The organism is Alteromonas sp. (genome assembly GCF_984505615.1).
The window spans coordinates 6574-99062 of the sequence record NZ_CFHOXV010000008.1 but is presented as its reverse complement, the minus strand read 5'-3'; the positions used below and the strand labels follow the sequence as shown (position 1 = coordinate 99062).

Genomic DNA, 92489 nt, shown 5'->3' with positions numbered 1-92489 from the left:
TTATCGATACCATAGAGCAATGTGCGGAAAAACATAAGCATGTCTCCCTGATGCTTATCGATGTGGTACGTTTTTCCGACGTGACTACCAGTCTTGGTATCAATGTCGCAGACCAGTTTTTGCTGGAAATCGCGAACCGGATCATTCTGCTCTTTGATGAACCCCTGCGTTTCGGCCGCATCAGCGGTGATGTTTTCGGTATTATTTTTCCTGACAAAATCAAACAGAAAGAACTCCGTGCTACGTTTGAGCATATCGTCGAACACTTCAAAACCCCTATGCATCACGGCAATCATGCTTTTATTGCTGATTTTAATGTCGGGGCGGTCAGTGGTAAGCAGGATAAGTTCGATATTACTGCGTTTGTTTCCCGTGCAGAGGCTGCCCTCAAGCAGGCGAAAGAAAATAAGTATGAAAACTTCCATGTTATGTCCATGGATGAAAAAGCGGAGACAGGACGGAGCCTTGCACTGAAAGCCGATCTCAAGCGGGCACTGCAACAAAATGAGCTGGAACTGTATTTCCAGCCTCAGGTTGATCTGAATACGCTGCAAATTACCGGTGCAGAATGTTTATTACGCTGGAATCATCCGCTGGACGGTGTGTTGTTTCCGGGTCCGCTGATTGAAGCCGCAGAATCCTACAACATGATGAATGAACTGGCTTACTGGACCTTCGAACAGGCATTTCAGAACATGGTGAAACTGGATGCGCAGGGCCTGAACGTTTCATTGTCAGTGAACATTTCGCCGACACAGCTGTACGACAGTAAACTCATTCCCGCGCTGGTCCGTCTCAGAGATAAATACACACTGGATCTCAGCCGTTTTGAACTGGAATTGACAGAAGACGTCGCCCTTTCGAACTCATTGATGGTGAAAAAGCAACTGCATGAGCTGGGTGCTCTGGGTATCGGCATTGCGGTGGATGATTTCGGAAAAGGCTACTCCAACCTGGCGTTTATCCGGGAACTTAATATTGATGCTCTCAAGATTGATAAGTCATTTGTGATGGAACTGGGGGACAACCCGGTGAACCGTGCCATTATTGAAGCGGCTAAAATTATCGGCAAAGCAAAAAATTGCCAGGTGATTGCAGAAGGGGTGGAAACAACAGAACAGCTGCATACCTTAAGAGAAATAGGCATTCTGACAGGCCAGGGGTATCTGTTTTCCCGCGCTGTACCACTTAATGAATTTATCAGTCTTGCCCACCAGGATATTATGATTGGCGACTCTCCTTTACGCAGGATGCTGGTGTAAACCGGTCAGGTTTGGCTTTTTAGCTGCACAATAGATAGAATCCTGCGGTATTAATTGCATAAACGACAGGATATCCATGCGTACCCGCTTGCTCGCCCACGGCGATTTTCTCAATCTCTCCCGTTTTTCTTCTGATATTGTTGAACCTCAGACTTTGCAACTTGAAAACGGTGTGCGTGTTCACATCATTGCGCCAGGCATTGTCGCTTTTTACCCTCAAACGCTTAATGCTGACAGTAAATACATTGTGCTCTCCTCCGGCGTTCACGGCAATGAAACCGCCCCCGTTGAAATCTGTGATGACATGGTAAAACGCCTGTTTACCGGTTCTCTTGTACCAGCGCATGCGGTGCTGTTTCAATTCGGGAACCTGGATGCCATGGCCATTGCGAAACGCTTCACCGAAGAAAATATGAACCGGCTGTTTTGTGGCGCGCATTCAGCCGGAGAAGGGCTTGTGAATGATGAGCGTATCAGAGCGAAGCAACTTGAAGATACCATGGCGGCATTCTTCGCTGATGCCGGAGATAACGCTGAGATACTGCACTATGATTTGCACACCGCTATCCGTGAATCTAAAAACGAAAAATTCGCAGTGTATCCGTTCCTCCATGGCAAACCCTATAGCCGTGAGCAACTGTCGTTTATGAAGGCCTGTGGTGTAAAAACGATTTTACTTTCAGAGTCTCCGACCACCACCTACAGCTATCACTCGTCACTGAATCACGGCGCCCATTCGTTTACCGTTGAGCTTGGAAAAGTGCAGCCCTTTGGTCAGAACGACATGGCGCGGTTTGAAGAGGCGAGAAATGCGCTTATCTCGCTGGTGTGTGAGCAGCAAATATCATTGAATGACGATTTATCTGATATGGTGATTTACCGGGTTAATCAGGTGATCAATAAGCAGGCTGACGATTTTGTACTGCATTTTGCAGACGATACACCCAATTTCATGGATTTTGCAGAAGGCGATAAGCTGGCATCTGAAACCGGCGCAGAATATTTTGCTGAACAGGACGGCGAAGCAGTGGTGTTTCCCAACGCCAATGTGGCTATCGGGCAGCGTGCTATTCTCACGGTCGTTCCGGCTTCACTGGAGTACATTAATGTTTAAACTCGATGAGCGCTTACAAAACGATACGGTGCTGGTAACCGATTTACCACTATGCCGCGTGCTGCTGATGAACGACAGTCAGTTTCCCTGGCTTATCCTCGTTCCCCGTATCGAAGGTCTGGCAGAGTTGCACGAGCTTGATGACCGGCAAATGCAGCAGTATGTGCAGGAGTCCCGCTTATGTTGTAAGGTATTATCCTCATTGTATGCGCCTTATAAACTGAACATTGCTGCACTGGGTAATGTGGTCAGGCAACTGCATATTCATCACCTTTGCCGTTATGAAGAGGATATCGCCTGGCCTGCGCCTGTGTGGGGAAGGCAGCCAGCTATACCTTATGGTGACAGTGAACTGGCAGCACGCATTGAGGCATTGAAAAACGCTTTTTCAACGGAGGAAAAAAGATGATTTTAACAACAACACCCGGTATTGAAGGTAAAACCATTTCGCAATATCACGGTATCGTCATCGGCGAGGCGGTCATGGGCGCGAACATTTTTAAAGATTTGTTTGCTTCAATCCGCGATATCGTAGGCGGGCGGTCAGGTTCCTATGAAGATGAGCTGACCAAAGCACGTAAAATGGCTTTCGCAGAGCTGGAACAGGAAGCCCGTGCCATGGGCGCAAATGCGGTTGTGGGTATTGATATCGACTATGAAGTTATCGGTGAAAAAGGCAGTATGCTGATGGTCAGTATCAGTGGCACTGCGATACGGATTAACGGGTAATAATGAGAAGAAGACGATTATTTGTCTTCTTCGTCATCCCATTTTCGCGGCGTGAAGTCTTTCGGAACTCTGAACTTTGACGACGACTTAAGCAGTAAAATGTTGCCGATGATAAAGCCGGCGGCCAGTAAAATGATGAGAATCAACCATCCGGTACTCATCTTATCCCCTTATTCAGTACATAACGCTCAAACAGTGAATCAATGCGTTTGAGCACTGCTTCTTTGCCTTCCATGTCTGCCTGTTTCAGGGCGTCTGCCAGCGCATCTGCGCGGCGTTGTTGTTCAAATGTGCTGGCTGTTGACGTGTGAGTCAGATGCCATAATTCCACAGCCACGCCGCCTCTGTCTTCCAGAAACGGCCGTGAAAAACCGAAGCGGTGCAGATTTTCATCCATCCAGCAGGCCAGTCCGAAGCAGGGACCGGATTCCCGGTATTCACTGTCTACCAGTTCGAAGGACTGTCCCCATTCATTCACTGCCTGTTTATCAAATACGTCAATATCTGATCCCCAGTGATGACGGCTGCCGCCGGGCAATGCTGACCAGGTCAGGATGGCATCAATTTTTTCATCATCTGACAGGGCGCTGTGATTGAGGGCCTTTCCCTGCGCGTCATACAAGGTGGCTTCACCACGCCATTTTTTGTTCCAGATAGCCAGCTGACGGGTAAAGTCACGGTGACTGCTGACCAGCTGACAATCGAGCCCTTCCTCCTGTGCGGCCCGCTGCAAAGCAAGCCATGGTTCTTTTACCTCACGGTGTATGGAGAACTTATCATCAAGAGGAACCAGAAACGGATTATCAATACCCAGCCATGCCGTCATACTCATGCCAGCAACCTGACCATGATGTCGTAATAAATATCAGTCAGCGTTTCCAGATCGGCCATCGATACGCATTCGTCGATTTTATGGATAGTGGCATTCACCGGACCCAGTTCAACGACCTGTGCGCCGGTAGGCGCTATAAAGCGGCCGTCAGAGGTGCCGCCGGCAGTGGATAATTCTGTTTCTCTGCCGGTCACGTGACTGATCGCTGCCTGTGTCGCCTCAACCAGATCCCCGGAGTCTGTCAGGAACGGCTGACCGTTAAAGGTCCAGTCGATATGGTAATCCAGTTCGTGGCCATCCAGAATGGTGGTGACCCGCTCAATTAATTCCCGGTCGGTGACTTCTGTTGAAAAGCGGAAGTTAAAACACACTTCACAGGTGCCCGGAATGACATTGCCTGCACCTGTTCCTGCATGAATATTGGAGATTTGAAAACTGGTGGGCGGGAAGAATTCGTTGCCGTTGTCCCAGTGTGCCTGACTCAGGCTGGCCAGCGCAGGAGCGGCATCGTGCACCGGGTTTTTAGCCAGATGAGGATACGCCACGTGACCCTGGATACCTTTTACTGTCATATCACCGGTAAGAGAACCACGGCGGCCGTTTTTCACCACATCTCCCACCTGTGAAGTGGAGGAGGGTTCGCCCACGATGCACCAGGTAATTTTCTCGTTCCGGGCTTCCAGCGTGTCGATAACGCGGGTGGTGCCGTTAATAAAAGGTCCTTCTTCATCACTGGTGATGAGGTAGGCGATGCTGCCTTTGTGATTTGGATAGTCAGCAACGAATCTGCGGGTAGCGACCATCATCGCTGCCAGACTGCCTTTCATATCTGCTGCACCGCGGCCATGCAGATAGCCGTCTTTTTCAGTGGCGATAAACGGCGGTGTTTGCCAGGCTGATTCCGGCCCGCTTGGCACAACGTCGGTATGACCGGCAAAGCACAAAAGGGGAGCTTCAGTGCCCCGTCGGGACCATAAATTCGTGGTATCGTCGAATACCATGGTTTCATGGTTGAAACCTGACTCGTCCAGCCAGGCTGTCATGTATTCCTGACAACCGGCATCTTCAGGTGTGACTGAGCGGCGGTTGATCAGGTTTTTGGCAACATCGATAACAGTACTCATCAGGCAAAAACCTCCTCATATTGAGCAGGTTTAAAAGCAAGATGGTAGCTGTTGTTGTGAATAAGCACCGGGCGTTTGATCATCGACGGATTTGCCAGTAACAGGCTCAGAGCCTTATCACGGGTTAAATCTGTTTTGTCTTCTTCCGGCAACTGACGAAAAGTAGTGCCCCGTTTATTCAGCAGGTTTTCCCAGCCCAGATGACTTTCTGTTTCTTTAAGCCAGGCTTCGTCCAGACCGTCTTTACGGTAATCGTGAAAAGTAAAAGGGATATTTTGCTGTTCAAGCCACTTTCTGGCTTTTTTGATGGTATCGCAGTTACTGATACCGTAAAGAGTAGTGCTCATAGTGTTCATCGTGATAATCCGTTGCCGGTCAGTCTAATTAACTGTGCTGGCCGGCGCAACCGGTGCAGGGGCAAACGGTCATGACAAAGCGTATATTTGCCTCATTTTTGCCAGCTCGTCGTTGCGTTTTGCAAAGGTTTCTGGCAATTTCCCATGCTCTTTTTTTGCGGACATTATTTTATGAACACCGGCTTATTGTCTGTTTTTATTCCCACCTTTTTCTTTGTCTCTGTGACGCCGGGTATGTGCATGACGCTGGCGATGACACTGGGCATGAGTATCGGCGTTAAGCGGGCACTGTGGATGATGCTGGGAGAACTGGCCGGCGTCGGTCTGGTGGCAACACTTTCTGCCGCCGGTGTGGCAGCACTGTTATTAAATTATCCGGATGTGTTCACCGTACTTAAATATGCCGGCGGGGTTTATCTGGCCTATACCGGCATACAAATGTGGATGTCACGGGGCAAAATGGCCATCAGCACTGACAGTGCGGCACAGGCCACGGAAAAAGCGTTAATTATGCAGGGTTTTATCACTGCCATTGCTAATCCTAAAGGGTGGGCATTTTTTGTTGCGCTGTTGCCACCGTTTCTTGATACCGGCTCACCGCTGGCAGCTCAGCTGGTCAGCCTGATTGCGATTATTCTCCTGCTCGAATTCACCTGCCTGCTGATTTATGCATCCGGTGGCCGCTCGTTGAGGTCGCTGTTGATGAAAAGCGGTAACGTCAGGTTGATGAACAGGATTGCCGGCACGCTGATGATCGGTGTCGGGATTTGGCTGGCAGCCGGCTAAATCGTCCATTCTTCAATACCTGCGGGGCAGCATTCAAGCACCGGATGACCGGTGCTACAGCAGACGCCGGGCATTGGACTTCACTTTTTTGTGAAAAGGCTGAACCAGCTTCTCTGTCATTTTCGTACCCGCTGCAGGTCCGTAGCGAAGCATCGCCTGTGCTGTGGTTTGCGGAATGAGTGCAGGGGTCATGGCATTACTGACAACTGCGGAAAAAATCTTTGTCTGAAAACGCAGGGATTCTGCCGTTACAGCCTGACAGGCACTGACCACGGCCTGTACCTTTTCTGTCCACATCTCATTCATTTCACGCACTTCGGATTTTTTTGCCGGGTACGACGTGGTGGTCATTTGCATTAACCGGGTGGCGATAACCTGAGGTGCCAGTGTCCACAGCTCAAATAATTGCATAGGTAAAGGTTGTTTCACGGTATTCTCCTGAGTGCTGCTTCTGATACGGCACAATTGAAGGTTGGTTCAAACTGAAAAGGGTTTAATATAGCCGGTGTAATCCACCATACTGAATTAACAGTACTAAGATGCAGAAAACTATGAACTTAACCGGGGGAGCAGGTATGCGGGTGATAGTCAGTATTATAGCCGTTTTATTATTAAGTGGCTGTGACAGAAATGAAGTTGGCGATGTATCGCTGGGTGTTTTCACCACCAAAGATATTAAGCTGGACGCCTTTACCGATCCTGTGGTCACCGGTGTGACTTGCCATGTCTCCAGTATTGAAGCCAATCTGGATTTCTCCGACCCGTCAGACAGTTCCATTGCCTGCCGTCAGACCGGCCCGATTACCCGTGAGATGATAGATAAAATCGACAAGGGAAAAGACGGCGATGTGCTGTTTACCAAGTCTAAAAGCATACTGTTTAAGTCAATGAAAATCCGGCGCATTCTCGACGCGGAAAACCAGACATTGATGTATCTGGCATATTCTACGAAAGAGACTTCCGGCAGTTTCAAACATAGTTTATCCACTGTGCCGCTGTGGGGTACGCAGGCTCATGTAGCTGCAGCAAACAGCAATGAAGGCGAGCGCTGATTTTCCGGTGCTTCACCTTTCCGGACATCTTTACAGATGCAGGGTTAGTAAAGAGTCATGTTGAAAATTCGCCACCTTAGCAAGCAATTCGGCGACGGCAATAAGCCTGTTATTGACGATCTCAATCTATCTCTCGACACCGGGCAGTCTGTCAGTATCCGCGGCGCGTCCGGTTCCGGCAAGTCTACATTACTCTCGTTGATTGCCGGTTTTGATGAACCGGACAGCGGCTCCATTACTGTTCACAACGTTATTCTGCCTTTTAAGGGCGAGAAGCAGGCTGACCGGTTTCGCAGAGAACACCTGGGAGTGGTTTTTCAAAGTTTCAATCTGCTGAGTTGTTTATCTGTTGAAGATAACATTGCCTTTACCGCCAGGTTAAAAGGCAATGTGGATCGTGATTATCAGCAGCACATTATGCAACGGCTTGGGATCAGCGCGCTGGCCGGTCAGTCTGCCGCCTTACTTTCAGGCGGTGAACAGCAACGGGTTGCCATTGCCCGTGCTCTCGTTCATAAACCTTCCCTCATTCTGGCAGATGAACCTACCGGCAATCTGGATGAAGACAACAGTGAGAAAGTATCTTCTGCTTTATACGCATTGTGCCGTGAGCTGAATACTACGCTGGTTGTGGTAACACACAGTAATGAAGTAGCCGCTCTCGCGCAGCGGCAATGCTGGTTACGTCACGGAAAGCTGGAAGACTGAGGCATGCACGGTTTGTTTCCGGTGCTGCACGTTTTTCTGAGAATGGCACTGACCCGGCCATGGCAGCCGTTGCTTATTCTCATGGCATTACTTGTCGCCACCGGCGGGCTCTCTGCCGTCTGGTTAATTAATGAAGGCGCAAGGCAGGGGGAGCTGGCTTCCGGTAGTCGCGGTTTTTTTGCTGCCGGTACGGTGTCGCCGCGCTCTGACGTTGAGCCGTTAACCAAACAAGACTATATCCGGTTAAGAAAGCAGGGGTTTACCGGACTGATTGGTATCAGTCAGCGGGATATTACACTTTCCTGCGGTGATAACGGGAACGACAGAAAGCAAAGTAAAAACGCAAAAACTGTCACCCTGACCGGTATTGATGAAACGGCCCTAATGTCGCTACCTGACAAGACTGTTCAGTCCCGCACATTCAACAGTGCTTCCGGTGGTTCTGCATTATTTGACTCCGGCAACCGGGGAAATTCATCAGGCATTGTCAGCTATGCTGCACCGGGGTTTATTACAGGCTTTACCTGTGACAATCAGGAACTGTACGGCGATGGGACGCCTGTCCGTCAGCCTGTCTCTGTGCAGGGGCTGCCGGAGGATATACTGGTAACTGGTCTGCAAAACTTTTACCGGAAAGAGATTACGCCTGACAACACTCCTCTGTCTGCGCTGATTGTTGCAGGCGACCCGGATGATCAACAAATCGCACAGCTAAAGTCTGCACTACCTGCTCATCTTACTTTTATACCGCCGCCGGTTCAGGCAGAAACCGGTACGTTGTCAGCCAGCTTCAGATTAAATTTGCAGGCCATGGGTATGCTCATGGCGGTAGTGGCTTTGTTCATCATTTTAAATGCACTCATGCTGATGTACCGCGCCAGGCTGGCAACGATTATACGGCTGAGGCAACTGGGTACAGCAAAGCAGACTTTACTCACGGCACTGTTTGCAGAACTTATTCTGTATTGTTTTATCGCCGCGCCGGCGGGCGTGTTTTGCGGGCTCGGGCTTACCAGAGGTTTGACTCCGGTGTTGCAGTCTGTGTTTGCCGGCCTGTTCGACGGGGTATTTATTTCACCTTCACCTTTTATTGTGCAGTTGGTGCTGCTGGCCTGGCTCATCAGCGTGATTGCGCTGGCGATCTTTTTTGCTATTCCGGTCAAACAGCTATCCGGTGCACTGTCTCTGCGCCGTTTCAGTGAGGGTCAGACAACACTGTCTGTTGCCGGACGCCTGTTTACTACAGTAATTGTCACTGGCATTGCGGCAGGTTTTGACTTTAGTGCCGGCAGTACGCTGACCGCGCTGGTGAGCACCGGCGCAGTGTTATTAAGTGGCTGTGTGCTGGTTATCCTGTGGTTGCCGGCGCTCACAGCAATGGTTTGTAAGCTGGTGCCGTCTTCAATGCCGGTATTGTCTTATGTGGCAGCGGGCACGCACCGACTTTCTGCAAAGAGTAAACTGGCAGTTTGTGCATTTTTTATCGCTCTCACCGCGAATACCGGCATGAATGTGATGACAGACAGTTTCAGGCAGGCCACTGAAGACTGGCTGATGCAGCGTTTGTCCGCACCGGCATACTTTTATTCAGACGCTCCGTCACCTCCGGAATTGATTGACGATGAGGTTCAAACCCGTTCAGTCTATGAAGGGCGGGGCATTATTCGTCTTAATGTACCTTCAACTGAAAGACGCCTGGCGGTTTCAGTGAAGAGTTTTCCGGTTGACGACATTGCCCGTAAAAGCCTTGCATTATATTCATCCGCTGAGCAGGCGTGGTCACAGTTTGTATCCAGGGAAGGGATTTTTGTTAATCAGCAACTGGCATTCCGGCTCAATATCAGGCCCGGCGACAGTGTGGTATTAAGCGACATTCAAACTGATGATGGCACCCTGGTCAGCCTCTCTGGCAAAACATCCGGTGACGCCTTTTTGATTGCCGGAATTTATCCGGACTATGGTAATCCTGAAGCGCAGCTTTTATTGCCCCTTCCGGCATTTTCACCGCCATCTGGGTATGCCGGACTTTCGGCGATTTATTACGATAATCAAGCACTCTCCGGGCATAAACCGGATTTGAGCAAACTGGCCAGTGCCGGAACACTGTATTTTACCGGTGAACTGATCACCCGTTCTATGGCCACCTTCGACCGTACTTTTGTCGTTACCGATGCGCTGAACGTGGCAACCCTGCTGGTGGCGGGTCTCGCTTTTGCCATTTCTGTCAGTGTGCTTACTCTTGATCTCCGGCCTGAACTGAATGTGCTGAGGGCCATGGGAGTTGGCCAGTGGCGGTTACGACTGGTACTGATATTCCAATATATGTTGCTGTGCTTGCTGGCTGGGTTAATGGCATTGCCGGCTGGTATTGTGCTGGCTCATGTATTTATCTTTCAGGTAAACCGGTACGCGTTCTACTGGGTTTATCCGCTGAATGTGTCGGTGGACGTTTTGCTGTCCGGTCTTATGCTTAGCATGGCTGTGGTGTTTATTATTCTGTTATTGCCTCTGGGCAAAATGAACGCAAAAGTGGATCTCAGGCAGGAGGAAGGACTGTGAGAAAGCGGGCTGCACTTGTGCTGATAATCAGTTTTGCGTTGTTTCTGGTCACCCTGCCGGCGTTTCAGCTGATAATCCGTTCCGGTGATTCAGGTGCTGAGGAGGACGGTGACACAGCGAAAGCCGGTGGCATTTTCAGTGGTCTGAATATGCCTGAAAGCCGGAAACTTCCTCAAAGTGCAACAGTCAGCGCTGACAGGCCTGTCGTTCTGCCTGATGATCATGGCAGTCACCCGGCATTTCGCCTCGAATGGTGGTATCTCACGTTTGTACTGGAAGACACACAACCTGAAGCCAGCTCCGGACCGGACGAATACGGGCTGCAATTCACACTCTTCAGATTCATTAATGACGGATATGATCCAAATAACTGGGCGGATAACCAATGGTGGATGGGGCATGCGTCTTTGCACAGTGCTGTCAGTCATGAGTTTGAAGAACGATTCGCTGCCGGTGGCACCGGTATGGCCGGTGTTACAACAGCACCGTTCAGTGCCTTTATTGACAACTGGCGTTGGCAGGCACAAGGGAATGCACTTACCCCGTCTGAGCTCAAATTCACCATAAACCGGCATACGGATATTACCCTCAGTCTGACCGCAAATGGTCCGTCCGTGCTTCACGGACAGCAGGGCTACAGCACCAAATCAGCCAGTGAGCAATACCGGTCTTATTACTACAGTCAGCCATTTATTCAGGCAAACGGGGTGATAAACAGTCACGGTGAAAAGACGGAAGTGACAGGGTCTGGCTGGTTCGATCATGAATGGAGCAGCCAGCTGGCCAGTGACGATGCCTTAGGCTGGGACTGGTTTTCACTGCATCTGGACAATGGTGATAAAGTGATGGCGTTCAGAATGCACGTTAACAATCTGGCCCCATATGTTACCGGCACCTATATTTTTTCTGACGGACGCTCTGAAACCTTGTCGCAGCATGATCTATCCCTGGTTCCGGACGGAGCCGAAACCTTCCATGGCCTTACAGCTCAGGTTCGCTGGAATATGAAGATCCCGTCAAAAAATCTTGATCTGATTATCAGTCCCTTTAAAACCGGACAGTGGAACGAAGGACGCTTTTCCTACTATGAAGGCAGGGTGAATGTAGAAGGTACACATTCAGGGCAGGGATTTATGGAATTAACGGGGCAAAACCCGTAAATTAGATTATTCGTTAATCATAACTGAAATACGATGTCTGTAAAACGAACTGAGTCTCAAGGTGTCCTGCGTAAACTCTACTGGCACATTTTCAACTACATCGCCGCCGTCAGGCTGAAAAAAAACGACCTCGATCCCAGAGTTATCCACGCGCATCTTATTACCGTGTTGTGCACCGGTGTTCTTATGTGGGCTTATGTCGCAGTGTCGTTCATTTTTATGAGCAGCACTACCCCCAAGGTTATCAGCCTCGTTGCATCCATCGTGCACCTGATCAGTCCGTTATTTTACCGGTTCTCTAACCGCGTCTTTTTAATTTCTAACATCATGTTGCTGGCAGGTATGAGCCACCAACTGGTTTCAGCGTTTTATTCTGGGGGATTCAACAGCTATATTTTGATCTGGTTCGGGATTTTGCCAAGCCTGGCGGGGATCATCTCCGGTATGCGTGGGTTGGTGCTTTGGGCAACACTTACCACCAGCGTATGCCTGGTGCTGCTTCTCATGGACATTAATGGCTTTAATTTCCCGGGCAGTGGTGACGGTATCATGTCGCCGGTTTTCCAGTCGCTGATGGTGTTCGGCTGGATATTTATCAACACCACCATGATGTATGCTCATCTGATCATGCAGCAACGATACGAACGGAAACTGTCTGCCCAGAACGCTAACATCAGTATGTTACTGAAGGTACTGACTCACGACATGAGCACGCCGGTAGCCAGTATCAATGCAGCCAGCTGGGCGCTGAAAACCCGGCAGGGGGCTCCGGAACATTATATTGATAATATTGATGTTGCCTGCCAGTCACTGACCGATATGACAAAGCGTGTTCAGCAAATGTATTTGCTGGCCAATGAATCCCTTGAAATCAAAAAGCAACCCTGTAGCCTGGTTGATTGTGTCGGCCTGTTATCATCGTTGTTTGAGATGAAACTGCAGCATAAATCCCTCACGTTTACCTATGACGAAGAGAAGTTATCGAAAATCCGGATTAACGTGGATCCCGGTTTGTTTACCCATCAGGTCATGGCTAATTTGCTGTCCAACGCAGTGAAGTTTTCCTATCACAACGGCACCATCAGACTGGATGCAGAAGAGAAGGGCGATACCGTTGCTATTACTCTGGAAGACGAAGGAACCGGCATTGAGGGAGAAAAACTTGCCCGCTTGTTCACCGTGGAAAAGAACGTGTCTTCTATGGGAACAGAGTCTGAGTTGGGCATTGGCTACGGACTGAATATTGTGAAAACCTTTGTCACCAGTTTCGGTGGAAAGATCACCGCCGAATCGCCGCCATCGGGACGGACAGTACAAACACCTTTTAAAGGCACCCGCTTCACAATAACTCTGCCGGCGGGCTGAAAAGACCACACCGGCAGTGTTTGCTTAAGGTTTGTTACCACGCCAGCGCGGTTGCTTCACGTTTTATTCCTGTCGCGTAAAAGTTACACAATTTCCACTATTCATCATTAATGCAGTCGTCATCTCATTACCGGATTCTTTTCTTCAATGTTTTTTAACTCATTGTAAGTATTAGCTTTAATGACTTGCCCAGATAGGGCTGTCCGCTATTTCCCCATTTGGCATTTACCGTGCATCTGTTAAATATGCACTGCGTAAGCAGCGTACTTTATGTTCAGTCAGCGGAGGTCACTATGACGATCAATCAGTTACCAGCTACAGCACTCGAAGAGCTTGAGGCCAGAAGACGGGCTGAAGAGCGGGGCGTGAGTGAGCCGTCGTCAGTTGTCTCTCCTGCTGAGCGGGCTGAAGAGGTCCGGAACAGCGAGCGCGAGGCGGATGAACGTCAGCAGGAAATACGCCGCGAAGAGCGACTGGAACAGGAGTATCGTCAGGAAGCGCTGCAGGAAGAGCGTCAGCGTGAAGCATACAGGCGCGAGGAGCGCACAGCAGTGATTGAAGAACGCCAGCTCCGGCGGGAAGAGGACAGGGAAGCGTTGTTGCGTGAAATAGAAGCACGTCGTGAAGAAAGAAGGCAGGAAGCGTTGCTTCAGGAAGAGCGCCTGGCCTCGTTGCAGGAAGAACAGGTTCAACTCAGAGAGCAACGTTTACAGCTGCAGCAACAGTCGCAGACCCGGCAACAGGAAGCGTCAGAGCAAGCTGATATTGAGAGTTCGCAGGCGGATGAGCCGGCATCACAGGAAGAAATTAACGAAACGATTCAGTTACTCCGGGCTGAGGTGGCCGTGCTGCGTCAGTTGCAGAACATCCGCGACAATGAGCAGGTTTCGCAAGATTTACAGGAAGCTTCACAGGCCCTTGAACAGCAAACCGGCAGAGCAGCCAACCAGCTTCAGACCGGTGCCAACCGGCTGGGCAATTTCATTGATTCGGTGAGCTGATGAATTCGAGCGGGCATCAGGGAAACCGCAGAAAGTGAAGACATTCTGCGGTTTTCAAACCGTCAGTCCCGGCAATTCAATTAAGACTTACGCATCCGCTTGCTTTGTGCAGCGCGTTTTTCGTTACGCTTTTCTTTTCTGTCGTGTTTGTCAGGGGTGGCTGAGCCATCTTTAAAGCGTTGTTTCCGGGCGGCTTTCTTCGCCGCTTTTTTCGCCTCGGCTTCTGCGATTTCTATCTTCTCTTTTTCCAGCATAGCGGGCGTTTCGAGTGTGATCCGGCCCAGTTTTCCGGCTTGTAATTCGGTGAGGAGTATTTCGCAGATCTTATGCAGGTTCACACGGCCACCTGTCATGATTGCACCACGCTTGCGGGCGGCATCTTCGAGAAATTCAATCTCTGTCTCTGCTATTTCATCCAGCTTAAAGCGGTCTTTCAGTACGTCCGGATACGCTTTGATCAGATAGTCGGCGGCGTAAAAGCCCACGTCATCAAACTCCATTGCGGTATTCTTAACCGCGCCGGATGCAGCCAGCCGGTAAATGGAATTCGGGTTTTCCTGCTTTGGCCACAGTACCCCCGGGGTATCGAACAGAATAATGCCGCTGCCCAGATTGATCCTTTGCTGGGTTTTAGTCACCGCCGGTTCATTACCGGTTTTAGCAATCACTCTGTCAGCCAGAATGTTAATCAGCGTGGATTTACCCACATTAGGGATACCGGTGATCATGGCGTGAATGGCTTTACCAGGGCCGGCTTTCTGAGGAAACATGTCTTTCAGCATACTCAAAATGTGCTTAGTGTTTCCCGGCTCTCCCGTATTGGTGGTGATGGTGCGCACGCCCCGTTCACTTTCAAGGTAAGCCTGCCATTCCGCGGTCAGTTCAGGATCGGCCAGATCGAACTTATTGAGGATTTTCAGGCAGGGCTTATCCCCACGAATTTTAGCGATTTCGGGATTTTCGCTGGAGTAGGGGATGCGGGCATCCAGTACTTCAATGAGCACATCAACCTGAGATAAGGTTTCTTTTATTTCTTTCAGGGCCTTGTGCATGTGCCCCGGGAACCAGTGTAACGCCACGATATTCTTTCATTCAGCCGGATTTGGCCGTAGTTTACTTCATTTCTGTACAAAATGCGGTGTTATTCAACGGGTCATCAGAAGGGGCGGGACGGGAAAAGCCCGTGAATGGTCAGATAAATGAATGTTCGCGGTAAGTCCCTGTGGTCTTTACCGCGAACAGTGAGTGCACAAAGCGGCGCGGATCAGAAATACGCTTTCTTTACCGAGTCATGAATGACAATAAGTGCCGCCTGTATATCGTCTATCAGTTGATGCAGCGCATCCTGTTTCAGATCTCTGGTTTCAAGCTCCATGAGCATGGCAGATATTTCTTTGACCTTGCTGGTGATGTCCTGCGGTTCAGGTAGTTCCGACAGACATTTTTCCACCTGGCCCAGAGAATGGTTAATGCTACGGGGAAAGGACTTCCGCTTTAACAGAAATTCCAGTATGTCAGCCCGCTGAACCCGTAAGCGCATTTCCTGCCGGTATACCTGATAGGCCGATAAAGACTTCAGTACACCCATCCACTGAATGTTTTCAAACGCAGAGTGTTCTTCTGACACATCAGGGAGCAATGACGCAGACCGTACATCGATGATTCGGGTGGTCATATCACAACGCTCAAGATGCCTGCCAAGTCGCAGGAAGGCATAAGCCTGATCGCGGTTCATGGTGCCGCCGACAAGACCGGTGATTGTCTGGTTACCTTTTATTATTTTGTTTAAACAGGTGAAACGGTGACGACGGGTCAGCACGCTCTGGCTGTCAGCCTTCGCCTGCAAATGGACGTTATTGATTTCCTCCCAGGCTTCAGACGGAATGATTTCCCGCACAATGCGCGCATTTTCCCGTGCTGATGCCAGCGAGTTTATGATAGAACCGGGATTACTGGTGTCGGTTACCATAAAACGGATAACACTTTTTTCATCAGCCGTTTCATAGTTTGCATAGAAACTCTCGCGAATGGAAAGCATATCCACAATCGGTTCCCAGCCCAACGTAACACTTCTGGGTAAATCCAGTAACAGGTGAGTATTTACCTGAATCAGGCGCGCAGTATTCTCAGCCCGTTCAAGATAACGGGCCATCCAGTAAAGATGATTGGCAACACGTGACAGCATCTTATTCGTCCTCCATGTCAACAATCCAGGTATCTTTACTTCCTCCGCCCTGGGAGGAATTCACAACAGTAGACCCTTTTCGCATTGCCACCCGGGTCAAACCGCCTGTGGTAACAGAAATATCACTGCCGGATAAAATAAACGGACGCAAATCAAGGTGCCTTGCTTCGGCTTTATTATCGATTAATGTGGGCGCTGTAGACAGCAACAGCATAGGTTGTGCAACATAATTGCGGGGGTCGCGGCGAATGAGCCTGACAAACTTTTCCCGTTCTGCTTTGGTTGCATGAGGCCCGATTAACATGCCGTAACCGCCGGACTCGTTGGCGGGCTTAACCACCATCTCATCAATGTGTTCGATGACGTAGTCACGCTCATCTTTGTTAATGCATTTGTAAGTAGGCACGTTTGGCAGCAGGGGTTCTTCATCCAGATAAAAGCGGATGATGTCAGGCACAAAGGCGTAAACCACTTTGTCGTCTGCCACACCGGCGCCGGGCGCATTCGCTAGTCCCACATTACCTGCCTTCCAGGCGCGCATCAGCCCGGGCACACCAAGCATGGAGTCTTCACGGAACACTTCAGGGTCGAGAAACGCATCGTCGATACGGCGGTAAATGACATCTACCCTGGCCAGCCCTTCCACTGTGCGCATATAAACAATATCGTCGTCGCCCACTACAAGATCGCTGCCTACCACCAGTTCTGCACCCATTTGCTGGGCCAGATAGGCGTGCTCAAAATACGCTGAATTATAGATACCCGGGGTGAGTACAACGATTTCTGGTTGCTTCGTTTTGCGGGGAGAAAGCTGACACAGCATGTCGTAAAGTTCTGACGGATAATCATCTACCGGCAGGATGTTGTACTTTTCAAACATGTCAGGAAAAACCCGTTTCATAACATGACGGTTTTCCAGCATATAAGAGACGCCGGAAGGCACCCGCAGGTTATCTTCCAGCACATAAACGGTACCGTGCTGATCACGGACTAAATCTGAGCCGCAAATATGTGCCCACACACCGTGTTTCGGTTTCACGCCAAGGCATTCCGGAAGGAAGTTCTTTGACTGAGTAAGAATGTCTTCGGGAACGATACCGGCATCAAGAATTTTCTGCTCGTTATACAAATCGTCGATAAACATATTCAGCGCTTTTACCCGCTGCTTCAGGCCAAGCTCAATTTGTGACCATTCTTTTTTATCGATGATGCGGGGAATAATATCGAATGGCCAGGCCCGGTCGATGGAGCCTTCCTCCTCGGTATAAACGGTAAAGGTGATCCCCATCACGTGGATTGCCGTGCTGGCGGCCACCTTATATTCCTCGATATCTTTGTCGGATAAGTCTCTTAAATAAGAGCACAATGATTTTGCTGCCTCTCTTGGCTTATTACGGCCTTGAATCAGCTCGTCATAAAACGGGCCGGTAGCATAATTTCCCCATCTGATTGCCATGGCCTGATCCTTCATTTTTTGGTGTTTTATTTATACTCATATAATCGTGTTTCTGACCAAAAATCAATCGCTAATATGTCAATTTAGTGACAAGATTTTGATTGCGTATCTTGCGCCGGGCATGCATGCTTAGCCCCATGCTATATTGTGTTTTATCACTTTTGAGAAAGGTGAATTGTGACTTATTGTCTTGCTATAAAAGTAAACAAGGGACTGGTGTTTGCTTCTGATTCCCGTACCAATGCGGGTGTGGACTACATTGCGACGTACAGCAAAATGTGGCGTTTTTGCTGGCCCGGCGAACGTTCTATTGTGTTACTGACGTCCGGAAGTCTGGCAACGTCTCAGGCGGTGGTGAATGCCATCAAGCGTGATCTGGAAAATCCGGAAGCCAAATTTAATTTGCGCGCAGGAAAACATCTTCATGAACTGGCAGAATACGTTGGTAAGCTGAGTCAGGCAGAGCAGAAGCAACATGCCGAAGCCATGGAAAGATCAGGCAGCAGTAATGAGTCTAATTTTATCATTGGCGGTCAAATCGCTGGTCAGCCTCACGAAATTTTTCTGATTTATCCGCAGGGCAATTACATTTCTGCGTCAGACGATACGCCGTATCTGCAAATTGGTGAGAACAAGTATGGCAAGCCTATTCTGGACAGAATTTTATCCGGTGCCACGTCGCTGGAAGATGCTGCCCGCTGTGCCATCGTATCGCTGGATTCCACCATCCGCAGTAATATTTCGGTGGGGCCGCCGGTGGAGCTGGCTATGCTGACAGCAAATCAGGTGGAAGCGCCGTATCATCAAACGTTTACCCTGAACAGCCCCATGTATAAATCCATGCAAAAGCAATGGACTCAGGGGCTGAAGCGCACGTTCAACCGCTTACCCCGTTTTGAATGGGAAAAGAAAGCGGAAACAGGGTCTGCACAAAAATAATCTTAAAGCCGCTGATGCAATAAGTCGTGTATGAACGATAATTTTTCAAGCGCGGGGTAGGATATGACAAACGGATACGCGTCATCCTGCCCCATGCTGCGGTTCAGGGCATTTAACACTGTGGTCAGCCTGCACCAGTCTTCAAATATTCGCTGGAAATCCGTTTCACTCGCACGCCGGTAGGTTTCTGCCAGCGGGTTACCCAGGCGGTTCTGCAAAATATTGATGCTGTATTCGGTAGCAGTTTCCAGCGTGTCCACAATGTGCAGATAGTGCGCCCAGCTCTCAGCCCAGTCTTCCCAGGGATGCATGCTGGCATAGGCGCTTATCCATGACGACTGCCAGCCCTGAACCGGCCCGTTGGCGTAATAGATCTGCATTGATTTGGTGTAATCCTGTCGTTCATCGCCGAACAGGCTTCTGAATTTTTCCAGATGAGGGGAGTTCTGGATCAGCGTATCCCAGTAATAATGCCCGGACTCATGGCGGAAATGACCGATAAGTGTCCGGTAGCGCTCATTCATCTGTTCACGCATTTTAAGACGTGAAGCGTCTTCTGCCTCTTTGAGGTTTAAGGTGATAACGCCGTTACAATGCCCGGTGATGACCGTTGATTTTACAGTGAGCTCTTCGCCATATTCGTCTTCCTCCGTTTCATCCTCAAGAAAGCGGAAGCGAAGTTCGTTTGCGTTTTCAACACCGTGTTTCCACACGTCCAGTCCCAGTTTACTTAAGGTATAAATTAACTGGCGCTTGGCCTGCTCCATACGGAACCACAATGACAGGTTGTCCGGTTTGGAGAGATCCGGAATGGTTTCCGTTAACTGACAGGACTCGCACAGCGAATGGTCCTGTTCTGCAGGAATCAGCCAGTTACATACCTGATACTCACTGTAGTTGGTACAGGGGCGGTACGCTTTACCGTTCAGACAACTTATCCAGTAACCGTTGTCATCAATTTCACAGGCAGATAATGTCATTTCCTGACTGATGAAGCCCACCGGCCGCTGGCAGGACAAACAAGTTGAGTTGGCGAAATACAGAGTGTTGCCACATTCGCACTGGTAGTTCTTCACGGTTAAACCTGACTAAACGAGCTGTATAAAATGTATAGCATGTTTACGCGAATAAAGATTGCACGGCTATGAAATAATTCCTGTTTGAGACAGATTAAATGTAAACGTAGATCAACGGATCTTCGGGGGCCATGAACTGACGGTTATGACTATGTACCACGGCTTTACATTTTTCGCCGTTCATCACACAGCACACACCGTTCAGTGGCAGGCCCTGTTGTTTAAGCCATTGCGGTTGAAAAGACATCAGCGGTTGTCCGGCTTTAATTTTCTTACCGGCTTTTACAAGACGCATGCAACGCTCGCCCATTAGTGTGTGGCCTGCCGGCAGCAGGTTAATGTGCAGTCTGAGACCGTGACGGGTTTTAATGGTGACCGCATAGCCGGTTTCGGGAATACTTTCTATCAGGCAGTCTGCCGGTGCGTACAAAGTATGTCCGGCGTAGGTAAATGCCAGTGCCGGGCCCCACATACCGGCGGCATAAAGCGGTGCATCAATCGACGCCAACTCCGTACGGGTGCCGTTAAGCGGCGCACGCAGAATAATTTCGCGGTTGAACGAGGCCGGTTTTTCAGAAGTAAAATTCATGCAGGGATGCCGCTATTGTCCGACGATGGTGTAGCCATCCTCCTGCAGTGCAGTAACGGCGTCATGCAGTTTGTCCGCTTTGACCAGGAAAAAATCCGTGTCGAATGTAGAGACAATAAACATACTGACTTTGGCTTTTGCCAGCACTGTGCCCAGGTTCGCCATGATCCCTACCATGGACAATTCGAGGGGACCTAATAATTCAAGCGCCCGCCAGCCTTTATCAGATTCCAGTGACACAAGATTAACAGAGGAGGGCACGACAACTGACAAGGTATCTTCCGTCTTGCCAATGAAAAATAAATCACTGTTCAATACCGGAGCCGGGATGGCGGAATTAGGGTCGAAGGCATGGATAGTAAATTCACCGTCAATGACGGCTAACGTCTGCTTTTTCATTATCTGATGTCGTCCGGAACATGTCATATTATTAAATCATCATACTTGAATAACTTCTACGTGTTATCCACTTTATCTGTGGATAAGTTTGTTGAGTAGTATGTGTGTGAATTGTAACTACATGATATTGCTTGATAAAAAATACTGGTTAAACAATGGTCAGTGGATAACTATTGCCATAGTTCAAGCATTTTCCACAAGCTGTGTCTACCTTTGTGTGAAAAAAATATTGGAAAAAACAGGGTTTTCTTTAAGCTGTGTGTATTGACACTTCATATTTAGTCTGGAGCAAATCATGAGCGACTCAGCAGGTGACTGGCGGGATTTAACAGTAGCAGATGCAGTGGAAACCAGCATCTTTTATGAAAAGGTACTGGGATGGCAAAAAGAGCCGCTGGACATGGGCGGCTACAATGACTTTGTTATGAAAGATGCAGACGGACAGGTAAAAGGTGGTATTTGTCACCGGAAAGGCCCGAATCAGGATGTGCCCGCAGGTTGGATCCCGTACTTTACCACCGGTGAGTTTGATGAAGCTTTATCGCAGGTTACGGCATGTGGCGGGGAGCAACTCACTGCCGTAAGAACACACGGTACGGCAAGGTTTGTGTATATTAAAGATCCCTCCGGCGCTTGTTTCGCACTTTACAGCGATGTCAGCGGGTCATAATTCAGCAAAGGATTTTGCAGTCATGACATGACCGCCATCAACTGCTAAAGTACTCACAAATAAAAAGAAGTGAAGGGATAACACGTTGACTGCGCCACTGAATATTTACGCTGGCCCGGGCGCACTGGCCACATTAAAAGAGCACGGTTTCTATCCGCTGCTGTTCAATTACTTCCTCGGCGCGTCCGGCGGGCCTAAATGGTTCGTACTGGCGGGCCTGGATCGGGTGCTGTTCCCGGAATGGTTCGATGAACGGGGAGGGCAGGTGCAGGTGATTGGCTCATCTGCCGGGGCATTCAGAGCTGCATGTGCTGTCCAGAGAGATCCACTGGCGGCCATCAACCGGCTGGCACACCATTATTCACACACTGTGTATTCTGCCAAACCGTCGGCAAATGAAATTACCGTTAAAGCCCGTGAACTCATCAGCCATGTGCTGGGTGAAGAGGGTATTGACGATATTCTGCTGAACCATCGTTTTAAGGCGCATATTTTCGCTGTACGCTGCCACCGTGCTATGGCATCTCGGGGGCGCATTACTCAGTTCCATGGCCTCGCCATGAGTGCTGCTGCCAACGCCGTTTCAAGACGTGGTCTTAACCGCTTTTATACCCGCCATATTTTTTCCGCACCGGACAGCGATTTTACTATTCACGATCCGTACAACCTGAACACTGAACGGACAGAACTGAGTATTGTGAATACCCGGGATGCGTTACTGGCATCCGGCTCTATTCCTCTGGTGCTGGAAGGGGTAGAGAAAATCGTTGATGCACCTGAAGGGGTGTACAGGGACGGCGGTATCACCGACTATCATTTTGACTTGTCTTTCGGTCCCCGGGAAGGGCTGGTGCTTTATCCGCATTTTTATGACAAGCCGGTACCGGGCTGGTTTGATAAAGGCCTGAAAAGACGGGTACCACACCGCAGCAGTTACGATAATGTGGTGATGCTCGTACCGTCGGCAGAATTTGTTTCATCTTTACCTTACGGCAAAATCCCTGACAGAAAAGATTTCGATGCCCTTGACCCGCAAACCCGCATCAAATACTGGCAAACCGTGCTTAGCGAGACCGACAGGCTGGGCGAGTATTTTATGGATATTACTGCCAAGGGGAAAATCATGGATGAAATCAAGCCACTGCCTTTTCCAATGCTGAACGGATAAATAATTAAAACCGATTGACGGTCGGTTTTGTCTGTGGCAATTTATAGAAGATTATCTCTATTCAGGATTGAACGTGCAAATTGGTGAATTAGAAAAACGTGTTTTACAGTATTTGTGGTCTCATAAAGAAGCCGATGCCAAACAAGTTCATGCGGTACTTTCCAGAGAGCGTGAGGGCAGTTTGAATACGGTGCAAAGCACGTTGGATCGCCTCTACAAAAAAGGGTTACTGTCCCGGGACAAGCGTGGACATGCTTTTACGTATTTCCCGAAGGTCGCCAGAGAAGATTTAATAGCACAACTTATTTCCGATGTTACCGGCGATTTTGTCAGAGAGGGTGAAAGCAGCCTGATAGCGGCCTTTACATCTGCCTCAGATGAACTCGAAGATGCGCAACTTGAAGAACTTGAACGTTTGATCGTTCAGGCACGCGCCAAACGCCAGCAGACAAAAAATTAATTTAACTTTCAGAAGGTAGAGAAATGCGAGTTTTCTCACGTTTGGGATTACATAAAAAACCGATTGTAAGTCGGTTTTTGTTGTCCGGCTTATTGTTACTGAGTCAAAGCGTTTCCGCTCAGACTCATGAAAATGTCACTCCGGTCAATTTGCAGGATGCAATTAGAAAAGCGGTATCACATCATCCGGAACTTAAAAAATACACTGCACAGGCAGTTTTCAGGGAGGGTCAGATTCTGCAGGCAGAGACCGGAGAATTACCGCAGGTTGGTTTGATGATCGAGGACGGGTTCGGCTACGGTGAACACCGGCTTTTAAATAGTGCTCAGACGACGTTGTCAATTTCCTGGGTCATGCAGCAGCATCTGATAAATGCAAAAGTAAACAACCTCTCCGTTCAGGCAAAGCAGGATGCCATTGATGAGCAGATAGCTCTCCTTGATTTGTCTGCTGCAACTGCCCGGAGGTTTATTGAACTGCTTGTCGGAAATGAACGGCTTAAACTGAACAAGATGGCATTGCAACAGGCCAGTGACACTAAAGCCGAAATAGACAAACGTGTTGCTGCAGGAAGCAGTTCTGTCATTGAACAACAATTAGCTATTGCAGAGGTGATGCAGAAATCACTGGCCCTGGAGGACTCTGAGCATCAACTTAAAACCGCTTCTTATGCATTGAGTAATCTGTGGGGGCAACCTTCAACTTATGTTGCTGCTGATGGTGACCTTTCTGAGTTACCGGCAGTGACATCTGTTTCAAATCAAATGGACGCAGTTAAGAATAACCCCGCTCTGGTGGCGATCCTTCAAGCTCAGCGCGTAGCTGTGTCCCAAATTGAATTAGCTCAGGCGGAGCAAAAAAATCAGTGGCAGTTTAATGCGGGTGTCAGGCGCTATGAAACCACGGATGATTTTGGCTTTGTCGCCGGCGTATCTGTGCCTTTTGGCGCTGCATCTAAAAATGCGGGATTAATCAAATCTTTAAAAGCTCAGCAGGATGTACTGGAGTATGACAAGGCAGCGTTGCTAAAAGAGCTTGATACAACATTGTTCGATTTGCTTCAGGAATTGAAGCATGGCCGTCATGTGATTCAGTCAATAGGTCAGGACATCATTCCCGCGCTGGAACTTGCCTCAGAGAATGCCACTACAGCATTCGAAAAAGGGCAGCTTTCCTACCTCCAATGGAATGAAGTACGTCAGTCCTTACTTGATGCACAATTTCAACTTCTGGATGAATATCAGAACGTTCAGCTACTTCATGTAGAGTTTCAACGACTAACAGGTGCAGCAATTTCACAATGAAAACATTAAACCGTATCCGTATTTTTTTAAAAAATTCTGTATTCGTTGCTGCGATAAGCTTCGCCACGTTTCAGATCCCTGCCGTATTTGCTATGGCTGAAGAGGCGCAGGCTGCCGCCGAACCGGAAAAGGGTCCTCACCGGGGCAGAATGTTGCGCGAGGGCGACCTGGCGCTTGAACTGTCAATCTTTGAAACGGGAGTGCCACCTGAGTTTCGTGTCTGGTTTACTGATGACGGAAAGCCAGTTTCACCGGCCGATGTTAAGGTGAACGTTAAACTCACCCGGCTCGGTGATGTGGTAGATAACATTAACTTTTACCGTGAAGGCGATTTCCTCCGTGGTGATATGACAATTTATGAACCTCACTCTTTCTTCGTGGCTGTGGAGGCTGTCTATCAGGGCAAAACGTTACGCTGGGCTTACGAAAATTATGAAGGCCGCACTACCATTGAAGCCAAAGTGGCTGAAGCAATGGGCATTGAAACTGAAATCGCCGGGGCACAAACCATTCACCAGTCAATTCCTGTCTATGGCGAACTCGCGGTTCCTGATGAAGGACGGTATAACATTTCTGCACGGTTTGAAGGGCAGATCAGTAAAGTGCTTGTTGCCCGCGGGGAGCGGGTGAAAAAAGGACAGGCGCTGATGACTATCGAAAGTAACGAAAGTCTTAAACCTTATACCGTTTATTCACCCGCTAATGGTGTCGTCACAAAACGAACAGTGAATCCGGGAGAACAAACAGCGAACAGAACGCTGCTGGAGATTACAGATACCTCCACAATGATTGCCAGAATAGCTGTATATCCTGAAGATTACCGCAAAGTGAAGAAAGGCAGCGCTGTAAGCCTGACTGTTGTAGGGAGTGATTCAGAAATAAACGGGCAGTTACTTTGGGCTGAACATTCGGTCAGTCAGGAACAGGCACAAATATGGTGGGTGCGTGTGCCCAATAACGACGAAAATTTCAAAGCGGGTAGTTTCGTTCACGGCCGCATTGAAGTGGCAACCTTCGACGTGCCTCTTGCTGTTAAACGAAGCGGTTTACAGGCATTCAGAGACTTTACCGTGGTCTATGCGAAAGTAGGGCAGCAATATGAAGTACGTATGCTCGAACTTGGCAGACAGGGAGAAGAGTGGATTGAGGTGCTGGGCGGCTTAGAACCCGGCACCGTATATGTAACTGAAAACAGTTATGTACTTAAAGCTGATATTGAGAAGTCAGGCGCTTCTCACGACCACTAGGAGTACAGCTGATGTTAGATTACATATTGAAGTTTTCACTCAGAAGGAATCTGCTCGTACTTGCCCTGGTGCTTGCTGCTGCAGCTCTGGGAGTGTGGAATTACACAAAGTTACCAATTGATGCAGTACCTGATATTACCAATGTACAGGTTATGATCAATACGGAAGCCGGGGGCTATACGCCTCTGGAGGTTGAACAACGCATTACATTTCCGCTTGAAACGGCGTTGTCAGGATTACCGGGGCTGACATATACCCGTTCGGTATCCCGTTACGGGCTTTCGCAGGTTATTGCTGTATTCAGCGACGAAACAGATGTTTATTTTGCCAGACAACTTGTCTCTGAACGGTTAAGTTCAGCGGCGGGTGACTTACCTGCAGATTTGAAACCTGAGTTAGGTCCCATTGCCACCGGACTGGGTGAAATATTTATGTTTACCGTGGATGCAGAACCGGGAGCACTTAATGCCGACGGCTCACCTGTCACACCTGTTGATCTCAGAACCATTCATGACTGGACAATCCGGCCGCAATTAATGCGTGTTCCCGGTGTGGTTGAAGTGAATCCGATTGGTGGTTTTGAAAAAGAAATTACCGTAGCGATGAAACCGGAAAATATGCTGGCTTTTGGTATATCACAGCAACAACTTATCGATGGTATCGCCGGCAATAATCAGAATCAGGGTGCCGGTTTTATCGAGCGTAATGGTGCCCAGCTTTTGCTCAGGGTACCCGGGCAGGCAATGACGGTTGAAGACATTGGTATGCTTCCGGTTGCAATGCACAATGGCCGTTCAGTACTGGTAAAAGATGTGGCGACAGTGTCAGAGGGTCATGCACTCAGAAACGGTGCAGCAACGCAAAACGGCCGCGAAGTTGTGATGAGTACGGTGTTTATGCTTATCGGTGAAAACAGCCGGAAAGTAGCCGGTGCCGTGGGTGAAAAGCTGAAAGAAATTAATAAGAATTTGCCGGAAGGGATTGAGGCAACAGCTGTTTATGACAGAACGAAGCTGGTGGACAACACGCTGACCACCGTACAGACGAACCTGATAGAAGGGGCTTTGTTTGTTATCGTCATTTTATTTGTACTGTTAGGTAACTTCAGAGCAGCGTTTCTCACAGCACTGGTTATTCCTTTTGCCATGCTGATGACGATAACCGGTATGGTGGAGGCCGGTGTCAGTGCTAACCTGATGAGCCTGGGGGCGCTGGACTTCGGGTTACTGGTTGATGGGGCAATCATCATCGTTGAAAATTGCCTGCGAAGACTGAGTACTGAGCAAGCAGGAACCAGTTCACTTAAAACACGGTTAGACATAGTATTTTCTGCTACTTCGGAGGTGATTAAGCCGGCCCTTTTCGGTGTGTTTATCATCACTGCCGTGTATCTGCCTATTTTTGCACTTGAGGGTGTAGAAGGTAAGATGTTTCATCCCATGGCGCTTACCGTTGTGATTGCGCTGATCAGTGCCATGATTTTATCTGTTACCTTTGTGCCCGCCATGGTTGCTTTGTTGTTCAGAGGCAAAATAAAAGAACGGCACAGCCCGGTTATAAAAATAGCTGAAGCGGCATACAAACCGCTGCTTAGCGGAGTATTAAAAGGTCGCTGGTTCATTGTTGGTGGCGCGGTATTACTGGTCGCGTTTTCAGTCCGGCAGGCAACACAAATGGGCAGCGAATTTGCACCGGATCTCGATGAAGGCGATATTGCTATGCATGCCCTCCGGATACCGGGTACGTCACTGTCTCAGGCTATTGCCCTGCAGGAAGCACTGGAAGAACGCATCAGGGAGTTGCCTGAAGTGGAGAGGGTGTTTGCTAAAATTGGTACTGCTGATGTGGCAACGGATGCTGTGCCGCCCAGTGTTGCAGATAACTTTATTATTCTGAAACCACGAAGTGAATGGCCGGACCCAGCCAGAACGAAAGAGGATGTAGTCAATCAACTTGCAGAATTAGTCAGTGATATTCCCGGCAACCGTTATGAATTTCTTCAGCCTATTCAAATGCGCTTCAACGAACTTCTTGCAGGTGTCAGAGCTGAACTGGCAATTAAAGTGTTCGGCGATGATTTTGAAACGCTGACTGCGTTGGCTGCCAGTATTGAATCTTCTGTGTCAGGGGTGGAAGGCATTGCCGATATTCAGGTAGAGCAGACCACAGGTTTACCGGTTCTGAGTATTGTGCCGGACAGACTGGCACTACAGAAATATGGGATGAGCATCGCAGATTTGCAACGTCAGTTTGCGACAGCAACAGGGGGATATCAGGCCGGCATTTTCTATGAAGGTGATGTGCGTTCAAATATTACTGTCCGTCTGAATGAAAACGCGCGAACAAATATTGATGATCTGGCCTGGCTGCCGGTACGGTTGCCCGGTGGACAAAGCGTTCCGTTGCAGGAACTGGCATCCGTCGAAATGTCTGTCGGCGCAAACCAGATAAACAGAGAGAACGGCAAACGTCGGGTAGTGGTAACAGCCAACGTTCGCGGGCGTGATCTGGGATCCTTTGTTGCAGATGTTCAGCGGGCTGTCTCAGACAATGCAGAGCTTCCGGAGGGGTACTGGGTTGAGTATGGTGGCACATTCGAAAAATTGCAGTCTGCTTCTGACAGATTAACGATTGTGGTGCCGGTGACTCTGCTGTTGATCATCGGATTACTCATTCTGGCCCTTAACTCTGTCAAAGACGCGTTGATCATCTTTACCGGTGTGCCGCTGGCGCTGACGGGAGGAATTGCAGCATTGTTGATACGTGATATTCCCTTTTCCATTTCCGCAGCAGTCGGTTTTATCGCGTTGTCCGGTATCGCCATACTGAATGGTCTGGTCATGGTGTCTTTCATCAGAGAGCTGCTCACCAGAGGGAAGAACCTTACCGGTGCGATTACTGAAGGGGCGTTAACACGGCTCAGACCCGTGCTGACCACGGCGCTCGTGGCTTCTTTGGGTTTTATTCCGATGGCGTTGAACTCCGGCATTGGGTCTGAAGTACAGCGACCGCTGGCCACTGTTGTGATAGGTGGAGTAATCTCATCTACAATACTCACACTTTTTGTTCTGCCTGCGCTTTATCGCATATTGCACAGGGATAAATAGTTATTCGCAAAGCGGTACGACGAAGCCGGCGTATCGCTTTTGTTTTATTAAGCAGAAATGTTTATTCGCACATTAAAACGCAGCATAGAATGCTTTTATCCAAAAAATAATCAAAAAAACCTATAGGTCATCGGTTTTATATGGCAATCTGATGACAGCTTAAAAAGAGGTGTACTAAAGTACCCGTTAAGCCATTGCCTTCACCTGTTAGAATAATATCTGTTTATGTAATCAACCTTGCATGACAGTTTAATAATGAAAGTCAGAGGGAAGTAAAGCATGCAAATCAGTCACATTTTTCTAAACATTGCCAGCATGGCGACAGTGTGCTTTGCGATGACCTGGTTTGTACAATGCCTGGTCTTTCCACTGGTTTCTTCATTTGTTTTTACTCTGGCGCATCAGCAACGACGTTTCTTACTGTGGAGCTGGGTGTTACTTCCATGGTGTATAGCTGCGCTTTGCAGCGGCATTTTTGCTTACAATACGTTTGGTGAAGGTTCTGCGGATTTTCTGCCTGTAATGGCTCACTGGCACCATCTGTTTGAATTTGAATGGATGACCTGGCACGGCACGCTCCTGGCGTTCTTTTTAATTTTTACCTGTATTGCCATTTACCGTTCTGTGCACAGCGCAATCTCCCATATTACTTCTTTGCACGGGTTATTCCTGCTTTCAAAAAGTCGTGAATCGGGGGGATCGGCTTCTTTCAATGAGTTCACTTACAACGAAATTCAAAGTGAACGCCCGATGGCCTTTACAGCAGGCATTTTTAAACCTGAATGTTATGTTTCAAGTGCATTGGTTGACAGATCAGTTCCTGCTGAATTGGCGATAATTTTAGATCATGAATTTGCCCATAAGCGCAATTATGATCCGTTGAAAAAGTGGTTGTTTCATTTTTTAAGTGGTTACTTTATCCGTAAGCACAGCAAACAGTTGATGTCACACTACGCGTTGGCGGTGGAATTACGGGCTGACCAGGAGGCTGCACTAAGGAGCGACAATCTGGATGTTGCTGCCACCCTGGTTGCTGTATCCAAAAGACTCCGTCAGAACACGTCTGAAAGTAAGCTTTGTACTGGCTTTGGTAATGATTTTATCTCTCAGCGGGTAAGGTATCTGACGTCACCCGGCGAAGTGTCTTTCAAAGCACCGGTGTTTGGTCTGACAGCGATGGTCCTGCTCTTTGCTGTCAACGTCTTGTCATTAGATAACCTGCATCACTATATTGAATCTTTATTAAACTTCTGACCTGAGATTACTTTTCAGGTTTAGCTAACAGCAAAAAACCGATTGTCGATAGGTTTTTATTACAGGAAAACGAAATGAAAAAATCATTAGCAACACTTCTCATCTCTTGTTTGTTCGCAGGCACACTCACCGTTTCTGAAGCGATGGCTCATGGCAATACAGAGCCTCAGTTTGGCGGGGTTGTAAAAATAGTCGGGGAGTATTCATTCGAACTTAAGCAAATGAGTGACAACGTCAGTGTGTGGGTTTTCTACGATGGTGAACCGCTGAACGCCTCTGATCTGGCACTCACGTTAAAAGTTAAAGGTGAGGGGAAAAAAGACAGTCTTGCGCTTACCGCAGCAGATGGCAATGAGTTTACCGGTAAGGTGAAAATTGACTCAGGAGATACCGCACTGGCGCTGCTGACGCTGGAAGATGGTTATTCCAAGATTGTTGCAAAATATAAGTTCTGACAGGTCAGCAGATGAAAAATATGACGTTTTATGCACGCTTGCTGATCTGCTTTTCCGTAGTGTTTGCTGGTTCTGCATTTGCTCACGGTGTGGCCGACGGAGACAGGGCATTCCTGGAAGCGAGTTCGGGATTGCAGGTCATTCCCTATATTTATCTTGGTGCCAAACACATGGTGACGGGTTATGACCATCTGTTGTTTCTGTTTGGTGTTATTTTTTTCCTGTACCGCCTTAAAGATGTCGGGATTTACGTCACTCTTTTCGCCTTAGGCCACAGTATCACGCTGCTTTTTGGTGTGTTATCAGGCATCCACATTAATGCGTACATCATTGACGCAATTATCGGATTATCTGTGGCTTATAAGGCACTTGATAATGTCGATTTTTTCCAGCGTTTCTTTGGCATAACGATAAACAACAAAGCAGCCGTGCTGGTATTCGGGTTGTTTCACGGCTTTGGCCTTGCCACAAAACTGCAGGATTTTTCACTGTCTGAAGACGGTCTGGTTGGCAATATCATCGCGTTTAACGTGGGTGTTGAAATGGGGCAGATGATAGCGCTCTATCTGATGTTAATGCTGGTGTTGTTACTGCGCAAGTTACCTGATTTTCAGCGATATGCCTTCTTATCTAACATGGTGCTGGTCACAGCCGGTGTCACTTTAACAATTTATCAGCTATCCGGACTCGTGTGGGGTGAAGTATGAACGGCGAAATGAATATGGTCTCAAATCAACAAGTGATTAAAGGACTGATAGGAGCCACTGTTGCGGGCATCGTACTGGCTGTAACAGTGGTTTTACCTGCTGAATATAACAAAGACATTACCGGCATAGGTAAAGCACTGGGATTGACCACGCTAAACGCAGCGGTGCCCGATGAAGATGGTGAAGTGACAGGAGGCGGAAACGGTGACTTTATTTTTGCCCAAAGCACGGGGGAATTTAAAAGCGACACAGTAACGTTCACGTTACCTGAATATGAAGGCGTAGAGGTAAAAGCGCTGCTAAAAGCCGGTAACGGAATGAGCTACGAGTGGTCGGCCAATGGCGGTGAACTTTATATGGATATGCACGGAGAAAAGCTGGGTGCCGGTGATGAGTTTGAGAGCTATAAAAAAGCCAAGGCAATATCTGCTGACAGCGGCATCTTTAAAGCGCCTTTCGAGGGAACGCACGGATGGTACTGGCAAAATATGAGCGACGAGCCTGTGGAAATTACAGTCAAAGTCGCCGGATTCTATAGCAGTGTTAAAACAATAAACTAACGTTGAAGAGGAACTTATGTACAAAAAATTACTGACATTTTGCGCCACAGCACTACTGGCGTCACAGGTAAATGCACACGGAATCTATTTTGCCGAGCGCGCAACGCAACTGGCGATGATTTACGGTGTCGGGGCAGACGATTTAGATACGGTTAAGCGACTACCCAAAGTAGAAGCGATCCACGGTTTCGATGAGGACTGGGATACAGTAGACGCTGAATTAACTCCTGCCGGACCGTTACTTCTGGTAACCAGTGATGATTATCCGGTTGCTGTGTCTGCTGTACTGAATAACGGTATCTGGAGTAACACCGGAGAAGGTCACTGGATTGGTGCCGGACGTGATGAAGTTCCGGATGCTATTTTAAGTGAAAAAACCTACAAATACGCGGTTCACCTGCGTGGACCTCTACGCAAAGTACCAGCTCTGGAAGATCAAGTTCTGCAAATTGTACCAGTAGGAGATAATTTTCCGCTTCTGCTAGGTGAAGACATGACCTATCAGGTGCTGTATAAAGGCAAGCCGGTGGCCGGAGCCAATGTGAAAGCTGATTTTGTCAACGACCCGGACGCAACGCCTGTCGTAACCGGAAAAGACGGTAAGGTGACCATGCCTGTCAGGAATCAGGGGTTAAACGTAGTTGTGGCTACCTTTGACGGTCCGGCAGATGATCCCAAAATCGTCGATAAAATCGAACATCTTGCTACATTTTCTTACGTATTACCGCACGCGCCGGAATAAGTCTGTTTAATATCTTCTGTAAGGGTTGGTATTCTCCAACCCTGAGCTATCAGGAAAAATAATAATGAGTGAAAACACCACCCAGGCAGCAAGTGCAATAAGTAAACGTATTGCTTCTATCGATATTCTCCGTGGACTGGTCATGCTTTTTATGCTGGTTGACCACGTCAGGGAAAGATATTTCTATCATCAAAATGTATCAGATCCCATGGACATTGATGTAACCAGTCCTCAGTTATTTTTTACCCGCATCAGCGCGCATTTTTGTGCACCGGTATTTGTATTCCTGACCGGTTTGTCTGCGTGGTTGTATTCCCACCCTGCGAACAAGCCTGTACGCTCTGCAACACCGTTCTTATTTAAACGGGGTCTGTTCATTATTTTTATTGAGATTGCAGTGATCAACTGGCTGTGGATGGGCACCTACGACACATTGTGGTTGCAGGTAATGTGGGCAATTGGTGTGAGTATGGTTGTACTTTCTGTGCTTTGTCATTTACCGGCAAAACTGATTCTGGCACTGGGGCTTCTGATTGTATGTGGTCATAACCTGTTATCACCAATCAGCTTTGCGCCGGGGGAAACCGGCTACACCCTGTGGGCTATTTTGCATGACCGCGGTTTTATATTTACTTCTGAAGCCTTCCGTATTAAAGCGTCTTATCCCGTGCTTCCGTGGATAGGTGTGATCCTGCTGGGTTACAGCATGGGGCCGGTATTTTCCCGCAATGTTGCCTCGCCGCAGCGTAAAAAAGTATTGCTGGGTCTGGCTTTATCCATGTGGGGAGTACTGCTGGTCCTGAGGGGCTTCAATATCTATGGAGAAGTCATGCCATGGGAAACACAAGCCACAGCTATTCAGACCGCGATGGATTTCATTAACTTTACCAAATATCCGCCGTCACTGGATTTCGTGTTACTCACCCTGGGCGGGGCATTTTTAGTGCTGTTTGCTTTAGATACAGTGAACAATAAATTCACACAGGTCATTGAGTCATTCGGTTCAGCACCCATGTTTTTCTACATCGTGCATCTGTTCGTGCTGCTGGTCAGTTATCGTATTGTGCTCAATCTTGCCGGACCGAACTACGGTGACTTGTTTGCCTTCGATTATGTCTGGCAGGTATGGCTGGTAGCTGCGCTTCTGGCTGTTGTGTTGTATTTCCCCACAAAAGCATTTTCACGCTTTAAACACAACAGTACCAACCCGCTGGTTAAATATTTCTGATGTAACCCGTGTTTTCCCCTGCGTTTTTGCGCAGGGGAATTACAGAAAACCAATGTTCTCTTTCCTGCCTTAAAAGCTGAAACAGTATTCATCTGAGTGAAAAATCAGTTGTCAGCGCCGGTCCTTCCGTTAGTATAAATTTAATGCTGAATTAAGCTGCAAGATGCCACAAAGCAAAGTATCAGATAGCTGAAATTGCTTATGGTCAGCTACAACCGGCACTCCCACACCTATAAAGATAAGGAACAGATCATGACGTTGAAAACGGTTGCAGGTATTGCCTGCTTTGTCGGGCTGTCATTCACTACTGCCGCATCTGCTGCGAGTTTCACAATAACCAGCGAAGACATGGCAGCAGGGGAACCCATGTCCAAAGAGCAGGAATTCAAAGGTTTCGGGTGTGACGGAGATAATTTGTCTCCACAGCTTTCATGGCATGATGCACCGGCAGGAACAAATTTCTACGCACTCTTCGTATACGATCCGGATGCACCTACCGGAAGCGGCTGGTGGCACTGGCAGGTAGTCAATATTCCGGCCAGTACCACTGAATTACCCACCGGCGCGGGCAGTGCAGGGAGTATGGTATTACCGGAAGGCAGTATGCAGATAGTGAATGATTTCGGTTATGCCGGCTTTGGCGGAGCGTGTCCACCTGAAGGTCATAAAGCGCACCGCTATCAGTTCACGGTATTCGCATTACCGGAAAAATTGTCACTGCCGGACAATCCGTCAGGCGCACTGACAGGGTACATGGTGAACATGAACGCATTAGGAAAAGCCACTCTGGAAGCGACTTATCAGCGCTGAGTGACGTAATTATCAGCGCCGGAATGACCAGGAAGAGAAAAGCGGGTGTTAAAACCCGCCTTCACAGAAGTAAGCAATATACAAGAAGTCATCCAGGCCGTAGTGAGAGCCTTCACGGCCATATCCAGATGCTTTGATACCGCCGAAAGGTGCCTGTTCGCTGGCAACCGCACCTTCGTTGACGCCAATCACACCCGCCTGCAGAGCATCTTTCAACCGGTGAATCCGGTAATGGTCGCGGGTGTAGAAGTATGCCGCCAGACCATATTCTGTGTTGTTAGCTTCTTCAATGGCTTCGCTTTCTGACTGAAAACGGAACAGAGGAAGCACCGGGCCGAACGTTTCTTCAGTGAACAGGCGCATGGCATTGTTTGCATCGGCAATGACGGTGGGCTCGACGAACAGGGTGTCGTCAGGCGCTTTATTCCCGCACAGTACAACGCCGCCTTGTTCCACTGCATCGCTAATATGGGCGTTAATTTTATCCACGGCCTTTTGATTAATCATCGGGCCGATGCGGGTATCTTCGTCCAGAGGGGAGCCCACTTTTAACGCTGCCACTTTGTCCGTCAGCCGGCTGGCAAATTCATCATAAATACTGTCTTCTACATAAATGCGGTTAGGACATACACAGGTTTGCCCGCCATTTCTGAGTTTGGCAGCCATTAAGCCTTCAACCGCCGCGTCTAAATCTGCATCAGCGAACACGATAAAGGGCGCATTGCCGCCTAATTCTAAAGACAGCTTTTTCAGCGTACTGGCACAGCGCTCTGCCAGATAGCGGCCTACCTGCGTTGAACCTGTAAAGCTGAGTTTTTTCACTAACGGATCTTTAAGCCAGGCATCAACGGCAATGGCCGTTTGTTCACGACTGGCTGTGACCACATTCACCACACCCGGCGGGAAGCCTGCAATATCGATAAGTTTTGCCATCATCAGTGCCGTCAGCGGGGTATCTTCCGCCGGCTTAACCACTACCGTGCAACCGGCCGCCAATGCTGGCGCAATTTTCCGGGCCAGCATAGCAAACGGGAAATTCCATGGTGTGATAACCGCAACAACGCCCACCGGCCGCTTTTCTACGGTTTGCACTTTACCGCTGCCAGCTTCAGGTAAAATATCGCCCCGAAGCTGCATGATTTGCTGAGAAAACCATTTTACGTAGGAAGCGCCATAGGCCACTTCGCCTTTTGCTTCTGCCAGCGGCTTACCCTGTTCTGTGGTCATGGTAAGTGCAAGATCATCAATATTTTCGTTGATGACTGCGTACCATTTCTCAAGCAGTGTGGCCCGTTCACGGTGACTGGTTTTACCCCAGCTCTGAAATGCTTTTTGTGCAGAGCGGGCAGCATGGGCGGCATCAATGGCGTCACTGTCGGGCGCACTGGCAATCCGTTCACCTGTGGCCGGATTGATAACCGGATACGTCATGCCGGAAATCGCATTCTGCCACTTTCCGTTAATGTAGTTTTGCGTGCTGAGTAGTGTCTTATCTTTCAGCGTCATTCCTGTTTCTGTCGTCACGTTGCTGTTAAACCCTTAAAGGTGAGAAAGAATGGCGTCACCCATGGACTGTGTGCTGGCATTGCCGCCCAGATCCGGAGTGGTAATGTCGCCTTTTAAAGCGGTTTCTATGGCTTTGATGATAGCATCGTGGGCCTCTGCACCGGAGCCTGAATCTTCAGTGAGGAACTTCAGCATCAAAGCACCGGACCAGATCATACCAATGGGGTTGGCGATGTTCTTACCGTAAATATCCGGCGCCGAACCGTGTACCGGCTCGAACAGGGATGGAAATTTTCTTTCAGGGTTTAAATTAGCAGAGGGTGCAAGACCAATGGTGCCGGTACAGGCCGGCCCCAGGTCAGACAAAATATCACCAAACAGGTTGGAGGCTACCACCACATCAAACCGCTCCGGATTCATGACAAAACGGGCTGAAAGAATATCGATGTGTTGTTTGTCCCACTGAATATCGCTGTAGTCTTTACTGATGGCTTCGGCACGGGAATCCCACCAGGGCATACTGATGGCCATACCGTTACTTTTTGTTGCCACTGTCAGTTTCTTCGCATCACGCTGACGCGCGGTTTCAAAAGCATATTTTAAAACGCGGTCGGTACCGTGACGGCTGAATACCGATTGCTGTAATACCACTTCACGCTCAGTGCCTTCATACATAATACCGCCAATGGATGAGTACTCGCCTTCAGTATTCTCCCGTACAACCACAAAGTCGATTTCATCAGCACGGGGCGTCGACAGGGCACATTTTACCCCTTCGAAAGTACGCACCGGACGCATGTTGATGTACTGATCGAATTCACGGCGGAAAGTAAGAATAGAGCCCCACAGTGAAATATGATCAGGCACTGACGCTGGCCAGCCAACGGCACCAAAATAAATGGCATCCATGTCTGACACTAACTCTTTCCAGTTTTCCGGCATCATACGACCATATTCGGCGTAGTAGTCGCAATCACCCCACTTGAATTCCTGGAAGTTAAGGGGGATGCCGAATTTCTTTGCAGCCGCTTTTACAATTTTCAGCCCTTCAGGCATGACTTCTTTTCCGATGCCATCACCGGCAATTACTGCAATATTAAACGGTTTCATTAGCGGGCTATTTCCTTCTTAACCATATCTAAAGACAACACTTCATCGAGGGTTTTCTGTAACAGGTAAAAGAGTTCATCAAAATCTTCTTTGCTGTAACAGAGCGCCGGGGCAAAGCCGAGAATATTGTCGCCAAATGCACGGAAAATCAGTTTATTCTTCCAGGCAATATCAGCAATGACCTCATGCAAGCCCAGTTCTGCCGGAAATTGACGTTTCGTAGATTTATCTGCCACCAGTTCTACAGCAGCCAGCAGGCCCTGATTTCGTACATCGCCCACAAGAGGATGGCTGAGTACCGATTGTAATTTGTCTTCGAAATACGGCGTCATGGCCTGCGCATGCTCCAGCAGGCCTTCTTCGTAAATACTGATCACTTCCAGCGCAACAGCGGCACTGACCGGATGGGCTGAATACGTCTGGCCGTGGCCGACTACCGCAGAACGGTGTGGACCGTCGGCGATACCTTTGAATATTTCATCTGACATCATCACAGCACCCATCGGCACGTAGCCGGATGTTAAACCCTTTGCCATTGTCATCATGTCGGGTTGAATATTTTCGTGTTCACAGGCAAACATTTTTCCCGTGCGGCCAAAGCCGGTAATGACTTCATCGACCACAAATAAAATACCCAGTGATTTACACGCTTTGGCAATGGCGGTTAACCAGCCTTTCGGGGGCACGATTACGCCACCGGAACCCACAACCGGTTCACAGAAAAACGCAGCCACATTGTCTGCGCCCAATGCTGAAACTTTATCTTTCAGTTCCTGTACAGACGCGTCGATGAGGGCCTGTTCGGTGTCAAAGTCGCTACGGTAAAAATACGGACAGGCTATATGATGATGTGTCGGCAGCGGCACATCGAAATTAGCATGAAAAGCTGGTAGGCCGGTTACCCCTGCGCCCACCGACGAAGAACCGTGGTAGCCCCGTTTCAGCGCAATAATGTGTTTTTTCTGAGGTTTGCCAATAGCATTGTAGTAATAGGTAATATAACGCAGCGCGGCATCCACAGCGTCAGAACCACCCAGAGAGAAATACACATGCTGTAATGAGTCTGGTGTAATGGATACCAGTTTCTCAGCCAGTTTGATTGCCGGTTCGCTGCCGAATCCGAAATAGCCTGTGGCATAAGGAAGTACCGACATTTGTTTGCTGGCCACATCGACAATGCGTTGTTCCCCGAAACCTACATTCACACACCATAAGCCTGCAAATGCATCCAGATAGGTTTCTCCCTCGCTGTCGGTCACCCGGGGGCCTTTGCCGGATTGTAAAATTTTGACACCTTTTTGCTGGTGACCACGGAAATCAGATACCGGATGGATCAGGTACTGGCTGTCCAGTTCTTTCAGGGCAGAGGTTTGCATGATGACATTCCATATTTGTATTTATTAAGCGAAGTGTGCGCGCCGCTCAATGTTTATGATTTTTTAAGACATCTGCGTGATTTATCCGGCGAGAAAAAAGACGGAGGTAAAGAAACGCAGAGCAAATTCAGCTTGATAATAGTAGCGCTGCGCCAGTTCGTTTATCTTTCGAACGATTTGAGATAAAGGTGTGGAAATATTGTTTTTGTCAGCTTCTCAGCAAAATATGCTGCGATTAATGCGGCATGATGATTAAGCAGGAGTGATGCGACAGCAGCATTGTTTTAAACCGTGGCACTGTACAAGCGATGTCACGGGAAACGGGCCATTTTCAGGCGTTCTGGCCGGTTGAAAAGCAAATGAAACGATGCGGCATACTCTGCTGATTGTACAAATAAAACAGACGCATCATCCCGTGGTAACATTTCATTTTGGTATTTTTATACCGTTACCGCGTGGTGTAATAGATTCGACATAAAAATTACATAGCTGGAACCAACAATGAGTGCATTTAAACCTAAATATATTTCTTTCGACTGCTACGGCACCCTGATTTACTTTGAAATGGCGCCCATTGCGCAGCGACTGTTTGCAGACCGGATCACACCGGAGCAAATGCCTCAGTTCGTAAAAGATTTTTCAGCCTACCGTTTAGATGAAGTACTTGGCGCGTGGAAGCCTTACTCTGAAGTGGTCCGCAATGCCGTTACCCGTTTATGTAAGAAATGGGGCATTGAGTATCGCGACGAAGACAGCGTAACAATTTACAAGGCTGTACCTACGTGGGGACCGCACCCTGATGTGGTTGAACCGTTAAAGAAAGTGGCTGCTGAGATCCCGCTGGTCATTTTATCCAATGCGGCAAACGAGCAAATCAATTCGAATGTGGCCAATCTTGAAGCGCCTTTCCACGCTGTGTATACCGCAGAACAGGCGCAGGCTTATAAGCCCCGCCTGCAAGCCTTTGAATATATGATTGATAACCTGGGCTGTAATCCTGAAGACATTCTTCATGTTTCATCCAGCTTCCGTTATGACCTGATGTCAGCGCATGATATCGGCATAAAAAATAAAGTATGGGTAAACCGTGGCCATGAGCCGGCTAACCCGTTCTATGGCTACACCGAAATTAAAGACATCAGCGGATTACCGGGCGTAGTCGGACTGTAAAACATGAAAAATACGTCGTACTGGTTAGATACAGCCCCCACGCTTTCACTACCGGAAAGTCCGGCCAATGCCACAGTTGATACCGTGGTGATAGGCGGCGGCTTTACCGGCTTGTCCACTGCGCTGGCCTTAGCAAAACGGGGCGCAACAGTGGCGCTGGTTGAAGCCGGCACTATCGGTTCGGAAGCGTCCGGCCGTAATGGCGGGCAGTGTAATAACGGTACGGCGCAGGATTATGCCGGGCTTGTCGCAACATATGGCGAAGAAAAAGCCCGCGCGTTCTATACGTTTTATAATGATGCTGTTGGATCTGTTACCCGCATTGTGCAGGAACATCAGATTGCCTGTGATTTCAGAGTGGCCGGAAAAATTAAACTGGCTGCTAAACCTGAACACATGGAAAAGCTGGAAAAAACACATGCTGCGCTGATCCAGTCAGTCGATCCTGATGCAAAATTACTGGATAAATCCGCGCTGGAAAAAGAAATCGGTTCCGGTTCGTTTTACGGCGGGTTGCTTACACCCAACGGTGTGCAACTGCATGTGGGTAAACTGGTCACGGGCCTTGCACAGGCTTGTGTGCAGGCAGGCGCCATGCTGTTTCAGCATCAACCAGTCACGCAGGTCCGTAAGCTGAATAATCAGTCATGGCAGGTGACTACGCCGGTGCAAACACTACAGGCAAAGCAGGTTGTGGTTGCCACCGGCGGCAGTGGCCCCGGCCCGTTTAGCTGGTTTCGCCGCCGCATTGTGCCGGTGGGCAGCTTTGCTGTTGCCACCGCGCCGTTGTCAGATGAACTGGTAGCTGAATTGTTCCCCGGCAACCGTTCCTACGTGACCAGCAAAAATATCGGTAATTATTTCCGTTTAACGCCGGATCAGCGTTTGCTGTTCGGTGGCCGCGCCAGATTTGCCGTATCTAACCCGAAATCAGATGCCAAAAGCGGCGTGATATTGCGTCAGTCTCTGGATGACATGTTCCCGCAGCTTGCCAGCACAAAAATTGATTATTGCTGGGGCGGAACGGTGGACATGAGCGCAGACCGCTTACCGAAAGTCGGACAGCACGATGGCCTTTTTTATGCCATGGGTTACAGCGGTCATGGTGTTCAGATGGCTGTGCACATGGGGGAAACCATGGCGGATTTAGTAGAGGGCAAACCCTCGCACTGTCCCTGGATTTCCAACGACTGGCCAGCGGTGCCACTGCACTTTGGAAAGCCCTGGTTTTTGCCTTTTGTCGGCTTGTATTACCAGCTCCAGGATAAACTTCATTAAGCGTAGAACGTTACGTGTCATGACGGAAGGTGTTACAACATGAAAGAACGACGTTCTCTGCATTCTGTGTCGCAACACGACAGAAGAAAATTATTAAAAGGGCTGGGCGCTGCGGGTGTTGCTGCGGCCAGCGGACTATGGTTGCCAGCCCATGTGCTGGCTGAAACCACTCTGCCACAAGTTAGTGATAAGCCCGTTTATGGTGGCCGTATCCGTGTCGCCAGTACCTCGGTGTCGACCAAAGATACCCTCGATCCCGCCAAAGCTTCACTGGGTACTGATTACACCAGAATCTATACGCTCTACAGCGGTTTAACGCAGTTCAACCGTGAAATGGGAGCCGACCTGGCACTGGCTGAATCCATGGAGAGTCAGGATCAGAAAAGTTGGCAAATTACCTTAAGAAAAGGGGTGACATTTCACAGCGGAAAGTCGCTGACATCTGCCGATGTGGTGTATTCACTGTTACGCCATAAAGATCCTTCGGTGACTTCACGTGTTGCACCCATTGCTGCTCAATTCGAAAGTGTGAAGGCTACCGGGTCGCACTCTCTGGTCATTGAGCTGACCTCTGCCAATGCTGACTTACCCGTCATCCTGGCATCTTCAAATTTTTGCATTGTTGCCGACGGCACCACAAATTTCCGTGACAGCGCAGATGGCACCGGACCTTACAAACTGAAATCATTTTCTCCGGGCGTACGCACGGTATTTGAGAAAAACCGGAATTTCTGGAAACCCGGTAAGCCTTATCTGGATGAAATAGAGCTGGTGGGTATTGCTGATGAATCTTCACGGGTGAATGCATTGCTGGCCGGCGACATTCACATGATGGTTGCAGTAAACCCCCGTTCCACAAAGCGGATAAGAAATTCAGAACGCTGCGATGTGATGCAAACCGAGTCTGGCTTATATACCAATTTAATTATGCGTCAGGATGTGTACCCGACGAATAATCCGGATTTTGTCACCGCAATTAAATACATGTTCGACCGTCCCCTTGTTAAGCGGGCATTGTTCCGCGGCTACGCCACGATTGCTAACGATCACCCTGTGCCGCCTTCGCATAAATATTCTAATGCTGATTTGCCCCAGCGCCCCTACGATCTCGATAAAGCCCGCTATCACCTGAAAAAAGCAGGTATGCAGGGAGCCCGTTTGCCGGTATTTGCTACTCCAGCGGCAGAAGGTTCTGTTGATATGGCCGCGTTGCTGCAGTTATCCGGTATTGAGGTGGATTTGAAACTCGGTATTAACCGCGTACCTGCCGACGGCTACTGGTCGAATCACTGGATGAAGCATCCTATGGGTTTCGGCAACATTAATCCCAGAGCTAGTCTGGATGAACTGTTCACCCTGTTCTACAAGTCTGATGCGCCGTGGAATGAGTCCGGCTGGCAAAATAAGCAGTTCGACCAGCTACTTCTGGCAGCCAGAGGGGAAGGGGACGAAAGTAAACGCAAGCAGATGTATCAGAATATGCAAACCCTTATCAGTCAGGGAAGCGGAGTCAGTATTCCCGTGTTTATGAACCTCATTGACGGTTTCGATAAACGCATAAAAGGTTTCTATCCCATTCCGACAGGTGGCCTGATGGGATACACATTTGCTGAACATGTCTGGCTGGATGCATAGGAGTTTGTGGCAATGAAAATTATTTTGCAGTTGTTGCTCAAACGATTGTCATCGGCGTTAGTGACATTACTGATTGTGTCTGCAGTGGTGTTTACCATCGCTAACTTGTTGCCCGGCGACGCCGCGCAGGAAATGTTGGGCCAGAGCGCGACACCTGAAGCTGTTGCAGAGCTGCGGGAAGCCTACGGACTGAATGATCCTCCGTTAACCCGGTATGCCAAATGGTTAACCGGCCTGATACAGGGAGATGCAGGTCAGTCACTGGCAAATGCGCGGCCGGTAAGTGCCCTGATTGGTGAGCGCATCAGTAAATCACTCACGCTGGCAGCGTTCACCACGTTAATTGCGGTGCCGTTCGCTCTCACGCTTGGCATTGTTGCGGCTATGTACAGCGGTTCCCGCATTGATAAAACCATCAACCTGTTTACGTTATCGATGGTGGCGGTGCCGGAGTTTTTGCTGGCAACGATTTTTGTGCTGATTTTCGCCGTAGAGCTGAACTGGTTGCCGTCATTATCTTATATTGCACCGGATGCCTCTTTAAGTGATTACCTTCGCGCTTTTGCGATGCCGGTGCTGACACTTTGTATGGTGTTGTCGGCGCAGATGGCCAGGCTGACCCGCGCTGCGGTACTTGAACAGCTTTCCCAGCCTTATGTTGAGATGGCATTGCTGAAAGGGTCAACATTGTCCCGTGCAGTGGTGCGCCACGCACTGCCAAACGCTATTGGTCCCATCGTCAACGCGGTTGCCCTCAGTTTGTCTTACTTATTGGGCGGGGTGGTCATTGTAGAAGTGATTTTTAATTACCCTGGTCTGGCGAGCCTGATGGTAGATGCCGTGACAAACCGCGATATGCCGTTGCTTCAGGCTTGTGCCATGCTGTTTTGTACCGGCTATCTGATCCTCGTTCTGATCGCTGATGTTGCCGCCATTGTGGCTAATCCCAAACTGCGGCATGGAGGTTGATCATGCGTATTAATCTGAGTCAGTTGCCGGTTTCCGGAAAAATTGGTTTAACCGTTATTGTTTTCTGGTTGTTTATTGCCGTATTGGGTCCGTTTATGGCGCCTCACAGCGGAAACGCCATTGTTGCATGGGAAGTGTTTGAGCCGGTGAACAGTGAATTCTGGCTGGGTACAGACTATCTGGGTCGTGATGTACTGAGCCGTATGCTGGACGGTGCCCGCTATACGATTTTTATTCCCCTTGTTGCTGCCGGTCTCGCCTGCGCCAGCGGTACGTTAATCGCCCTGTTTTCATCTGTCAGTTCACGACGCACCGATGAAATCATCAGCCGTCTTATGGATGCATTGATATCCATTCCCAGCAAAATTTTTGCTCTGGTGATGATTGCTGCATTCGGCTCTTCCGTTACTATTTTACTGGCTATCACAGCCTTCAGTTACATGCCCGGTTCGTTCAGGATCGCCAGAGCACTGGCTGTGAATGTTGCCAGTATGGACTTTGTTACCGTGGCCCGTACCCGTGGCGAAGGCAGCTTCTATTTAGCTACCAGGGAAATCCTGCCTAATATTGTGCACCCCATGCTGGCTGATTTTGGTCTGCGCTTTGTGTTCGTTGTGCTGTTGCTGAGTAGCCTGAGTTTTCTGGGACTGGGCGTGCAACCGCCCGAGGCAGATTTGGGTTCGCTGGTCAGAGAAAACATTTCCGGACTGGCAGAAGGCGCGCCGGCAGTCATCGTCCCTGCGCTAGCCATCGCGACCATTACCATTGCAGTGAATCTGTTTATCGACAGTTTCCGTGGCAGCGCCACCTATTCCGCAGGAGATAAATAATATGTCATCTCATGTTTCGGTTAATAAACTCGAAGTCTCCGCGGGGAAGGGCGACAGCAAAAAAGTAATCGTAAAAGATGTCAGCTTTACCCTAGAGCGCGGAGAAGTGCTGGCCCTTATCGGTGAATCCGGCTCGGGTAAAACAACCATCGCCATGTCGTTACTGGGCTATGCCCGGCCGGGTTGTTATATCACCGGTGGTGAAGTCGCGGTGGGCGGGCAGAGTATGCTCGGGTTGAGCGATACTATACTGGCGTCATTGCGGGGCCGGAAAGTGGCATACGTTGCACAAAGTGCGGCTGCGGCGTTTAATCCCTCCCGGAAAATCATGGAGCAGGTGATAGAAGGTGCATTAATTCACGGCGCCATGAGCCGGGCTGACGCACAGAAAAAAGCCACGGAGCTGTTCAGGCAGTTGTCGTTGCCTCATTACGATACCATCGGGAACCGTTATCCCCACGAGGTATCCGGTGGTCAGTTGCAACGGTTGATGGCAGCGATGGCCCTTCTCTGTGACCCTGAACTGGTTATTTTTGATGAGCCGACTACTGCACTGGATGTCACCACTCAGGTGGATGTGCTCAAAGCGTTTAAAGCGGCGGTGAAAGCCAGGAATACCACGGCTGTGTATGTATCCCATGATTTGGCTGTGGTTGCCCAGATGGCCGATCAGATCCTTGTTCTGCAACATGGCAAAATGGTCGAGCACAACACCACCACTGAAATCTTAAATCACGCAGCTGAGCCCTATACCCGTCAGTTGCTGGCCGCGGTGTCTCACGGTGCGTCCGGATTAAACCGGCCAACGGCAAAAACAGTCCTGGAGGTCAGTAATATTGTTGCTGGCTACGGTAAAATTACCGCAGAAGGTTTACCGCAAATTCCTGTTTTGCATGACGTGTCTATTAAAGTTGAAAAGGGCAAAACCGTCGGCATTATCGGTGAGTCCGGTTCCGGAAAATCGACATTTGCACGTGTTATCGCAGGTTTAATTCCCGCAGCGAAAGGGTATATGTTGCTGGACGGAAAGGAGCTGCCGGCATCCATTTCGTCTCGCAGTAAAAGTGAATGTCAGCGTGTGCAGATGGTGTTCCAGAATGCGGATACTGCGCTGAATCCGGCGCAGAAAGTGGGGGATATTATTGGCAGGCCCTTAACTTTCTTCCATGGCATGAAAGGGGAACAACAGCGTGCACGTGTGGCAGAGTTGTTAGCGCTGGTGCAATTACCCGCTGAACTGGCTGATCGTAAATGCGGCGCGCTGTCCGGCGGGCAAAAGCAACGTATCAATCTGGCCCGCGCGCTGGCTGCGGAACCGTCGGTTATTTTATGTGACGAGGTGACATCAGCGCTGGATACTGTTGTTGCCGCAGCCATTTTAGAGCTGCTGAAAGATCTGCAGACGAAGTTGAATATAGCCATTGTTTTTATCAGCCACGATATACCTACTGTGCGTACTTTATGTGACGATGTGCTGGTTCTCTATAAAGGTAATGCGGTGGAATACGCGAGCGGTGAAGCGGTAAGTACTGCGCCTTCCCACGATTACACGAAGAAGCTGGTGGCCAGTGTTCCCACGTTAGACCCGGGCTGGCTGGACTCAAGACCGCCTGCTGCGTAATGCGCTGGAAAAGGCCAGCTGTGCCCACAGAGCGGCATCGTCGGGATCATCATAAATACAATCAGGTGCACTGTAGTATTGCAGTGCGACCTGTTTGCCTTGCCTGCTGTAAGTAAACGGCTCACAGCCTTCATGAATAAATTGCTGGCTGGTCTCCTTATCCGCTTTCAGATACAGCAAATCATCAATGACGATGGCGAACATGAGGCCACTGTGGAACAGACCTGTTCCGCCAAACATCCGCCGTGTTGTTACCGGTTGCAACGTTGAAAATACATCATGCAGGCTATCAATAAATTCTGAGGTCATAACGTTCTGTATTTATTTTCCGGCTTGTGGCTCAGCTTGACGCTCAGCATACAGCAAACCAAAGCGGTGATTGCCCTTAACTGCACGGTGATACAAAATACCTGCGGTAAGCATCAGCCCGAGAAATTCAGCTGCAGGGCCCGCATACCAGATTCCCCATTCTCCCCACATAAGCGGCAACACAAAGATTAACGGCAGGGCAAACAGGTACGTTTTGGCAATCGTTAATATTCCCGCCCGTCTCGCATCACCAATACTTTGAAAGTAGAAGCTAATCAGCATTAAAGGACCAATCAGAAATAAGGCGAGACTGACGACAGGCAGCAACCTGGCAATCTCATCCGTAACGGCGGGATCGTCCACAAACAAGTGACCAACGTCAGCCCGCAGCCACCATAATAACCCTTCGGTGACCACGCCATAAAACAGCGCAACGCCGACAGCGATGCACAAGCTGCGGTTAGATCGCTGATATTGCTGCGCGCCCACGTTATTGCCCACAATGCTCTGCATCGCGAGGCCAAGCCCCAGCAGTGGTAAGTACACGAAGGTCAGAACCCGTGTGATCACACCATAAGCACTTACGGTTACTTCGTAGTTGTCCGGTAGCCATTGTTGCAGGCTAAACAAAATAGCCCCGGAAGTCAGTGCTACACCCACGTAGGTGAGGCTGGATGGTGCGCCCAGAGACAAAAACTCACGCCATCTGTTACGTGCACCCGTGATGGCGAACAACGGCAGACCGGTGCGGTTTTTATGGCTGCGGCGAAAAGCCCAGACAGCACATAATGCAATAATTTGTGAGGCTACCGTGCCGTATGAAGACCCGGCCACGCCCATTTCCAACAGCACAATAAAGACATAATTCATCACGCCGTTACCCACTGTTGTTATCAGAGAGACCAGTGCAATAAAGCCGATGTGACCTTCACTGCGCAAGCTGTCCGAAGCGATGGCCAGCCAGAAAAATAACGGAGCACCATACATAATGATGCTCATATAGGTAAAGCTGGTAGCTGCCTGCGCAGGATTATCGTTGTTACTGGCCAGTGCCAGTGACTGGCCTGACAGGGTGAATACGAGCATCAGAAGAACGCTTATCATCAGCGCCAGTGTGAGTGCTTGTGCATAGGCGTTACGGGCTTCGTCATACCGGTTTGCTCCCAGCAAGCGGGCCATTACACTGGCGAATCCACTGGCAATCCAGGTGGACAGGGCTATCAGAACCATAAATAACGGAAACATCGCTGTGACCGCTGCCAGCGCATCCGCCCCCACAAATACACCAATAAAGTACGCGTCTACCAGGTTCAGTGAGCCGCTTACGACCATCATCAGAATGATGGGCAGTGCAGTTTTTAAAAATACCCGCGTAAGGGGCGGGGTGACATACGGGTTTTGATTAGTTTGTTCCGTCATTTGTGTCTTTTCCTGTAGAGGTCAAGCTTATGAACTTGTCCCTGTATATTGCCTGCAGCGCCTGAGGCCAGTTTGCTATTGCCTGCGTGAAAGCTGTTTCATCCAGCCGGTACAGTGCTCTTGAAGCTGCTTCAAAACCAGCCTCATCTTCAAATACCCGCATCATATTGTAGAGCTGATCCTGCTTAATGCGACGTGCCTGCTCAGGTGTCATCTGAGCCATGGCTGCGTCGATAAGCTTGCGTAACGTCGTCGATGCGCCGCCACGCTGTAACGACAGCCATTCCCAGTGTTCAGGTAACAGCGTCACTTCTTTTGATTTCACGCCAAGCTTAGGACGCCCCCGCTTTTTAACCTGCGGCATTAATGAAACAGGCAAACGGCTGATTACGTCTTCAGCATCGCCGCGCCAGTCGATATCAGTGCGTTTACCGTCATCTAACTTAAATAAGTAAGGCTCAGCGTCAGGAAACTGTTTCACTGTTTCACGAATAACCGCCGGCAATTCACCCTGCGCGATGAGAGTTTTGTTATGGATTGCGATGTAGATGTCACCCACAGATTTGTACCCTTTATTTTTGCCTGGGTAAAAATAGCAGGTGTTTGGAATTTAATCAATATTATCGGGGTAAAAATGGGGTATGTAGTCATAAACAACAAACCCCTCCGCGACAGAGGGGTTTGTGAACTATATGTGCCGCTTCGCATCAGCGGCTCTGATGTTTAATGTAGCCTATTCTACGCCAACCACAGCTTCGGATGTAGATGAGTTGTAGAGTGATGCTGCATTGTCGGTATCTAACGACTCACCTTCAAGATATGACTCGAAATCATCCTTAAAGATTTGCGCAGAGCCCGCTGTATCTGAGTAGATCGTGAAGTTATCCACGGATACCACCCCGGTGTCGGGTCTTGTACCGCTGTTATCTCCGAAGCGTACTGCGATGTGTGTAACGCCACCAACAGAGTTGTTATCTGGTGTAAATCCGTCAGTAGTCATTCTTACACCATCAACTTCAACGGTTACCAGAGGGGTCACTTCCAGATTACCTTCAGGGTATTCCCAGGTCACAACCACGTTCATAAACTGGTCGGGTACAACTGTAGCGGCAGATGTGTCAACATCACCCGGGCTGCGCACGCCAAAGCCATCGTCTTTGATACGCAGATCTAAAATGGCGCCGTCGTTGTTTGTTGCTGAGTTAAACAGGGTGATAAATGCATCACCGTCACCCAAATCATCGTCAAGACGTTTGATATCCACTTCAAACCGACCCTGGGCCAGCGGGCCATCATCACCCAATGCATATCTCAGTTCACCTGTGTCAGAGGCATCTGTGTCCCGGATTTCTGCGAACTTGTTGCCGTCTGTACCCAACCCACCGTCATTTCCAATGGTTTCTACTGTTGCTTCTGAAGTGCTTGAGTTATAGAGAGAAGCCGGGTTGTCAGTATCCAGTGAATCGCCATCTGCAAAAGATTCAAAATCATCTGAAAAGACTTCAGTAGTGCCATCGGTGTCTGAGTAAATAACGAGGTCATCAATGGTAAACGTGCCAGTGTCTGCTCTTACACCGCTGTTGTCGCCAAATCTGAATGCTACGTGGGTCACACCACCCGTGGAACTGTTATCCGGTGTCAAGCCTTCAGCAGCAAAACTGACACCATCAATTTCAACGGTCACCAGAGGATTTACGTCAAGGTTACCTTGCGGGTATTCCCACGTAATAACAACATCCATGAACTCATCAAGTCTCACTGTTGCAGATGAGGTATCGACGTCGCCGGGACTCCGGAGACTAAAACCATCGTCTTTGATACGAAGATCTACAATCGCGCCATCGTTGTTAGTTGCTGAGTTGAATAAAGTGATAAATGCATCGCCATCACCGAAATCGTCATCCTTACGCATAACAGAAGCCGTCACTCTGCCCGCAGCAAGCGGTCCATTATCCCCAAGGGCATATCGCAATTCACCAGTGTCACTGTCGCTCGTATCTCTGATTACGGCAACCTGATTGGCGCCACCAGTTTCACCGCCGACTCCTGATATGGTAATTGACACTTCTGCAGTAGTCCCGTCTACAGAGGATATAGTAATGGTATCCGAGACCCGCTCACCACTCACCAGTGCTGCGATGGTGGGATTGGCAGTGTCAAGGGTATAGGTCCAGGAACCGTCTTCCATGATGGTGAACATACCGTAAGTACTTACGGTGGATGCGGGAGCAACAAATGCTTCGCCATCATCCGGATCAAGCACACTGACCATGCCCGTTGCCGGTTCAATGGCATCACTTGTTATGGCGCCGTTCAAATTAAAGAACACTGCCGGGGTTGGTTCAGCTTCACCATCACCCACATCAAATACCACGACTTCAGAATATATTGCCAGGCTATATAAGCTGGAATCGCCGTCCAGGGTTTCGCCTGTTGCGTAACTTTCGAAGTTATCTTCAAATACAGCTGTAGTGCCGGCTTCATCTGAATATACGGTAATGTTGTCTACATAAAATGAGCCAAATGGAATCGTTCTGTCGTTGTCACCAAATCTGAATTGTACGGTTTGTACGCCGTCGGCAAACCACTGATCCAAGTCTGTAAAGTCAGAATCAACTACAGCAGCTGTTGAAAACGAACCGCCACCGATGACTTCTCCGTTGATGCTCACGGTCAACTGTTCGTTACTGTCCATGTTCCAGGTGATTTCTACATCATAAAACTGCTCTTCAACAAATGGCGCGGTGACGACTGAACCCGGGTAAGCATCGCTGTCGGTATTACGAACAAGGAAGCGGGGCTCAATGGGGAGGCCGTCACTATCAGTTTGATTGCCCTGAACACGTAAGTCGATAAGCGACTCACTTGAACTGCCTGAGCTGCCGTAAAGAGTGATATAGGCATCTTTGATGTTGCCATCGCTACCGAGGGCCTCTTCTTTCGAGAAAGATGCCTTTAGCTTGCCCTGACGGAGGTTATCAACGCTGAATCTGATTTCACCAGTATCACCACCTGTATCTGAGATTTTTACAACTTGCGTCAATGCAGCAACGCGAATTGCAATTTCGGCAGTGGTGCCATCAACCGATTCGATATTGACGTAATCACGCACTGAATTGCCCACTTCCAGATTCGCCACGGTTTCATTCTCAAGGTCAACGGTATAAGACCATGCACCATTTTCAGTGATGCTGAATGAACCATAATCAAGCGCTACATCAGTTTGAGGTATTATGGCATCTTCTAAGAAGTTAGGATCGTCTACAGTAACAAAGCCAGTGAGGGGATCTGATGCCGTATTTTCCACAGTCCCCGACAAAGTTCCACCAATGATGGCTGTAACCGGCGTATTGTTGTAGCCAATAGCTGCGCCTACGATGTTTAGCATTGATTCATCCACATCCCCGGCAACTGCAGATGATGTTTGTAAGCTAACTTGTGCCGATTCGAGAGCATCCAGGTTGTCCTGAGTGAATGCCCCGTCGGCCAAATCGGAAGCGAGTTCAGCCAGCAGCGCTGCCATATCATTACCGGCATCATTGGCATCAAGAGAAGATAAGAGCGCCAGTACGGACCCATATCTGTCGGCATTTTCAGCACCGTCTGCTCCTAACGGTGTTACACCTACAGCAGTTGGCGACACCTCGGTTGCGTCAAAACGAATACCAAAACGCAGGTGATAGGCTGCAGCGACATCCGCGTAGGTATTTAAGTTTGAAGCTGCGCCTTGCACTGCTATTTCAGTTAACGGGGACACCACGTAGGTGGGAGCAGGAGTGTCTTCATTGCCTTCAACAACATTGATTACTGAACGCATTGCTGGTGCGTCCAGCGTATTGCCAGTAGCTTCGTCAAGGTAGTTTCCGCCAGTACAGGATACCAGACCGTTGCCTTCAAAATGCACGTCGGTAAAAGTCACGTTTCCGGTTTCACCGGAAGTTGCAGACGCCTGCGCGGGTGTTATTGCAGCGCCATTGTCGTCGATGGCAAAAATTTCACAACTTGCGCCACTCACAGGGCCTTTGACAATGTTTGCGGTAACTTCAAGTGTGGGAAGTATAACCGGAGTTGATGCTCCGACGCCTTCAGTAAAACCTGCTTCATCGGTGTAATTGGCAGATACAGTAATTACCGAACCCTCATCTGCTTCCGTGATAGTGTAGGTCGTACCTGTTGCGCCGGTAGACCATGCGTATTTTAGGGTATCCGCGATAATGCCATCAGGATCATTTGCGGTAGCAGTGAGTGTTACGCCTGCAATAAACTCATCGCCTGATAGTGTAATACTACCACGATTATTCTTGTCCAACTCCGCCTCATCATCGCCTCCACATCCTGCTAACGCTGTAGCAGCCATGACCGGAATAAGTAACTTTTTAACCATGCTTTCTACTCCTGAAAGTGCCAGTTCCCAAGTGTTGTGTTTCGTTTCAGATACGGTGGTACCCACGCAAAACAGGCACACTTGAGAGGTCATGCCAAAACAAGCCGTTGTGATTTTGACATGACTGTATGATTTAAATTTTTTGTTTTGTTTTTCCGGATTGCACACATTCGCAATCACAAATTCCTAGTATTTGTAGCTGATACCGGCAAATATGCGCGGACCGTAATCACTTACCTGGCCGGTGTTGCCAATGACATAGAAATCATCTGAACGAGGCTCACTAAACAAGTTAATGGCTTCGACTTTTACACGAACGTGTTTGTTGATCTTGTATGAAGCGCGGGCTTCCCAGACACCCACATCATCGACAAAGCGGAGCCTTGTGCCATCACTTGTGTAAGGTTGGAAATATTCACTACGGTATTTGTAGATAAGTGCAGTATCGAAGTCACCAATCTGGTAATAGACCTGACCGCTAAACACGTGTTCAGAGAATCCGGGAACAGAGCCCGGAGGTACAATGCCTTCTGTCAACTGTGTAGTGACGCCGTCTAAATCAGTCTCGAAGGTAGTACCGTAATTGCTGTCTTCAAACTCAAAATCAGTGTCAGCGTAGTTGTAACCAAATTTGACGCCAACACCAGTGTCCCAGCGGTATGCAACAGAAACTTCGATACCTGTAAGGCTGCTGGACTCTTCAGTTGTGACTGAATTTGTAATCGGTAGTGCGACTTCTTCACCATTTACAGTAAAGTTTTCCAGTTGCGTTTGTTGCTGAAAACCACCATTGAACTGTTTGTGGTATAAACCGAATGCGAAGATAGAGTCTTCATTTGGATACCACTCAATGGCCAGATCATAGTTCCAGGACATTAGCGGCTGCAGATTTGGGTTTCCTGACCCGTTAACACCTACCAGAAGGTCACTGATAGTCGTCGGATCCGCCCCGGGATCTTCGATAAAGTCGCGGCTGTAAGCCATGTCAGAAGGGTTTGCTCGGGACATTCCACGATAAATTCCGGCTCTTAACAAAATGTCGTCGGTGTAATCTACTACCAGGTTAAAACTTGGTAAGACTTCCGTGTAATCGCCACCACCTACAACACGTTCGATGTTATCCGGGCTTCTGAACAGCTGGAGTATGCCGTTTTCATCAGCAATAATATCAATGGCTTGCCTGAAGCCAATGGAGGTTACTTCTGTATCTACTACGCGAACACCGAAATTACCACGAATGAATTTACTAAACATTTCAGTGTCATAACTTGCCATCAGGTACGCTGCAGTTGTTTTTTCTGTGACATCTATCGTGCCTGAATTCTCATATATCACTTCCGGGTAAGCGAACTCACCGCCTTCTGATATTGCTACTGCTTCAGAGAAGCAAACATTGTCGTAGGTTGCCCATGAAGACCCTGTGCCACTGGCAACCACATTTCCTGAACTGTCCACATGAGTAATAAGATCGCTATCCGAGACGTTTGATAGAAAGTCAGTTTCCGGGAAACTTATTTGACATCCCTCAAGTACATCAAGGGCAGACGTAACACTTTCATCCAAATTATATTCAACCCGGGAACCATTGCCGTTACTTCCGCCGAACTGGACGAATGTAAGTTCTGACATTCTGATGCCACCCTGAACACTGCTAAATATGTCTCCGGCTAAAAAGTACTCAAAATCGACTCTTGCACCCATTATTTCGTTTTCCCGCACATTTTCGCGGTCTAACCGGGTACGCAAACTATCTGTGAAATTCGAAATGTCCGTTACATCAAGATCAGTCACGGTCAGATTGGGGATATATTCCCCCATATCCCAGGAGAAAAAAGGACGACCACTGGTGCGGCCACGGTTGGATATTTGAAGTTCTTCCCTCTTGGTTTGTGAGTAGCTGAAGTCCGCGCTTATTAACAGTTCGTCGGTGGGGGAGTGTTCTATGTTGAGGCCGTAGCCACGATAATTCTCTTCACGGGAGAATTGCTCGCCTGCTGATTCGAAACGCTCTTCGCCTTCCCAATGCAGAATACCGCCCACTGAATTTGTAATTAAGTTTTCACCCGTTACACCCGGGGTCACGCGCTTCTGTAAGAAAAGTAAGTCATGACGTGCCTCAGATTGAACACGATCTGAAATTTGGACATCAATGTTGATGTCCCAGTCATCTGCGGGTCTGAATTGCAACCCGAGGAAAATCGCGTCCCGCTCGTCCGATGTTTCATTCTGACGGAAGCTTCGGCTGGAACCCGTCCATGCATAGGGAGTACCGGCGTCCTGAGCTTTTCCGGTTTCGGGGTCTATGGCAGTTTGATAACCCTGGTTACTGCTGCCGGCTACTTGATCTTCGCAATCTCCGGCCGAGCCGCGAAAGAAACCTTCATTGTTATTAGTCGGATCATTCAAACAGGCCCACAGGGAAGCGCCGGTCGGACTCGAGCTCCGGTATTCTGCTTCTGGTTGACTAATATCCTGACGCTGAATACCAATTGATAATCCAAGTTCCTGACCACTATCGAACTTAAATTGATCAACATAACTTACGGTACCCCGATAACCTAAATTACTATGCATTGAGTTATCGACATTAAATTCATCCGGATTAGCGTTCAGCTTAAATTCGGTTTGAAAACGTTGCTTACCAAACTCTAACGGCTTTAACGTTATCTAATGTGATAACTCCTGCCACGCCACCCTCTATCATTGATGCATCCTGGGTTTTATAGATGCCTACTTTTTTCATTAACTCGGAGGGAAACTGAGAGAAATTAACTGAACGGTCACCACTTCCGTTTGTTGCCTCGCGCCCGTTGATATGCGTTGCACTAAGAAACGGGCCCAATCCACGTATAGTGATTTCAGTCGCACCACCATTTTCACGGTGCGAGGAAGCGCCGGTAATAGATTCCAGTGCTTCGCCAATTGACAGGGCTGGCAGGTCGCCGATGTCTTCAGCCGACAGGCCATCCAGCACTGTAGTAGATTCACGCTTGATGGCAATCTGATCCTGAATTGTTCTTCGTGTACCGACAACGTCAATGACTTCTACATTTTCATCTGCACTTGTGTCTGTTTCTCCTTCTTGTGCGGATGCAGTAAATGCAATTGAACTGGCTACCGAGGCGATGGCAGCTGCTTTTACCAATTTTGCAACGGGCGAAAGCCTGAAAGGTTTTATTTGGTAGTTATAATCCCTGTGTTTCCCTGATATCACCGACATGTTGAGTTCTCCGATGTTACATAGTGCGAGTAAATAAGACACTGATGTTATTTAGTTGTTATTTTGTTGTTGTATTCAATATAAATAAGTAAAACCAAATTGGCAACCAATTGTTGGCATTAAATTTACCAGTTGTTGTTACCAATGTTTTTTTTGGGTGGTGGTGAGCGGAGGGTGCAGTGGAGACAGTAATGAACACAAGTTTCTGTAGTATTCTGTTTATGGATCTACTAAAAGGAATGGGTCGTTGGTGCGGTCTGGTATTTTATCATTCACAATTTTTAACCATGACTCAATGTGTTATTGCTTTTAACTGTCAGGATTAGGGCTGTCTGGAAATAACAATATGAAACTGGATTGAAGTGGGTTGTTTGTAAATGGGTTGTTGATCCAATCTTTATTATAGGTTAAAACATTTTGATAATTTAGTTTACCAAATTGGATGACCAATGAAGGCGATACCTTACGCAATTCGTTTTGTTCTTATAGCGACAATTTTATACGCGCTCAATAGTAAAGGAGGGGAGCAGACTCTCTCCGGCCCAGTATCGTCTCAACAGGGCCTGGCCGACGGGGTACTGTTGGGTAACTTTGGGTCTTTAAGTCCTGATAAAGCACCCGGTGAGAACTTTGATTTATTGGGATGGAGTCTGACGTTGCCTACAGACGTAAACAAAGATGGAAAAGCAGACCTGATCTATGAGCAGTCGTTGAGTGATCAGTTTGAAGTGAACCCTTTATTTTACACTTCCAGTGATGGCGGTATGGTTTTCGCCTGTCCCAATGTGGGTGCGAAAACATCTAAGAACACTAAATATGCCAGAACAGAGCTAAGACAAATGCTCAGACGGGGAAATACCAGAATCAAAACTCAGGGCGTGACAGAAAACAACTGGGTTTTCAGTGGTGCACACAGTTCATTACGACGTGAAGCGGGCGCTGTAGAAGGCAGTTTAGAAGCCACGTTGGCAGTAAACAGGGTATCTGTGACCGGCGATGAAAAGAAAATAGGGCGGGTCATTATAGGGCAAATTCATGCCACGAATGATGAACCTGTCCGACTTTATTATCGCAAATTACCCGGCAATGAAAGAGGGTCAGTTTATTTCGCACATGAAATTAATGGTGGGGACGATGTCTGGGTAAATATGATTGGGTCCCGTTCGCACACATTGCCGGATCCTGAAGAAGGCATCGCGTTAAATGAACCGTTCAGTTATAAAATCACTGTCGAAAACAATGTATTGCACGTCACCTTAATAAGAGCAGGTAAAGTAAATATAACTAAATCTTATGATATGACTGCGAGTGGTTACTTCGGTGGTGATCAGTATATGTATTTTAAGGCGGGTGTGTATAACCAGAATAATGGCGGCGAGAAAGGAGATTACGTGCAGGCTACTTTCTATCATCTTCAATATACACACTAAACATTTTTATATCGGGCCTGCCTCATTGAGGCAGGCTTTATAAACTTACTATTCGCTGAACAGGTAGCCGGTATGACTGTTACGAATCGTGTAAAATGTGGCTTGAACAGCTTCCTCCGGAGCGCTTGAGTTATTTACATTATAGACTCCGACCTTAAAATACTGGTACTGACTGCTGTCGTCATATCCACTGTTAACCATATCGTAGTGGGCAACAATGTCTTCGTGATCAGGGCGGCTAATGGTTACCGTAAGTAAATTATCATCTACCGAAATATGGTAGTCGAAGCGCTCGTTCAGTGCTATGCCGTTGGACGGGTCCGGTGCGTCATTGGCACGGCTGCCAATCATTTCTACAAAAGTCTCAACTTTATTACCGTCACTATCTGTCTCCCGGCTCTCGTGAACAAAGTACACAGCCCCATTTTTGTTAGCAGGTAATTTGCGGTAGTAAAGTCGGATTGGTTCGTCATCATTGGCGTGGATCTTACCTATGATGACGCGTCCTACTTGATACTTTTCTCCGCTCGTCGTCACTTCATTTACCGCAAGGGAGACATGAAGATCACCGTTGACACCGCCAGCCTGCTGTTGTGCCTGCGCAGCAGTACTACCGAAGACCCAGTTGTTTTTGTTTACTCCCTGTGTGGATATTGCGGTATTGCCCCGCCTGAGCATTTCTCTGAGTTCAACGCGTACATATTGGGTGTTTTGAGATGTTTTGTATCCGTAGGACGGTGAGCGCATAACGATCCCGCCATCTTCACTGGCGTAAAAGAAATCAGAATGGGCGTAGCCCTTAGCCAGTTCTGTTTCTGAGATACTGTCTGAACGTCCATTTTCATCCTCGTCCACAGGGATACTCAAATACCAGTCATCCAATTCTATGCCGTTTTCAGAAGGAAGAGTTTGATTGAACTGACCCGTTTGTGTCTGACATTCATAAACTTTCACTTCCACTATACCGGCGGTGCTGTTATCACCGTCAATTGAAACCCGTACATAGCGGGCCTGACTTGCGCTTAGCGGGTACAGTTCGTAGCCACCTTGTCGGGTACTTGATGATAAAGCGTTACTTACCTGAAACCAGGTATTGGTAGCGGTGGCCGCGTCAATCTGAAAACGATTGCTGTATTTGGTACTTTCAAACCATTTAATTGCCAGCGCTCCAACAGTTTTTTCACTGCCGAGATCAAGTACTAACTGACCGTCGTCTCCGGCAAATCCCCAACGGGATTGCACTGATGTATCGCCATCACTGGCGAGTTCTGGCGGGTAATCAGGTAAGTTGTCGCTTGCGCTGACAGCTATTACCGGATGAGTATTTTTATTACAAGCGTTACTGTCAGGTGTAGGTTGATTAACCGGTTCGGTAGTTTGATTGGTAGCTGTTATGTCGTTACTCCCCCCACATGCTGTAAGAAACATCGCAGCAAAGAAGGTTTTGCAAGGAAACGGGAGGAGGCGTGTTGAAATCTTATGTGGTAAGTGAGGTTTTTGGTTCAAGTTGTTACCAATTGGTTAGTTTGTTGGAGTTTGATGTTAATTTTTTACGGTCTTTTTGTCTAACCAATTTGGTGTTGCTGTTGTGATTCAGAATATGCCAATAGTCATCCGCACCATTTTGAACTGCTGAGTTTTACGGAGACGGCAGTTTTGTATATTTACGCAGAATGGATGTCTGTTATATTTCACACCGTATTAAAAAACATACTCTGTCATACAATCTGATACCCGGTTTAATGTTCATACTCTTCAATTATTTACTGCTGCGCATAAACTAAACGCTTATCTTCAAAAGGTGTTCTTATGCAAATCAATACCAATCTTTCTGTACAGGACTATTTTCGGGGCTACAAGGAAATGTGCCGTTTCATTGCCCGGTCACCTGTGATCTGTGGTGTGATGTTGCTGCTGGCTCTGCTTGTTACAGTGGTGCCGTTTTCTTTCTTTCCGCTACGCATGGGCGCGTGTGCGTTGCTGGTGTCACTTGTGGTATGTGTGGTCAGTATTCAGTACCGGTATGGTTCGCTCAGACGATTAGCCGCCGAACTGAACTTTCATCAGCGGCTGATATTGCCGGCTATTCTGGGGATCACTGCTTTAAGCTGGCTGGCATTTTTTGCCGCTGATTTACTGTCAGGGTTAATGCCGGCAGCCGCCGGGAATGCAGCGGTGGCCTATGACGGGATGACGTTGACGGGGATTGTCCTTGGTGGTGCGCTGGTGTGTGTGGCGCAATTGATGCCCTACATCCTGGCTCATTTCTGTCACAGTTTCTCGCTGTCCCGCAAACAGGGAGAGCATATCTGGTTGTCGCTGATGTTACGCTGGAAAACGCTGGCTGCCTTTCTGCCTGTGGCATTGTTTGTGCCGCTGGCGATTGTGCTGAAGCAGGACTGGAGCGCATTTCTGCTGCTTGCAGCAAGCATGTACTGCACATTTTTAATGTTTATTGTGTTCAATATTACACCGGAACCGGAAGCACAGAAGGCGAGTTTGCCAGCATTTATGCCACAGGGCGCCTGAATATTACCGGCAGAAGTTAACTGATTAAGCAGCCCCGTTAACGGGGCTGTCTTGTTTTGTTTGTTAAGATAGCGGGGTTATTCGCCTTTTACATCCGGCAGGGTGGTGAACGGTGAAATGCCAAACTCAGGATACACTTCATCCGGAAACAGGATTCGCCCGTCAGCGACGACCATGGCGATGGTTTTAATGGCTTTTAAATCTTCCACCGGGTTGCCGGGAATGAGGAAGAAGTCAGCCAGTTTGCCCGTTTCAATGCTGCCCAGTTTGTCATCGTGACCCATGTATACGGCCATGTCCCACGAGCCCCGTTTCAAAGCTTCTGCCGGTGTCATACCAAATTGTTGAAACAGCTCCAGCTCACGGTGCAGACGGAATGCGCCGCCCATATCCGTACCGGGCACCAGAAGAATGCCGTTTTCGTGCATTTTCTTCAGTGTGGCTACAATCTTCGCGTAGGCGTCTTTGTAAGCTTTATCTTCAGCTTCATCCGCCACATTCAGCATAGCGACCTTTGCGGCACGCTGACTGCTGAGAGGCATGTGATCAATGTAGTCCACCACACCGGGGCTTACCGTACCGTTACGGGAGGTCATGGCATGTTCGTGGATCACCGTTGTGGGATCCAGCGCGATGTTATTTTCCTTCATCAGCGTAAGCGTGTGATTAACCTGATCGCTGTTCAGATCCAAATTTGTAAAGCGTTTCATGCCGGTAATGCGGAATAACGTACGGGTATCTTCTTTTCTGTCGAGCACCCAGCCCAGCATTAACTGATTAATATGGGTGATCTCGTTATAACCGGCAGCAATCATTTCATCTGCTTTGGCGAAAGCCGGAATGTGTCCGGCAACCCGAAGGCCGTTTTCATGTGCTTCTTTTGCCATGGCCGGCACCCATTCCGGGTTCACCGAACTGTAGATTTTTATCTGAATATAATCATCCATTCCGGCATATTTGCGGACCAGTTCAACGGCTTCGTCTTCGCTGGCGGCCAGTTCACCGGTAGAGTTACTGAAGGGGCTTTTACCTTCAATAAAGCCGCTTTTAGCAATGCGCGGGCCTACCAGTATGCCATTGGCGATATTGTCTGTAATACCTTGCAGAATATCGACTTCGTTGCCCATGTCTCTTACGGAAGTAACACCGGCAAGCACGTTTAGTAACGCATCGTTATCACTCATGTGACCGTGCATTTCGTAAAGTCCGGCTACCAGTGTGCCGCCGTTGCCTTCAATAGTCACTTCGTCGTCTGACGGTGCAGCACTGACTGCTTCGACTGCCGTGATTTTGTTACCGGTAATTACTACAGACTTCGGTTCGCTGAGAGAAAGACTTTGTGGCTCAAAAATACGGACATTATTGATGCGTACCGGCTTTTCGTAGTCATGCAGATAGCGGCTGGCGATATCTTTATAGCGCTGTGCATTAAGTTGGGCGGTTAATTCCCGCAGGCGCGCTTCTTCCCCGGCAATTTCCGGTTTAACTATCGCTGTGCGCGGGCTGACCAGCCCCACTAACGCTTTGTTTTCATCAATGATGAAATAAGACGGGTTCATGGAAATCCCGCCAATGGCATAAAGTGTGGCTTTGATTTCACCGCCGGTGGCGGAGAGCGTGAGATCCTGTTTTTTGCTGAGCGTAATGTGACCGGAGGGAAGGGCGGGATACTTTGTCAGATTGTCATTCAACAGCGTCAGGGCGTACAGGTACTCACTGAACGGGCTGCCGTTCTGTGCAATGTACACAGGCGCACCGTCAAATCCGGCTTCACCGGATTCGGCTTTAGATTGCCACGTGGCGGTGTTACCTGAGACCGAGAAATTCTCCTGCGTTGCATTCCCGAACACAGTTTTACCTTCAACAGACCAGGAAAGAGGAATGTCGTTGTCAGACAAAATAATGGTTTCAGTGCTGCTGGCCCCGCGGCCATTGTTTGAGAAACCGTAATCAATGTCTATTTTATTGCCGGTACGGGTGATATCCATATCACCCACGTCTGTACCGCCAAGGTACATATCAAAATGAGTGGTCGTTGATTTCTGAGGTTGAGTCTGACTGTCTGACCCGGTTTGTTCACCCGGACCCGAGCAGGCAGTCAGTGCTGCCGTAAAGGTGAGTAGTGCCAGTTTTTTCATATTATGTTCCCTTTATTATTTTAACCAGTATGTCACGGTTAACAGAGAAAACGCTGCAAACTAACCTTATTTCACTACTGTACCCCGCAAACTTCAGACTACGGGCGGGGAAGGTTACCGGTTCTCCATATCAATAGACATGACCATTTCATCCAGAATATCACTTAAATCGGTAATCTTTTCGTGAGAGACAAACACGCTCATACTTGACTCAACGGCAACGTTGCCGGTCTTTGTGCCGCTGTCCAGTGTATTGTCCAACGCGGTCTGTACCCGCTCAAAATAAGAACGGGCGCTGCGTTCTTCAATATTGTGAAGGCACATGATGAATTGCTCAGTACCGAAGCGTCCAAGAATGTCATTCCCCCGGGTGGTGAGCTGTAATGTTTGTGCCAGTTTTCTCAGCACACTGTCCGCTTTGGTAGAGCCCAGCAGCCGGATGATTTCCCGGAGATTACTGATATCAAAAATAGCGATGGCAATGGCGCGGTTTTTACCTGGGGCATTCAGTCTGTTTATACGGCTGATGGCGGTATCGGCATTTAGCAACTGGGTGACCGGGTCGATGGCTTTAGAAGCAAGGAACTTCTTACGCAGCACATAGGCTGCCAGCGCAGCAGTGATAAGAAAAATCCCGGTCACTATGGCGAGAATTTGTTTGCGCTCCTTTTTCGCTTCAACAACTTCGCCCTCCAGGTCGTAAATCCGGTTGTACAGATTCGCTGCGCTCAGAATATTTGCGGAGTTTTGTTGTTGAATGCGTTTATTTTCAGCTTCAGCGGCAAACACTTCATTGGCAATACGGGCTTTTTCTATGTCGCCCAGTGCCAGATACATGGCAAGGTTGAAGCTCAGATAATCCAGATTGGTTCTGAATCTGGGCGGAATGTAATTATCACCTTTGTTTAAGCTGTCTATGTAATTCTGCACACAGGTTAAATCATGATGGTACAAACAGACTTCCGTTTCGTGCCAGTTGTACATCAGCAGGCCGAATGAACTGGAAACGGCTGAAATCGCCGTTTTGAAATCCGGCAACGTGGCTGCAAGCTGGTCAAAATCCCGGGTTTTACGATAGTAATACGACAGGGCGTAATGGTAGTGGTAGTTAGTCAGCGGTGTGTTGATTTCACGGTTAAGTGCGCCGTATTCCATAATTCGCCGGTACGCTTCTTCGGTTTGCCCGCTACTTATCAGCGAAACAATGGCACTGATGAGAATACTGAGTCTATTGCTGCCTTCATAAACCTTCAGACCCATCTCATGGGCTTTTATATATTGCTCTGCTGCCAGAGCATGTTGCCCCAGGCTGCCATAGAGCAGGCCGATGGCGTTGTGAATATGGGCCAGTACGCCGGGGTTTCCTGATGCGGCATTCTGCTCCAGTACCGTAAACATCTTGCCAAGACGCTCTCCGGTTGTAGACGACTCAGAGCAATAGGTAATGAGTGATAACGAAGCGAAGGTAAAAATATCGCTGTGGCGTTCCGGTGAAGACAGTGATCTGGCCTGACGGTAATACTGACAACGTTCAGGACTTTCCTGCGCATCGTAGATAAAGCCGATTTGGTTGATGGCTGAAACGTAAGCGTACGAGGTGTCATCCACATCTTCCTGCGCAATCAGAGATTTGAGCATGGTCAGTGCGCTTTCGTAATCGCCTCTGCAGATCAGAAACTGACCCTTCGCGCTAAGCAGGGAAAAACGCTGCTCAGCGGTTATAGACTCATCACTCAGCGTGGTTTCCAGTTCATCAAACAGGGCAGAGTCCGGGCAATCATAAGCCGGCGCCCGTACTTTATTGATGACATCATCGACTTCGGTTGCCACAGAGGCCGGCATTCCGGACAGCATGAATAACGTGAGCGCTGTCATCAGAGCGCGTAATTTACTGTACATGGTATTTATTTTTTCTTTTTTTAATCAAACCGGCTTTATTAAGAAGCGATGCCGGCAAGCAGTTCCGTCCGGGCTGTTCATCCTGAGCGAGCCAGAGACGGAAAAATGTCAATTTTTTATCCGCTATGTGCAGGTAATGATAACCATTATGAACAACGCCGCACAGAGGAAAATCAATTATTCGTAAAAGTTTTTAAGTTGCTGTTAGTAATCTATATTTATATTGAAAAAAGCGCATATTGCAGTGATGAATCAACAAAATAGTATGACAAACAACGTTGTTCAACAGCCATCACAATGCGGTATAATAACGTTGTTCCGATGGATCGGCCTGAACACTGAACAATATCAACATTAAAACATCATACTGCGAAGTCCGGCTACATTCTGTTTTAACCGAATTATCGCAGATACACCTTACACCTGTATTTCACATTCTATATCCGGTAGGAGAACTTGCTAAATCATCAGCGATGTAAAGCGATGACAGGCAGTGGCTTCGCCGGCTTTATTTACACACTATCCTGATAGAAGGTATCTATGTCATTTAATAACGGGACATCGCAGACGTCTCATTTCTGGCCAATTCTCATTATGGCACTGGGAACGTTTACCCTCGGCCTGACTGAATTTGCGTCTATGTCAATGTTGCCGCTGATTGCAGCTTCATTTGACGTAACGCCGTCGATGGCAGGTAATGTGATTAGTGGTTACGCCATCGGCGTGGTGATCGGTGCACCGCTTTTCATGTTGCTGACAAACAAAACTAACAGGCGTACATCGCTGATATTATTCGTGATGATGATGTTTGTGGCAAACGGCCTCAGTGCTATTGCAACGTCTTTACCGGAAATGGTGTTCTACCGCGTACTCAGCGGTTTACCTCATGGTGCGTATTTTGGTACAGCATTACTGGTAGCCTCAGACATGGCACCAAAAGGTAAGCGTGCCAGCTTTATGTCCAAAGTGTTTATGGGCCTTACCATTGCAACGATTGTGGGTGTACCCATGGCTACTCTGGTGGGGCAGGCTATGAGCTGGCGGGTTTGTATGGGCATTGTTGCCGTACTGGCCCTTATTACTGCAGTACTGATTTATTTTGTTGTGCCAGGCAGTCCGGTGATAACGCCTACCCGGTTACGCGAAGAATTCGGTGTGCTGAAAAACAAGTTAGTATGGTCAATTTCCGGTATTATCTTCGTGGGTTTCGGCGGTGTGTTCTGCATTTACACGTATCTGGCAGACACAATTATTAATGTAACTGAAGCCCCTGAAGTGACCATTTCCATCGCCATGATGATGTTCGGTATCGGCACAACTATCGGTAACTGGGTGTGCGGACGGCTGGCAGACAAATCGCCCATTGCTACCACCGGCATCGCACTGCTTTGCAGCGTGGGGATTGCGGTGATGTATGTTTTCGCGGCGTCAAACATTTACTGGCTCTATGTGACCGTATTTTGCCTCGGTGCCAGTGTGGGCCTGGCGGCGGTTATTCAGTCCATGTTGCTGGATGTATCCCCGACCGGTCATGCCATGATTGGTGCACTGGTACAGTGCGCATTTAACACGGCTAACGCCATCGGCCCCATGATCGGCGGTACTCTGCTGGCTACCGGCGCTACCTTCAATGAAACTGGCTATGCCTCTGCCTTATTGTTCCTGGGCGGCCTGGTAATGTGGGCACTGAGCTATATGCAAATGCGTCAGAAACAGCAGCCCCGGCCTGTTTGTACCAACCCCAATCCAAGCTGCGGTTGATTTATGATGATTTCTCCGGCGGCATTGTTGCCTCCGGAGATTTCGCTGCAGCCAGTATTGCTGCCGCATTCTCCTGATCCACATTAAGCGCCGTAATAGGAAAGGGGATTACAATACCTTCTTCATCAAAGCGCTTTTTCAGCATCTTGATGAATGCACTTTTGATAAAGAAGCGGTTAAAGTATTCTTTTGTTCTGAGCATCACTGTCAGGTTAATACTGGAATTATCGAAGGTGTGAAACAACACAAACGGCTCGTAGGTTTCTACGCCGTATTCGTGGTGTTTTAACGTATAATTCGCTACCTCCAGACAAATATCTTCCACCTTATCCAGGTCAGAATTATAGTGCACGCCCACTTCCACGGGCACAGACAATTCCCGCTCGGGATAGTAATAGTTGATCAGTTTAGAATTTGACAGTTTGCTGTTTGGCATGATCACAATGTTATTTGGCAGCATGCGCACCCAGGTGGAACGCCAGCCAATTTTTTCCACAAAGCCCTGTTCACCTGAATCCAGCTCAATAAAATCACCGATGCGGATAGGTTTATCCACGACCAGTTGCAAGCCGGAGAAGAAGTTTTCCAGGGTAGGTTGGAGGGCCAGAGCCACTGCCAGAGAAGTGATCCCCAGTGAAGCAATGACCGGAGTAATAGACACGCCCATAGTGCTTAAAATTATCAGCAGGGCCAGTGACGCGAGTATGGCGCGGATGGCGCCGCCGGCAATGCCGCTGGTATTTTTAACCAGCGTGGACTGATTCTGATACCGCCGTAACGAATAGGTAAAAAAGCGCTCAAAAAACAGAAAAAACGTGAGGATCAGACCGGCCTTCACCACGTGATCCACAATGGCTGCAATGTCTTTGTCTATGATACTAAGCCAAATAAGCAGAAACCGGCCGAGTACAATAATAACAAGGAAGATAAACAGAGTAAGAGGGGCATCCAGAGACAGCACAAGAATGCGGTAAATACCTGCCATGGAGCTGTCCTGAGAGCGGGCTTTTCGGGTTAGCCGCACCAGGATAATGCGTTTGGCGATGAAAAGTAGTGCAATGACACACAACAGTGCGCCCAGGGTCATTGCTTCCTGGGTCTTAAAAAATGCAGGTATCGTCATATTGGAGGACTTCCGGCAATTGCAGAACAGGTTTGTTTACTGCTTTTGCCGGTAAACGGTGCAAAAGCTGCACCATTCTCTGATAAGTCCGGTAAGTCATGCCCGTCTGCGGGCGGCTAAATCGCACCTACTTCAATTTTGGAACCGTCAGTTAACCGTGATAAACGATATGCGGTAGCATCTACCTCAGGGGTATTGTTCACTACCAAATCGGCGGCAACTTTCGCCAGTCCGGGCCCGAGACCGAAGCCATGACCTGAACAGCCTGCAGCGAGATAAAAACCTTCCAGGCCATCGACTTCAGACATTACCGGAATGGCATCCGGTGTACAGTCTACATAACCACCCCAGCTTTCGCCGATTTCCATGTCTGCCAGTTCAGGAAAAATGGTTCTGACCGCATGTAAGGTCTTTTCCAGATTACTTTTCACTGGTGCCGGATCCAAAATGCGGTGTTTTTCCATGGGGGACATCTGCGAGTTTTTCCAACGGTTAATTGCTTCAGGGCCGGAGACAAACGAACTGCCGATCCCGGCCTGAACTGCTTTTAAACGCTTAATAAACATGGGCATAAAGGGTTTGGCAAAACGTATGCCCTGTGGGGTAAATTCAAGCAGTGCTGTGCCGCTGAGGGCGACGGTATACGTGCCGTCCAGGCGACGGGTTAACGCCACGCCGGACGTGTAAATGGCTTCACCGATGTTCTTAATGGGTTTGGAGCGGAATGCGGTTTGTCTCACACTGGCCTGGGGAAAGATAATACCGTGATGACGGCAGAACATGGAAGCCCATGCACCGGCAGCACACAGTACCCGCTGAGTTTGAATGGTGCCTTTTTCAGTGATGACGCCGCTCACTTTACCGCTGGTGATATCTAAACCCCGCGCTGCACAATGCTGATGAATGGTGGCACCCAGTGCCCGTGCACCCTCCGCTATCATGGGGGCAGCAAGGGCAGGCTCACCTTTGCCGTCATCAACAGAATGCACACCGCCCAGCCAGCTTCTGCCATTGGCCGGCATTTTTTCGTTGGCTTCTGCTGCACTCAGCATACGGGTGTTTACATCGAACTGCTTTGCCGTTTCACGCCAGGCATCCCATTCAGCTAACTGCTGAGGATCGTCAGTGGCATACATCAAACCGCATCGTCTGAAACCAAGATCTTCACCAATATCACGGGACATTTCGTCCCATAAGCGCATGGAAAGACCTGATGTGGGCAACTCCCGGGCATCACGGTTTTGCTGGCGGCACCAGCCCCAGTTACGGCTGGATTGTTCTGCGCCAACCCGTCCTTTTTCTACCAGCGCAACGCGGTAGCCTTGTTTAGCCAGAAAATAGGCGGCTGATGAACCAATAATACCGCCACCGATGATCACCACATCGGCGTGTGAAGGTAAGGTGTCATCGCTGGCAATGTGCTTTAACTGTGGAGACATGCTTTTTCCAATTTTATCAGGTTAACGTGATAACGTTATTCGGGTTGTGCGTAGCCGACGATGGCTTTGGTTTCCAGATATTCTTCTAACCCTTCCACGCCGTATTCACGGCCTGTACCGGATTGTTTGTATCCACCAAAAGGTGCTTGCGGGTCCCAGGCCGGATAGTTGATATGTACCTGACCGCTGCGGATTTTTCTTGCGACCTTGCGCGCCAGCGTCAGATCCTGTGACTGTACGTGTGCGCCCAGCCCGTAAACGGTGTCGTTTGCGATTAAAACGGCTTCATCCAGTGAATCGTAGGGGATTAAGCAAATCACCGGACCGAAAATTTCTTCCTGTGCAACGGCCATATTGGTGGTGACATCACTGAATACCGTCGGTCTGGCAAAATAGCCTGTTGGCAGATGGTCAGGTTTTCCGGTGCCGCCAACAATGCAACGTGCTCCTTCGTCTAACCCTTTTTGAATCATTGTCTGCACCCGGTCAAACTGCGCCTTATTGGCAAGGGGCCCGTGGGTCGCATTTTCATTGTCTGCCACATCCAGAATAAACCCGTTCACCGCAGCAACCGCTAACGCTTCTACTTCCTCAAGGCGCTCACGGGGAACCAGCATGCGGGTTGGTGCGCTGCAGGACTGTCCGCAGTTTCGCATGCCGGCTGCAATACCAGCCGGTACTGCAGTATTAAAATCCGCATCCGGTAACAGCAGGTTCGGTGATTTACCGCCCAGTTCCTGAGCGACACGTTTCACTGTCTTTGCCGCGGCCTGTGCCACCAGAATACCAGCCCGGGTTGAGCCGGTGATAGAAATCATGTCCACATCACTATGTTCAGACAGGGCTGTACCCACCACTGCACCATCACCATTCACTAAATTAAACACGCCGGCCGGAAACCCTGCTTCATGAATCGCCTGTGCAAAGGCAAGAGCACTTAACGGAGAAAGTTCACTGGGCTTTAAAGCCACAGTACAACCGGCAGCCAGCGCCGGGGCGACTTTGGCGGTGATCTGATACAAAGGCCAGTTCCACGGCGTGATAAGTGCAGCTACACCAATGGGCTCTTTAACGATGGCTGTGGTGCCGCGTAGCTGTGTGAACGGGTAGCGCTGCAGATTATCCCGCGCTGTCTGGATATGGGCTTTGGCCAGAGGCACCTGAGCATTCCGTGCATAGGTGAGGGGGGCACCCATTTCCGCAGAAATCAATCTGGCAAAAGATTCTGCCATCTTATCAAATTGTGCTAACAAGCGGTCCAGCAGAGCAAGGCGTTGTTCAGCGGTAGTTTCAGACCAGCTCTCAAAGGCGGCCCGCGCTGCGGCGACGGCGCTGTCGACATCCTGCTGACTACCCATCCGGACAGTCGTTAACACTGATTCATCAGACGGGTTGATAACATCAACACAGGCTGTGCCTTGTGTGTCGACCCAGGCTCCGTTGATGTAGCTTTGTGAAACAGGTAAATCCTGAATAAGAGAGGAGGTTGCCACTTGCATAAGAAATCCGGCTGAATACTGATGGTGAAAAGTCTACCTGTTTTACAAAAGCATAGGTTGCCGCAGATAACTATGTCACAGCAAAAAATGTTGCTGCAGACTCACTAAACACGTCGAATGCGCTGTAAGAGATACGGTAAACTGTGTGAAACAGCAAAGTATACCGCAGCGGAGTAACCCATGGGCACCAGCAATTCCATCGATGATTTGATACCGTCGTTAGTCACTTTCAGACGGGACATTCATCAGCATCCTGAACTGGCTTATAAAGAGTACCGCACCGCTGAAAAAGTTGCTGAGGCTTTACGCGCGCTGGGCTTAGACGTTACGACAGATATCGGTGGTACAGGCATTGTGGCCACTCTGACAAAAGGCGACGGAAAAAAAACGTTGGGGTTGCGCGCCGATATGGATGCGCTGCCTATTCAGGAAAATACCGGTTTACCTTATGCCAGTTGCCACGACGGTGTATTCCACGGGTGCGGCCATGACGGACACACCGCCATGTTGCTCGGGGCGGCACAGCAACTCAGCCGCGCCGGCAATTTTAACGGCACTGTCCGGTTTATTTTTCAGCCTGCGGAAGAAGGCAAGGCCGGTGCCAGAGCCATGATTAAAGACGGGCTGTTTGAACGTTTCCCCTGCGACAGGGTGTACGCTTTGCATAACTGGCCGGATTTACCTGCTGGTACTATCGCTACCCGTCCGGGCCCGATCATGGCGGCGGCAGACAAATTTGAGATCACGGTATCAGGCAAAGGCGGCCACGCCGCATTACCTCACCAGACACCTGATGCCATTCTTACGGCCAGTGAGTTAGTCAGTCAGCTCAACACCATCGTTGCCAGGCGTATTCCTGCAACAGCAACGGCTGTAGTATCGGTGACCCGCATAGAGGGCGGGCATTCTCATAATGTGTTACCGGCTACAGTCAGTATTACCGGTACCGTACGCACGTTTGATCCAGAGGTACAAAACGCCATTGAACAGGCGATGCTGCTAATTATAGAAGGTACTGCGAAGGCCAGCGGTACTGACATAAAACTTGAGTATGACCGTTACTACCCGGCAACCATTAATCATCAGCAGGCAGCAAAAGATGCGCTGGTGGCGGCCAGTGCAGCAGGAAAGGCCCTTGCAGCGCCGGAAGCTGCCTTTACCTCTGAAGACTTTTCTTTCATGCTGCAAGCCTGTGAAGGCGCGTATATCTGGTTAGGGCAAGGCAAACCTGACAAGCATGTTCCGTTGCATCATCCTGAGTTCGACTTCAATGATGATGTGCTGGCAACCGGCGTTTCTCTGCATTGTGCGCTGGCGGAGCAATATCTGCGGTGACAGGCAGTGTTTTCAACATAACATGCTTGTTGAGAAGTATTATCATTTACGAAAGTTGATTGAAAACGCAGGTACTTAGTTTTTGCGTTTGTCCCCATCAGGCAGAGGATGTAACTATGACGGGAACCCAATTCACAGTCAGAGCTATGCAGGCAACGGATTTACCGGTTTGCTTATCATTCACGCAGGCCGTTAAGTGGCCGCACCGCGATATCGACTGGCAACTGCATTATGAAACCGGTAACGGCAGTGTAATCACCGGTGAGAATGATGACATCGTTGGTTGTATTCTATGGTGGGACTACGACAACTGCGCCACCGTGGGTCTTGTTGTTGTACCGGACCATATGCAGGGACAAGGCCTCGGCCGCCGGCTGATGAACACAGTAATGTCACAGGCCGGAGACAGAACATTAATGCTGGTGGCAACAGAAGCGGGTAAGCGCCTGTATGAACAGTGCGGCTTTTCAGTCACAGATCACGTTACTCAGGTGCAGGGGACACTTACGGGGTTGCCCCAGAAACCTGATGTGCCGGATGTTATATCATCCATGCAACAGGATGATATTCAAGATGTTTTTTCTTTCGATACCTTTGCTTATCAGTGTGATCGCAGTAAACTGCTCGGAAGTTTCTTCCCGCTGGCACAGGGTGTGGTAGCGAGAGACGGTGTCGCTCTGACAGGCTTTGCTTTTTTACGTACCAGTGGCCGTGGCCAGACAATCGGACCCGTGGTAGCGGCATCTGAAGACGTGGCAAAAGCCCTTATTCTCACATTACTTGAGAACGTAGAAGGCTTTGTACGTTTCGACTTAACCGGCTGTGCAGAAGCAGTGAAAACCTGGCTTATGGATGCAGGACTTCAGCAAGTCGATTATGTGTGCGTAATGCAAAAAGGTGAAAAGTCACAGGGTGACGGCTCCCGTAAAGTGTTTGCTTTAGCCTCACAGGCGTTTGGCTAAGAATTTGATGAGAAGGCTCAGTGTGGTTTCAACCCGGTTAAGATCGTTGATAGTCGTTCTGCTCATGGCATTTTGTTGTCAGAGCATGGCGTCGGCGTTTGATAATCACGAAGCCCATCAGTCCGGTACTGAACACCTGACTTTCGAACATGGTCACGACGACGATGCCGGCAGTGATGTGAGTTTTTCTCAATCCTTTGATATCAGTGAAGATGGCGGTGCCTATGACTGCCATCATTGTTGCCACTGTCATGGTGGTCATCATGTTTTCCTGCCCGTGGCAACCCTTCTTCAGCCGGTGACGGCTACCTATCCAATCTGTTAAGGCCTCCTATTTCTGCTTAATTCCGGCGCAATCACAGCGCCTGTTTACAGCTCTGTTGATGTCAACAGAAAACGTTAATCACAGAATTAAGAGAAAAACTATGCAAAAACGTGTCACTACGGCTGCGCGTGTTGTCGCAGCCTGTGCATTCATGATTGTTTATCCGTCTGCGTCTGCCACTGGAACTGCAGACTGGGCCAGTATGACCCTGGGCACCATAAACGAAAACCCGCAGTTGCAGGCTCAGCAGCGGGCGGTATCAGCGAACCGGTATGGGCGTAAAGCCGCATCCCTGCCTCTTTTTAACCCTGAACTGCAAACCAGTGTGGAGCGGGAAGGGGAAGAAACCAACTATCAAATCGGACTGTCCTCGCAGATTGACTGGTGGGATGTAAAACAAACCCGTACTGATGTGGCAGAGGCGCAGTTCTCACTTGCAGAGGCTGAGCTTTCCGCTTTGACAAATCAGTTGCTTGCCCGGCTGGTTGATGCGCAGCTCAATGGCTATCTGGCGCGCAAAGCACTGGCGCTGGCTTCGGAGCAGGTGAGCCGTGATTATGCCATGTTGTCTCTGTCTGAGCGGCAACAGGCTGCGGGTGAGATTACACAAACCGATGTTGCCATTGCGAAGGCGATTCTGGCTGACAGCCTGGTATGGGAAGGTGAAGCCAGCTTTGCGGTATTGCAGGCAGAGCAAACACTGGAACAACTGGGTGTGAGAGACATGGGTTTTCCCGCCATTCCTGATGCTGTCTGGCAAGATGAGCCGGCGTTGCTGCCGGGAAGTGACATTATGGCTCTACCGCAATCACAGGTTGCCCGGTTCAGCTGGCTGGTGGCGAAGCAACAGGCCGCGAACGAACGTCAGGGAAATAAGCCCGTTCCGGTTATTGATCTTGGCGCCGGCAAACAAGCCGGTGAAGGACTGGTTTCACTGAATGTGTCTGTGCCCCTGCAGTGGCGTAATGATTTCAGTGATGCTAATGCAGCCGCGAATGAGCAGGCGCTGTCGGCTGAACTGATGTTTAAAAACACCTTACAGACACAAAAAAGTGCCGTGTCTCTGGCGTACCGGAATGCGCTTCAGCACCGGCAGCGTTTTCAGCGCTGGCAGCAGGTCAGCTCGATCAGCAATTCAGTGTATTGCAATCCCGATATGCGCAGGGTGATTTAAGCATGGCGGCTTATCAGAATCAGATCACCCAGTTACGTCAGGGCAAACGGGCCGCACTGGCGCTGGAAGCCGCCTTTAAAGAAAGTCATCTCACCTGGTTGCAGGTCACTGCAACATTACCCTCATTACTTACCGCAATGCCGGCTCATAAACCGGGCGCAGAAGGAACACGATAATGATTAAATTAAGTCACTTATTCCGCTTTACGGGGTTATCGCTGCGTTGCACGGTATTTTCTCTGTCAGTCATACTTTTCTCTTTCACAGCGACGGCGCAGCAGCACAGCCACGCTGAAGAACATTCACACGAAGAAGCGCGGGAGCATCAGGCTGAAAATCATGATGAAAAAGTTCATGACGAAGACGGGCACGATGAAGACCATCATGGTGAGCATGGCGAGTCAGCAGCAGTTGTTTTGTCTGAGGCTCAACGGCAAATGGCAGGGATCCGTTTAGATACGTTAAACCTGCAGACGTTAAGTGCTTCTGCCTATGCGCCGGGAGAAATTAAAGCCAACGGTTATCAAAGTTACATCGTGTCGCCACGGGTAAGCTCAGTGGTTACCACACGCTATGCTGCGTTAGGTGAGCACGTGAAAGCAGGTCAGCCTCTGGTGGGCCTGTTCAGTGAAGAGATGGTGACAGCCCAGAGTGCGCTGCAACAGGCGGCGACCGAATGGTTCCGGGTTAAGCAGCTTGGTCAGCAGGCGGTGGGAGAGAAGCGCTTTGTCAGTGCGCGGACGCAATTCAATGCGGCAAGCCGCCGTTTGAAAGCGTTTGGCCTGCGTAACGATACTATTGATGCCATTGCCGGACAGGACGACTATCCGCTGGGTGAATATACGCTCTCAGCGTTGTCTGACGGTGTGGTGATGCAGGACGAATTTAATCAGGGCCAGCGTATCGAAGCCGGCCAGTCTTTGATGCTGATTTCAGATGAAGCAAGACTGTGGGTTGAAGCCCGGCTGCCTGCACACAACGATCTGCCGCTGAAAGTAGGCACGGAAGCGGTGGTCATGGCCGGCGGCCTGCGGGCCATTGCTACTATCACTCAGGAAGCCCATACCATCGATCCGCAAACCCGCACACGGGTGGTAAGGATGGATCTGAATAATCTGCGCCATCAATTTCATGCCGGCATGTTTGCCGATATCTATTTTCAGTCACCTTTTGCTGAAAATATTCTCGCTGTACCTGAGTCTGCGCTGATGCGTGATGCAGACGGTGAGTGGCAAATATTTGTTACCGGTGAGGACGGCACGTTGCAGGCACAAACCGTGACATTAGGTAAAAGATTCGGTGAATTTCAGCAAATTTCCGGTGTTGAATCCGGTGTTATCTATGTGTCATCCGGCGCATTCTTTGTGGCATCTGAAATCGCTAAAGGCGGTTTTGACCCGCATAATCACTAGGAGAGCGCCGTGTTTAGTAACATGATTGATAATGTGGTGCGTCTGCGCGCACTGTTTTTACTTGCGCTCATTGCACTGTGCGGATTAGCCGCCACCATGGTACCGCAATTAAACCTTGATGCGTTTCCGGACGTCACCAATGTTCAGGTGGCAATTAATACTGAAGCCCCCGGCCTCGCTGCTGAAGAGGTTGAGCAACTCATTACGTATCCGGTTGAGGCTGTGATGTATGCGTTGCCCGATGTGGAAGAGGTGCGGTCCATTTCTAAAACCGGTTTGTCCGGTATTACGGTGGTGTTTAAGGAAGGCACCGATATTTATTTTGCCAGACAACTGGTTTTTGAACGCCTGCAACTGGCGGCACAAATGATCCCTGAAGGTGTGGGAGAACCGGTTATCGGCCCGAATACGTCCGGGTTAGGGCAGGTCTATCAGTATTTGCTGATTGCAGAACCGGGCTCCGGTTATGACAGTAAAGCACTGCGCAGTTTGAACGACTACTTGCTGAAACTGTTGCTGATGCCCGTTGACGGGATCACTGATGTGTTGTCTTTCGGCGGTGAGGTGAGGCAGTACCAGGTAAACGTGTATCCAAACCGGCTGTTGTCTTACAACCTTACTCAACAGGACGTGATTAGCGCACTGGAGAAAAATAACAATAACGCCGGCGGCTGGTATCTGGACCGTGGCCCGGAACAGCTTGTTATCAGAGGGACCGGCTGGCTGGGTAGTGGCGAAGACGCACTGGCCGCCATGCGCCAGATCCCGCTTAAAAACGAGGGGCAGGCGCTGGTCACCGTAGGTGATGTGGCAAATGTCGAAATGGGCGCCGAGATCCGTCAGGGTGCGGTAACCATGTCAGTCAAAGACGACAACGGCCGGATCATTAATCGTGGTGAAGTGGTTTCAGGCGTTGTGCTGAAAAGAATGGGGGCCAACACTAACGCGACAATCAATGCAATTAATGCGCGGTTGCCCGTCATCGAAAAGGCCCTGCCGGAAGGTGTCACCTTTGAGCCTTATTACGATCAGGCTGATCTTATCCATCAGGCGGTCGGCACGGTGGTTCAGGCATTAATTCTGGCATTCTGCTTCATTGTTGTGGTTTTGGCCTTATTCCTGCTCAGCGCCCGCGCTACTTTCCTGGTATTGCTGTCGATTCCGGTTTCCATTGCTTTCGCACTCAGTGTGCTGAGTTTGCTGGGCATTTCGGCAAACTTAATGTCCCTCGGCGGTATTGCCGTGGCCATCGGTATGCTGGTAGACGGTTCGGTGGTGGTAGTTGAAAACCTTTATCAACGGCTGCGTGAACAGCCCGGAAAATCCATGGCGGATTCAGTGGTTATGGCCACCAAAGAAGTCGCGCGGCCTGTATTCTTCGCTACACTCATCATTCTGGTGGTGTTTACCCCATTATTCAGCTTTGAAGGGGTGGAAGCCAAGTTGTTCCAGCCCATGGCCGTAGCCATTATGCTGGCACTGATTTGCGCGGTCATTGTGGCACTGATTTTTGTACCCGTTCTGGCGACGTACGTGTTGTCGTTCAGACCCGTACGTGTGCGGGAAAACCGGATCCTGAACAGTCTGGAATTGCGCTACAAAGCATTGCTTGAAAAAGCAATGCATCGACGGAAACTGCTCGTTGCCGGTATGGCGGGCTTGTTGGTGATCACTGCGTTCATTATTCCACGCCTGGGCACCGAATTCGCACCGGAGCTGGAAGAGGGGACAATTAATCTGCGGGTGACGCTGGCGCCGTCTGCCAGCTTGCAAACCGCACTGGACGTGGCCCCGAAACTGGAAGCCTTATTGCTGGAGTTTCCGGAAGTCACCTATGCGGTGAGTAAGATAGGCCGGGCTGAAATTGGTGGTGACCCTGAGCCGGTAAACAATATTGAAATCTATATCGGCTTGACGCCCCAATCGTCCTGGACAACAGCGGATACCCGTACCGGCCTGCAAAAACACATGGAAGAAAAGCTGGAAATTCATCCGGGCTTACTCTTTAACTTTTCTCAACCCATTGCCACCCGTGTGGACGAACTGTTATCCGGCGTTAAAGCGCAGCTTGCTATTAAGTTGTTCGGGCCGGATCTTGCAGAACTGGCCAGCTACGGGCAACAAATCAACGATGTGGTTGCGCAGGTTGCCGGAACACGGGATGTAGCCCTTGAACAAATATCCGGTGAAGCCCAGCTGGTTATCCGTCCCGACAGGCGGGCGCTCAGCCAGTACGGTCTGAATGTGGCTGATGTGATGGGGCTGGTACAGCAGGGACTTGGCGGTCAGGAAGCCGGTCAGATCATTAACGGTAACGAACGTTACGATATTATGGTGCGGTTCGCCGGCCCTTATCGTGACAACATTCCCGCTCTGGAGGAATTACGTCTGTTATCCGCTCAGGGGGCGAGGGTGCGCCTGAAAGATGTGGCAAGTATCGAAATTGAATCAGGCCCGCCTCAAATCCGCCGGGATGATGTTCAGCGGCGGGTGGTTATTCAGGCCAACGTGGAAGGCCGTGACATGGGCAGCGTGGTTGCTGATATCAGCCAGCAGATCGACAGCAAAGTGATGTTACCCGCCGGATACACCGTGCAGATTGGTGGTCAGTTTGAAAACCAGCAACGGGCCATGCAGCGTTTGTCGGTGGTGGTGCCGTTGTCACTGGTGCTCATTGCGCTGTTACTGTTCTTTGCGTTTAAGCGTGTGGACTGGGTGTTGCTTATTATGCTGAACGTGCCGCTGGCGGCTGTGGGTGGCGTGCTGTCATTGTTTGTCAGCGGGCATTATTTGTCTGTGCCCAGTTCAGTTGGCTTTATTACCTTGTTCGGGGTTGCAGTTCTGAATGGTGTGGTCATGGTGGAAAGCATCAATCAGCGCAGGCAGAGCGGTACAGATCTCGGCCAAAGTGTACTGGCCGGTGCAGCATCCAGATTGCGACCGGTTCTGATGACGGCAGCAACATCTGCGCTGGGTCTGGTGCCTATGCTGCTGTCCAATGGTATTGGTGCTGAAATTCAGAAACCGTTAGCGTCGGTAGTCGTTGGTGGACTGATCACCAGCACACTGTTAACGCTGGTAGTTCTGCCCGTTTTCTATCCCTGGTTTATCCGTGAAAATAAAGCTGAATCCTGACGCTCACAGGTAGATAAAAACACCGGTGTGCAAAGCGCAGACCGGTGTTCTTCAAAGTAGCGGGTTCTCGTCCTTTTTACTGTTCCGGCTTTTTCAACATATCGTCGTGATCATCCATGTTCCACGGCAATTCGCCCGGGCTGTTGTCCAGAAAGTGCAGATAGTTTTCAAACTGATCAAGAATATCTTTAACGATGTTGTCTTTCGCGTATCCGTAAATATCGTATGACAAGCCGCCACGGCGCAAAAATACCTCCGCACGGTAATATTTTTCCGACTCATCCTCTTCAGGTTTAAGTTCAGCGTAGCTGAAGCCCGGTACCAGATGTTCTGTCATACGAATATCGTACACAAAATCCATGTGGTCGTGACGCTCAACCGTTAACCATGCACGGCTTAATTCCTCATCAAAGGTTACACCGGCATGCCATTCCTTCGATTTAAGCTCATCACGGACATCATTCATGGCAAGTACGACGGTATCCTTAATAAAATTATGCACGGTTTGTTTATCAGGATAATCCACCATAGACGCCAGCCGGCGTTGCCACTGGGAACCGCTACGGTTATTTTTGTTCAGCGTATGCGCCTGAAGACTGTTATTTCTGTAGCCCTCGATAACCAGCGCCCGCCACAGGCCGGTTGCTGCCAGCAGCATGATCACAGCAAAAGGCAGTGCACTGGCAATGGTCATGGTTTGCAGAGCACTCAGACCGCCGGCCAACAATAGTACTGCTGCCACAGTCCCTTCCAGGAAGGCCCAGAATACACGTTGCCACACCGGACTGTGAGGGTTGCCGCCGGAAGCCAGCGAATCAATAACCAGCGAACCTGAATCTGATGAGGTGACAAAAAAGGTAATGATGAGCACCACAGTGAGCGCCGATAGTAATGACGATAGCGGTAACTGATCGTACAGCTTGAACAATGCGATGGCGTGGTTTGCCTGTACTTCCGAAATAAGGCTGGTGACCCCCTCGTTCATAATGGCGTTGAGTGCTGTATCACCGAATACCGAAAACCACAAAAAGGTAAACAGGGTAGGTACAAGCATTACACCGACAACAAACTGACGGATAGTACGGCCACGGCTAATTTTGGCGATAAACATGCCCACAAAAGGCGCCCAGGCAATCGTCCAGCCGAAGATAAACAAGGTCCAGTTGCCAATCCAGTCACTGCGGCTGTACGCCTGAATATTAAATGTCCGGGCCACAATGCCGTTCAGGTAACTGCCGGTATTTTGTAAATAAGACTCGAGGATATGAACCGTCTCGCCAAGCACAAAAACAAAACTCATGAGAGAGACCGCCAGAACCATGTTCAATATTGATAAGCGCTTCACACCTTTGTCCATCCCGGCAACTACCGATACCGTTGCTGCCAGTGTAATCATTGCAATGGTAATGATCTGCACGGTGGTATTGATGGGAATGTCGGATGACAGATAGTTCAGCCCGGCATTAATTTGCGTTACTGAAAGGCCAAGGGTGGTGGCAATACCGAATAGCGTGCCCAGAATCGCGAAAATGTCTACGGCATGTCCGAGGGGACCATAAATTTTATCGCCGATAAGCGGGTACAGGGCCGAGCGGATAGACAAGGGCAACCCGTGACGAAATGCGAAATAAGCCAGCACCAGGCCTACAAGGCCGTAAATGGCCCAGATATGAAATCCCCAGTGAAAGAAAGCAATTTGCATCGCCTGTTTAGCGGCATCAATGGTTTCCGGTGCGCCGGCCGGTGGCGAGGCATAATGCAACACCGGCTCAGCAACGCCGAAGTAGAGAAGGGCAACGCCATACCCGGCTGAAAACAGCATGGCAAACCATTCAGGAAAACTGTATTGCGGTTCGGCGTGATCCGGCCCGAGTTTAATGTTTCCCCAACCCGAGGCAGCCACCGCCACAATGAACATAAGAAACAGTGCGACTGACAGCATGTAAAACCAACCAAAGGTTTTGGTGATCCACGCTAACGTGCTGTCAAAAGCTTCTCCGGCTAATTCCGGATTACTGATGGTGCCGGCGACCAGCAATAAGATAATGGTAACAGCCGGCAAGAATACCGGAATGAGTATGGTGGAGCGGGTCGCCTTTTCTTTCATATCTTATCCTTAGCAATGACAGTGCATCTTCGTGCCTTTAAAGACAGCCTTCAGATGATGGGTACAGCGCACGGTAAGGATTAGTTCACCTCCTGATAACATTGCCGGTTTCACCTGTTGCGTCAAAGCGTGTGAATCCCTTCAGGGTTTTCAGCGAAATAAGCAGATTTGACCGCGGATTTAACTATTTTATGCCTTAACACCGGAAGTGAAGAGGCTAATCTGCGGGAAGAGCCGGGATAGAATTTCTGCCAACAATTTACATGGAATCATTATGACTTTACTGAATACCGTTGAGCAGTCCCCTGCAGAGAGTCCGGAAGAACGTTTTGTGAATCCTGACATCCTGTTGGAAGGTAATCCGCTTTTACAATTGTGGGCGCCTTACTTGTCAGCTTCTAAAAAAGTGAAAATTGGTGTGATGTCCGGCGAACCCGGAGTTAACCGCTCGGCCAAAAATGGCATGCTAGAATTTTGCTACATGATTGAAGGTGAAATCGAACTCACCGAAGACGGTTGTGAGCCGAAGCGATACAGTGCTGGCGATACATTTTTCATGGAAGACGGTTACCGTGGTACGTGGCGGACGATAGAAACTTATAAAAAAGTGTATGTGTGTGTATATAATGAAGAGCAGTGTTAACATTTTTTGTCGCACGTGTTTCACGTTCTAAAGACTGTCGGTGTTGTACCGGCAGGTATGGCTGCGCATCAGTTCGTCTGATTAATCAGGCGCACTCCTTTTGATTGGCGCCAGCTAAGGAATCTGCGATAGACTTTGCTATGTTTGCCGTTACTGACATTCCCGGCAATGTATTTGATGTCGCACGAAGTAATGGAGCAGAGCTTACATATATAGTGGCCTGAGTCCCTGACGATATGTAGGCGCGATATTCATTATCTGTTTCTATCCGTTTTATATTTCGGGAGTTTGTTTGTCCGGATAACCTGACGAGGCCATTACCAGCCAGGTTTTGTATCAAAGGGTCCCTTTGTGTTTTGCCTGCAGCCCTGCAATCGATGGTCACTGTGGTGCCATCAATTCCCGGTAACTGCGGCTCAGACGACGTTTTTTGAACCCGTTCAATAGAGAGAGTGCCGGATTCCATCAGAGCCAGAATTTTATTTGCTGAAGTGGAAGGCAAAGCGCCATTATTTTTTGCCAGAAACGGAATACAAACGCTTGAAATAAATGTCTGGTCTTCCGGAGAAAAAGTGATTTTTAAGTCACATAGACTGTCAAAAAATACTTCGAATATCGCCAGCACTACAGAGAATTCTTCACATCTGTGGTTCATGAACATACCAAGTTTTAAAGAAGTATCAGCACGCTGATGAAATACAGAGCTTTGCCATTTTTGTATAAACTCCCGGAAATTTCTTGTATTGCTTTGGTGATAAATACGAGGAGCATATTTTTTCAGCAATCGCAGCAGAACAGTCCGGTATAACCGGTCCAGTGAACGTCTGGAAGTTCCGCTCAAGTCACTGGCTTCGATCAGTTTTTTTATTTCTGGCTGGAGATTCCGGCTACGGAAAAAAGGTAAGGGAAACAGTCCTGACGTAGAATGCATTTTTATTTCGACTGGCTTCGAAGGTATATAAATCCACTTATCTGATTCACACTGAAAAGAGCCATACTTTTGAGCAAGAAATAATGCGCAATCAATGGCTGTCATAGAACTACCAATTAAGTTTACGTGTTTGACAGTTTCTTTTATTTTCAATTCATTGAGAGGGTAAGCAAACTGCACGTCAGATCCCGTGGGTGTAATTCCATGACCAGTATTGAGCACTAAATCATCAAACTCCAATTGCTCAAAAGTATCTGTGAAAACCGTGAAGGTGCCGCAATTATTGAGATTTACTGATTTGACACGGCATGAACTGATAAGCGTAACACCGGGTCTTTGGTTTATCAGACGGGTAAGACTCCAATGCAGGAATTGTCCGATAAGATAGCGGGGAACCGGCTCATCTTTTAAAGCGATGCTATTGTCCGAACACCATTCCCGGAAGCTTTTAACAGTAGGAGGAATTTCATCCGGCAACAAATTTGAAAGTAGCGAGTAGGGTGAGTTTGCCTGACAATAGGGCAGGCCGCGCCCTGCATCAGGCTGGTGCTCCAGTATGGTAATGGAATACTGTTCATTCAGGGAGCTCAAATAGTGCAACAAATATACTGTTGCAGGTCCTGCTCCGACTATACCTAATTTTTTAATATGGCTACTCATCCCGGCATCACCTGTGTTCCATCTATCGGTTAAGTCTACGCAACCTTTAAAGACTGAGCTTCTGACATCTGGCAGGCATCCGCTACGGGCTCATTTTCAATAATGGTGCTGAGCCATTTTTCAAGTCCTTCCGGAGTTGCCCGTCGAATAGGATAACTGGCCAGCAATGCAGAACTGAATGCCAGAGGACCAGAAAGAAACTCCCGGGTGCTGAGTTTATGATTTGACTGTCCGCTGGTGGTCAGAGTGATGACAGGTGAATGGCCAGCTGCATCAGCGATTTTGTGTACTGAATAAGTAAAGTCAGAAGCAGAAAGTTGGGGGATGGTGAAATAGCCTTCAGAACAATAAGCAAGGCCATGACAGAATGCCAGGGCCGGGCATTTACCCGCATAAGGCACAATAAAACATCTGTCTTTACACCAATGTTGATTTGCCAATTTGTCCTGTATTTTGCCCGATTCAGCTTTTGTCACTATAACAGCAGTCCCTCCGTGAAATGCGTTCAAGAATGCTTTCAAAGAGTCGTACAGACCGGATTGATCAACTTCTCCCTGCAATGCTTGTTCTGTATATATCGCTGTAATTTTTAACATGGGTGTAGTCCTGATCCTGAATTGCTTGTGTGAGCAATCAGCAACATGTATACCACTAGAAAAGCTGTTGAAATATGAAGGTTTTTTATTAATTAACCGTACTTGCCATAAAATGTGAAATGGAAAATTTGCGGAAAGTACTGTAATCATTGCAGGGAAACGCGGAACCACTGAGGGTTCCGCATCACAGGTTTAATCGTCTTGTTCAGATAAGACAGGGCGGGGAAAGGGAAATGCTGAATCGAGGAGGATCTGACTACCGTCATGAAACCGGTATAATGTCAGTGTTTCTCCTACACTATTGCATGCAGAGCAAGTGCGAAAACTCTCAATCCAAATCCTCTCCTGCTTTATTTGTAAAATTTGCTCTGCGGCAGAGCCCGGAAAAGCATAAGTCGCAGGAATAACATCCGCATTTTTCATGTTAATATCCTTTTTCTCTTTAAGCCAACCTGTCCTCTACGTTCATATGTGTTTAAAAGATTATTATTCAGTTGTAATAAAATTGGGTTGTATTGATAACCGCAATAAACTGAAAAAAATTCATGTTCCGCGAAAAAATTTTCTACAACCTCATTTTGTATGATTCTGAACTAATTCATTAAGTGGTTGATTATAATTTGTTATTTTGCATTTTTCCTCAGCGGCTAAATATTTGCAGGGCCCTTCGCAACTATTCGGGATGAGGGTTTGCTATGAAGCGAGAGACAAATTTTTTACTTTTTTGTAATTTCTGCCTTTGCAACCCGGCTGATAAATCTCAAACTCAGCCGGCTGATAAGAGTTGCGGGAGAAGTCAGCAATGTTGATTGATAGTGTTGATGCCCGCCACTCAGTAAAAGACTTCATCTTACAACAGGGTTTTCCTTGTGCCGGAGCCAGAACAGCTCTTAACAAAAAGCAAATTACCGTCCGGTTATATTCCTCTCTTACCGATGAACGGGAAAATCCCGACATACTTGATCAAATCTACCGGTTCATCGAGCAGTTTGATATACGGCAACATATGTTTTCATCCCTCGTGCTCGCCTTCGACACACCCGACGACTGCAGTGAAAGAGAATACGAGAAAATGTTGTGGAATAAATTACAGCAACTGCATGATATCGATATCGCGTTACACAGTTGGGACGACTCCGTGAGCTATAACCCGGAAAAACCAGATTTTGGTTACAGCCTGGGAGGGAAAGCGTTTTTTGTCATTTGTTTAAATCCGGCAAGCAAGCGAAAAAGTCGCCGGTTTCATTCGCCGGCGATTGTTCTCAATCTGCACCAGCAATTTGAACAGCTTCGGGATGAAGGAAAGTTCGAAGCTTTCAGGGACCATATCCGGAAAAAAGATGCAGAATTCAATGGCAAACCTAATCCAATGCTTAAAAATCATGGTACAGATTCAGAAGCCAGGCAGTACAGCGGAAGACTTTTAGAGGGCAACTGGCAATGCCCGTTTAATTTCAGGAAGGACAAATTATGATTAACACGATTCCACCGCGAAGTGGTGTAGCGTTTGAACTTAAGAAAGGACAGAAGTTGAAAGTGATTGATCCCGAAGGCGAGCAGGTAGCAGACTTGTACGCTTTTAACAGCGACAATCATAATGAGTACTTATCTTCAGGTCGCTCTCTCGACTACAATGAAAGCGTTAATTTCGGAAAGTCATCGCTTTTATATTCAAATGAAAGTCATGTGATGTTTGAAATTTGTGAGGACACCGTTGAAGACCACGACTTTTTGCTTACTCCTTGCAGCGTGGACACTTTTATACATTTTTACCCCGAAGAAGAGCCGGTACCCGGCTGCCACGGTAACCTCGTAAACGCATTCAGGGAATACGGTATACCTGCTCATCTTATCGGAACAACTTTTAACACATTTATGAATGTAGAAATTGCTAAAAACGGCAAATTAAGTGTGTTGCCACCAAAATCCGGGCAGGGCGATTACACAGTTTTCGAAGCTAAAATGGATATGATAGTAGGGCTGACAGCCTGTTCTGCCGGCGAGTCGAACAATTTCAAATATAAACCCATCCAATACGAAATTATCTGATTTTACAGATAAACGGCTGTATGTGATTTATGCAGCCTCTTCAGACTCTATTACCCACTTATTCTCATTAAACTTGAGTAAAAATCGCTGACTGACAAAATTAGATATCATCGATACTGCCAGTACATTATGGCCTGCAGATACAAAACGGACACGGCCGGAATCAGTCAATGTGGCTTCGAGATTATTGCCAATCACATCTCCGGTAAACTCTTTAATGTGAACAAGTTTACTTTTACAAAAGAATGAGACGCCATCTAAAACTGACATTTTTTGATTACTTGCGGGACTTTCAATCTTACTGCTCATAAACACACCTAATCTATAGCCCACATTGAATCTAGCAGTAGCTATTTAAATCAGCCATTAGACTTTTGACTAAAAATTTGCAGTCGCCATCCTTCATATATTGCAGACATACGCATGACAAACGTGGTGCTGAAAGCCATACCTACACAAATATAAGTGTTCCAACCTAAATTCGTTGTAACGACATAGGTCAGCCCGCCGGCTATACAGGTTGTGGCATACAGCTGGTTCTTCAACGTAACCGGCACTTCTCTGCAAATTACGTCCCGCAAAATTCCCCCGAAGACCGAGGTGATAACACCCATTGTCAATGCCACCACTAAATCTGCACCTGCCTGAGTGGCCTTAAAAATACCGATAATATTGAACAGAGCGAGGCCTGCTGCATCGACTATAAGAAAATACCGGTTGTCCGGTGAAGGAAAGCGGCGGATAAACAGAATACTCACCATAATTGCTACAAAATTGGTAAGCAGATAGATGGAGTCCTCGATCCAAAACACAGGTTTATTGAGCAACAGGTCGCGGATTGTTCCGCCACCTGTTGCCGTCAATGTGGCGAGTACAGTAATACCAAAACCGTTTACACTTTTCCTTTCGCCCAGAAGCGTGCCGGAGATGGCAAAAAATCCGATCCCTGCCAGATTAAGGAATAACAGCAACGTATCACTCATCATTATGGTAAATGTTGGCCGCCGGTTACGCCCATGATTTCTGCAGTGACGTAGCTGGATTCACCGGACGCAAGATAAACATAAATGGAAGCGAGCTCGGAAGGTTGCCCGGGGCGTCCGATGGGCGTGTTCTGACCGAAAGTTTCCAGTTTGTCGGCAGGCTGACCTCCGCTTTGTTGCAACGGGGTCCATATCGGGCCCGGAGCAACACCATTTACCCTTATGCCCTTTTCAATGAGCATTTTTGCGCAAGCTTTTGTAAAGGATGTGATTGCTCCTTTCGTGGAAGCGTAGTCCAGTAAGCCGGCGGAAGGTTGATAAGACTGTATTGATGTAGTGTTAATTATACTTGAACCGGGGGGGAGAAAACGGACAGCAGCTTTTGTTATCCAGAACATTGAAAATACATTGGTCTCAAAGGTTGAACGAAATTGTTCCGTGCTCAGATCCTCAATATTTTCTACAAAAATTTGCTTGCCGGCATTGTTTACAATGATATCCAAACCACCGAGTGAATTGGCTGCTTCCCGGACGAGTTGGTTACAGAATTTTTCGTCCTTCAAATCCCCTTCTATAGCAAAGGCACTTATACCTTCCTGTTTTAAAATAGCAAGGGTGTTTTCACCATCGATACGTTCACTCTCAAGATAATTTATGACTACGTCAGCGCCTTCTCTTGCATAGGCTATTGCTACAGCCCTACCGATACCTGAATCACCGCCGGTAATTAAAGCTTTTCTGCCTTTAAGCCTGCCGTATCCCACATAGTCCGACTCTCCATGATCAGCTTCCGGTTTCAATTTAGCATCCAATGCCGGGTCAGGTTGCCCAGTATTTTTTCGGGTATTACCTGAGTCAAACTTATAGCGTGGATCCTGTAGCTCAATATTACTATTTTCTGACATTTTGCATTACCTTTATTAATTTACGGGACTTTAAAATCATCTCTCAAAAGCATCTTTTGTTCCTTCTTGTAAAAATGACCAGACCATAAAAAAGAACATTTGTATAAAGGCCACACAGCAGGCGGACAGCGCGGTGGAGGGAGTATTTGAACGTGGCCCGGTATAAGATGTTTTATAGACTCAATAGCAAAATGGTTATCCCTTTCAGGGTAGCAATTTCATACCCCCTGAAACATCTACATGAGCATTCCTGTTGTTTGAAACCGGAAATCGTCGTATGTACAGGTTGCCGGGCTATAAAGCAGGCTTTCATTTCCCTTTTTCTTATCAATTTGAGTGTCGATGTGTTAGCGTGTTTCTCCGTATTAGACTTTTGTCTAATGAAATATCTTTGCAGAGGGGTATCGATGCAAACACAAAATTCGTCATTTTCATTTCAACGTTGTGAAGATGAACCTATCCATATCCCTGAAACTATTCAGAGTTACGGCTTCCTCATCGCGTTCGGGAAAGAGACGTTAGATGTATCGATAGTCAGTGAGAATATAAAAAACCTGTTCGCTGACTCTATTATAAGTAAAGCTTTTCTGTCTTTGCTCTCTCCGGAAACTGACAGTAAATCATTTCTGACGGATACCTTTGAGCGTGTCTCAAAAAACAACATCAGGCTGCCTATTAAGATACGGTTAAATGAAAAGTTGCTTTGTGAAGGGGCCGAAGCCGAATATCTTGCAGTAGTTTATAACAGTGGAGATCACTACGTGGTTGAACTGGAACCGGCTACTGAATTCCGTGATACGTACAGCGCAGAGCAGTTTATTAAACTGTATTCCATGTCTGTGGCTCCCCGTTTTAAAGAAATGTCCACGTTAAATGAAATGGCTGCGGAAATGGTATCAACTATCCGCTACCTCACCAACATGGACAGAGTAGTACTGTATAAGTTTAATGACGATTTTTCCGGTAAGGTAATCGCAGAAGCAAAAGCGGAAGATATGTCTTCATATCAGGACCTCTATTTTCCAGCTACTGATATTCCCAAACAGGCGAGGGAGCTGTATAAAACTAATTGGGTTCGTCTGACACCGGATACAGAATTACCTGCCTCTGAACTCATCCCGTCGCGCGAAGAAACCGGCCGTGAACCGCTGGATTTAACCCGCTCTCTGCTGCGCCGTTTTTCCCCTGTTCATTTGCAGTACATCCGTAACCAGGGGCTGCGGGCCTCTTTTTCCGTCTCTCTGGTAACCGAAGGTGAGCTGTACGGACTGATATCCTGCCATCACCGCGAACCTTGCTATATTCCTCAGGATGTGCGCCTGCAATGTGAGAACTTAAGTCAGCTTTTCAGCTGGCATTTGCGGGCGAAAGAAGAAGAAATTGCCCGTATTAAAAAAGAAGAAACGGATAAAGCCGTTGATTTAATGCTGGACAAAATCGGGCCCTCAAACCCTATTGGCAGAGTCGTGAAAAGCGGTGAGAAAGCGTTTCTCGATGCGTTAAATTCAGATGGTTTTTTGTATTTTTCTCAGTACGAAACCATCTCTTTAGGGAACGTTCTGCCTGTTGAACTGGTTAAATCTATTTTTACTAAGGTGAGTCACAGTTACGGCTTTCCCTATACCAATGACCACCTCTATGAAGAGTGGCCGGAAGCCCGTGAGCTTGGCATCGCGGGGATCATGATCATCCCATTGTTCGAAAAGAAACGCTACTTTACGGCATGGTTCCGGAAGGAAACGACGCGTATTCAGCGTTGGGTTGGTGTTGAAAATGAAAAAGACGAAGATGCGCCTAAAGAGGAGCGGTTAAAACCCAGAACCTCTTTTGCCGTGAACGAACGTCGTATTAACGGGTATTCACATGCCTTCGACAAAGCCGATATTGAAACAGCAAACCGGCTGAATCGTATGTTCCTGGTATACGCACTGGATGTGCAGGAAAAAATGCATATCAGTATTCAGGAGCTTGAAAAACAGGATCGCTACCGCAACGAATTCCTCGCTACGCTGGCCCATGAGTTGCGCAATCCGTTAGGGCCGATTACGTCCGGTGCCAGTATCCTGGAATCCGTAGACGACGAAGCCACCAGAAAGCGTGTGACAGCCATTATAAGTCGTCAGGCAAACTACATGTCCAAATTGGTCAACGACCTCATGGATGTGTCGCGGATCACGCAGGGGAAAGTAAAACTGGAGTTCGAAAAACTACTTATTCATGAAGTGATTTCCCAGTCACTGGAAATGGTCAACGAACATCTTACTGCTAAAAATCATCATATTGATGTGGAATACCCGAATGAGCATGTCACTGTTTACGGCGATAAAGCAAGGCTCAGCCAGATATTCTCCAATATCATTCATAATGCTGCCAAATATACAGAAGATGGCGGACATATTCGCATCCTGGTGCGGGGAGAAGGCTCACTGGTTGTGGTGGAAATCGCCGATAATGGCATGGGGATCCCTCAGGAACGGCTTGCAGATGTGTTTAATATGTTCACGCAAATTGAAGCCCATTCTACCCATACTAAGGGCGGGCTGGGGATCGGTCTGACTCTGGTGAGCAAGCTTGTGGCTCTGCACCATGGCGATATCCGCGTAGAAAGTGAAGGCACGGGCAAGGGGAGCACCTTCTTTATCCGTCTTCCAATTTCGCGTATTGCCTATGATGAAACCACCGTGGGTTCTGACGAAGATGAGGTCACGTTAGAAACCAGGGTAATGTTTGTCGACGATAATGCAGACCTTGTTGATACCTATTGCATGCTGGCCGAGTCCATGGGATACAAAACCAAAGGCGTGTCAGACCCGACTAAAGCGCTGGAAACATTCAGGGCATTCAGACCCAACTGTGTGTTTTTAGATATCGGCATGCCCGGCATTGACGGCTATGAATTGTGTAAGGTGCTGAAGATTCAGCCGGAGGCGTATCAGGTCAAGTTTTATTCACAAAGTGGCTGGGGATCAGACCGCTATCTGGAAGACTCCAAAAACGCCGGTTTTGAAAAACACCTGGTTAAACCGCTGACGAAAGATGTGATTAAATCTGCCGTGGAATCCTGAATATTCCGCTTAGTTTGAAGAGGGTGCTCTATTCTTTTCAAATTGTCACATGCAGGCAGGGCTAATAGCCTTGCCTGCAATCCACTTCCCCTTCCATAGCTTCATCATTGAGCCAGCGTTTTATGTTAGCAACAAGCTGCAAAGCAGCAGTGTCATTGCTTGTCGATGAAGCGATGTGGGGAGTAATATGAATTTTCGGATGCGCCCAGAACGGGTGTGACTCTGGTAACGGCTCCTGTTCGAACACATCCAGCACGGCGTAATTTAAATGACCGTTGTCGAGTAAGGCCAGCAAATCCTTTTCAACCAGATGTCCACCCCGTCCGGTGTTGATCAATGACGCTCCGGCCGGTAGTGCCGACAACGTGTCATGATTAAGAATGCCCCGTGTCTGCTCTGTGAGTGGCAGTAAGCAAACCAGCACATGACATCCGGAAAGAAATGCCGGAAGACTTTCTTCACCATGAAATGTCGTAATTTTCGGTAAGTTTTTAGCGCTTCTGCTCCAGCCTCTTACCGTAAAGCCCAGCCCGGAAAGCATGGTGGCGACTTCATTGCCCAGATTTCCAAGGCCCAGAATACCCACTGTGCATTCATGTGGCAGGGCCACAGGCAGGGGAGACCAGGTTTTACGTTGTTGTTCCTGTGCATAGTCCAGATGTTGCCTGTGCAGCATTAACACGGCATAGGCAACATAGGTCTTCATTTGCTGAGCGATGGCCGGATCGACCATTCTTACCAGCTTTATATCAGAAGAAAGTGATGCCGGAGAGAACTGATCTACCCCGGCACCAACGGAGAAAATCGCTTTCAAATTTGTAAACCGCGACAACGCATTTTCCGGCAGCGTCCAGGTGATAATACCGTCCACGGCACTATCATCGGGCACATCCGGCCAGGTCAGCCAGTTTACTTCCGGTAACGCCTTAGCCATTGCTGTTTGCCAGCATTCTCCGCGGGCAGCGGGTCCTTTATAGAGTAGCGTCAGCGGCACGTTATTTTTCCGGTTTAAATAAAGTAGACAGAGGATAATGCAATTTTTCGATGGGGGATTTCAGCACGATGTAACTAAAATATTTGGATATCCCGAAATCGGCTTCCAGAATTTCTTCCATCAGTGACTGGTAGTGAGAAATACCCCGGGTCACAAACTTAAGCAGATAATCGTATCCGCCACTGATCAGGTGGCATTCAATCACCTCGTCGATAGTGCGGATATTCCGTTCGAACTTGGCAAAATCTTCCATGTGGTGATCTGCCAGCGTTACTTCGGTAAATACCGTCGCTGTTTCGCCTAATTTGTGCAGGGCGATTTTTGCATTGTAACTGGTGATGTAACCGGCTTTCTCAAGCCGCTTGACCCTCGCAAGACAGGGACTCGGAGACAATGCCACAGCATCAGCCAGGTCTGTGTTGGTGATACGGCCGTTTTTCTGCAATTCGGCCAGAATGTTGATGTCGATACGATCCAGCTTTGTACCCGCCATAAAATACTCCGATTACTACTTAACTGGCTTTACGTTACCTGTATTAAGTAACGTAAAGCAACGCTTACCAGCATAATCTGCTACTTAAAACGCGTAGTTCACACTGATCCTTGCTGTACGGGGAGGTCCCGGCTGGGTCCACAGTGCGGAGTAGGAACTGGCGTAGTATTCCTTATCGAACAGGTTATCAATATCGGCGTTGACCGACAGCTGCTCAGAGAAGCTTATGCTGCCGAACAGCTTCACCGTGGTATAGGCGGGCAGCACATAATCCGGATCGATGGTCTCACCTAATCTGTCACTGACATAGGTTACACTGGCGCCGATTTTAGCGTCGTGTCCGGCCACATTTAAAAAGTGCATGGCAGTGAGGTTAGCTTTATTTTTTGGGATATTAATTAACTGACTGCCTGCGGGAATTTCAACACCCCAGTCAAAATTGATAATATCATTCGACGTTTCTGCATCCACGTATGCGTAAGCAAGCGTCAGCGTAGTATCAGCGCCTATAAAAGCATTAATGTCGATTTCAACACCCTGACTTTCCGCTGCACCAAGTGCGGCTGAATAGCCTGAGTTCACAGGGTCCGCTGTGAGTACATTCGTTTTTTCAGCACGGAAAAGTGCAACCGTACCACTGAAACTTTCATCTTCATTGCTGAATTTCATGCCCGTTTCATAAGATTTACTTTCTTCCGGCTCGAAAGCCATGCCGTTAATGTCTGCACCTGAGTTTGGTCTGAACCCTTCAGAATAACTGGCATAAAAGGTATAAAGAGGAGACATTTCATACACCAGACCTACACGTGGGCTGAGCGCCGTTTGCGATTGCTCTGCAACTGTGTCAGTCAGGTATGTGTAAAAGGTTTGCTCGAAATCGTCAAAACGTATGCCACCCAATAGTTTCCAGCTTTCTGTTAAGTCAATCTGATCCTGAAAGTAAAGCCCGTATGCGCTCTGTTCTTCACGGTTATCCCACATGGGAGATGTTTCCGGTAATTCCTGTCCGTAAACCGGATTTTGCAAATCGACAGAGTAGGTAGTGTCGCCTGTACGCCAGGCTGTTCTCCAGCGTTGCTGGATTTGGTCTAACTGGTAATCGTAGGCATCAGCACCAAAGAGAATGTGGTGGGTCAGGCCTGCAGCTTCTACTGTGCCGCTGAACTCAAAACGACCGGAGAGATCGTCCGCTTCATAATTACGGTAACGTCGCTGACGTGAAACTGTTTCACCGTCTGTGTACAACAATTGACGTCCGGCAGAAAGCTCGATATCTGTGGAATAGCCTTCGAATGTAGACTCACGGTAATTCAGACCAACCAGTAAATTCCAGTCGCTGTTAATGCGGTTCTGAATTGTTAACTGATGGCCCAGTGCCTCAATTTGCATGGGACCGTCGTTTGGTTCACCATAAAAGTTTTCTATGGGTACAGCACCAAATTCGTAGTTGAGAACCGGAATACCGCGGTCAAACGGCGCTTCCTGATCCAACAGTTCCAGTTCGTAGGTAACACTGGTATCGCTGTCAAAATTATAGGTTACAGAAGGTGTCAGGGCGAGTTTCTTGCTTTCTACAGTATCACGGAAACTGCCGGCATCTTCATAGGAGCCGTTTACACGAAAAGCGGCGTCTTTGTTAATGGCATTCGTATAATCACCTTCAATCCGGTAG

Annotated in this window: 80 protein-coding genes; 45 read left to right on the top strand and 35 right to left on the bottom strand. The window is 48.6% G+C overall.

The features are described from left to right. The first annotated feature begins 2 nt into the window (after window positions 1–2). From AC4PME_RS07625 to AC4PME_RS07610, 4 genes are all read left to right on the top strand, one after another. Window positions 3–1262 carry a putative bifunctional diguanylate cyclase/phosphodiesterase gene (locus AC4PME_RS07625; protein WP_491529541.1) on the top strand — a complete coding sequence of 420 codons (1260 nt, stop codon included), beginning with the start codon at window positions 3–5 and terminating at the stop codon, window positions 1260–1262. A 76-nt stretch (window positions 1263–1338) separates the two neighbouring features. Then, entirely contained in the window at window positions 1339–2376 is a 1038-nt protein-coding gene (gene astE, locus AC4PME_RS07620) for a succinylglutamate desuccinylase (protein WP_491045631.1), read from the top strand. Continuing rightward, window positions 2369–2785, top strand: coding sequence for an HIT domain-containing protein (locus tag AC4PME_RS07615; RefSeq protein ID WP_491045630.1), 417 nt, complete (start codon window positions 2369–2371; stop codon window positions 2783–2785). Before astE ends, AC4PME_RS07615 begins: the two co-directional genes overlap by 8 nt. Beyond that, complete coding sequence (locus tag AC4PME_RS07610) at window positions 2782–3105, top strand: heavy metal-binding domain-containing protein (RefSeq protein WP_491045629.1); 324 nt, start codon at window positions 2782–2784, stop codon at window positions 3103–3105. The genes AC4PME_RS07615 and AC4PME_RS07610 overlap by 4 nt, the downstream gene beginning before the upstream one ends. Window positions 3106–3122: 17 nt before the next feature. Here the strand turns inward: AC4PME_RS07610 and AC4PME_RS07605 are convergent, their stop codons facing one another. Genes AC4PME_RS07605 through AC4PME_RS07590 form a run of 4 tightly spaced genes read right to left on the bottom strand, consistent with a single transcriptional unit; the run spans window position 3123 to window position 5408 of the window. After that, the gene (locus tag AC4PME_RS07605) at window positions 3123–3266 is read right to left on the bottom strand and encodes a DUF2897 family protein (protein WP_119501727.1); all 144 of its coding nucleotides are present in this window, start codon (window positions 3264–3266) and stop codon (window positions 3123–3125) included. Continuing rightward, on the bottom strand, window positions 3263–3937 hold the full coding sequence (locus AC4PME_RS07600) for a M15 family metallopeptidase (protein ID WP_491045628.1): 675 nt from the start codon (window positions 3935–3937) through the stop codon (window positions 3263–3265). The genes AC4PME_RS07605 and AC4PME_RS07600 overlap by 4 nt, the downstream gene beginning before the upstream one ends. Beyond that, a complete protein-coding gene (gene dapE, locus AC4PME_RS07595) occupies window positions 3934–5061 on the bottom strand; it encodes a succinyl-diaminopimelate desuccinylase (protein ID WP_491045627.1) in 1128 nt (375 codons plus the stop codon). Before dapE ends, AC4PME_RS07600 begins: the two co-directional genes overlap by 4 nt. After that, window positions 5061–5408 carry an ArsC family reductase gene (locus AC4PME_RS07590; protein ID WP_491045663.1) on the bottom strand — a complete coding sequence of 116 codons (348 nt, stop codon included), beginning with the start codon at window positions 5406–5408 and terminating at the stop codon, window positions 5061–5063. The genes dapE and AC4PME_RS07590 overlap by 1 nt, the downstream gene beginning before the upstream one ends. A gap of 180 nt (window positions 5409–5588) precedes the next feature. Between AC4PME_RS07590 and AC4PME_RS07585 the strand changes: the two genes are divergently transcribed. Next, entirely contained in the window at window positions 5589–6203 is a 615-nt protein-coding gene (locus AC4PME_RS07585; protein WP_119501723.1) for a LysE family translocator, read from the top strand. Between the two features lie 54 nt (window positions 6204–6257). On the opposite strand, the gene AC4PME_RS07580 is transcribed toward AC4PME_RS07585, so the two are convergent. Then, a complete protein-coding gene (locus AC4PME_RS07580) occupies window positions 6258–6632 on the bottom strand; it encodes a hypothetical protein (protein ID WP_491045626.1) in 375 nt (124 codons plus the stop codon). A gap of 146 nt (window positions 6633–6778) precedes the next feature. Here AC4PME_RS07580 and AC4PME_RS07575 point away from each other — a divergent pair, with 146 nt between their 5' ends. The 6 genes from AC4PME_RS07575 (at window position 6779) to AC4PME_RS07550 (ending at window position 14048) form a co-directional block, all read left to right on the top strand. Next, a complete protein-coding gene (locus AC4PME_RS07575; protein ID WP_491045662.1) occupies window positions 6779–7255 on the top strand; it encodes a CreA family protein in 477 nt (158 codons plus the stop codon). A gap of 57 nt (window positions 7256–7312) precedes the next feature. After that, the gene (locus AC4PME_RS07570) at window positions 7313–7963 is read left to right on the top strand and encodes an ABC transporter ATP-binding protein (protein WP_491045625.1); all 651 of its coding nucleotides are present in this window, start codon (window positions 7313–7315) and stop codon (window positions 7961–7963) included. A 3-nt stretch (window positions 7964–7966) separates the two neighbouring features. Continuing rightward, the gene (locus tag AC4PME_RS07565) at window positions 7967–10522 is read left to right on the top strand and encodes an ABC transporter permease (protein ID WP_491045624.1); all 2556 of its coding nucleotides are present in this window, start codon (window positions 7967–7969) and stop codon (window positions 10520–10522) included. Beyond that, window positions 10519–11682 (top strand): lipocalin-like domain-containing protein, encoded by a 1164-nt coding sequence (locus AC4PME_RS07560; RefSeq protein WP_491045623.1) that lies wholly within the window; start codon window positions 10519–10521, stop codon window positions 11680–11682. Before AC4PME_RS07565 ends, AC4PME_RS07560 begins: the two co-directional genes overlap by 4 nt. 33 nt (window positions 11683–11715) lie before the next feature. Continuing rightward, complete coding sequence (locus tag AC4PME_RS07555; RefSeq protein ID WP_491045622.1) at window positions 11716–13047, top strand: sensor histidine kinase; 1332 nt, start codon at window positions 11716–11718, stop codon at window positions 13045–13047. A 293-nt stretch (window positions 13048–13340) separates the two neighbouring features. Then, window positions 13341–14048, top strand: a complete 708-nt coding sequence (locus AC4PME_RS07550) for a hypothetical protein (protein WP_491045621.1) — start codon at window positions 13341–13343, stop codon at window positions 14046–14048. A gap of 80 nt (window positions 14049–14128) precedes the next feature. Here the strand turns inward: AC4PME_RS07550 and ylqF are convergent, their stop codons facing one another. The 3 genes from ylqF to AC4PME_RS07535 form a co-directional block, all read right to left on the bottom strand. Next, complete coding sequence (ylqF, locus tag AC4PME_RS07545) at window positions 14129–15127, bottom strand: ribosome biogenesis GTPase YlqF (RefSeq protein ID WP_490709467.1); 999 nt, start codon at window positions 15125–15127, stop codon at window positions 14129–14131. A gap of 185 nt (window positions 15128–15312) precedes the next feature. After that, a complete protein-coding gene (locus tag AC4PME_RS07540; protein WP_491045620.1) occupies window positions 15313–16233 on the bottom strand; it encodes an alpha-E domain-containing protein in 921 nt (306 codons plus the stop codon). A 1-nt stretch (window position 16234) separates the two neighbouring features. Next, window positions 16235–17689, bottom strand: coding sequence for a circularly permuted type 2 ATP-grasp protein (locus AC4PME_RS07535; RefSeq protein ID WP_119501705.1), 1455 nt, complete (start codon window positions 17687–17689; stop codon window positions 16235–16237). A 177-nt stretch (window positions 17690–17866) separates the two neighbouring features. Between AC4PME_RS07535 and AC4PME_RS07530 the strand changes: the two genes are divergently transcribed. Continuing rightward, window positions 17867–18628: a proteasome-type protease gene (locus AC4PME_RS07530; RefSeq protein ID WP_119501704.1), complete on the top strand. Its 762-nt coding sequence runs from the start codon at window positions 17867–17869 to the stop codon at window positions 18626–18628. 2 nt (window positions 18629–18630) lie between these two features. Here the strand turns inward: AC4PME_RS07530 and AC4PME_RS07525 are convergent, their stop codons facing one another. The 3 genes from AC4PME_RS07525 to AC4PME_RS07515 form a co-directional block, all read right to left on the bottom strand. Further along, window positions 18631–19704, bottom strand: coding sequence for a zinc-binding metallopeptidase family protein (locus tag AC4PME_RS07525; protein ID WP_491045619.1), 1074 nt, complete (start codon window positions 19702–19704; stop codon window positions 18631–18633). A gap of 94 nt (window positions 19705–19798) precedes the next feature. Further along, window positions 19799–20293 carry a PTS glucose transporter subunit IIA gene (locus AC4PME_RS07520; protein WP_491045618.1) on the bottom strand — a complete coding sequence of 165 codons (495 nt, stop codon included), beginning with the start codon at window positions 20291–20293 and terminating at the stop codon, window positions 19799–19801. Between the two features lie 12 nt (window positions 20294–20305). After that, the gene (locus tag AC4PME_RS07515; protein WP_119501701.1) at window positions 20306–20692 is read right to left on the bottom strand and encodes an ACT domain-containing protein; all 387 of its coding nucleotides are present in this window, start codon (window positions 20690–20692) and stop codon (window positions 20306–20308) included. Window positions 20693–20987: 295 nt separating this feature from the next. Between AC4PME_RS07515 and AC4PME_RS07510 the strand changes: the two genes are divergently transcribed. The 13 genes from AC4PME_RS07510 to AC4PME_RS07450 all read left to right on the top strand — a co-directional run bounded on the left by AC4PME_RS07510 (window position 20988) and on the right by AC4PME_RS07450 (window position 34404). Continuing rightward, a complete protein-coding gene (locus tag AC4PME_RS07510) occupies window positions 20988–21362 on the top strand; it encodes a VOC family protein (RefSeq protein WP_491045617.1) in 375 nt (124 codons plus the stop codon). Window positions 21363–21447: 85 nt separating this feature from the next. Continuing rightward, window positions 21448–22530 (top strand): patatin-like phospholipase family protein, encoded by a 1083-nt coding sequence (locus AC4PME_RS07505; RefSeq protein ID WP_491045616.1) that lies wholly within the window; start codon window positions 21448–21450, stop codon window positions 22528–22530. A 73-nt stretch (window positions 22531–22603) separates the two neighbouring features. Further along, a complete protein-coding gene (locus AC4PME_RS07500) occupies window positions 22604–22990 on the top strand; it encodes a BlaI/MecI/CopY family transcriptional regulator (protein WP_491045615.1) in 387 nt (128 codons plus the stop codon). A 149-nt stretch (window positions 22991–23139) separates the two neighbouring features. After that, window positions 23140–24294: a TolC family protein gene (locus AC4PME_RS07495; RefSeq protein ID WP_491045614.1), complete on the top strand. Its 1155-nt coding sequence runs from the start codon at window positions 23140–23142 to the stop codon at window positions 24292–24294. Then, window positions 24291–25541, top strand: a complete 1251-nt coding sequence (locus AC4PME_RS07490; protein ID WP_491045613.1) for an efflux RND transporter periplasmic adaptor subunit — start codon at window positions 24291–24293, stop codon at window positions 25539–25541. Before AC4PME_RS07495 ends, AC4PME_RS07490 begins: the two co-directional genes overlap by 4 nt. Window positions 25542–25552: 11 nt before the next feature. Then, entirely contained in the window at window positions 25553–28648 is a 3096-nt protein-coding gene (locus AC4PME_RS07485; RefSeq protein ID WP_491045612.1) for an efflux RND transporter permease subunit, read from the top strand. 279 nt (window positions 28649–28927) lie between these two features. Beyond that, window positions 28928–29902 carry a M56 family metallopeptidase gene (locus tag AC4PME_RS07480; RefSeq protein ID WP_491045611.1) on the top strand — a complete coding sequence of 325 codons (975 nt, stop codon included), beginning with the start codon at window positions 28928–28930 and terminating at the stop codon, window positions 29900–29902. Between the two features lie 74 nt (window positions 29903–29976). Next, the gene (locus AC4PME_RS07475; protein ID WP_491045610.1) at window positions 29977–30357 is read left to right on the top strand and encodes a hypothetical protein; all 381 of its coding nucleotides are present in this window, start codon (window positions 29977–29979) and stop codon (window positions 30355–30357) included. A 20-nt stretch (window positions 30358–30377) separates the two neighbouring features. Beyond that, window positions 30378–31064, top strand: coding sequence for a HupE/UreJ family protein (locus AC4PME_RS07470; RefSeq protein WP_491045661.1), 687 nt, complete (start codon window positions 30378–30380; stop codon window positions 31062–31064). A gap of 14 nt (window positions 31065–31078) precedes the next feature. After that, window positions 31079–31624, top strand: a complete 546-nt coding sequence (locus AC4PME_RS07465; RefSeq protein ID WP_491529539.1) for a hypothetical protein — start codon at window positions 31079–31081, stop codon at window positions 31622–31624. A 16-nt stretch (window positions 31625–31640) separates the two neighbouring features. Continuing rightward, window positions 31641–32366, top strand: coding sequence for a DUF4198 domain-containing protein (locus AC4PME_RS07460; RefSeq protein WP_491045608.1), 726 nt, complete (start codon window positions 31641–31643; stop codon window positions 32364–32366). A 64-nt stretch (window positions 32367–32430) separates the two neighbouring features. Then, window positions 32431–33594 carry an acetyltransferase domain-containing protein gene (locus tag AC4PME_RS07455; protein WP_491045607.1) on the top strand — a complete coding sequence of 388 codons (1164 nt, stop codon included), beginning with the start codon at window positions 32431–32433 and terminating at the stop codon, window positions 33592–33594. A 252-nt stretch (window positions 33595–33846) separates the two neighbouring features. Beyond that, a complete protein-coding gene (locus AC4PME_RS07450) occupies window positions 33847–34404 on the top strand; it encodes a YbhB/YbcL family Raf kinase inhibitor-like protein (protein WP_491045606.1) in 558 nt (185 codons plus the stop codon). Window positions 34405–34452: 48 nt separating this feature from the next. Here the strand turns inward: AC4PME_RS07450 and AC4PME_RS07445 are convergent, their stop codons facing one another. From AC4PME_RS07445 to AC4PME_RS07435, 3 genes are read right to left on the bottom strand one after another with little or no spacing between them, the layout of a single operon-like run. After that, window positions 34453–35910, bottom strand: a complete 1458-nt coding sequence (locus AC4PME_RS07445) for an NAD-dependent succinate-semialdehyde dehydrogenase (protein WP_491045660.1) — start codon at window positions 35908–35910, stop codon at window positions 34453–34455. Window positions 35911–35943: 33 nt separating this feature from the next. Next, window positions 35944–37020: a tartrate dehydrogenase gene (locus AC4PME_RS07440; protein ID WP_491045605.1), complete on the bottom strand. Its 1077-nt coding sequence runs from the start codon at window positions 37018–37020 to the stop codon at window positions 35944–35946. Beyond that, a complete protein-coding gene (locus AC4PME_RS07435) occupies window positions 37020–38396 on the bottom strand; it encodes an aminotransferase class III-fold pyridoxal phosphate-dependent enzyme (protein ID WP_491045604.1) in 1377 nt (458 codons plus the stop codon). Before AC4PME_RS07435 ends, AC4PME_RS07440 begins: the two co-directional genes overlap by 1 nt. Window positions 38397–38897: 501 nt before the next feature. Here AC4PME_RS07435 and AC4PME_RS07430 point away from each other — a divergent pair. The 6 genes from AC4PME_RS07430 to AC4PME_RS07405 are packed head-to-tail and all read left to right on the top strand — an operon-like array spanning window position 38898 to window position 45899. Continuing rightward, entirely contained in the window at window positions 38898–39566 is a 669-nt protein-coding gene (locus AC4PME_RS07430; protein WP_119501693.1) for a haloacid dehalogenase type II, read from the top strand. A 3-nt stretch (window positions 39567–39569) separates the two neighbouring features. Beyond that, window positions 39570–40844, top strand: coding sequence for an NAD(P)/FAD-dependent oxidoreductase (locus AC4PME_RS07425; protein WP_491045603.1), 1275 nt, complete (start codon window positions 39570–39572; stop codon window positions 40842–40844). 39 nt (window positions 40845–40883) lie between these two features. Then, on the top strand, window positions 40884–42479 hold the full coding sequence (locus AC4PME_RS07420) for an ABC transporter substrate-binding protein (RefSeq protein WP_491045602.1): 1596 nt from the start codon (window positions 40884–40886) through the stop codon (window positions 42477–42479). 12 nt (window positions 42480–42491) lie between these two features. Beyond that, window positions 42492–43448, top strand: coding sequence for an ABC transporter permease (locus tag AC4PME_RS07415; protein WP_491045601.1), 957 nt, complete (start codon window positions 42492–42494; stop codon window positions 43446–43448). Between the two features lie 2 nt (window positions 43449–43450). Next, complete coding sequence (locus AC4PME_RS07410) at window positions 43451–44278, top strand: ABC transporter permease (RefSeq protein WP_491045600.1); 828 nt, start codon at window positions 43451–43453, stop codon at window positions 44276–44278. Window position 44279: 1 nt separating this feature from the next. Beyond that, on the top strand, window positions 44280–45899 hold the full coding sequence (locus tag AC4PME_RS07405) for an ABC transporter ATP-binding protein (protein ID WP_491045599.1): 1620 nt from the start codon (window positions 44280–44282) through the stop codon (window positions 45897–45899). Here the strand turns inward: AC4PME_RS07405 and AC4PME_RS07400 are convergent. The 6 genes from AC4PME_RS07400 to AC4PME_RS07375 form a co-directional block, all read right to left on the bottom strand. Then, on the bottom strand, window positions 45879–46208 hold the full coding sequence (locus AC4PME_RS07400; protein WP_490709450.1) for a TfoX/Sxy family protein: 330 nt from the start codon (window positions 46206–46208) through the stop codon (window positions 45879–45881). The two genes, AC4PME_RS07405 and AC4PME_RS07400, sit on opposite strands and share 21 nt — an antisense overlap. Window positions 46209–46220: 12 nt before the next feature. After that, on the bottom strand, window positions 46221–47627 hold the full coding sequence (locus tag AC4PME_RS07395; RefSeq protein WP_491045598.1) for an MATE family efflux transporter: 1407 nt from the start codon (window positions 47625–47627) through the stop codon (window positions 46221–46223). Continuing rightward, window positions 47611–48186 carry a DUF2239 family protein gene (locus AC4PME_RS07390; RefSeq protein ID WP_491045597.1) on the bottom strand — a complete coding sequence of 192 codons (576 nt, stop codon included), beginning with the start codon at window positions 48184–48186 and terminating at the stop codon, window positions 47611–47613. The genes AC4PME_RS07395 and AC4PME_RS07390 overlap by 17 nt, the downstream gene beginning before the upstream one ends. A 174-nt stretch (window positions 48187–48360) precedes the next feature. Beyond that, window positions 48361–52011: a VCBS domain-containing protein gene (locus AC4PME_RS07385; RefSeq protein ID WP_491045596.1), complete on the bottom strand. Its 3651-nt coding sequence runs from the start codon at window positions 52009–52011 to the stop codon at window positions 48361–48363. Between the two features lie 186 nt (window positions 52012–52197). Continuing rightward, on the bottom strand, window positions 52198–54585 hold the full coding sequence (locus AC4PME_RS07380) for a TonB-dependent receptor domain-containing protein (protein ID WP_491045595.1): 2388 nt from the start codon (window positions 54583–54585) through the stop codon (window positions 52198–52200). Between the two features lie 64 nt (window positions 54586–54649). After that, complete coding sequence (locus AC4PME_RS07375) at window positions 54650–55231, bottom strand: TonB-dependent receptor plug domain-containing protein (RefSeq protein WP_491045594.1); 582 nt, start codon at window positions 55229–55231, stop codon at window positions 54650–54652. Window positions 55232–55680: 449 nt separating this feature from the next. On the opposite strand from AC4PME_RS07375, the gene AC4PME_RS07370 reads away from it, so the two are divergent. Beyond that, window positions 55681–56661 carry a polysaccharide lyase family 7 protein gene (locus AC4PME_RS07370; protein ID WP_491045593.1) on the top strand — a complete coding sequence of 327 codons (981 nt, stop codon included), beginning with the start codon at window positions 55681–55683 and terminating at the stop codon, window positions 56659–56661. 48 nt (window positions 56662–56709) lie between these two features. Here AC4PME_RS07370 and AC4PME_RS07365 read toward each other — a convergent pair whose 3' ends face one another. Beyond that, window positions 56710–58089 (bottom strand): polysaccharide lyase family 7 protein, encoded by a 1380-nt coding sequence (locus AC4PME_RS07365; protein WP_491045592.1) that lies wholly within the window; start codon window positions 58087–58089, stop codon window positions 56710–56712. 381 nt (window positions 58090–58470) lie between these two features. Here AC4PME_RS07365 and AC4PME_RS07360 point away from each other — a divergent pair, with 381 nt between their 5' ends. Further along, window positions 58471–59190 carry a hypothetical protein gene (locus tag AC4PME_RS07360; protein ID WP_491045591.1) on the top strand — a complete coding sequence of 240 codons (720 nt, stop codon included), beginning with the start codon at window positions 58471–58473 and terminating at the stop codon, window positions 59188–59190. Window positions 59191–59267: 77 nt separating this feature from the next. Here AC4PME_RS07360 and AC4PME_RS07355 read toward each other — a convergent pair whose 3' ends face one another. Continuing rightward, window positions 59268–61328 carry an amidohydrolase family protein gene (locus tag AC4PME_RS07355; protein WP_491045590.1) on the bottom strand — a complete coding sequence of 687 codons (2061 nt, stop codon included), beginning with the start codon at window positions 61326–61328 and terminating at the stop codon, window positions 59268–59270. A gap of 114 nt (window positions 61329–61442) precedes the next feature. Beyond that, window positions 61443–63227: a diguanylate cyclase domain-containing protein gene (locus tag AC4PME_RS07350; RefSeq protein WP_491045589.1), complete on the bottom strand. Its 1785-nt coding sequence runs from the start codon at window positions 63225–63227 to the stop codon at window positions 61443–61445. Window positions 63228–63767: 540 nt separating this feature from the next. On the opposite strand from AC4PME_RS07350, the gene AC4PME_RS07345 reads away from it, so the two are divergent. Continuing rightward, complete coding sequence (locus AC4PME_RS07345) at window positions 63768–64988, top strand: MFS transporter (protein ID WP_491045588.1); 1221 nt, start codon at window positions 63768–63770, stop codon at window positions 64986–64988. 1 nt (window position 64989) lies between these two features. Here AC4PME_RS07345 and AC4PME_RS07340 read toward each other — a convergent pair whose 3' ends face one another. From AC4PME_RS07340 to AC4PME_RS07330, 3 genes are all read right to left on the bottom strand, one after another. Continuing rightward, window positions 64990–66075 carry a mechanosensitive ion channel family protein gene (locus AC4PME_RS07340; protein WP_491045659.1) on the bottom strand — a complete coding sequence of 362 codons (1086 nt, stop codon included), beginning with the start codon at window positions 66073–66075 and terminating at the stop codon, window positions 64990–64992. Between the two features lie 152 nt (window positions 66076–66227). Beyond that, window positions 66228–67550, bottom strand: a complete 1323-nt coding sequence (locus AC4PME_RS07335) for an NAD(P)/FAD-dependent oxidoreductase (RefSeq protein ID WP_119501676.1) — start codon at window positions 67548–67550, stop codon at window positions 66228–66230. Window positions 67551–67585: 35 nt separating this feature from the next. Then, entirely contained in the window at window positions 67586–69049 is a 1464-nt protein-coding gene (locus AC4PME_RS07330) for an aldehyde dehydrogenase family protein (protein WP_491529538.1), read from the bottom strand. Window positions 69050–69229: 180 nt separating this feature from the next. Between AC4PME_RS07330 and AC4PME_RS07325 the strand changes: the two genes are divergently transcribed. From AC4PME_RS07325 to AC4PME_RS07295, 7 genes are all read left to right on the top strand, one after another. Further along, the gene (locus tag AC4PME_RS07325) at window positions 69230–70384 is read left to right on the top strand and encodes a M20 aminoacylase family protein (RefSeq protein WP_491045586.1); all 1155 of its coding nucleotides are present in this window, start codon (window positions 69230–69232) and stop codon (window positions 70382–70384) included. Window positions 70385–70500: 116 nt separating this feature from the next. Beyond that, the gene (locus tag AC4PME_RS07320) at window positions 70501–71346 is read left to right on the top strand and encodes a GNAT family N-acetyltransferase (RefSeq protein WP_491045585.1); all 846 of its coding nucleotides are present in this window, start codon (window positions 70501–70503) and stop codon (window positions 71344–71346) included. 46 nt (window positions 71347–71392) lie between these two features. Continuing rightward, on the top strand, window positions 71393–71671 hold the full coding sequence (locus AC4PME_RS07315; RefSeq protein ID WP_491045584.1) for a hypothetical protein: 279 nt from the start codon (window positions 71393–71395) through the stop codon (window positions 71669–71671). 100 nt (window positions 71672–71771) lie between these two features. Then, window positions 71772–72845: a TolC family protein gene (locus AC4PME_RS07310; RefSeq protein ID WP_491045583.1), complete on the top strand. Its 1074-nt coding sequence runs from the start codon at window positions 71772–71774 to the stop codon at window positions 72843–72845. Window positions 72846–72847: 2 nt separating this feature from the next. Further along, complete coding sequence (locus AC4PME_RS07305; RefSeq protein ID WP_491045582.1) at window positions 72848–73021, top strand: hypothetical protein; 174 nt, start codon at window positions 72848–72850, stop codon at window positions 73019–73021. Further along, the gene (locus AC4PME_RS07300) at window positions 73021–74256 is read left to right on the top strand and encodes an efflux RND transporter periplasmic adaptor subunit (protein WP_491045581.1); all 1236 of its coding nucleotides are present in this window, start codon (window positions 73021–73023) and stop codon (window positions 74254–74256) included. Before AC4PME_RS07305 ends, AC4PME_RS07300 begins: the two co-directional genes overlap by 1 nt. Window positions 74257–74265: 9 nt before the next feature. Further along, the gene (locus AC4PME_RS07295) at window positions 74266–77391 is read left to right on the top strand and encodes an efflux RND transporter permease subunit (protein ID WP_491045580.1); all 3126 of its coding nucleotides are present in this window, start codon (window positions 74266–74268) and stop codon (window positions 77389–77391) included. Window positions 77392–77467: 76 nt separating this feature from the next. Here the strand turns inward: AC4PME_RS07295 and AC4PME_RS07290 are convergent, their stop codons facing one another. Further along, the gene (locus AC4PME_RS07290) at window positions 77468–79498 is read right to left on the bottom strand and encodes a BCCT family transporter (protein ID WP_491045579.1); all 2031 of its coding nucleotides are present in this window, start codon (window positions 79496–79498) and stop codon (window positions 77468–77470) included. Between the two features lie 274 nt (window positions 79499–79772). On the opposite strand from AC4PME_RS07290, the gene AC4PME_RS07285 reads away from it, so the two are divergent. Then, window positions 79773–80141 (top strand): cupin domain-containing protein, encoded by a 369-nt coding sequence (locus tag AC4PME_RS07285; protein ID WP_491045578.1) that lies wholly within the window; start codon window positions 79773–79775, stop codon window positions 80139–80141. An 85-nt stretch (window positions 80142–80226) separates the two neighbouring features. Here the strand turns inward: AC4PME_RS07285 and AC4PME_RS07280 are convergent, their stop codons facing one another. Together AC4PME_RS07280 and AC4PME_RS07275 are read right to left on the bottom strand one after the other, a co-directional pair. Then, on the bottom strand, window positions 80227–81732 hold the full coding sequence (locus AC4PME_RS07280) for an FAD/NAD(P)-binding protein (RefSeq protein ID WP_491045577.1): 1506 nt from the start codon (window positions 81730–81732) through the stop codon (window positions 80227–80229). Between the two features lie 35 nt (window positions 81733–81767). Next, window positions 81768–82328, bottom strand: coding sequence for a hypothetical protein (locus AC4PME_RS07275; RefSeq protein ID WP_491045576.1), 561 nt, complete (start codon window positions 82326–82328; stop codon window positions 81768–81770). An 802-nt stretch (window positions 82329–83130) separates the two neighbouring features. Here AC4PME_RS07275 and gntA point away from each other — a divergent pair. Both gntA and AC4PME_RS07265 read left to right on the top strand, forming a co-directional pair. Then, the gene (gntA, locus tag AC4PME_RS07270; RefSeq protein WP_119501664.1) at window positions 83131–83802 is read left to right on the top strand and encodes a guanitoxin biosynthesis heme-dependent pre-guanitoxin N-hydroxylase GntA; all 672 of its coding nucleotides are present in this window, start codon (window positions 83131–83133) and stop codon (window positions 83800–83802) included. Beyond that, entirely contained in the window at window positions 83799–84377 is a 579-nt protein-coding gene (locus AC4PME_RS07265; RefSeq protein WP_119501663.1) for a DUF1989 domain-containing protein, read from the top strand. The genes gntA and AC4PME_RS07265 overlap by 4 nt, the downstream gene beginning before the upstream one ends. 27 nt (window positions 84378–84404) lie before the next feature. Here the strand turns inward: AC4PME_RS07265 and AC4PME_RS07260 are convergent, their stop codons facing one another. From AC4PME_RS07260 to AC4PME_RS07250, 3 genes are all read right to left on the bottom strand, one after another. After that, window positions 84405–84647, bottom strand: coding sequence for a hypothetical protein (locus AC4PME_RS07260; protein ID WP_491226072.1), 243 nt, complete (start codon window positions 84645–84647; stop codon window positions 84405–84407). Window positions 84648–84736: 89 nt separating this feature from the next. Further along, window positions 84737–85363: a trimeric intracellular cation channel family protein gene (locus tag AC4PME_RS07255; protein ID WP_491045575.1), complete on the bottom strand. Its 627-nt coding sequence runs from the start codon at window positions 85361–85363 to the stop codon at window positions 84737–84739. Beyond that, a complete protein-coding gene (locus AC4PME_RS07250) occupies window positions 85363–86265 on the bottom strand; it encodes an SDR family oxidoreductase (RefSeq protein WP_119501660.1) in 903 nt (300 codons plus the stop codon). The genes AC4PME_RS07255 and AC4PME_RS07250 overlap by 1 nt, the downstream gene beginning before the upstream one ends. A 407-nt stretch (window positions 86266–86672) precedes the next feature. Here AC4PME_RS07250 and AC4PME_RS07245 point away from each other — a divergent pair, with 407 nt between their 5' ends. Continuing rightward, entirely contained in the window at window positions 86673–89330 is a 2658-nt protein-coding gene (locus tag AC4PME_RS07245) for an ATP-binding protein (RefSeq protein ID WP_232373361.1), read from the top strand. Window positions 89331–89391: 61 nt separating this feature from the next. Here AC4PME_RS07245 and AC4PME_RS07240 read toward each other — a convergent pair whose 3' ends face one another. The 3 genes from AC4PME_RS07240 to AC4PME_RS07230 all read right to left on the bottom strand — a co-directional run. Then, window positions 89392–90324, bottom strand: a complete 933-nt coding sequence (locus AC4PME_RS07240; protein ID WP_119501658.1) for a 2-hydroxyacid dehydrogenase — start codon at window positions 90322–90324, stop codon at window positions 89392–89394. A gap of 1 nt (window position 90325) precedes the next feature. After that, the gene (locus AC4PME_RS07235; protein WP_119501657.1) at window positions 90326–90817 is read right to left on the bottom strand and encodes an Lrp/AsnC family transcriptional regulator; all 492 of its coding nucleotides are present in this window, start codon (window positions 90815–90817) and stop codon (window positions 90326–90328) included. 84 nt (window positions 90818–90901) lie between these two features. Beyond that, window positions 90902–92489 (bottom strand): TonB-dependent siderophore receptor (locus AC4PME_RS07230; protein WP_491224008.1); only part of this gene is annotated, 1588 nt, incomplete at its 5' end.

Excerpts from the sequence above, each read along its gene's own strand:
- astE (WP_491045631.1), top strand. The coding sequence starts at position 1,339 with ATGCGTACCCGCTTGCTCGCCCACGGCGATTTTCTCAATCTCTCCCGT.
- AC4PME_RS07615 (WP_491045630.1), top strand. The coding sequence starts at position 2,369 with ATGTTTAAACTCGATGAGCGCTTACAAAACGATACGGTGCTGGTAACC.
- AC4PME_RS07610 (WP_491045629.1), top strand. The coding sequence starts at position 2,782 with ATGATTTTAACAACAACACCCGGTATTGAAGGTAAAACCATTTCGCAA.
- AC4PME_RS07605 (WP_119501727.1), bottom strand. The coding sequence starts at position 3,266 with ATGAGTACCGGATGGTTGATTCTCATCATTTTACTGGCCGCCGGCTTT.
- AC4PME_RS07600 (WP_491045628.1), bottom strand. The coding sequence starts at position 3,937 with ATGAGTATGACGGCATGGCTGGGTATTGATAATCCGTTTCTGGTTCCT.
- dapE (WP_491045627.1), bottom strand. The coding sequence starts at position 5,061 with ATGAGTACTGTTATCGATGTTGCCAAAAACCTGATCAACCGCCGCTCA.
- AC4PME_RS07590 (WP_491045663.1), bottom strand. The coding sequence starts at position 5,408 with ATGAGCACTACTCTTTACGGTATCAGTAACTGCGATACCATCAAAAAA.
- AC4PME_RS07585 (WP_119501723.1), top strand. The coding sequence starts at position 5,589 with ATGAACACCGGCTTATTGTCTGTTTTTATTCCCACCTTTTTCTTTGTC.
- AC4PME_RS07575 (WP_491045662.1), top strand. The coding sequence starts at position 6,779 with ATGCGGGTGATAGTCAGTATTATAGCCGTTTTATTATTAAGTGGCTGT.
- AC4PME_RS07570 (WP_491045625.1), top strand. The coding sequence starts at position 7,313 with ATGTTGAAAATTCGCCACCTTAGCAAGCAATTCGGCGACGGCAATAAG.
- AC4PME_RS07565 (WP_491045624.1), top strand. The coding sequence starts at position 7,967 with ATGCACGGTTTGTTTCCGGTGCTGCACGTTTTTCTGAGAATGGCACTG.
- AC4PME_RS07555 (WP_491045622.1), top strand. The coding sequence starts at position 11,716 with ATGTCTGTAAAACGAACTGAGTCTCAAGGTGTCCTGCGTAAACTCTAC.
- AC4PME_RS07550 (WP_491045621.1), top strand. The coding sequence starts at position 13,341 with ATGACGATCAATCAGTTACCAGCTACAGCACTCGAAGAGCTTGAGGCC.
- AC4PME_RS07540 (WP_491045620.1), bottom strand. The coding sequence starts at position 16,233 with ATGCTGTCACGTGTTGCCAATCATCTTTACTGGATGGCCCGTTATCTT.
- AC4PME_RS07535 (WP_119501705.1), bottom strand. The coding sequence starts at position 17,689 with ATGGCAATCAGATGGGGAAATTATGCTACCGGCCCGTTTTATGACGAG.
- AC4PME_RS07520 (WP_491045618.1), bottom strand. The coding sequence starts at position 20,293 with ATGAATTTTACTTCTGAAAAACCGGCCTCGTTCAACCGCGAAATTATT.
- AC4PME_RS07515 (WP_119501701.1), bottom strand. The coding sequence starts at position 20,692 with ATGAAAAAGCAGACGTTAGCCGTCATTGACGGTGAATTTACTATCCAT.
- AC4PME_RS07510 (WP_491045617.1), top strand. The coding sequence starts at position 20,988 with ATGAGCGACTCAGCAGGTGACTGGCGGGATTTAACAGTAGCAGATGCA.
- AC4PME_RS07490 (WP_491045613.1), top strand. The coding sequence starts at position 24,291 with ATGAAAACATTAAACCGTATCCGTATTTTTTTAAAAAATTCTGTATTC.
- AC4PME_RS07485 (WP_491045612.1), top strand. The coding sequence starts at position 25,553 with ATGTTAGATTACATATTGAAGTTTTCACTCAGAAGGAATCTGCTCGTA.
- AC4PME_RS07480 (WP_491045611.1), top strand. The coding sequence starts at position 28,928 with ATGCAAATCAGTCACATTTTTCTAAACATTGCCAGCATGGCGACAGTG.
- AC4PME_RS07475 (WP_491045610.1), top strand. The coding sequence starts at position 29,977 with ATGAAAAAATCATTAGCAACACTTCTCATCTCTTGTTTGTTCGCAGGC.
- AC4PME_RS07470 (WP_491045661.1), top strand. The coding sequence starts at position 30,378 with ATGACGTTTTATGCACGCTTGCTGATCTGCTTTTCCGTAGTGTTTGCT.
- AC4PME_RS07465 (WP_491529539.1), top strand. The coding sequence starts at position 31,079 with ATGGTCTCAAATCAACAAGTGATTAAAGGACTGATAGGAGCCACTGTT.
- AC4PME_RS07460 (WP_491045608.1), top strand. The coding sequence starts at position 31,641 with ATGTACAAAAAATTACTGACATTTTGCGCCACAGCACTACTGGCGTCA.
- AC4PME_RS07455 (WP_491045607.1), top strand. The coding sequence starts at position 32,431 with ATGAGTGAAAACACCACCCAGGCAGCAAGTGCAATAAGTAAACGTATT.
- AC4PME_RS07450 (WP_491045606.1), top strand. The coding sequence starts at position 33,847 with ATGACGTTGAAAACGGTTGCAGGTATTGCCTGCTTTGTCGGGCTGTCA.
- AC4PME_RS07445 (WP_491045660.1), bottom strand. The coding sequence starts at position 35,910 with ATGACGCTGAAAGATAAGACACTACTCAGCACGCAAAACTACATTAAC.
- AC4PME_RS07440 (WP_491045605.1), bottom strand. The coding sequence starts at position 37,020 with ATGAAACCGTTTAATATTGCAGTAATTGCCGGTGATGGCATCGGAAAA.
- AC4PME_RS07435 (WP_491045604.1), bottom strand. The coding sequence starts at position 38,396 with ATGCAAACCTCTGCCCTGAAAGAACTGGACAGCCAGTACCTGATCCAT.
- AC4PME_RS07430 (WP_119501693.1), top strand. The coding sequence starts at position 38,898 with ATGAGTGCATTTAAACCTAAATATATTTCTTTCGACTGCTACGGCACC.
- AC4PME_RS07425 (WP_491045603.1), top strand. The coding sequence starts at position 39,570 with ATGAAAAATACGTCGTACTGGTTAGATACAGCCCCCACGCTTTCACTA.
- AC4PME_RS07420 (WP_491045602.1), top strand. The coding sequence starts at position 40,884 with ATGAAAGAACGACGTTCTCTGCATTCTGTGTCGCAACACGACAGAAGA.
- AC4PME_RS07415 (WP_491045601.1), top strand. The coding sequence starts at position 42,492 with ATGAAAATTATTTTGCAGTTGTTGCTCAAACGATTGTCATCGGCGTTA.
- AC4PME_RS07410 (WP_491045600.1), top strand. The coding sequence starts at position 43,451 with ATGCGTATTAATCTGAGTCAGTTGCCGGTTTCCGGAAAAATTGGTTTA.
- AC4PME_RS07405 (WP_491045599.1), top strand. The coding sequence starts at position 44,280 with ATGTCATCTCATGTTTCGGTTAATAAACTCGAAGTCTCCGCGGGGAAG.
- AC4PME_RS07400 (WP_490709450.1), bottom strand. The coding sequence starts at position 46,208 with ATGACCTCAGAATTTATTGATAGCCTGCATGATGTATTTTCAACGTTG.
- AC4PME_RS07395 (WP_491045598.1), bottom strand. The coding sequence starts at position 47,627 with ATGACGGAACAAACTAATCAAAACCCGTATGTCACCCCGCCCCTTACG.
- AC4PME_RS07385 (WP_491045596.1), bottom strand. The coding sequence starts at position 52,011 with ATGGTTAAAAAGTTACTTATTCCGGTCATGGCTGCTACAGCGTTAGCA.
- AC4PME_RS07380 (WP_491045595.1), bottom strand. The coding sequence starts at position 54,585 with ATGCATAGTAATTTAGGTTATCGGGGTACCGTAAGTTATGTTGATCAA.
- AC4PME_RS07375 (WP_491045594.1), bottom strand. The coding sequence starts at position 55,231 with ATGTCGGTGATATCAGGGAAACACAGGGATTATAACTACCAAATAAAA.
- AC4PME_RS07370 (WP_491045593.1), top strand. The coding sequence starts at position 55,681 with ATGAAGGCGATACCTTACGCAATTCGTTTTGTTCTTATAGCGACAATT.
- AC4PME_RS07365 (WP_491045592.1), bottom strand. The coding sequence starts at position 58,089 with ATGTTTCTTACAGCATGTGGGGGGAGTAACGACATAACAGCTACCAAT.
- AC4PME_RS07360 (WP_491045591.1), top strand. The coding sequence starts at position 58,471 with ATGCAAATCAATACCAATCTTTCTGTACAGGACTATTTTCGGGGCTAC.
- AC4PME_RS07355 (WP_491045590.1), bottom strand. The coding sequence starts at position 61,328 with ATGAAAAAACTGGCACTACTCACCTTTACGGCAGCACTGACTGCCTGC.
- AC4PME_RS07350 (WP_491045589.1), bottom strand. The coding sequence starts at position 63,227 with ATGTACAGTAAATTACGCGCTCTGATGACAGCGCTCACGTTATTCATG.
- AC4PME_RS07345 (WP_491045588.1), top strand. The coding sequence starts at position 63,768 with ATGTCATTTAATAACGGGACATCGCAGACGTCTCATTTCTGGCCAATT.
- AC4PME_RS07340 (WP_491045659.1), bottom strand. The coding sequence starts at position 66,075 with ATGACCCTGGGCGCACTGTTGTGTGTCATTGCACTACTTTTCATCGCC.
- AC4PME_RS07335 (WP_119501676.1), bottom strand. The coding sequence starts at position 67,550 with ATGTCTCCACAGTTAAAGCACATTGCCAGCGATGACACCTTACCTTCA.
- AC4PME_RS07330 (WP_491529538.1), bottom strand. The coding sequence starts at position 69,049 with ATGCAAGTGGCAACCTCCTCTCTTATTCAGGATTTACCTGTTTCACAA.
- AC4PME_RS07325 (WP_491045586.1), top strand. The coding sequence starts at position 69,230 with ATGGGCACCAGCAATTCCATCGATGATTTGATACCGTCGTTAGTCACT.
- AC4PME_RS07320 (WP_491045585.1), top strand. The coding sequence starts at position 70,501 with ATGACGGGAACCCAATTCACAGTCAGAGCTATGCAGGCAACGGATTTA.
- AC4PME_RS07310 (WP_491045583.1), top strand. The coding sequence starts at position 71,772 with ATGCAAAAACGTGTCACTACGGCTGCGCGTGTTGTCGCAGCCTGTGCA.
- AC4PME_RS07305 (WP_491045582.1), top strand. The coding sequence starts at position 72,848 with ATGGCGGCTTATCAGAATCAGATCACCCAGTTACGTCAGGGCAAACGG.
- AC4PME_RS07300 (WP_491045581.1), top strand. The coding sequence starts at position 73,021 with ATGATTAAATTAAGTCACTTATTCCGCTTTACGGGGTTATCGCTGCGT.
- AC4PME_RS07290 (WP_491045579.1), bottom strand. The coding sequence starts at position 79,498 with ATGAAAGAAAAGGCGACCCGCTCCACCATACTCATTCCGGTATTCTTG.
- AC4PME_RS07285 (WP_491045578.1), top strand. The coding sequence starts at position 79,773 with ATGACTTTACTGAATACCGTTGAGCAGTCCCCTGCAGAGAGTCCGGAA.
- AC4PME_RS07280 (WP_491045577.1), bottom strand. The coding sequence starts at position 81,732 with ATGAGTAGCCATATTAAAAAATTAGGTATAGTCGGAGCAGGACCTGCA.
- AC4PME_RS07275 (WP_491045576.1), bottom strand. The coding sequence starts at position 82,328 with ATGTTAAAAATTACAGCGATATATACAGAACAAGCATTGCAGGGAGAA.
- gntA (WP_119501664.1), top strand. The coding sequence starts at position 83,131 with ATGTTGATTGATAGTGTTGATGCCCGCCACTCAGTAAAAGACTTCATC.
- AC4PME_RS07265 (WP_119501663.1), top strand. The coding sequence starts at position 83,799 with ATGATTAACACGATTCCACCGCGAAGTGGTGTAGCGTTTGAACTTAAG.
- AC4PME_RS07260 (WP_491226072.1), bottom strand. The coding sequence starts at position 84,647 with ATGTCAGTTTTAGATGGCGTCTCATTCTTTTGTAAAAGTAAACTTGTT.
- AC4PME_RS07255 (WP_491045575.1), bottom strand. The coding sequence starts at position 85,363 with ATGATGAGTGATACGTTGCTGTTATTCCTTAATCTGGCAGGGATCGGA.
- AC4PME_RS07250 (WP_119501660.1), bottom strand. The coding sequence starts at position 86,265 with ATGTCAGAAAATAGTAATATTGAGCTACAGGATCCACGCTATAAGTTT.
- AC4PME_RS07245 (WP_232373361.1), top strand. The coding sequence starts at position 86,673 with ATGCAAACACAAAATTCGTCATTTTCATTTCAACGTTGTGAAGATGAA.
- AC4PME_RS07235 (WP_119501657.1), bottom strand. The coding sequence starts at position 90,817 with ATGGCGGGTACAAAGCTGGATCGTATCGACATCAACATTCTGGCCGAA.